This is a genomic window from Sorangium sp. So ce1504, assembly GCF_051521635.1.
Taxonomy (GTDB): domain Bacteria; phylum Myxococcota_A; class Polyangia; order Polyangiales; family Polyangiaceae; genus Sorangium; species Sorangium cellulosum_B.
This window is the reverse complement of record NZ_CP150365.1, coordinates 9,064,590-9,179,564: the sequence shown is the minus strand read 5'-3', so window position 1 is coordinate 9,179,564 and position 114,975 is coordinate 9,064,590. Positions and strand designations below refer to the sequence as shown.

Sequence of the window (114,975 nt, the reverse complement as noted above, 5' to 3'; positions counted from 1 at the left end):
TGGTCACCTACGAATGGAGTGACTGGAGAAACGGCACTTTCTGGTGGATCCAGTCCGTCTATGTGACCCCCGCGCAGCGGCGCAGCGGGGTCTTCCGGGCGCTGTATCGGCGAGTCCACGAGATGGCGGCGGACGCGGGGGACGTATGCGGTATCCGCCTGTACGTGGAGACCGCGAACGCGCGAGCGCAGTCGACGTATGTCGCGCTCGGAATGCGGCGTTCGCACTACGAGCTCTACGAGCTCGATTTGGCCTTCGGCTCGTCCTGAGGGGTCCGGCTCTCCTGGTTCGAACCAGGGGGGACGACCGCGGCCATCGACGGCCAGGAGCCCTTGACGAGGGCTCGCATCGCGGCCGTCTTCAGCGCCACCTCCCCAGGATCGAGGAAGACGCCGAGGGCCTGGCGGATGTGAGGGAGCGTGCGGATGAGATCGGCTGGCGTCATCGCTTCGGGCGGTGACACATCGCTCCGCTCGCAGGCCTCCTGGATGATCTTTCTGGCGAACGCGGGTGCGAGGCCACAGCACTCGACGACCTGCTCAAAAAGCGAGCGCATGAGCTGGTTCCCCCCGGGGTAACGTCCGACGCGCGGCGCGTCTTTCACTTGGGCGAGCACATACCGCCCTACGACAAGAATAGCCTACCTCCCCTATCGCGCTCGTGAGGCGACCACTGACGTTCTGCTGTCTTCCGTGAGCATGTAGGCGACGCCGTGCGTTCAATGTGCGATAGCGCGACCCGACGTCGCGTTATCGGCGCCGAGGTCGCGGGTGCTCGCGGTCGTCGGGGTGTTGGACGTGTCTCCATGGTCGGAGTGTTGGACGAGGCGGCGAAAAGGATCATGGCTCGCCCGGGGGGGCGCGCTGGATCCATGCGCACGTACCGTCTTGGGCTATCTCCGCGGTGACGTCGTGCGTCACAGCCCTGCGTGCGTCACAGGCCGGATGGCTTGAAGGGCGTCCGGGAGGTCGTCCGCGGAGCGCTCCGCTTCGGCTCTGGCGCCTTTGGCGCGGTCTTCGGCGCCGCGCTCCGAACGGTCGATGAGCGGGTGGCCGGCTTCGCCGTCGGGGCCGTGGATCCGCTGGTCGTGCGCGTGTCGGGCCGGCTCGTCCTCGGCTTGACGGCCGCGGGCGGGGTCGCTCTGGAGCTCGGGGCGGGGCTCTGGGCGGCTCCGCCGGGAATCACGCCCTGAGCGGAGCCGCCGGGGACCGCGGACCCGGCCAGCTCGCCGGGATGCCCGGGCGCGGCCGCCTGGACCGGCCCGCTGGCCGCCGCGGCAGCGGGGAAGAAGGACGAGATCCGGGAGGCAGAGGCGCTCTCCGCCGTGAAGGGAGCGGCTGGCTCTTGCTGGCCGGCGGCGAGAAAGGCGCCCGCCCCGACCGCGAGCGCGACCGCGCAGGCGCTGGCGAGCACGCGGCGGCGCACGATGTGGTGCCGGCCGCGGGAGACGGCCTCGGAGACGACGGCGCCCAGCCCCGGCGCGCTGCCCTCGGCGCCCGAGTTGTCCTGCGCCGCCTCGACGCTCCGCTGGGTCAGGGGAGCGCGCTGGCTCAGGGGCAGACGATCGCTCAACGGAGAGCGCGGGCTCAGCGGCAGAGGATCGCTCAACGGAGCGCGCTGGCTCAGCGGCGATCGCCCCGACCGGGGCGCCGACGCGGGGCCGCCCCGCGCGCTGACCGGCGCGGTGAGGCTCTCCGGCGGCCCGCGCAAACCGACCTCCTTGATGAGCGCCTCCACCGCCCGGGGCGACGACACAGCGAGGCCCGGCGTCTGCGTGGCTGCGTCTTCCAGCGCCTCGGCGAACGCCGCGGCGGTCGGGAAGCGATCGTCGGGGTCGGTGCGCAGCGCGCGCAGGCAGATCTGGTCGAGCGCGGCCGGCACCGACGGGACCACCCCGCGCGGACCCGTGGGCGCGCCCTGGAGGATCTGCGCGAGCAGCGCGCCGTCGTTGTCGGCCTTGAACAGGCGCTCCTCCGTGAGCATCTCCCAGAGCACCACGCCGGCGGAGTACACGTCGCTGCGACGGTCGACGTTCGCGGCCCGGATCTGCTCGGGCGCCATGTAGGCGAGCTTCCCCTTGAGCGCGTTGCCCCGCGTCGACATGAGCCTCGTCTCGGCGCGGGCCACGCCGAAGTCGGTGATGCGCGCGATGCCGTCGACGCCGACGAGCACGTTCTGCGGCGAGACGTCGCGGTGCACGAGGTTGAGCGGCTCGCCCTCGCCCCCCGTGAGCTCGTGCGCGGCGTGGAGACCCGCGAGCACGTCGAGGAAGATGCGGAGCGCGATCCCGAGCGGGACGGGCCGCTTCGCCCGCGCGCACGTGCGGAGCAAGCTGTGCAGCGACGGCCCCTCGATGTACTCCATGACGAGGAACAGCGGGTCCTCGACGAGATCGAAGGTCGCGACGACATTGGGGTGGCGGACCCGCGCCGCGAGGCGCGCCTCGTCGAGGAACATCGCCACGAACTCGGGCTCCGCCGCGATGTGCGGGTGCATCATCTTCAGGGCGACGAGGCGCTCGAACCCGCCGGCGCCCAGGGCCCGCCCGAGATACACCGTCGCCATGCCGCCTGACGCGATGGCGCGCAAGCTCTCATAGCGGCCCGCGTGCAAGGTCACGTGACCAGACTACACCATGCGTGGTGCGTTCTCCACGACTCCCGCGCCGCTCACGCGAGCCTCCTCCCACACGGCCGCGAGGAGAACCGGATTCTGTGTCGATGTGAGGTGCCCTGCGACCGATCGCCGAGCCCAGCGGCTCACGTGACCTGTCTCTCGGCGATCCGGGGCAGCGCTGCGCTGCGCTGCGCTGCCCTAGCCGCGCGCGGGGTGGGGGCGCGATCAGCTCACGATCGGCAGCCGCCTGGCCGTCCGCCGTGAGCGCGCGCCGCCCTGCTCGCGCTCGCGCAACGCAAGGTCGTGCTCGATGATCGTCAGGGGGTTGTCGTAGGTCGGTAAAGGAAGATCCTGATTCTTCGCATAGACAGGGTGCCTACCGTGCTTCTTGTACCACTCGGCCACCGTGGCGTTGGCCTTCATCTTCTCGAGGATATTTCGCCATCCAGCCCCGGTGTTGTACGCACAGAAGCTGATCTCGCCGAGCTGCGTTCCGTACGGAATGATGCACATCTCGGTGCGGCGGAAGTCGTAATTGAACAGGTCCTGGAACCACATGCCCGCGACGAAAAGGACACGCCACTCGTACTCGCGGGCGTCGCCCTCGCCGGCGTGCGCGGCGCCCGTCTGGCTCAAGAACTGCTTCACGAGCGTCGCGAGGTGGAAGCCGGGCGGCGCCTTGTCCGGCTGGTAATGGCGCAGCAGCGCTGCGACGACCTGCGCCTTCGTGAGGGCGCGGCTGTGCCCCGCGTCGAAGATCGCGCGCAGGTCGGAGAGCAGCCCTTCGACATCGATGAAGTCGAGCAGCGGGACCATCTGCTTCGTCTTCTTGTGGACGAACAGCGCGGTCCCGATCCCGCAGTTCGGGTGGCAGCCGCAGTTGATTTGCCCCCAGTCCTTGTCGGGGCCGTCGAGGAGGTCGGTCACGTTGCCGAAGGGGCTGAGCGCCGACAGGGGGAACCAGTCGCGCAGCGGGTCGGTCACGCCGGTCTGCCGGGCGATGTCGTGCGCGAGGTGGCTCAGCGTATAGCGCTGCTTCTCGCGCAGCTCGTCGGAGATGTCCTCGTCGCGGCCGGTGAAGCTGACCGGCTGGAAGCTGACGACGGTGATCTTGTCGGCGTTCTGGACCGCAAAGTCGATGATGGGCCCCACCTGATCGTTGTTGACCCCGTTGACGATCGTCACGACCAGGATGACGTCGATCCCGGCGGCCGAGAGCTCCTCGATCGCCCGCAGCTTCACGTCGTAGAGGTTCCCGATCTTCCGGTGGCCGTTCGCGGCGTTCGTGACCCCGTCGAACTGCAGGTACGCCATCCGGAGGCCCGCTTCCTTGGCCTTCTTGGCGAAGCCCGGCTCGTCCGCGAAGCGGATCCCGTTCGTCGCGCACTGCACCGCGAAGTAGCCCTTCTCGCGCGCGTACCGGATCGCGTCGAGGAAGTGCGGGCTCAGCGTCGGCTCGCCGCCGGAGAACTGGATCGACATCTGGCGGCGCGGGCGCACCGCCGCCGCGTCGTCCAGGATCCGCGTGATCTCCTCCCAGGAGAGCTCATGCACGTAGCCGACCTGATTGGCATCCATGAAGCACGGGTCGCACATCATGTTGCAGCGGTTCGTCAGGTCGACCGTGAGCACCGCGCCGCGACCGTAACGGATGGTGCTGGATCCGTGGTTGTGGATCCTGTCCTTCGTCATCTCGACGTCGCGGCCGCCGAAGAGGCGCTCGATCCGCGCCAGGAACGCCGGGTCGATCGAGATCGTGTCCGAGAAGAAGCCATGCTTCGGGCACGTCTTCTCCATCACCACGCGCCCTTCGCGCGCGACGATGCTGGCGCGGATCTCCCCGGGCTTGTCCGTGATGAGCTTGGTCCAGTCCGCCCTGCCACTCAGGATCTCGTCGCGCGCCTCCTTGACGCAGCGCGGGCACAGGCTGTCCGTCTCGCGAGGCCAGCCGAGCGGGGGCTTCGTGCGCTCGCCGCCCCTCGGGATCGGCTTGTCGCTCCACTTCGGGTGAAACGGCCTGGGCTCGCCGCCGAGGCGGCTCAGTCGCTGCAAGACCGGCCACGCCTTGTCGGCGGAGACCGTGATGGCCTTTTCCAGTGTCCGTACCAGGTCGATCAAGCGTCACCTCTCTCACAGCCGCATTTCGCGGCTGCACGGTAGGTCGACCTAGCGCGTGCTTCCATCAAATTCCAGGCTGTCACGCGGCGCTGACACGGCTCGGCCTGGGGCGTGACAGCGGGCCGTCGATCGCGGGATAGTGCGGCGCAGCGAATGCGATTCCTCCCTGGAACCCCCCGCGCCCTGGGCCTCGCCGCGGCGCTCGCGGCCACCGCGATGGCGGGCCCGGCAGCGCCTCAGCCGGTCGCGCGGACCGCCCGGGCGCCGCAGGCCGCGGAGGAAGGCGGCAAGGCGTCCGCGGGGGCCGAGGCCGGCGCGACGCCGCTGCGCGGCAGCCTCGGCGTGGCCGTCGGCGAGCGGCTGCTCTCGTCGAGCGACCCGGCGGCGCGGCTCCGCGGCATCGAGCGCCTCGGGGTGATCGGCACCGAGGAGGCGGTGAGCGCGCTGCTCGCCGCGCTCGAGCAGCACGGCGCCCCGGGGGCGCGCGATCCCAGGACACGCCTCGCGGCGGTGCGGGCGCTGGCGCCGCACGCGCAGCGCGACAGCGTGCGCCAGCTCCTCGCGCGCGAGCTCTCGGAGAGCGCGCCCGCGCGCGGCGCCGCCTCGCCGCTCGGCGAGGTGCTGCGCGGCACCGCCGCCCTCGCGCTCGCGCGCACGGGCGAGCGGCGCGCGCTCGGCGTGCTCGTCAACGCGATCGTGCAGGGCGGGGCCGCGGGCGAGGCCGCCGCGCGCGCGATCAAGGCGCACCCGCCCGCGTCGCTCCAGCTCCTGCTCGGCAGCCGCAAGCGGCTCGAGCCGGCGCTCGCGAGCTTCCTCGGCGATCTCGGCGATCTCCGGGCGATCGCGGCGCTCCGGCCGATGCTCGAGGGCGGCGACAGGGCGGCGCAGGTGGCCGCGGCGCGCGCCCTCGCGCGCCTCGGCGACGAGGCGGCGCTGGCGAAGGCCCGCGCGTGGCTCCGCAAGCCAGAGCCGGGGCTCTTCGAGCCGACGGCGGAGATCCTCGTGTACCTCGGCGCGCCGGAGGCGGCCGACGCCGTGGCCGCGCTGCTCGGATCCGAGCTCGGGCGGATGGAGGGGCTCAGGCTGGCCGAGCTCGGGCCGGCGGAGCGGCTCGCGCCGGCGCTCGCGCGCGCTCTCCCGCTGCTCCCTGACGACGCGCGGCCCCGCGCGGTCGCGGCGATCGGCCGCGCGGGCGGCGCGGAGGCGGCGCGGCAGCTGCGCCGGGTCCTGAACGAGCGCCCCGAGCTGGCGACGGCGGCCGCGTTCGCGCTGGCGACGATGCCGGGGGCCGAGGCGCGGGCCGCGGTCGCGGAGCTCTTCGACGGCCCGCGCGCCGCGAAGGACGCGGACCTCCGCAGGCTCGGCCTGCGCGCCGGGGTGGTCCGCGGGCTCGTGCTGCGCGACGCGCCCGAGGCGCTCGAGAAGCGGCTGCTCGCCGCGCTCGCCGCGCCGAGCGGGTCGAGCGATCGCGCCGTCGGGGTATTCGGCGCCGTGGCGCTCGGCCTCCGCGACGCGGTCGACGTCGTCGGCGCCTGCTCCCCGTCCTCCTGCGATCGCGCGGCGGTCCACGCGGCGGCGCGCGGCGCGCTCGCTCGGGGCGAGCGCGCCCTCGCCGCCCTCGCGCCGCTCTTCGCGGCGCTCGCCGCGTCGGGCGCCGGGTCGCCGCCCGGCGCCGCGAGCGCCGCGAAGAGCGGCGACCCGGCGCCCGACGCGGCGGCGATCTCCGCCGGCGTCGCGCTGCTCGCGGAGCCCGGGGGCGGGGCGATCGCGACCTCGCGGCTCGCCGCCCTCGCGGAGGCGGGCGGACCGCTGTCGCCGCTCGCCGCCCGCGCGCTCGCGGCCCGCGACGACGAGGTGGTCCGCGGCAGGATCGAGCGGCTGCTCGAGGGGAGCGATCCCGTCGTGCGCGCGCACGTCGCGCTCGGCCTCGGGAGCGACCCCATGCCCGACAGCGTCTCCCTTCTCGCCCGCGCGTACCGCTTCGAGGACGACCCCGCGGTGCGCCGCGCGATCGTCCGCGGCCTGTCCCGGCGCACCGAGGTGCAGCGCAGGCGCGTCCTCGTCGCGGCGCGGGACCTCGATCCTGACGAAGGGGTGCGCGCGCTCGCGCGGGCCGCCCTCTCCGGCGCCGGCGCGCGGGCGCTCGATCGGCCGCGCTCCGCGCTGGCGACGGGCGTCGTGTGGGTGGCCATCGTCCCGAACGACCGGAGCGCGTCCGGGAGCGCTTCCTCGCGTCCGGCGCGGCTCGTCCGGCCGGATGGGCTGGCGGTCCCCGTCGTGGCCGATCCCGACGGCGTGCTCCTCGTGCCGGCGGTGCCGCCCGGCGCGAGCGCCGTCCTGCTTGCGCCGGCCGCACCCCCGGGGGACGCTGGCTCATGACGACGATGAGCAACGCGACGGACGAGGGCGCGGGCGTGGAATCACGCGCCGAATCACGCGTCGAATCGAGCGCGGAGCCCGGCGCCGCCGGGGCGTCGGCGAAGGCCGAGGCCGACCGCGCTCCGCGGAGCGGCGACGCGGGCGTCGGCGCGATGTCGTTCGAGGAGTCGACGCGCCGCCTCGCGAAGATCGTCGCGGAGCTCGAGGGCGGCGATCTGCCGCTCGAGCGCGCGCTCTCGCTCTTCGAGGAGGGCATCCGCCTCTCGCGGTCGGCGCAGGAGCGCCTCGATCGCGCGGAGAAGCGCGTCGAGGAGCTGCTCGGGATGGACGCCGACGGGCGCCCGGTGACGCGCGAGTTCGAGAGCTGAGCGGAAGAAGGGTGACATGAGGACCGCAGCGGCGCTGATCATCGGCAACGAGCTGCTCAGCGGGAAGATCGCTGACGAGAACCTGTTCGTGCTGGCGGGCACCCTGCGCGCGCTCGGCGTCAGGCTGGAGCGGGCGGTCATGGTGCTCGATGAGATCGAGGTGATCGCCGCCGAGGTGCGGGCGCTCGCGGCGTCGCACGACTGGGTCTTCACGAGCGGCGGCGTGGGCCCGACGCACGACGACCTGACGATCGCGGGCGTCGCGCGCGCGTTCGGCGTGCCGGTGGTCAGCGCGCCCAACATCGAGAGCCTCCTGCGCGATTACTACGGCGATCGGCTCACCGAGGGGCACCTGCTCATGGCCCGCATCCCGGAGGGCGCGCGGCTCGTGACCGGCGGCAGCGCCGCGTGGCCCGGCGTGGTGATGCGCAACGTGTGGATGCTGCCCGGCGTGCCGCAGATCTTCCGGGCGAAGCAGGCGCTCATCCAGGCGGAGCTCTCCGGCGGGGCGCCGTTCGTCTCGCTCGCGGTGTTCACGACCCTCGACGAGGGGCAGCTCAAGCCCATGCTCGACCGCGTGGTCGAGGCCCACCGCGACGTCGACATCGGCTCTTATCCGAGGTGGTCCGGCGTCGAGTACCGCACGAAGCTCACGTTCGACGGCCTCGTCGAGGCGAGGGTGCGCGCGGCGCGCGACGCGTTCGCCGAGAGCCTCCCCGCGGAGACGATCGTCCGCGTCGAGTGACGCGCGCGCGTCTCCGTTCCCGCTCCGGGCGATGGCGCGCAGCCCTGGCGGCCGCCACCCTCCGCCGCCGTTCCGCCGCCTCGCCGGCGCGCGCGCCCCCGCGGCGCCCCGGGCCGGCAGGCGGGCCCGCCGCGTGCTTGTCGCTCGCGCATGAGCCCGTGGAAGCGCGCCCCCCTGCTGTCCGATCACCTCCCCGAGACGTGCACCGACGACCCCTCTGCGCTGGCCGCCTTTGTCGGCCCGCGAGAGCGAGCGCTCGAGGAGGGGATCTGGTCGCTGGGCGACGCCGACCTGCTCGCGATCGTGCTCGGCACAGGGCTGGTCGGCACCCCCGTGACGCTCGTCTCCGCCGCGCTTCTCTCGCGCTTCGCCGGGCTGGAGGGGCTCGCGCGGCTCGGCCCGCACGCGCTCGCCGAGCACCCCGGCCTCGGGCTCGCGAAGGCGCTCCGGATCGCCGCGTCGCTCGAGCTCGGGCGGCGCGCCTTCGAGCGCGCGGTGCGCCCGCGGCCTCCGGTGCGCACCTCGGCCTCGATCGCGGCGTGGTGCGCGGCGCAGCTCGGCCCGCTCGATCACGAGCAGATGTGGGTGATCTCGCTCGACGGCCGCAACGGGATGAGGGGAGCGCGCAGGGTCGCGCAGGGCGGGCTCCACGGGTGCTCCGTCACGGCCAGGGACATCCTGCGCGCCGCGCTCTCGGACGCGGCCTCGGCGCTCGTGCTCGTGCACAACCACCCGAGCGGCGACTCGGCGCCGTCGCCCGAGGACGTGGCCATGACCAACGCGGTCGCCGCCGCCGGCGAGGTGATCGGCGTGCCGCTCGTCGACCACGTCATCCTCGCGCCGGACGGGCACTACTCCTCGCTGCTCGATCTCGGGATGATCGCGCCCGGCGACGCGCCGCGTGGCGCCACCCCGCCGAGCCGAGGCTAGGCGCGCTGGCCGACCAGGAGGCCGTGCCGCTCTCCGCCGGGCGCCCCGCCGGTGCCTGGCACGCTCGCGAACCGCAGCGTCGCGCCGCCCCAGTCGACCGACGGGCTCCCCTTCAGCAGCGAGGTATAGAGCGCGCTCGCCTGCGTCATCGGGCAGCCGATCGCCTCGCGCACGAGCGTGAGCGACGCGCCCGTCGCGTAGCTGACCGGCGCCTGCCGGCCGTCCTCGCCGATCACCGTGACCTTGAAGACGTCGTCCTCTGCGCGCGCGGCGCGGTCCGGATCGGTCAGCGCGAGGTGCAGCGCCTCGATCGCGCCGCTCCCGGGGCCATTGTTCGGGGAGTCGAGGGTCACGTGGAGCTCGAGGAGCGGCGCCGTGTAGCGGACGATCTGCCTCGCTGCGGCGCCCTCCGCCGTCGCGGGCGCCGCGCGCGCCTCGCGGCGCCTGAGCTGCGCCTCCATGACGAGCGCCGACCGCGCGAGCTCCCGCTCCGTCTTGCCGAGCAGCCGGCGCGCGCGCATCTCGGCGAGCGCGCGCTGCAGCACCTCGCGGTTCCTCGCCGCCTGCTCGTGGCTCCGCTCGCGCGCGAGCAGCGCCTCGAGCTCGCCCAGCGCTCGCTCGTGCTCCCCGATCGACGCGAGCGCGTCCGCGAGCGTGAGCCGGGCGTCGGCGAACGAGGGCGCGCGCCTCACCGCCTCGCGGTAGGCCGCGATGGCCGGCGCGATCTCCCGCCGCGCCTCGTGCGCGAGCCCGAGCGCGAAGGCCGCCCGCGCGTCCTCCGGCGCCGCCTCGCACGCGCGCGCGAGCCAGCGCGCCGCCTCGTCGTAGAGGCGCAGATCGTAGAGCACGACCCCGAGCTCGCGCAGCGCCCGCGGATCGGGCGGCTCGATCGCCGCGCCCCGCCGGAGCTCCGCGGCCGCCTCGTCGAGCCGGCCGAGGCGGACCAGGGCGCGGGCGTAGGCGAGGCGCGCCTCGATCAGCTCCTCCCCTCCCTCCTCCCCTCCGCCGGATTCCACCCCGCGCGCGAGCGCCCTCGCCGCGTCCGCCCAGCGCTCTTCCGCCGCGTACGCGGCCCCGAGCGCGAGCCACGCTCCCACGTCGTCCGGCGCGCCCGCGACGTGCCCCTCGAGCCCGGCGATCCCGCCCGCCATGTCTCCGCGGCCCAGCAGATCGAGCGCGCGCGCTCGCTGCGCTCCGGACGACGTCATGGCGGCAGCGTACGCCGACGCGGCGGCGCGGGTCGAGCGCCCGAGCGGGCGGGGCCTCACCCGCGGCGGGGCCTCACCCGCGCCTTCGGCGTCAGTAGCCCTGCGGGAGATCGCCCGCCAGGCACGAGACGGTGTTCGGCGCCCCGCGCGACGACCACTTGGCGCCGGTCGGCACCCCGCCGTCGAAGCGCACGCCCTCGTGTGGATCCCACGACGGCGTCTCGCCCGGGCGCAGGGAGTGCGTTCCGCTCTGGTAGAACGCGATGATGTACGTATGCCCCGCGACGCGGCAGCCGAGCCGCCTCGCGAGCGCCTGCGCGAAGGACCGGCCGGTGTGGCCGAAGGCGCTGCAGCAGCGGAGCCACACGAGGGCGTCCGGCCCCGCGAGCTCGGCCCTCAGGGCGTCGAGCGCCTCGTCGAGCGGCGAGCCGGGCCGGAGCGCGGCCTCGTCGAGCCGCGTCGCGCCCATGCGCATGTACCCCCAGCCGCCGTGCCCCCAGGCCTGCAGCGACGCGATCTTCCGGCCGCGCTCCCGCGCGGCGCGCGCCGCCCAGCCGAGCGCCTCGGCCCAGCTCGCGGCGGACTGCCACGCGTCGGCCGCGCCCGTCATGCGGTGCAGCAGCGCGCCGGCGCGCCAGATCGGCGTGAGCCCGATCGTCGCGCCCACGGCCTCACCCAGGACCTCGAGGTCCCCGGTCTCGGCGGAACCGCCGGAGTCCGCCGCAGCTGGGTGCGCGCGCGCCGCCGCGCCATCGCGCCGCCTCGCGCCGTTTGCCCGCCGCGCGCTACCCCACCCGACGTCGGTGTTATCGAAGAGGACGAGCCGCATACAACCCCCCATTCTACGCGCTTCGAATGTACCGCCGCTCGCAACCGCGGCCACGCGGTCGATTCCCCACCCGCCCCCCGAGCGCCTCCCGACGCCGCTCCTCCTCGCGCCGCGCCGCGCCGCACGCGCCGTACGCCAGCGGGCACGCCCCGGGCGCGGCGAGGGCGCGATGGACGGGAGGAGGTCGTCCGTCGACGTCCTCCACCGTCTAGTTCGCGGTGGGCGCAATCGGTAGTGATTTCCTCCCGCGCCCTCGGTTAGCCTGCCCGAACCGATGGGCCTGTCCGAAAACATCAGGTTTTATGCGGCCACCGACGTCGGCCGCATGCGGGACCACAACGAGGACAACTACCTCGTCGACAAGAAGCTCGCGCTCTTCGTGGTCGCCGACGGGATGGGCGGACACGCCGCAGGCGAGGTCGCGAGCGCGCTCGCCGTCCGCATCATCCACGAGGAGCTGAAGAAGGAGCGGGACCTCATCGAGAACCAGGCGCGCAGCAACGTGCGGCGCGCCGCGATGAAGGAGGTCCTCAGCCTGCTCGAGCACGCCGTCCAGCGCGCGTGCGCCCGGATCCACGAGGAAGCGAAGGCCGACACGACGAAGCGCGGCATGGGCACGACGCTCTCCGCGCTCCTCATCGCCGGCTCGCACGGCTACATCGCGCACGTCGGCGACAGCCGCATCTACCTCCTCCGCGAGGGGCGCATCCAGCAGGTCACCGAGGACCACACCGTCTACAACGAGCTCATCAAGCGCGGCAAGCTCACGCGCGATCAGATCGAGAAGGTCGCGCAGAAGAACGCGATCACGCGCGCCGTCGGCGTGTACGAGCGCGTCGAGGTCGACACGCTCACGATCGAGGTGCTCCCGGGCGATCAGTTCCTCCTCGCGTCGGACGGGCTCCACGGGTACATCGCGCACACCGCGGAGCTCGAGCCGTTCTTCGAGGAGGAGAACGGCGAGATCGCCGCGAACGGCCTCATCGATCTCGCGAACAGGAAGGGCGGCAAGGACAACATCACCGCGATCCTCGTCCGGCTCGGCCAGGGCGACCACCGCGACAGCGTCCGCGCCCGGCTGCTCGCGCTGAAGCGCGACGTGCTCGCGAAGATGCCGCTCTTCGCGCGCCTGCAGGAGCGCGAGATGCTCCGGGTCATGCAGGTCGCCGAGGTGCTCTCGTTCGAGCCCGGCCAGATCGTGGTGCGCGAGGGCGATCGCGGCGACGAGCTCTTCATCGTGCTCTCGGGCCTCGTCCGGATCATCCGCGGCGAATCGGTGCTGAGCGAGGTCGGCCCGGGCGAGCACTTCGGCGAGATGGCCCTCATCCGCAGCATGCCGCGCTCGGCCACCGTCTCGGCCGTGGAGCAGAGCGAGCTCATCGCCGTCCGGCGCGCCGATTTCTTCGAGATCCTCCGCAAGGAGCACGAGCTCGCCGTGAAGCTGCTCTGGCAGTTCCTGGGGGTGCTCGCCGACCGGCTCGATCAGACGTCGCGCGACCTGAGCACCGCCCGCGAGGAGCTCGCCGCGGAGGACATCACGAGCGAGATTTTCCCCGACAGCGAGGAGGGGAAGAGCCCGTTCGCCCCCGAGGAGCGCTCCTCGGCGCGCTGAACGGCGCCCCCGCGGCCGTGGCCGAGCGGAACGGAGCGGATTGCCGCGGCGGGAGCGGCGGGGCGGGACCGCGCGAGCCGGGCGAGCGATTCGCGGATTGACACCCTCCTACCCCGGCCGGTAGCGTCCGTCCGACGGATAACCATGAGCATGCACGGCAGAAGGTACTGCGAAGGCCATCTCGCTCGCGTCGCCATCAACGTGGCTGGGGGCTCGGCGTTCGCGTCGCTCGCGGCCCTAGCGGCGGCTCTCCTCGCGGCGTCCCCCGCGGCCGCCGACGAGCCGCGGAGCGCCACCGAGCCGCGGCTCATGATGGAGACCGGCGAGATCACGAGCGTCGTCGACGCCTTCGATGACGGCGACACCTTTGATCTGAACTTCAGCTTCGGCTTCGAGTACGCGACGAAGAGCGCGAAGATCCGGCGCGAGACGAGCATCGCCGGGCCGGGGCTGTCGTCGGGCGGCTACACGTCGAACCTGCTCAACGTGGCGACCTACAACGAGGCGACCTCGAAGCTCAACTTGCGCCTCGACGTCGGCCTCTACCGGGACCTGGCGCTCTACCTCAGGATGCCGCTCATCCTGAACCACGCGCGCGAGCTCACCGATCTCAACGGCAGCGCCGGGGCGGAGGCGCAGGCCGTCGCGCTCGCGGGGGCCCCCGGGGAGCAGCTGTTCCAGATGCCCTTCACGTCGCCGAACCGGAGCGGTATCGAGTACCTCGCCGTCGGCCTCGACGTGAACATCATGAACCAGGCGCGCGACCGGACGAAGCCGACCTGGCTGTTCGGGGTCGAGGGGCGCTTCCCCGTGAGCGAGCCGATGCACGCCTGCACCGAGTCGCCGAAGAGCGGCCAGGTGAAGTGCGCCGATCCGACGGACGTCAACCGGAACAACAGCAGCGACAGCGAGCTCGAGGGGCAGAGGGTCGCCCAGCGCGACCCCGGCGTGTCGCGCGGCACCATCGGCCTCGAGGTCCACACGTACCTGTCGAAGCGGATCAAGTACGTCGAGCCGTACGGCGGGTTCAAGGCGCTGTTCGAGTTCCAGCAGGAGTCGAGCGACTACGGCCTCACCGACCTGAAGACGTCGCTGGTGAACCACCCGCCGCTCGTCGGCAGCGTGATGCTCGGCGTGCTGATCGTCCCCTGGGAGAACCGCGAGAAGTACACCGGGCTCACGCTCGATCTGCGCTTCACCGGCGAGTACCACTCCGAGGGGCGCGACTACTCGGAGCTGTTCGACGCGCTGGGCTCGAGCGACGCGAGCTCGCTGCGCCAGCCGCAGTGGGCGGCGTTCCGCGACAACGACGCGTACGACCCGGACCTGTGCAGGACGGGCGATGCGAGGGCCTGCTCGCCGTCGATCGTCGACGAGGGCTCGCAGCGGACGTACTTCACGGGGCTCAGCGACGTCCAGCCGTACGGCTCGTACCGCGCCTCGGCGAGCGTGACGTGGCGGGCGGCCGAGCTCGTGAAGTTCCAGATCGGCGCGGGCTTCCGCCACGACGGGGGGCATGGCATCGGCGGCGACCAGCCGTGCAACTCCCAGTTCAAGGACAGCCTCGGGGCGGCAGGGCCTTGCCGCCGCCAGGACGCGGACGGGCGCCTCACCGTCACCGGCAGCCCGAACCCCAACTACCGCCCGACCATCAACGCGGTCGGCCGCCGCTTCTACGTCAACGACAGCAACACGTTCGACCTCTTCGCGAGCGGCACGTTCATGTTCTGATCGACGCCCCGAGCGGCGTGGCCATCGCGGCGAGCGTCGCCGTTGGCCGAAGCAGCAACCCCATGATCGACCCCTGGCACCTCCGCGGTGGCGCGGGCGCCCTGGCGCTCGCCGCGGCGCTCGCCGCGGCGCTGCCAGCGTCGGCTCAGCCCGAAGGCGCGGCGTTGCCCGCGCGCTCCGGGGGAGACGAGCGACCGGCGCAGCCGCCGCGACCCGATCGGCCGTCGCGATCGGCCGTGGTGCTCGCGACCGCGGTCGCGCCCGGGGCCGAGGAGCGCGCCGCGCCGCTCGCCAGCGCGCTCGACGCGCTCCTGTCGGACACGGCGCAGGACCTCGGCCTCTCGGTGGATCTGGCGGGCCGCGTCGCCTCGCGATCGCGCCCCGACGAGGCCGAGCTCATCGAGCGCGCGCGCTCCGGCGACGAGCTCTTCATCGCGCCGAGCCTCGAGCTGCGCGGCGACGAGGTGGAGCTCAGGCTCGCCGTTGCGTCCGGCGGATCGAGGTCGCTGAGGGTGCGGGTCGAGCGCGTCGCGCGGGACGACCTCGCGGTGCGCGCCGCGGTGATGCTCCGCGATCTCCTGGCCGAGCTCGACGCCGGCGCCGCCGCGGCCCCTGCGTCGGCCCGCGATGCGCCGTGCCCCGAGCGGTGCCGCGGGCGCCTCGCCACGCCGGCGCGCAGCATGGGGAAGGCGACGCTCGCGGCCAACGCGACGCTCTACGGAGGCCTCGTGGGCTTCTCGATCCAGCGATCGAGCGGCTCGGACGATCCGCGCCTGCTCTATCCGCTCCTGGCGGTCGGCGCCGGCATCGGGCTCGGCGGCGCGATCATCATCGCGGAGGAGTGGGACGTCGGCGTGGCCGACGCGTGGTACCTCGGGTCCGGCACGTGGTGGCCGACGATCGCGGGGCACCTGATCTACCAGGGCCGCTTCGCGCAGCACGCGGCGGATCCGGCCCAGGAGCGCTGGGCGTCCGGGCTGATCGGCGGGACCGCCGGGATCACGCTGGCGGCGCTCGGGCTCTCGCTGGGCCGGATGTCCGAGGGCGGCGCGCTGATGGCGCAGTCGGGCGGCGGGCTGGGGCTCATGCTGGGCGGGCTCGTCGAGTGGGCGGGGCGGGGCGACGTGCAGCGCACGCCGATCGCTGGCATGGGCTACGGCGCGGCGCTCGGCTGGCTGGCGGCGGCCGCGGCGGCCACGCAGCTCGACGTCACGCCGTCGGAGATCCTGGCGATCGACGTGGGCGCGATGCTCGGCGGGCTGGGCGCCGCCGCGCTCGCCAGCCCGCTCGTGTTCGAGTCCCCGACCGAGGCGCAGCAGCGGGCCTGGGTCGGCGCCACGGCCGCGGGCTTTCTGCTCGGGGCGGGCGTAGCGTGGCGCGTGACCCGCCCTGCCGGCGCCGGAGCCCGCAGCGCGGGCCCCTCGTGGAACCGGTTCGGCCTGCCCATGTTGGGAGTGATAGGAGAGAGCGTGGTCGGGAGCCGGCGAGCGCCCGCGCTCGGCCTCGGGTGGCAGGGGGCGATTCCGTAGGAGCTATGAAGATCACGATCACCGAGCTGGATGCAGGGACGCGCCTCGACAAGCTGCTGGTGCAGCTTCTCCCCGGGCTGGGGCGTGCGGGCGCGAAGCGGCTGTTCTCCGAGGGGCGCGTGCGCGTCCTCGGCGTGGGGAAGAGCGGCGCCGGCCGGCGCGCGTCGAAGGGCGACGTGGCGGCGGCCGGCGAGGTGCTGGAGGTCGACGTGGAGCCCACGGAGGCCTCCGGCGCGGCGACCCCGGATCCTTCCGCGCCGCTCGACGTGGTGCTCGAGCGCGACGACCTGGTGGTGGTGAACAAACCCGCCGGGGTGCCGACGGCGCCGCTCCATCCGGGCGAGCGCGGGACGGTCGCCAACGCGCTCGTGGCGCGGTACCCCGAGATGGCGGGCATCGGCTTCTCTCCGCGGGAGCCCGGGCTCTGCCACCGGCTGGACACGGACACGAGCGGCCTCGTGCTCGCGGCGCGCACGGCCGCGGCGTTCGCGGCGCTCGGCGCAGGGCTGAAGGAGGGGCGGCTCGACAAGCGCTACCTGCTGATCTGCCAGATCGGCGATCTTCCCGAGATGGGCTCGATCGAGGTGCCGCTCGCGCCGCACCCGAAGGACAAGAAGCGGGTCTACCCGTGCATCCACCCGCGCGACGTGGCGCGATACGCCCCGAGGCCGGCCGCGACGATGTACAAGCGCGTGCGGCAGGTGGGGCTCTGGGAGCTCGTCGAGGCGCGGGCGCCGCGGGCGCTGCGGCACCAGATTCGGGCGCACTTCGCGTCGGTGGGGCACCCGCTGGCCGGCGACGTGCTCTACGGCGGGCCCGCGGTGGAGGGGCTGAGCCGCCACGCGCTGCACGCGCACTACATCGGGTGGGGCGGCAGCGACGCGGTGCCTGCGTTCGTGGTGACGTCGTCGCTGCCCGCGGACATGGCGGCGCTGGTCGGCGAGGCCTGAGCCGCGCGCCGCGTCGCGCCGCGTCGCCTCAGGGCGCGCGCGCCTCGACGACATGGCCGTCGACGTCGCGCGCCCGCGCCGTGATCTGGAGGTCGTCGGCCGACGCCGTCCCGCCGAGGTCGCTGAAGCGGAACGCGATCACGTACGCCGCGGACTGCGCGTTGAACTTCGCCGGCTCGATCCGGATGCCTCCGAGGCTCTGTTCGTCGATGGTCGCGGCGTCTCCCTCCCCTGTATATTTGCGGTTCCACTCCTCGTAGTTGAACACGCGCTCCTCGATGACCTCCCCGGTCGACCGGCTGGACGTCGCGACCGCGAGCTCGACGAGGCCCGGGGAGATGCCTGGCAGGGTGGCCTCGACCTCGACCGACACGCTCGACGTGGAGTCCTCGTCGGTGCGGCGCACGGAGAGCGCCGGGGGCAGCCCGTCCGGCGTGGGGAGGAAGCGGAGCGGGTGCACGCAGTACACCTTCTCGTGCCCTCCCTCGCGGATCTCGAAGTGCAGGTGGGGGAACAGGCTGCTGGCGGCGAGCCCGGTATAGCCGATGTGCTGACCGCGCCCGACCCGATCGCCGGTCTCGACGAGCGGCATCGCCAGGTGGATATAGGTGCTGTAGAGGCACGCGCCCGGCTGATCGCAGTGCTCGATCTGCACCACGACGTCCTCGAAATCCTGGTAGCGGCCTGCGCGTATCACCTTTCCGTCGGCGACCGCGTACACCGGGGTGCCCATGACGGTGGGGATATCGATGCCGCGGTGGAAGTCGTAGACGCCATCGCGCGAGGTCTGCAGGCGGGGACCGAAGCTCGACGACATCGGCTGGATCTCGTCCGTCCCCCCGATCGGCCACACGAGGTCTGGGCCTTCAGGCTCCGAGCCGCAGCCGGCAGCGAGCGCGGAGAGGGCCAGCACGGGCGCGAGAGACGATGGCTTCATGGTGGCGAGTCCGTGGCGCGTGGGCGCAGCGCAGATGGCGAGTCCACGGCGCAGCGCCCACACGCAGGCTATCGAAGCAGCGCGCGGAAGTCGAGGTCAGGGGTGCTGTGATGGATCCACGCGGCACCGCCGTCGACGCCGCTCGATTCTTCGCCCGCGGAGCAGCCTTTCGGCGCTGCACGCGTGTACGATGGTGCGATGTCGCCGCGCGCGCGCCGAGCGAGGTGTCCTCTCCAGGCCGTGCCGATCCTCGCGGCCTGCGCGGCCGCTCCGGCCGTGCTGGCGCCGCGCAGCGCTTCCGCGCAGCAGCTGGCGGACGCGGCGCCCGGGCGCGCCCCGCCGCGGTCGGCCTGGCCGAGCGACCCGTCCGGCGCCGGCGGCGCGGGCGGCGAGCCTGTGCGCCGCGGCCCGGAGACGCCCTATTTCCCCGTCAACCTGTCGCTCATTTTCCCGCTGAGCACCAACGCCACGGCGCCCGATCTCGCCACCCACCTCGATCTCGCGCTCCTGCTCGGGCGCGTCGGGTTCGTGGACGGCGCCCAGGTCGGCCTGTTCTCGTGGACGTCGGGGGATCTGCGCGGGCTCCAGCTCGGGATCGCGAGCGTCGTCTCGGGGCGCGCCGAGGGGCTGCAGCTCGCGGGGGGCTTCGCCTTCGCGGACGCCCCGCTCGCGGGGGTGCAGCTCGCGGGGCTCTTCGGCTGGGCGAGCACGACGGTCACCGGCGCGCAGATCGCCGGCGTCGCCAACCAGACGTACGCGGACGTCGACGGCCTGCAGGCGGCCGGCGCCGTCAACGTCGCTCGCGGGCAGGTGACGGGCGTGCAGGCGGCCGGCGTCAACATCGGCCGGGTCGATGGGCTCCAGATCGGCGCCATCAACGTCTCGCAGGAGCAGCGCGGGCTCCAGATCGGCATCATCAACGTGGCCCGCAAGATCGACGGCCTCCAGATCGGCGTCATCAACGTGACCGACAACCTCAAGGGGGAGTCGCTCGGCCTCCTCCCGCTGCCGCGCGAGGGGGGGATCCGGCTCGCGCTCTGGGGGAGCACCGGCCTGCACGGCAACGTCGGCCTCAAGTTCTCGAGCCGGTATGCCTATACGATCCTGAGCTTCGGGCTCCACAGCGAGCCGCGCGCGCCGGAGGCGCCGGACGTCGACGATGGGCGCGCGGCGGAGCGCGAGCCCCTGTACGCCGTGGGCCTCGCGATGGGCTCGCGCCTGCCGATCGAGGTCGAGGACCTCTCGCTGAGCGCCGACGTCGGCGCCTACCACCGCGGCCCGTTCCAGGGGGATCTCCCCGGGCGAAACGAGGTGCTCAAGGCGCGCGTCTCGGCCTCGTACGCGCTGGCGGAGCGCCTCTCGCCGTTCGTCTGCGCCGGCGGCTACGTGACATTGCGGGGCGAGGGCGCGCTCGAGGTCGGCGGCGGGCCCGAGCTCTGCCTCGGCGTCGAGCTCGGCCTGCTCGACGCCGCTCGGCGTGTTCGCGCGCCCGCCGCGCCCGCTGCCCTCGCCGGCCGCGGCGGCGCGCTCAGGGCGTCGCCGGGGCCAGCGCGTACGACCGGTGCGTCATCGTCACGCCGAGGCTCGTGAGCGCCGGATCCGTGGCGGTGCAGCGCACGAAGCTCCAGTCGTTCGGCGTGGCGAACGCGAACCCGAGGGAGCTGTCGGCGACGGTGCCCTCCCACTCGATGAGCGACACGTCGTCGAGGAACGAGGTGGCCTCGCCGCTCGCCGGCACACCCGCCCTGAAATAGAACCGGACGGAGCCCGCGTTCGACGGCGGGGTCAGGTCGACGGTGAACGGCTGCCAGCCGTAGGTGCCAGCCGCGCGCGTGAAGACGACGCTGTTCGACACGCTGGTCCCGCCGCTCGTGTACCAGTAGACCTGCACACGCATCTGGCCGGCGTTGTTTCCCTTCATGTAGCCGGTCAGGGTCAATTTGCGGCCAGGCTCGAACTTGACGCGGTTGTTCATGTAGGTTGAGGCCTCGGTCGTGTTGCTCGACTTGCGAAGGAACACCATCGCGCCGGTCCCGCCGTGGACGACGCTGTTCTCGATGTAGCGGAATTCGCTCATCGACCACATCGAGCCTTCGTGGGAGGTGTCGTCGACATCGCCGTCCTCGAAGTCGCCGTAGAGCATGATCTCCCGGCCGTAATCGCAGCTCGCGGCGGCCGTCGTCCGGACGGCGGCGAGCGAGTCCGCCGGGTTCGAGCGCAGGTGCGCGAGGGGGCCTGTGTGGCGGCTCGTGAGCGGTACGCTCCGCGTCTCGACCGCATCGCTCGTCGTGTACTGCGAGGCGCTGCTCGCCGCGGCGGCCCGCGGACCGCTCGCGAACACGACCGCCCCTGTGATGCCGTCCGCCGCCTCGCCGGGCGCGGGCGCCGCCGGCAGCGTCGTGGAGAGGTGACCGATGTGGCGGATCGCCCGGCCGAGCCAGGCGCCGCCCACGAGCTTCGGGACGTAGTCCTCGTTCTGGAACGGGATGAGCTGCACGCGGTGCACCGCGCGGTTGCCGCTCGCGTCCTCGTCGATGTCGATGGCGGCCAGGTACGATTGGTACGTCTCGAAGACGTCCTGATCGAAGACCATGTTGCCGAGCGACATGAAGATATAGCGGGGGCCGGCGCCGGCGTTGTACAGCCCGATGCCGTGGATCGTGTGCGGGTGGTGCGCCACGACCATGCCGGCGCCCTTCTGGACGAGCTGGGTGAACCGCCGCCGCATGCCGGACGACGGATAGTCGCTGTACTCGATGCCTCCGTGCAGCACCGGGATGGCGAAGCGCCCGACCGCGTCCTCCGCCATGAAGTCGCTGATCTCGGTGAGGCCGAGCTCGAGCGCGCCGGCCTTGGGAGGAGGCCCGTCGGAGGCGGTGAGCGTGTACTCCGGGAGCGTCGTCCCGTCGTTGACGAGCTGGTTGAACCCCTGGAAGGCGATGTCGACGCCGCCGAGCGTCCGGTAGAGCACGGTGCCCTTCGCCATCGTCTCGTCGAGCCCTGCGCCGAACCAGTCGAGGCCGGCGTTCGGGACGGCGGTGAGCGTGTCGGCGACGCCTGCTCCCAGGTAATCGAACATGTGGTTGTTGCCGAGGCTCACGGCGTCGACGCCGGAGAGCGCGAGCGCCCTGACCGTCTCGGGGTAGGAGAAGAACGTGAACGACTTGTAAGGGTGGGGCGTCTGCGGGTTGGCAGTGACGGGGCACTCCAGGTTGACCTGGGTGTAGTCGGCCGACGCGAGGACGTCGCGCAGGAAGGAGAGGATCGCGCTCGCGTCCGCTTGCCGTGTCGCGGGGCGGATCAGATCGCCCACCTCTCCCTCGATGCCGTCCTCGTCGCTGTCGATGAAGCGCCGACCGAACATCGTGTCGCCTCCCACGAGGATCCGGGCGCGGCCCGCGCGCTGCTCGGTCAGCACGACGCGGCCGACCCCGGCAGCCGCCTCGGCGAGCGGCAGGTGCAGATCGGCAGGGACGATCTCGCCGTAGTACCCGTCGACCTCGACGCGCAGCAGGACCGAGCGCCGCGCGAGCGCCGCCAGCGTGAACGCGCCCGCGCCGTCGGTGAACGCGATCTCGCCGTGGTTGACCGCGCCGCTCCCCCAGCCGATGGCCGTCACCTCCGCCCCCGCGATCGGCGACCCCGCCTCGTCGAGGACGACGCCGGTCACGTCGATGGGGGCCGCCGCGTAGGTCGCGTCGTACGCGGCCTCCGTGGCGTCGAACTGGAACGCCGCCGACGCATCGCCCGCGGCGAGCCAGGCGCAGGCCGCAGCGCACACGGACAGCGGCGTGGAGGTGATGACGCGGACAAGGGGTCTTTCTGCCATGTTCGCTCCCGATCGGTTGGTGCCTGTTCGAGGACGGATGACCTCAACAGGCGTGATGGGCGCCAGAGCTCCTTCAGGGCCGGCTCAACACGTGCAAAACGTGCAAACGCGCAAGCGTGCAAATGTGCCGTGTGGCCAAACTCCGAGGTGACCAAGGCCGACGACGGGGTCGCGAGCGTCGACGGCCGCTCAGCCCTCGCTGAAAAGGCCGCGAGAGCGCCGACCCATGCACGATTCGATCCGTTTCAGCGATGGCGCTGGAGACAAAGACGATTATCTCGAGACTATCATGCTTCGATCATCGCTCGCTATACGCTCGAGCGGAGCAGCCGGCGATTTGTCGTCTTGTCGGTTGTCGGCCTGGCAGGTGTTCCTGCACGTGAAGGCGTGTGCATGGATGGTGCGCTGTGGCGATGCGCGCCTGTGTCGCATAGGGGCGTACTGCCCTGGGCTCGCTACCCGACCAACGCCGAGCCCTTGGCGAGCTGCGCGCGGCCGATCACGGCCAGGAGATCGGTTTGGGTCACGATGCCGCGCAGGCGCATCTTGGCGTCGACGATCAGCGCTTCGTGCACGCGCCCGCGGGAGAGGAGCCGAAAGAGCTCGTTGATCGGCGTGTCCTCGCCGGCGGTCTCGAAGTAGATGGACGGCAGGTCGCGCACGGTGGCCTCGGGCATCGCAGACGCGATCGAGACGTCGATCGCGCCGTGCACGACACCTCGCTCGTCGACCACCGGCAAGACGCGCAGGGAGCGCTCGCGGAGGCGGCGGAGCGCGAGCGCGCCCTGCGCGTCGGGGTGAATCGTGACCAGATCGCGCGACATGATCTCGCCGCAGGTGACGCCTCCGCGCAGGCGCCGGTGCGCCTCCTCTTCGACGTGCCGGACGAGGGCGATCAGGTCGTCGCGCTCGACGTCGAGCGGCGTACCGAGGCGCTCGAGGGCGGCGTCGATGTCGCTCGGCGAGAAGCCGACGCGGAGCTCGGGCGGGGCATCGGCGGTGCCGTGGGGCGAGACAGGCAAGGTCACGACGTGCGGGTAGCTGCGGCGCACCAGGTTGTTGAACACGAGCCCCGCTGCCACGAGCAGCAGGGAGTTGATGGCGACCGGCATGAGCGCGAAGTGATAGCCCAGGCTCGTCACGGCCGGGCCGCCGATGACCGCTGTGAGCGCCACCGCGCCCGCGGGCGGGTGCAAGCACCGGAGCAGGCTCGTGACGGCGATGGTGACCGCGACCGCGACGGCGCCGGCGCACAGCGGATCGGGGATGACGCGAGCCGCCGTGACGCCGATGACGGCCGCCAGCACGTTGCCGCCGAGCACGGACCAGGGCTGGGCGAGCGGGCTCGCGGGGACCCCGAACACGAGCACGGTCGAAGCGCCGATCGGCGCTATCAGGAGCGGCGCATGCGCGGTGGGGCCAAGGCAAGCGCGCATCACGAACCCGGTGGCCAGCAGCCCGAGCAAGCCCCCGGCAGCAGCGTAGATCCGCTCGCTGACGAGCAGCGGCGTGCGCATGGGCTGGAACCGCGTAAGAAAGCTCGAGCTCGCAACTCCAAAGCTCATCGCGCGGCCATATATCGAGATGTCCGCGCGCTGTCTACGAATGGTTACGACTGCTTACGAACGCTGACGAGGGGCTCGCGGATCGCGAAAGCGTGTCGGGACGGGGGCTGACCCGGCGCTACGCCGCAGCGGAGACCGCCTTCTTGCGGGGGCGCGGCGCGCGGGTCGCCCCGGCGCCGGACGGCTTCGTCAGCGTGGCGCCCGCGGGCGGGGTGGACGCGGCGCGGACCAGCGCGGCGGCGATGGCCGCCGTCATCCTCGCTGTCGGCAGGCGCGGCGTGAACGCGAGCACGCGCTCGCCGGGGCGGCGGCCGCGCGAGGAACGGCCGCTCTTCGCGAGCCCCTCGACGGCGCGCTCGCACGGAGAGCCGGGGGCGACGCGCAGCAGGACCTCGGGCAGCCCGATGGCGCCGCCGGCGCCGGGCGCGTAGACGACGCCGACCTCGATCCCGACGAAGCCGGGGAGCGCCGTGCGCGGCGAGAGGCCGAGCCGGAGCTCGTCGGCGTCGGGGCTGCCGTCCGGGATGCGGAGGCGGCCGACGACGCGGAGCTCCTGCGCCCCAGCCGCGGCGCCGGCGGGCGCCTTCCGCAGGCGCCGCACGCGCCGCGCGACGTCGCGCAGGAACGCGACCGGCCGCGCCGCCGGATCGGCGGGGAGCTCGGCGAGCCGGCCGGTGCAGAAGATCGCGAGCAGCGCCGTCGCGTCGAGCGCCAGCAGGTGGGCGTGGTACGGCGAGGCGGCCGCCACGGCGTGGACGCCCGCGCCGAGCCCGGCGAGCAGCGCGACGAGCAGCGCCTTGCCGGCGCGCGTCGACACGTCGAGGTAGACGCCGCGCGCCCGCGGCGGCTCGCGGAACGCCTCGGCCTCCGCGATGGGGAGCCACTTGCCAGGGCGCCGCAAGGTCGCGGCGGCGCGCTCCGGGCGGGGCGTGCGGTGCGCCGCGAGCGCGGTCGCCGCGGCCACGAGCGCGGCGCCCGGCGTGCCGTCCCTGAGCAGGAGCTCCAGGGCGACGCCGGCGACGAGCGCGAGCCCCGCGAGCGCGGCGCGCGGCGCGAGCGGGATCGGGACGAGGGGCCGCGGCAGGGCGCCCGCGGCGCGCGCGAGGCGCTCGTGCTCGCGCGCCTTGAGCGCGACGAGGGCGCTGTAGAGCGCGAAGAGGACCACGCCCGCGGCCACGTAGAGGGTGCGGCCGCGATCGGGGCTGCCGGCCGCGGCGTCCGAGATGCGGCCGAGCGTGTCGGCCCCGGGCTTCGCCGCGGCGGGCTCGGGCTGGAAGGCGCGCGCGTCGGCGCGGATCGCCCACCGGATCGGCTCGGCCTTGGGGGCGTACGGGCGGAGCAGCTCCAGCTCGTCCTTGTCGAGCGCGCGGCGGAGCGTGGAGAGCGTCGTCGGCGCCGGGAGCGCGTCGGGGGACGGCGCCTCGCCCGCCTCGCCGTCCCGCGCCTCGTCGACGCGCGGCTCGTCGGGCGCGGCCGGGAGCGCGACGGTGAGCCGCGCCGAGTCGTAGCCGTCGTCCCAGACGGGGCCGCTCCAGGAGACGCGGGAGCTCGGGCCGTCCTGCCGGATGAGCCCGCGCTTCATGAGGTCCGTGCGGTAGCGGAAGAAGAGCACGAACACCCCGCGGCTCAGCCCCTTGCCGTCGAAGCGGGCCCGCATCGCCGCCGGCCGGCGCGTGCCGTCCTCGCGCGGCCGGGGGTCGGGCGGCAGGAGCTCGATCGCGACCGGCGTCGCGGACGCGAGCGAGCCCGCCTCCGCGGCCTTGAAGGGCACGGCGTAGCTGCCCTGATCGAGCTGGGCGTCCGGGTCGACGCCCTGGATGTCGAGCCCGCGGAGCGGCCCGCCCGAGATCTTCAGCGTGACCTTGTGCTCGACCGTGGCGGCGCCGGCCCGGTCGATCGACAGGCGCACGTCGTCTCCGGCGATGTGCACCTCGACCCACGCGCGCGCAGGGAGGGCGAACGCGATCGACAGGAGCGCCGCCAGGAACGGGAGCAGCAGCGCCGGCCCGGGGCGGCGGGCGATGCGAGAGGGCATGGTGCAGGAGTCCCACGTCGCCGCGCGCGGGGCCAACTTCCAGGGACGCCGCCGGCCGTCCCGCGCGGGCGCCGCGCGCGAGGGCTCCGCCGCCGGTCGCCTTTCCCGTGGCAGGCGCCGCGCTCACCCGCCGGGCCGGCGTCGCGCGCGGATTGGCGACTACAAGGCGAGGGCGTCGATCAGAAGACGACGCCGAGCGAGAGCGACCCCATGAGCTTGATCTTCCCCGCCTTCTCGTAGAAGGAATACTGGTAGGGGCCCGCGGTGATCGTCACGGGATCGGCGAGCGCCACGCCGATCCCGAAGCCTCCCGACATGGCGAATCCGCCGTCTCGGCTGAGCACGTTCGTGCTCCCCACCATGCCGCCGAGGACGACGCTGCTCACATCGCCGCGGCCCTCGAGCCGCCCGGGAGGGGTGATGACCGCCTCGAACGACTCGTAGCCGAGGCGTCCTTTCACCCAGAAGCCCCGCAGCGCCTTGCCTTCGACGTAGACACCGACGTCGGCCGCGAGCGCGTAGCCGGTCGTGTCGAGCGACGCGTCCTCGAGCGAGCCCCAGATCCACGACGGCGCGATCCCGATGGTGAGCGGCCCGATGATCGCGACCTCGCCCTCGAACGTCATCTTCCCGAACAGCAGATCCAGGGCGTTGTAGCGGACCGACCAGCGGCAGCAGGTGGACTCGGGGGGCTTCGGGGGCGGCGGGGGCCCGGCCGGCAAGGCGTAGCCCTGACCATAGCCGGGCGGCTGCTGAGGATAGCCTTGCTGAGGATAACCTTGCTGGGGGTATCCCTGCTGAGGATAACCTTGCTGCTGAGGGTAGCCTTGCTGAGGATACCCCTGCTGCTGAGGATATCCCTGCTGCTGAGGATATCCCTGCTGCTGAGGATACCCCTGCTGCTGAGGATATCCCTGCTGCTGAGGATATCCCTGCTGCTGAGGATATCCCTGCTGCTGAGGATATCCCTGCTGCTGAGGATACCCCTGCTGCTGAGGATATCCCTGCTGCTGAGGATATCCCTGCTGCTGAGGATATCCCTGCTGCTGAGGATATCCCTGCTGCTGAGGATACCCCTGCTGCTGAGGATACCCCTGTTGCTGAGGATACCCCTGTTGCTGAGGATACCCCTGCTGCTGGGGATACCCGGACGGCGCCTGGGCAGCTCCGCCGGGCTGCGCCTGGCCCTGCGGGAGCGGCTGAGCGTTCTGTTGCGCTGTCGCCGCTGGCGCGAGGAGGAGCGCGCCGAGGCCGAGAAGGAGGCCGCAAGCTGCCGGGCGGAGAGCTGCCCCGGAGGAGGGCGCGCGCGCGGGGCCCAGACCCGTGGTGAAAGCGCAATCCATGGCGGTGGACTGTACCGAATCCCGAGCACGCCGGCTACACGCGCGCCGCGAACCGTCGCCGCGCTCGCGCGCGCGATCTCCAGCCTGTAATCTCCGTCCCGATGCCGCCACTCCCCGAAGTCGTCGCCGTCACAGAACTCGCGCCCGGAAGCGCCGCCTCGAGCGGCGCCGCGGCCGTGCCGGCGGTCGATCCGCGCGCCGCGCGCGGCGCCGAGACAGCCTCGGCCGAGCTCGATCGTGCGCTGTCCGAGCTGGGCGACGCCGCGCTCGGGTTCGCTCGCATGCCGGCCCTCGAGAAGGCCTCCCTGCTCCGCTCGTCGCTCCCGGGCCTGCTCGCCGCCGCGCGCGCCGAGGTCGAGGCGTCGTGCGCCGACCGGGGGCTCGATCCCGGCTCGGCGGCGAGCGGCGAGGCGTGGCTCGCGGGGCCTTGCGTCACGCTCTCGCAGGTGCGCCGCCTGGCCGAGGCGCTCGAGGACATCGCCGCGCGCGGGCGCCCCCGGCTCGGCCGCGGGGCGGTGCGCGCCCGCGCGGACGGCCGGATCGAGGTGGAGGTGTTCCCGACGCGCCTGAAGGACACCGCCCTGCACGGGCCCCTCCGCGTGCGCGTGCTGATGCAGCCCGGGGCGACGCGCGAGAGCGTCCGGGAAGAGCAGGCGCGCTTCTACCAGCAGCGCGACCCCGAAGGGGGCGTCGCGCTGGTGCTCGGCGCGGGCGACGTCGCCGGCGTCCCCCTCCGGGAAGCGCTGCACAAGCTCTTCGTCGAGGGGCGCGTCGTGGCGCTCGCGATGAGCCCGCGGAGCGCGCCCCTCGGCGCGCTGGTCGAGCGCGCCCTCGCGCCGCTCGTCGCGCGTGGGCTCCTCCGCTTCGTCTACGGCGGCGCCGAGTCGGGCGCCTACCTCGCGGCTCACCCCGCCGTCTCGGAGGTCCACGTCACCGGCCCGGCGGGCGCGCACGACGCGCTCGTCTGGGGGCCACCGGGCCTGCCGCAGGCGCGCCGGCGGGCGTCGGGAGAGCGGCTGCTGGACAAGCCCATCTCCTCCACGCTCGGCGGCGCCAGCCCGGTCCTCGTGATGCCGTGGCTCTACGGCGGCGACGAGCTCTGGTTCCAGGCGAGGTGCCTCGCGAGCCAGGTCGTGAGCGGCGCGTCGCACGGCAGCCACGCCGCGAGCGTCCTCGTGCTGCCCAGGGGCTTTACGCAGCGGCCGCTGCTCTTCCGGATGCTGCGCCGCGCGCTCGCCGCCGTGCCGCCGCGGCGCGCCGCCCACCCGGAGGCCGAGGCGCGGTACGCCGCGCTCACGGCCGGGCGCGCGCCGATCGAGCCCGAGCGCCTCGAGGCCTCCGCCGACGTGCCGCTGCCGTGCGGGGTCGCGCGCATCGGCGCGCCAGGGCCGGGCGAGCTCCCATGGACGCTGATCGCCGGGCTCGCCGCGTCGGACGCCGCCGAGCCGCTGTTCTCGACCGAGCCGCTCGGCGGCGTGCTCTCCGTCGTCGAGGTCGGCTCGAGCGATCCGGTGGAGTTCCTGGAGGCGGCGACCCGCTTCTGCAACGACCGGCTCCGGGGCAGCCTTGGCGCGACGATCGTGGCGCACCCGATGAGCGAGGAGGACCCCGCCGTCGGGGCCGCGCTCGACCGCGCGCTGCTCGATCTTCGGTACGGCGTGATCGCGGTGAACCAGGCGCCCGCCGCCGCGCACGCGGCCGTCGTCCCGCCCTGGGGTGGCCACCCGGGCTCGACGCTCGCCGACATCCAGAGCGGGCTCGGCTTCGTGCACAACACAGCGATGCTCGCGCAGGTCGAGAAGACCCTCCTGCGCGCGCCGCTCACCGCCTTCCCGCGGCCGCCCGGCTTCTACGATCACCGGCGCTCCCACGTCGTCGGGGAGCGGCTCGCGGCCTGCGCGGCGGATCCAGGGTGGGGGAGCGTCGCGCGCGTCGTGGCGGCCGCGCTGCGGGGCTGACCCGGCGTCGCGCCCCCACCTCGATCTCGTCGCGATTCCGTCTCGTTCCGCCGCGGTGGCGCGGCGATCAGGAGGGGAGCGACGAGCGGAACTCCTTCACCTTCTCCACGATCTCGCGCAGCGCGTGCCGCGAGGCCTCGGAGACGTCGTCGGCCAGCTTCTCGGCGTCGAGGAGCTTGGGCTCCAGCTTGTCCCAGGCGTCCTTCGCGTCCATGCCGGCAAGGTGGAGCCTGACGCGGATCTCGTCGCGCAGGGTCTGGAGCGACTCCAGGCTCTTGTTCAGATCGCTCTTCAGTTCCGATGTGATGTTGCCCATTCTTGTCCTCCCGATTCTACGAGTGTTGATCGCTCCTTCCCTGCTCGTGATGCATTGGCCGCGCCAGTTGGCGCGCTTCGACGCGGCGCGCGACGTTCACGCGTCCTGACCGGATCCGAGCCCAGCCATACCGGGCGCAGCCGCCGCGCGCCCTCCTCTCGAGGTGTGGCAAAAGCGCCCAGGGACGTGCGTTTTGCCGCACCTGGGACGCGAGCGCGTGTGCGGGCTCTCAGGCAAGTTGCGCCTGCGCGCAAACGATGCCGTCATGATCGGCATAGACGAGCTCGCCAGGAACCCACGTGACGCCGGCGAACGTCACGGCGATGTCGCGGTCCCCCGCGCCCTTCTTTGCGCTCTTCCTCGGGTGCGTCGCGAGGGCCTTCACGCCGATCGGGATCTGGCCGATCGCCTCCGCATCGCGGATGCACCCGTGAACGATCACACCGGCCCAGCCGTTCTGGTGGGCCATGGCGGCGATGTTGTCCCCGAGGAGCGCGCAGCGGAGGGAGCCGCCTCCGTCCACGACAAGCACCCGCCCCTGGCCGGGCTCTTCGAGCGCCTTGCGGACGAGCACGTTGTCCTCATGGACTTTCACCGTGGTGATGCGCCCGTGAAACAGCCGAGCTCCGCCGTAATCCCGGAAGATCGGATCGGCGACGAGGACGTCCGGGTGCTCGTCGCATAGATCCGTGGTTCTGATCTCTGAGCTCATGAAGACTCCCCGTCCGCCTTCCTAGGTCGTCGACCGCCGGATTCAACCGCTCATCCGCCGCCGGTCACGAGGGCTCGTGGCGCTCGCCGTCCTTGGCGGAGGGGAGGGAGGCGCCGCCCTTGCGCTTGCCCGCGCTGGCGAAGGCCGCCGAGTCGACGCCATGCCGGGCGAGCCACCGGCGCAGCTGGTTCCGGTGCATCCCGAGCGAGCGCGCCGCCCGCGTGACGTTCCCCTGCTCGCGCCGCAGCGCCGTCTCGATGGCGAGCCGCCGCATCTCCGGCGGCGCCGGCGTGCGCCTCGCGACCTCCGTGATGTCGAGGCCCGCGGACGGCGCGAGATCCGCCACCTCCACGGCGGTGCGCCCGGCCGCGAGCGCCGCGAGGCCCGCCTGCCTCACCTCGCAGAGCAGCTCCCGCACGTTGCCCGGCCACGCGCGCAGCGCGCAGCACTCCAGGAAGCTGGCCCCCGGCGCGAGCCGCGCGCCGGTGCGCCTGAGCTCCGCCGCCACCAGCCAGGGGATCTCCTCGAGCCGCTCCGTCAGCGACGGGATCCGCACCTCGGGCCGGCCGATCCGGTAATAGAGGTCGTCCCGGAACCGGCGCGTTGCGACCTCGGCCTGGAGATCCTTCAACGTGGCCGCGCACAGGCGGAACTCCACCTTGCGCGGGCGCGTGTCGCCGAGCGCGACCACCTCCCGGGTCTCGAGGACGCGGAGCAGCTTCGGCTGAACCGACAGATCGAGCTCCGCGATCTCGTCGAGGAACAACGTGCCGCCGTGGGCAGCCTGGACATAGCCCTCGGCGTCGGCGGTCGCGTCCGAGTAGGCGCCCCGCCGCGCCCCGAAGAACAGCCGCTCCGCGAGGCCCTCCGGGATCGCGGCGCAGTTCACGGCGACGAAGGGGCCGCCCCGCCCCGTCGCCGCATGGTAGGCGCGCGCCCCGAGCTCCTTGCCCGAGCCGCTCGGCCCGGTGAGCAGCAAGGTATCCCCGCGCATCCCCGCGCGGTGGATCGCCTCGCGGACCTGCCTGAGCGTGGGGCCGACCAGCCCGTCCTCGTGCTCCAGGACCCCGCCGCGCTGGAACGGCTCGATGTCCGTGGTGAAGCGCAGCAGCGTGCTCCCGAGCCGGATCACGCGCGGGGGCGACGAGAAGACCAGATCCTCGATCTGCGCTCCATCGACGAAGGTGCCGTTCCTGCTGCCGAGATCGGTGATCCGGAGACCCGCGCCCGACAGCGCGATGCGGGCGTGCCGGCGCGACACCTGCTCGTCCTCGACCACCACCGTGTCGTCCGCCGCTGCGCGGCCCAGCACGACCGCGCCGCCCTCGAGCGGGATCGGCGCACAGGCAGGCTGGCCGCGGGCGAAGATGACCACCAGGCCAGGCGTCGCCCCCTCCGGCGACGCCGACGGCGCGGTGTCGGACGCCCTGATCGTCGACTGATCGTCGGCACCCACACCTTACGCATACATGATCCCACGCCGGCCCTGAAGGCTCTCGGATGTTGGCCGTTGTGGTTGAAAAAAATCTATCGAGAAGCGATGCCCGCGCCTCTCTCATCGTGGGTGTGCGGCTGCTCGTTGTGGGCGTGCCTCTGGCCGAGGCGCTCAGTACCGCGGCACCGAGGGGTCGACATCTTGCGACCACGCATCGATTCCGCCCTGGAGGTTGTAAAGGTTCCTGTAGCCCTTCGCGAGGTAGTGCTCGGCGGCCGCCTGGCTGCGGCCGCCGTGGTGGCAGTGGAAGACGATCCGCGCGTCCTTTGCGAGCGTCTCCAGGTACCGCTGCCCTGCCTGATCGAGGTGACGGGCCCCCTCGATCGTGGCGATCTTGCGCTCCTGCTCGGTCCGGACGTCGAACAGCTCGAGCGCCTCGCCGCTGCTCAGAAGGGCCTTGAGCGCGGTCGACGAGATCTGCTTGACCTTCGGCGGCTCGTTCGGGCTCTCCAGCTTGAAGCCGCCGCCGGAGGGGCCCTCGACGAAGTCGATCGACAGCCCCTCGGCGCGCCGCGCGCTCGCGCGGTCGAGCAGGAACACCGCCCCGCCCGCCTGGGCCTCGACGTCACCTGCCTGCCGCGGGCCGAAGTAAAGGCCGTAGTTGTAGGACGGGTCGATCTCGATGTGGACGAAGTCGGCCTCGGACTCTTTCGCGGCCGCGAACGCCGCGAGCGCCGACGCGGTCACGCGGAGCGTGGGCGGCGCTTGCGCCTCGCCCTGCGCGAGCCCGAGCGCCTTCACGAGCTCCCCGGTCGCGTGCAGCTCCTTCACGATGTCGCAGCCGCCGATGAACTCGCCGCGGACGTAGAGCTGCGGGATCGTGGGCCAGCTCGAGAACTCCTTGATGCCGTCGCGCAGCGCGGGATCCGAGAGCACGTCCACCGTCTGGTACTCGGGGAGGTGCTCGTCGAGGATGTTCACCACCGTGGCGGAGAACCCGCACTGCGGCATGGTGCGCGTGCCCTTCATGAACACGACGACATCGCTCTCGCGGATGATGGTGGCGATCCTGGCCCGCATGGGCTCGCTGAGGCTCATGTGCTTGCTCTCCCTGCGCGGCGGTGGCGGTGCGGTCGGCTCCCGCGCGCGTCCGCGGGCCTCTCGCTAGCATGAGCAAAGCACGGCAGCGAGGCCCTCCAGCCGGCCTCGCCCGCGTCGACCGAGGGCGGAGCGCGCCGCCCGACCGAGGGCGGAGCGCGCCGCCTCCCTGCGCGCTCAGCGGCCGAGCAGGAGCCCCAGGACCGCCGCGATCGCGGCGAGGGTCGCGATGAGGGCCGGCGCGCCGAGCTCGGCGCCGAGCCTACGGAAGCGCCCGCCGCTCGCCGTCGGAGAGCGCGCGAGCGCGTCCGACGGGGGCGGCGGGACGCGGTGCACGCCCGGCGACGCCGCGCCGTCTTCGCGGAGCTCGACGAGGAGCTGATCGAGCGGGGCGTGCTCGCCGAACGGGCGCACGAGGCGGAGCGTCACGCCGCCGCTGAGATCGGGGGGGAGCCGGAGCCGCAGCGTCCTCGCGGCGACCTCCGCCGGGGCGCGGTGGGCGCCGCTCCGGGCGCAGCTGTCGCAGCCGCCGCCGTCGCAGCGGGCGCAGGTGACGCGGGCGGGCACGGCGATCTCGATGTCGGCGCCGTCGCGCGCCCACGCCGCCGGGACGGCGATCGCGAGGCGGCCTCGAGAGCCATCCGAGGCGTCGAGGCCATCGCGATCGATCAGCTGCGCGAGCTCGGCTCTGCCCATGGACCTTGTGTGCCGCACCCGGGCCCCGGCGCCAAGCGCCGGCGCCGGGCGAGACCCGCCGCCGCGCTCCCGGCCGCCCCCTCCGCCGGGGAGCGTGCGTCCTCGCGGCCGCGCGGCCCGCCGGCGCTCACGAATTCGCGTCGCGCGGCTCGCCGCGGCGCGCGCCGCCGCGCCGCGTATCACGCCGCCCGACCGGCGCGCAGGACGCCCACCGCCGAGAGCAGGCACGCGATGGCGAGCAGCAACCCGCCGAGCGACCCGGGCCGCGTGCTCTCCTTCAGCCCCACGATGAGCACACGCGCGAGCTCGCCGTCAGGCACCTTCGCCGGGTCGGACAGGGCGCTGAACACCGCGCCGAGGTCGATCCACGTCGCGTGGATCGTCGCGACCAGCGTCGTCAGCCCCATGGCCGCGACGAACCCGAGCTTCCCGGGCTCCGGCCGCCGGGCGAACTGCAGCCCCGCGCCGACCGTGACCATCCCGAAGACCAGGATAGGCCACATCCCCCAGCCGCCCTCGACGAAGAAATCGAACATCGGTGCCTCCCTCTCGTCTGCTCTTCTCTGCCTGCCGCGTGCCGTCGCCGCCGCCGTGTGCGCCGGCCTTCACGAGCCCCAACGCGGCGCCGCGGATCCCGTGACCGGAAAACTTCCTTGTCACGCCCGCAGCCCTCGCGCGTTATGCCGGCGTGGAGAGGGAGGGCGCAGCAGCTCCGTCCGACGCCGAGCTCGCGGCTCGCCTGAGGCGCCGCGATCCGCGCGCCTTCGACGAGCTCTACGCGCGTTACCACCCCCGGATCTTCAGCTTCCTCGTGCGCCTCTCCGGCCGGCGCGACGTCGCCGAGGACCTGTTCCAGGACACCTGGCTCGCCGTCGCGCGCCACGCCGGCCGGCTCGCCGAGGACACCGATCTCGCCGCGTGGCTGTTCACGATCGCCAGGAACCGCTACCGGAGCCACCGCCGCTCCGCCTTGCTCGACCTCGCCCGCGCCGCGCTGTTCTCCCGCGAGCCCGCGCCGGCCGCGCCCGAGCCCGAGGGCACGGCGGACGCCCGAGCCGACGTGGCGGCGCTGGAGGCGGCGCTCCGCGATCTCGCGGCGGTGCACCGCGAGGTGTTGCTCCTCGGGGCCGTCGAGGGGCTCGACACGGCGCAGGTCGCCCAGGTGCTCGGCATCCGCGAGGACGCCGCGCGCAAGCGCCTGTCGCGCGCCCGCGCCGAGCTTGCGGCCCGCCTCGAAAGGCGAAATGCTGAGCGGCCCCGGCGGGGATCGACGACCTCGATCTCCGCCGCGGACGCCGCGGATGCGATGGATGGACAGACGCGAGGAGGTTCTCGATGAAGCCGTTCTCAGGAGAGGATCCTCTGGCGAGGGGCCTCGCCGATCTGCCGCCGGTCGCCCCGCTCGAACCGGCCCGGGCCGACGCGGTCCGGCGCCTCGCCCGCGACGCGCTGGTGGAGCTGGTGGAGACGGAGCGCCTCGCGCCGAGCACACGGCTCTCGCTCGCCTGGTCGGCGGTGATCCTGCCGGGGCTCCTGCTGAGCTCGGGCTGCGTGTACGTGTGGGATTCGGTGCAGAAGATCGGGCAGATCTACGGAGGGTAGCGGCCGGGCGGCGCCTTCGCCGTGCTGCCCGTGACGAGCGGTGCGCGGCGAAGGGGCGGCGCGCGGATCAGTCGCCGAGGTCGACGACCTCGAGCCCGTGGTACCAGAGCGCGCAGAGCGCGGTGTCGCCGGAGATCGTCACCTGCGAGACGTACGACGAGAGCTCGCCCTTCATTTCGAGCGTCAGCTCGTCGAGGTCGGCCGCGTCGAGCACCGAGAGCCCGGGCGGGTTGTAGCCGGCGAGGAGGAGGCGCGTCCCGTCCACCGCGCGCGGCCAGCCGGCGTCGGGGCTCGAGAGCTCCTTCATCGCGACATCGATGCTGCCTTCCACGAGCCCGCTGGCCACGAGGATCCCGGACGAGTACGCGCCCCCGCCCACCGCGTCGCCCACGGCGTAGTACCCGGAGGTGTACATGAACACGCGGTCATCGCCCACGAACACCTGGTCCAGGCGGGTGTCGTCGTCGAGCGTGTGCTCGTCCCGGAGGCGCGCGCTCGCGCTGCCGACGTCGAGCAGCTTGAGGGTGTGGTGCGTCCCGCGGCAGACGCCGGGGCCATCGTAGTTCTCCTGGTTCGCCGGCACGAATTCAGCGTAGTAGCTGAACGCGCTGTAGCACTCCTGGTAGCTCGCGACCTCGAGCTCGACCGCCTCGTAATCGATCGTGAGCGCGCGGTCCGACGCGGCATCGAAGGTCAGCAGCGAGCCGGGCACGTTGACCGGCGTCCGCACGACCGCCGATGAGGGATCGGCCACGTCGATGCGGTCGATGTAGAAGCGCGCCCTGGAAGCGTCGTTCGACAGCGGCACCCAGTGCGACGTCAGCACGGTGGTGCCGTCGAGCTGCAGGCCTGTGTAACCGGCGCCGTCCGGCAGGGGCAGCGAGCGGTGCGTCGGGCTCGACGGGTTCGAGAGGTCGATGATCTCGAGCGACGGATCGCGGGGCTGCGGCGGCGGGGCGCCGCTGCCGTCCTCGTAGTCGTAGTACTGGTCCTCGACGTTGCGGAGCACGAGCGTGCTCCCTGCCTGGACCACGGCGGCGCCCGCGGGGACGATCCTGCCGTAGTACCCGTTATAGTAGAGCGCGTTGCTGGTGAACGGCAGATCGCGCTGGCTCGCGATCCGGGGGGCTTCGGGGTTCGTGAGATCGATGACGGCGAGGCTCGTCTTCGTCGAGTCCGCGTACGAGGGCCAGAGCAGGTAGGCGTATTGCCCGTGCGCGAAGAGCTGCGCGTTGACGAGGCCGGACCCGTAGCAGTCGCTCTTCGATCCGGAGGCCAGCGTCGCGAGGTCGAGCTTCCCGATCGGCTCGGCGCGCCCCGGCTCCGCGGCGTACACGACCTCGAGCGCCGCGGCCTGTGTCCACCAGTCCGCGCCCATGCGGATCACGAGATCGCCGGTGGCGACCGTGTTGCTGACGACCGTCGCCAGGGCCAGGTCGGCGGCCTCGACCGGGGCGTCACGATCCTCGATGTTGAACGTCCCGACCTCCTGGTCGGAGACGGCGAAGAGCCGCGTGTCGTGGACGAAGGCGCGGCGCGCCTGGCCGCGCGCCGGCGCCGAGCCGCGCTTCGTGAGCGTGTCGGCCGTGAAGTCGACAAGCTGGACGCCGCTCTCGTACGAGCCGCAGCCCTCGGCCTCGTCGATGTCCCAGCCGCTGTACGGCACGAGGATGGTGCCGAGATCGTCGAGGATGGTGAAGGCCTTGTGGATCCGGTCCTGGCCCTCGGCGAAGCTCGCCCAGTCGCCGCCGAAATGGACGCGCTCCAGCATCGTGGGCTTCGCGAGGTCGGAGACGTCGAAGAGCGAGACGTGGAGCGAGCCGCCCGTGGCGGCGTTGTCGAAGCCGAGGGCGAGCAGCCGGTCGCCGCGCGGCTCCATGTGGTAGACCCAGCCGGGCATCTCGAGCTCGCCGAGCTGGGCGGGGTGCTCCGGATCGCTGAGATCGATGGTGAAGAGCGGGTCGGTCTGCTCCGCCGTGATCGCGTAGGCGCGGTCGCCGTCGAAGCGCACGGAGCGCAGCGTCTCGGGCCTGGGCAGGGTGAGCTCGGTGAAGCCGAGGGGCGTGAGCTCTTGCGAGGACGCGACGGCGAAGGTCTGGACGCCGGGCAGCGCGTCGGTCCGCCAGAGGCCGGGCTGGCTGACGACGCGGAGGACGCCCTCGTGCTCGTCCATCTGCCAGCGGCTCTGGATCTGGCCGACGGCCTCGACGCTCGCGCCCTCGACGAGCGCGCCGCCGGGATCGGAGATGTCGACGACCTGGATGGTGGAGTGCCCCTCGTCGGTGCCGTCCCACTCGATGCCCGCGATGTACATGCGGTCCTGGGTGACGCTCACGCTGCGCTGCCACCCGTAGTCGTTGGGGTCGTCGTCGTAGCTCAGCTGATCGACCACGGCGATCTCGGCGGGGGCGCCGACGGCCAGGGAGGTGATCGTGGTGTTCCGCGACTCCTTGCACCCCCAGCAGCCGCCGTCCTCGAACGTGACGGTATAGAGCACGTCGCCGACGATGCGCGAGTCGGAGATGGCGCCCGGCAGGTCGAACGAGCCGATCTGCTGGATGTCCGCCGGGTCGGAGACGTCGAGCGCCTCGATGTGGCTCGATTGCTCGTAGGAGTACTCGCCGGTGGCCGCGTCGTAGATGTATTGGGTCCACGACGAGAACATCGCGTAGACGACCCCGTCGCGCAGGTACATCTCGAAGGGGATCCCGCTCGCCCGGTAGCGCCCGAGGAGGCTCAGCCGGTCGCGCCGGGAGATGTCGATGATGCTGAGCCCCGAGTACTGCGAGAGCGCGTAGAGCTTGCCGTCCTTGACCTGGATGATGTCGGCCTCGGTGATCGCGCGCTCGGCGTCGCCGTCGGCCGGGGGCGCGGTCGGGGCGCCGTCGCCTCCGGTGCCCGCTGAGCCCTCGCCGCCATCCCCGGCCGTATCTCTTCCACCGCCGGCCCTCGGATTGTCAGAGATGAAATCGGTCGAGCCGGTTTCGGAGGAAGGCCCCGTCGAGCCTTTCCCGCAGCCGGTGAGTCCGGCCGAGGCCGCCGCCGTCGCGAGGACGAGCCAGCCGGCGTAAGTTCGAGACAGGAAGGTCATAGTTCACCTCGTTGAGGACGAGACACAGGGCGTCATGTCTGCGCCGGTGCGCGTGCGCTGTTCAGGTCCCGTGCCCGGCGCACATAGCAAATAACGAGCCACGCGGAGCCTCGCGAAAAATCCAAGGAATTTGCGGGTATTACCGCGGCCTGTGCCAGAGTGTGCGGCCGGCGGGCTGCCGGCGGTCATGGGCCTGCCCGCAAGGCGTGCGCCGTGACGATGTTCGATGCCCTGATCCCGGGGTGAGCTCTCATGACCTGGAGGCGGCTCACGCGGTTTGTGGGCAGCTGCTCGTCATCGCCAGAGCATCGCGTCTGCGCGCGTGGATGCGTGGGGGGGCGCCGGCGCCGTGCTTGGCACGAGGTGTGAATCCTGGCGCCAGCGGCTGCCGAATGGCAGGTTCGTCTATCTCTTGATAGGAGGCTTGACGATGGATCTTTTCAGCAAACGTCACCGACTTGTCGTTGCGATGCTCATGCTCTTCGTACCTTTGCTCACCGGCGCCAAGGGCAAAGGCTGTCAGGGCCCGATCGAGGGCGGGGAGGCTGGCCCTGGGGGAGGTGGGGTGGGGGGTGGCGAGCCGGCCTCGTGCCAGGTGACCGGCTGCAGCGGCCAGGTCTGCGCGGACGAGGACGTGGTCACGGACTGCGAGTACCGTGAGGAATATGCGTGTTACAAGGAGCACGGCGTGTGCGAGCGGGGCGCGTCGGGCGAGTGCGGCTGGCGGGAGACGCCGGAGCTCGAAGCGTGCCTTGGCGGCGGCGAGCCTGCGCCGTGCGTGGTGACCGGCTGCAGCGGTCAGGTCTGTGCCGACGCCGATGAGGAGGTGGTCACGACCTGCGAGTGGCTCGATGAATACGCGTGTTACAAGGAGCACGGCGTGTGCGAGCGGGGCGCGTCGGGCGAGTGCGGCTGGCGGGCGACGCCGGAGCTCGAGGCGTGCATTGGCGGCGACAAGCCTGCGCCGTGCGTGGTGACCGGCTGCAGCGGTCAGGTCTGCGCGGATGAGGACGTGGCCACGACCTGCGAGTACCGGGAGGAGTACGCGTGTTACAAGGAGCACGGCGTGTGTGAACGGGGCGCGTCGGGCGAGTGCGGCTGGCGGGCGACGCCGGAGCTCGAGGCGTGCATCGGCGGCGGCGAGGCTGCGCCGTGCGTGGTGACCGGCTGCAGCGGGCAGATCTGCGCCGACGAGGGTGTGGATATCGTCACCACGTGCGAGTGGCTCGAGGAGTACGCGTGTTACAAGGAGCACAGCGTGTGCGAGCGGGGCGCGTCGGGCGAGTGCGGCTGGCGGGCGACGCCGGAGCTCGAGGCATGCATCGGGGCGGCTTCCGGCGAGTAGAGCGGGTGAAGTTCAGGGGCCGACTTCGCCGCTGACCGCTGCGGCGGCGATCTCTGCCATGATCACCCGCCGAGCGAAGGAATCTCGACCTGTGACCGCCTGAGCCCGGAGGTGGTCTGCGGGGGTGTGGACGGCGCCTGCTCTTTCTGGAAGTGAGGCCGCCGGTGGACCTCGAAGCGCGCAGAAGGGCTTTTGCTACTCGCTCACAAGCCGCAGCCCCACCGGCAGCCCCTCTCCAAAGAACGCCGCGCGCTCGGACTCCTCGACGGCCACCACCTCGCGCACCGCCTTGAGCCACGCCTCGGGGGCGCCCACCTTGACGAGCCGCCGCTCCACCTCGCCGCGGACCCGGTCCGAGACGTCGCGCGCCCGGTCCCCGGTCCTGCGCGCGAGCTGCACCGCGGCCGGCGCCGCGGACGGCAGATCCTGCCACTTCTCGCGCAGCAGGTGGTCTATCCACCGCTCGGCCGCCGCCGGCGACACCACATGGTGGACGCTCGCATACGCCGGAACGCGCGCGCCGAGGCGGCCGATCGCCGCCCAGAGCCGCGCGTCGCGGTCGGTCCATGTGCGCTCCAGGATCCACGCGCCGAGCTCGCTCCGCCGGCCGGCGGGCACGCGCTCGAGCGACGCGCAGAGCTCGAGCAGATCGTCGAGCGCCTCCGGCTTCACCCCCTTCGGCTTCTTCAGCCGCTGCTCGGCCGGGGCCAGGAACGGATCCGCCAGATCCCGGATCGCGACCTGCAGCGGCTCGTCGAGGCCGCCCGCGATGCGGCGCCAGGCGATCCAGAACTGCTGCCAGGAGCGCGCCTCCTGCGGGAACGCCAGCCGCTCGGCGAAGAGCGGCGCGAGCGCGGCGACGCGCGCCGGGTCGCCCGCGTCGCCGAACCCGGGGCGGAGGCAGTAGCCGGCGAGCGACCAGAAGACGCGCTCGTGATCGGCCGAGCGCCGCCGCGAGCGCGCGCTCGGGACGAGGGTGTCGAGCAGCGCCCGCGCGGACTCCGTCGTCCAGGTGGCGCGCTCCCCGAGGACGCGCTCGAGCTCGCGCACCAGGTTCTTCGCCTCCCGCGGCGCCACGTCGGGCCGCCCCTTGCCGAACACCCGCTCGATCGCCTCCCGGGCCTCGTCGAGGCGCTTGCCGCCCGGCGCCGCCGCGGCGTGGGGCCTCGCCTGCGCCCGCTCCGCCGGGGCGCCGCCCTCGGCCTCGGCGGCGCGCGCGCCGCGGCCGTCCTCGCGCAGCTGGAACGCCAGCCGGAAGCGGCGCGGCGCCGCGGCGTCCACCTCGACGCAGGCGAGATCCAGGGTGCCGATCGCGGTGAGCTCTCCCTCGATCTGCACCCGCACCTCCGCCTGCTTGCCGGTCGCGGCGCGCGCCGCGTCCCCCGCGTCGAACGCCACCGCGATCGGCGGCAGCGCCTCGAACCGGTCGTCCTCGAGGGGGACGAGGTCTCCCGCGCGATCGACGCGCGCGTCGTCCGACGCGAACAGGTCGAACCGCACCGGGCGCCCCACGACGAGCGCGAAGGTCCGCCCGGCCGCCGCGTGGACGCTGCCCTCCTTCGCGCCGCGCGGCACGACGCAGACCGCTGGCCGCGGCCCCCCGCCGGCGGGCGGCTCGAGGCCGACGTAGTAGCCGCGCGCCGCGCCCCCCTCGATGTGCACGCCGCGGCCCGCGAGGGCGAGGCCATACGCGACCGCGCCCCGCGCCACCGCGAGGTCGGGATCGGCGTGCGGGAGCAGATCGAGCGGCGGGCCGCCCCAGCGTTCGACGACCTGCGCGAGGCGCTCCGCGACGCGGCGGGCGCGGAAGACGCCGCCGTTCAGGAGCAGCGCGGTCGGACCTCGCGCCTCCGGGGCGTGGCGCGCGAAGAACCAGGCCACGTGCCGGGTGATCGCGACGTCCCGCTCGTAGGGCAGGCCGAACGCGACGAGCCCGCTCCGCCCGCGCTGCGGCCGGGCGTCCCGGGACGCGTCCGGGAAGAAGCCGTCCAGCACGACGCCCTCGACCTCGTCGCGGCCGAGGCGCGTCGTCAGCGCGCCGCCCACGAGCCGCGCGCCGTGCGAGAGCACCGTGACCGGCGCGTCGTCCGGCGGCGAAGGCGCGGCGCCGCCGGCGCCGCCGGACGAGGCCCCGCCGGCGAGCAGGCGCTCCTTGGCGGCGCGGCAGGCCAGCACGAGCTGGCCGAAGCGCGCCGGGTCGAGCTTCTCCCCTGCGCCCACGAGGCGCGGCTCGCAGAGGTGGGCGAGCGCGAGGTCCATGTTGTCGCCGCCGAGCAAGAGGTGGTGGCCGACCGCGACGCGGGAGACCTCGGGGTGGCCCTTGGCCGCGCCAGCGCCCCGGGCGACCCGGATGAGCGACAGATCGGTCGTGCCGCCTCCGACGTCGCAGACGAGGACCATCGCCTCGCCGCCCGAGCGGTCGAGCAGGGCGTCGAGGCCCTCGGCGCCGGCGAGCCGCATGAAGTCGTAGAACGCGGCCTGCGGCTCCTCGAGGAGGCGCGCCGAGAGTCCGGCGCGGCGGGCGGCCTCGACGGTGAGCTCGCGCGCGACCTCGTCGAACGAGGCCGGGACGGTGAGCACGACCTCCTGCGCCGCGAGCGGGCGCTCCGGGAAGGCGTCGTCCCAGGTGCGCCGCACGTGGGCGAGGATCCGGGCGCTCGCGTCGAGCGGCGAGACGCGCGGCAGGGAGGCCGCCTCCTCGGCCGCGCCCCATGGCAGGATGGGCGCCGTGCGGTCGACGGCGGGGTGGCAGAGCCAGCTCTTCGCCGAGGCGATGAGCCGCCCGGGGATCTCGCCGCCGCGCCGGCGCGCGTGCTCGCCGATCGCGAAGGGCGCGTCGCCGAACGGATCGGCGGGCGCCTCGCCGGGGAGGGGCGCGTAGAGCAGGGACGGCAGCAGCGGGCGCGCCTCGACCTCGGTGGCGGTCACGAGCTGCGGGATCGAGAAGACGCGGATCGCACCGGGACCGGCGTCGCGCTCCGCCCACGCCACGACGGTGTGCGTGGTGCCGAGGTCGATTCCGACGATCAGGCTCGGGCTCTTCGCGGGGGCGGACATGCGTGCGCGCAGCAACGATACTGGATCGCCGCGGCGCATTCCGCAGGTCCGGCGCGCCGCCGCGCCGGCCCGCGCGCGCCCGCGCGTTTCTTCCGGTTCTTCCGGGCGATTCCCCGTGCTAGAGCCGCGAAATGCGAGCGAACCGAGCGATCTGGCTTGTGGTCCTGGGCGCCCTTGCGGCGGGGTGCGGGTCGGCGACGACCGAGATGTCGGTGGCGGCCAGCGCGGCGCCGCCGCCGCCTCCTCCTCCCGTGGCCGTCCAGCCGGCGGCGCCTGCCGAGGCGGTCATCGAGGGGGATCGCATCAAGATCGCCCGGCCGATCTTCTACGACCTCGACAAGGACGAGATCCGGCCGGAGTCGTTCTCGGTCCTCGACGCGGTGGCGAACATCCTGCGGACGCACCCGGAGATCACCGCGCTCACGGTCGAGGGCCACACGGACAACCAGGGCAGCGTGGAGCACAACATCAAGCTGTCCGAGCGCCGCGCGAACGCCGTCGTCCGCTACCTCGTCCAGCGCGGCGTCGCGACGCCGATGACGGCGCCGGGGTACGGCGCCGGCGCGCCGATCTGCTTCACGAACGACGAGGGCTGCCGCGCCATGAACCGGCGCGTGGAGTTCCGCATCAAGTCGAAGTGACCGGCTGGCGGTCGATCGAGGCCGCCCGCTCGTCGCTCCAGCTCCGACACGCTCCCCCCCGCGCCTGCTCCCCCGGCCATCCGGGTATCGGAACAACAGGCCAGGTTAACACAGACCCTCATTCGAAATCGACTGATTTCGTCGACGTCAGCGCGTGTCGCGTACTTCGCGCATTGTGCGGGGCAGCGGTCGCGAGGTTTGTTGCCGGATTGCCGGGTTGCCGGGTTACTGCGCACTGCCCCACTGGTTGTTGGTCACGTGGGTCACGTGGGTCACGTCGGTCGCATCGCCGTGCGCCCCGCGAGGCGCACGGCGCGCGAGCGCGAAGATGCCTGTCCGTCTGTGCGCCTGTGGGACAAGCGACTCCCAAAGATGATTGTGTTGCAAATTTGTATTGAACGGCGCCGCTCGATCGTACTTAATACAGCACGGGAATCCGCGCGCTGAGTGCGACGCGCCAGTTCGAGCAACTCACTGCATTGCAAGGTGGATCATGGCGAGCGTTCGTCGTCGTATGCTGGAGATCGCTTGTCTCGTCCTTCCGGGGCTCGCGTGGCTTTCGCCGCGCACCGCCGATGCGCATCACGCCGACCATCTCAGGTGGGCGGAGAGCCTCGTGGACAACATCAGCCCTGAGAACAACGAATACAACTCGAGCCCCAGCTTCATCAGCTGGGCCGGTGTGGCCGGCGCGCGGCGCTACGCGAACCGGACGCAGTGCGCCACCTTCCTGACGGAGCTGCTCAAGCGGGGCTACGGCTTCACCGAAGCGTCGCTCCACGACTGGCTGGGCAGCCGGAGCCCGAGCGCGGCCGCCTACTACGACGCCATCGTCGAGGAGAACGGATTCGAGAGGATCCACGACCCCAAGGACGCGCGCGCCGCCGACATCATCGCCATCCGCTACCCCGCAGGCGAGTCGTCGACCGGGCACGTCGCGATCCTCCGCCGGGCGCCGAGGGCGAAGCTCCCCGTCACACCGCTCGTCGCGGGCACGCTCCAGTTCGAGGTGAGCGTGGTCGACTCGACGAGCACGCACCACGGCTCGTCCGACTCCAGGTACGCCTCGAGCGGCCGGGGGGCCTCCGGCGCCGGCTACGGGACGATGCGGCTCTACAGGAACACCTCGGACACCATCGTCGGGCACACCTGGAGCACGGCCGCCGTCACGGCCTATTACCCCACGACAGTGCGCCAGGTGGTGATTGGCAGGCTGGTGTTCGAGGACGACGATCGGTCGGACGACGACGACGCCGACGACCGGTGGTAGCGAGGGGCCGACGGCCACCTCCGCGTGCCCAAGGCTCGTCCCTGACGGTTGCCCCTCGCTCGGCTGCACGCTGAAGACGGCGTCCGCCCCCCGGGCCGCGGCCTCGATGAGGGGAGCGGCGCACCCGCCGCCGCTCGCCCGAGCCGCGTGACTGCATGGATCCAGGCCTCGGTTTACGTGCGACCTGTCGGTTGGTAGAGTCCTCTCCAGGAGGGCCGTATGCGCGAGCCGAGCGAGACGGGAAGTGCCGACGGTGGCCGTCGTGACGTGCTGGGAGCGGTCGCCCCGACCGCAGCGGCCGCGGCGGTCGGGGCAGCCGGCCGCCCGTCGCCTGCGGCGCCTGCGGCCGGTGAAGCGGCGGCGCGCACGCTCGGGCGGACCGGCGCGCAGGTGGAGCCGGTGTCGCTCGGCGGCGAGGGGATCCTCCGGACGACCGGCCGTCACCGCGAGGCGGTGCCCGTGATCCTGGAGGCCCTGCGCCTCGGGGTCAGGTACTGCGACACCGCGCCTGCATACCAGCAGAGCCAGGACTACTACGGTGAGGCCTTCCGCGCCGCCGGCCCGAAGGCGCGCGAGCAGGTCTTCCTCGCCTCCAAGACCCACGCGCGCGATCGCGACGGCGCGCTGCGGCTGCTCGACGACAGCCTGCGTCGGCTCGGGACAGACCACCTCGATTCATGGCAGCTTCACGATCTGCGGGAGCTCGAGGAGCTCGACGCCATCTTCGGCAAGCGGGGCGCCATCGAGGCCGTGGAGCAGGCCAGGGCGGACGGCCGCGTGCGCCACGTCGGGATCACCGGCCACCACGACCCGCGGATCCTCCTGGAGGCGATGCGGCGTTATCCTGTGGATACCGTGCTCTGCGCGGTCAACCCCGCAGATCCGGCGCGGCTCCCGTTCCTTACGACCGTGGTCGAGGAGGCGCGGCGGCGCGGCGTCGGCGTCATCGGCATGAAGATCATGGCCGCGGGCCGCCTGCTCCAGGATCGCGCCGCGAGCGCGACCGAGCTCATCCGCTACGCGGCGAGCCACGCCGACACGGTGATCGTCGGCTGCTCGTCGATCGCCGAGGTGCGCGAGAACCTGGGCGCGCGGTCCCTCTCCTTCCCGATGCCGCCCGCCGAGCGCGCCGCGCTGGAGGCGCGCGTGGCGCCGCGCGCCGGCCGTTACGACACGTTCAAGGCCGGTTGAAGCGGCGGATACGCGGCTCCGCGAGCGAGGCGCGGCCCGCAGAGCTTCGATATGTAAAATTTTTCCTTCACTGCAATCGTGGGTTGTCTGCCGCACACGAGCCATGCGCCAACACGCGCCAACACGCGCCAACACGCGACAGAGCGCGACGGAGCGCGGCGTTCTTCCTGGCAAAACGCCGGCGAGCGCGCCCCCAGGCCCCGTTGACAAGCGGAGGTGCCGGGGTCTAGAGTGGCGGCCCTCTGAGCTCGCTCGGAGGCCCCAGGCCTGACAATCATCGGCTTATCCGACCCGGGGCAGCGCAGCCTCCGGGTTTTTTTCTGTCGCTATCCACGGAGACCGCGCGTCCATGAGCAATCAGTACGGCCACTTCGACGACGAGAGCCGCGAGTACGTCATCACCCGGCCCGACACGCCGCTGCCCTGGCTCAACTACCTGGGCTCGGACGAGATGTTCGGCCTCTGCACCAACACGGCGGGCGGCTACACGTTCTGGAAGGACGCCAAGCTGCGCCGGCTCACGCGCTACCGGTACAACAACGTGCCCATGGACCTCGGCGGGCGCTACCTGTACGTGAACGACGGCGGGGTCGTGTGGAACCCCATGTGGAAGCCCCTCAAGACGGCCCTCGATCGCTACGAGTGCCGCCACGGCCTGGGCTACACGAAGATCACGGGCGAGAAGAACGGCGTCGAGGTGGAGGTGCTCTACTTCATCGTTCCCGGCGAGAACGTGGAGATCTGGCGCACCCGGGTCACCAACAAGAGCGGCTCGAAGAAGGACATCCAGCTCTTCTCCTATCAGGAGTTCTGCTTCTTCGAGGCGCTCAACGACATGACGAACTACCAGCGCACCTACTCCATCGGCGAGGTGGAGATCGAGGGGAGCGCCATCTACCACAAGACCGAGTTCCGCGAGCGCCGCTCCCATTACACGCTCTTCGCCTGCACGCGCGCCATCGACGGGTTCGACACGAGCCGTGACGCCTTCTGCGGCAGCGTCCACCACGGCCTCCACGAGGCCCAGGTGCCGGCCAAGGGGAAGGCCACGAACTCCAAGGCGTTCGGCTGGAACCCGATCGGCAGCCACCAGGTGAGCCTCTCGCTCGAGCCCGGCGCGAGCGAGACGATGAGCTTCGTGCTCTCGTACGTGGACCACGGGGACCTGCCCAAGTTCAAGGCGCCCTTCGTCCTGAACAAGCAGAAGGGCAAGGAGATCCTCGCCAAGTACTCGGCGCCGGGCGTCGTGGACGGCGCGTTCGCCCAGCTGAAGGCGGACTGGGCCGGGATCCTCTCGAATTTCCAGGCCGACTGCCCGGACGAGCACGCGAGTCGCATGCTCAACACCTGGAATCAGTACCAGTGCATGGCGACCTTCAACCTCTCTCGGTCGGCCAGCATGTACGAGACCGGCATCGGCCGGGGCATGGGCTTCCGCGACTCGAACCAGGATCTCCTGGGCTTCGTGCACCTCGTCCCCGAGCGCGCCCGCCAGCGCATCCTCGACATCGCCGCCACCCAGCTCAGCGATGGCACCTGCTACCACCAGTACCAGCCGCTGACGAAGAAGGGGAACGCCGACATCGGCGGCGACTTCTACGACGATCACCTGTGGCTGATCCTCTCCACGTGCGCGTACATCAAGGAGACCGGCGACAAGGGCATCCTCAAGGAGGCGGTGGGCTACGCCGACAAGCCGGGCTCCAAGGAGGACCTCCTTCACCACCTGGAGACGTCCATCGCCTACACGATGAAGAAGCGGGGCCCGCACGGCCTGCCGCTGATCGGCCACGCGGACTGGAACGACTGCCTCAACCTGAACTGTTTCAGCACCGAGCCCAACGAGAGCTTCCAGACCGCGGGCGACGTGAAGGACTCGAAGGCCGAGTCCGTGATGATCGCCGGCCTCTTCCTCTATGCCAGCCGCGAGATGGCCGCCCTGTACGACTGGATGGGCCAGAAGTCCGACGCCGCGCGCATGCGCGAGCAGTACGCCGAGATGCTGGCCGTGGTCGAGAAGGAGGCCTGGGACGGCGAGTGGTACCGCCGCGCCTACGACGCCGAGAGCCGGCCGGTCGGGAGCAAGGAGAACGAGGAGGGGAAGATCTTCATCGAGAGCCAGGGCTGGTGCGTCCTGGGCGGCGCCGGCGCGGACAACGGCCGCGCCAAGCAGGCGATGGAGAGCGTGCACAAGCACCTCTACACGAAGAACGGCATCGTTCTGCAGCAGCCCGCGTACTCGACCTATCACCTCGAGCTCGGCGAGGTCACCTCGTATCCGCCGGGCGTGAAGGAGAACGCGGGCATCTTCTGCCACAACAACACCTGGATCCACCTCGGCTGGTGTCTCCTGGGCGAAGGGGAGCGCGCGCTGGAGTACTATCTCTCCATCTGCCCCTCGGCCAAGGAGAGCCAGATCGAGACCTATCGCGCCGAGCCCTACGTCTATGCGCAGATGATCGCCGGCAAGGACGCCCCGGTCTTCGGTGAGGCCAAGAATGCCTGGCTCACCGGCACCGCGGCCTGGACGTTCGTGTCCGTCAGCCAGGGGATCCTCGGCGTGCAGCCCCAGTACGACGGCCTGAAGCTGGATCCCTGCGTGCCCAAGGCGTGGAAGAGCTTCTCGATCTCCCGCCGCTTCCGCGGCGCCACCTACGAGATCAGCGTCAAGAACTCGGGGGTGTGCAAGGGCGTGAAGAAGCTGACCGTGGACGGCAAGACCGTCGCGGGGAACGTGATTCCCCTGTCGCCGGCCGGCTCGACGGTGCGCGTCGAGATCGAGATGGGCTGAAGGCCCTCTGTCGGAGCGCGCCGCGCGGTGGCGGCGGCGCGCTCCGCGTGCGCTCGTCCTGTCCGCGTGACTCCACGTAACGCGCGCGCCGAGCCGGCGGCGGCGAGCGCGCGTGCGGCTCACTCGGCCTGAGCTGGGCCGACCCACCTCCCGTTCAGCATCACCCGCTTCACGCGGCGCATCGCCCGGATGTCCGCGAGCGGGTCGCCTTCGATCAGGACGAGGTCGGCGAGCTTGCCCGCCTCGACGCTGCCGAGCCGGTCGTCGGCGCGGAAGTACCTGGCGTTCTCCAGCGTGCCAGCGACGAGGACCTCCATGGGCGAGAGGCCGCTCTCGACGAGCAGCTCCATCTCGTGCTGGTAGGCCCACCCTCGCTCGGCGCCCGGCGCCTTGCCGTGGGAGCCGACGACCACCCGCACCCCGGCGCGGCGCGCCGCGAGGGTGAGCTTCATCATGTTCTCGAAGCCGCGCACCTGGGTCTCCGTCGCGCCCGCGTCGCCGGCGCGGCGCTCGAAGATGGCGAGCGTCGGGGTGAGGAAGGTGCCCCGCGCCGCGAGCAGCCCGAGCAGCGCTCGGGTCCGCGGCGCGCCGAGGGAGATGCCGCGAAAGACCTCGAAGCGCCCCGGAAAGCGCGCGTCGTTGTCGGCGATCACCGACTGGCGGTAGCGCTCCGCCTCGCGCGGCGGCACGAGGGCCGTGCCGAGCGACGTGATGTGCTCGATGCCGTCGAGCCCGGCGCGGACCGCGGCCGCGGCGTCCACGGTCTCGAGGTGCGCGACGGCGATCACCCCGCGCGCGTGCGCGGCCTTGGCGACCTCCTCGACGAGCCCGAGGGGCAGGCGGAAATAGACCTTGATCGCCGACGCCCCGCGCTCGACCAGCTGATCGACGGCCCAGCGCGCCTCGGCCGCGTCGCGCACCAGCATCGCGCTCTCCGGATAGGCCGGATACGGCGCGTCGAGCAGCGGCCCCGCCAGGAAGAGCCGCGGCGTCGGGCCGAGCTTGCGCGCGGCGTCGTACGCCTCGATCCAGTTCCCCGGCTCACGCAGCGAGGTGACGCCGCGCTGCAGGACGACGCCGGGCAGCCCGTCATCGCCGTCGAGGTGGAAGTGCGCGTCGATGAGGCCGGGCAGCACCCAGAGCCCCGCGCCGGGGACGACCTCCGCGCCGGCCGGGACGTCGGTGGCGCCGCGCGCGCCCGCGGCGACGATGCGGTCGCCGCGGACCACGACGACGGCGTCGCGCACGGGCGGCCCTCCCCGGCCGTCGATGAGCGTGGCCCCGACGATCGCCGCGCAGCGCGCGGCGTCCGGCCGCGCGACGGCGTTGATCTCCCGTGAGGGCGGGAGCTTCGGCTGCCCTTCCGGCGAGGGCCATTGCACGGTCGTGCTCGCGCAGGCGCACAGGCCCACGAGCGTCGCCGCCAGACACACGCGCAACACGCGCAACACGCGCAAACGAATGCTCATCGTGCCCTCCCCCGTGACGCGCGACGAGCCCCGCGCGTCGCCGTCGCTTCGCGGCGCGCGTGGGGCCGTATCGCAGGCGCCTGTCGCGCGCGATCGCAGCGCGAGGCCGGGCTCTGCGATCGCGCGCGACGCAGGCGCCGCGCCTCTGATCATAGCAGATCCGTGCTCCAGGGCCGCTGTCACGAGCGCTTTCCAACTTCCACCTTCAGGTCGTCGGAGTCGCGCGCTCCCGGCGGCGTCCGCCGCCATCTCCAGATTCGCGCGAGGCATCGAGATCGCGCAGCGCTGCGGGCAGCGGCGATCCCGGCGAGGGCGCGGCGTTCCGTGGAGCACAAGGAGGCTCGGAACTCGCGACTTGCGGGATTCGGCGCCACGCTCGCGGCGAGCGTGGGCCGCGAGCCCCCCGCCACGCGATGCGCGCGGCTCGCGACGCGCGATTTCGGTGCTGTTTCGTCAGGACGTCGGAGTCAGGCGATCCCCGAGCCGCGGGCGCTGGTGGGCTCGTCCTCAACGCGCATGCCATGGTGTTTGGGGTCGCTCGACCGGGCGAGGCGCGGACAGCTGTTTTCGCGCGCCGCATGGAAGATAGTTGAGCGTCACAGCCTGGGTGGAGTAGTGTGCCGCCGCCGGCACGCGGGGGTTGTCGCGACCGGCGAGTCCCGTTGGGACTGACAGACGAAGCGACGATCGACGACGGGCGCTCGTTCGAGCGCGCCGGAGGACAACATGCGTAATATTAATCTTGTCAGCATGGGCTCGATGGCTCTCATCCTTGGCGCGACCGCCTTCTCCGCAGGGTGCGGGGACGACACCGAAACGACGACGGGCTCGGGCGGCGGGACCACCGCGAGCAGCTCGGCCGGCGAGGGCGGCGGCGGCGGCACGGGCGGCGAGGGCGGCAGCGGCGAGGGGGGCAGCGGCGAGGGCGGTGGCGGCGGCACGGGCGGCAGCGAGGAGTGTGTGACCTGCTCGGCGCCTCTCGTGGCCGACGCCGACCCGGCGGACCTCTGCGAGTCCTCGAAGCCGAAGTACGACGCGGTCACGCAGTGTATCTGCGAGACGTGTGGCGCGGCGGACGGCGACCCCTGCTATGTCGCGTGCACAACGGACGAGGTAGCGGACGCCGAGTGCAACGCGTGCGGCACCGCGGCGGCCACCACCGCTGAGGGCGCGTGCATCGCGGAGGGCACCGCCTGTCTCATGGACGGCCAGTGATCGCGACGCGCCGAGGTCTCGCGGATCCGTCCGAGCGACCTTCGGCGATTCGCGCTGCGGCCGCAGGGAGGGGCGGGACGCCTGCCTCGCCCGCGGCCGCTGTTTCGCGCTCTCCGCTGTCGCTGTGGGCTCGGTGCGACAGGCGCCTGTCGGTGCGCGGGCGATTTCGCGGAGAGACCTAGTCGACCTCGCTCACCGTCACATCGACGTTCATTGTCTCGGCGGCGGCGGTGTAGAGCGTCCCCGCTGTCGGCGTTGCGTCCATGTAGTTGCGGCCGTAGCCGACCCGCACGTGGTCGAGGCTGGCCAGCACGCCGTTCGTGGGGTCGAACCCCTTCCAGCCGATGTTCGGGATGTAGAGCTGCACCCACGCGTGGGTCGCGTCGGAGCCGGCGCGGCTCGCGCCGACGTTGCCGGTATAGAGGTATCCGCACACGTAGCGCGCCGGAATGCCGAGGAGCCGCGCCATGCAGATGAACAGGTTCGCGAAATCCTGGCAGACCCCGCGCCGGTTCACGAAGACGTCATACGGGGTGGTCGCCAGGTTCGTCGAGCCCGGCACGTACTGGTATTCGCGGAAGAGCGTCAGGTTGATCGCGAAGAGCGTTTCCATCAGGTCCGCGTCGTTCTTCTCGACGAACGACATGGCGTAATCGAAGAGCGCCTGGATCTGGGTGTCGGGGAGCTCCGCCGGGCGCACGTACGGCGCGATGATCGCCTGCTCCCAGGGCATCCAGACGAGGGGGAACGCGGGCCGGATCTTCTTCTTCGCGAAGGCGAACGGATCGGCGTCGCAGAGCTCCACGATCGAGTCGGCCGAGATCGTGAGCGCGGTATACGGGGCGGTGATCTCGAAGCGTGTGACCCGGTTCCCGAAGACGTCCTCGAACTCCACGGTGGTCACGCCGGGATCGATCGTGAGCGTGTGCGAGAGCACCCGTTGATCCCGGTCGTGCACCGGGCAGAGATGCAGCTTGTGCACGCTGCGCTCCACCGGGCGATCGTAGGTATATCTCGTCGAATGGACGACGCGGAGCCTGCGAATCGTCGGTGCCATGTCGTGTCCTCGATGAGCGCGCTCCGGCTTGGCCTCGCGCTCGGCCCCTCTGCCTGCTGCATGCTGCGGCGCGCTACGAGGGTAACGCGCGCCGGCGCGCTCTGCTTCGGGACCGACGGCGGGTCGTGCCGCTTCAGGCTGCTCCGGACGCGGGCACCCCCGCGCTCACGCCTCGGCGCGCACCGACAGCTCGATCCGCCAGCGCTCGTTCGGCTTCTGCGCCTCCCGGGGGATCGCCTCCAGGAGCAGCGTCCCCACCTCGGTGACCGACGCGCGCAGCTGCACCGGCACCATGTCGCCCTCCCGGCGGCCCTCCGCGGGCAAGGTGACCTCGATCGGCGAGAGCTCCTCGAGCTCTCCGGGCTTCCAGCTCTCGAGCTCGGTCCCGGCCTGGTCATCCCGGCGCACCGACGAGCTGAAGAAGCGGAAGCGCACCGGCTCGCCGACCACCACGCCGAACTCCTGCGGCGGCAGCGTCGCCTCGGTGCCTTCCTCCATGCCGAACGGCGCGAGGCAGAGCGCCGTGATGGGCGGCTCCAGGCCGGGCACCGCGGGAACGGCCCCCTCGATGCCCACGTAGTAGGCCCGCGCTGTCCCGCCGCGGATCCGGAGCCCGCGGCCGCGCCGCGCGAGGCCGTAGGCGGCGGCGCCGCGCGCGACCGCGAGATCCAGGTCGTCGCTCGGGAGCACCCGCGGCCGGGGCGCGCCGTCCTGCTCGAGCCAGGCGCCGAGCGTCGCGACCAGCCGCTCGCGCAGCGCCGCGCTCTTCATGACGCCCCCGTTGAAGAGCACCGCCGTCGGGTGCAGGAGGAGCGGCGCGCGGCCGGGCTCGGCGTTCGCTCCTCCCTGCGGGGCGAAGCCCGGAAGCTTCGACGTCGCGCCGGCCTGCCGCCCCAGGAACGCGGCCAGGTGGCGGGTGATCGCCGGGTCCTGCGCGTACGGGAGGCCGAGCTGCGTCAGGCCGGCGCGCGCGCGGGTCGCGGGGCGCGCGGACGATGGGACCTCGGGGAAGAACCCGTCCACGAGCGTCCGGGTGATCTCGTCCCGCGTGAGCTCGGTCCGGATCGCCGCCCCGAGCAGCTTCGAGCCGCGGCCAGCGATCGCGATCGGCGCCTCGCTGATCGACGGATCGCCGAGCAGCCGCTCCTTCGCGACGCGCGCGGCGTGGGTGAGCGACGTCACCTGCCAGCGATCGAGCTCCTTGCCCTCGGCGGCGAGCTTCGCCTTCACGACGTGCGCGAGCGCGAGGTCCATGTTGTCGCCGCCGAGCAGGATGTGGTCGCCGACCGCCACGCGGACGAGCTCGAGCGAGCCGTCGCGCGGGACCGCGGCGATCGCGGAGAAGTCGGTGGTCCCGCCGCCGACGTCGATCACGAGCAGCACGTCGCCCGGGTGGAGGTGCTTGCGCCACGCCTCGCCGGCCGCGTCGATCCAGGCGTACACGGCGGCCTGCGGCTCCTCGAGCAGGGTGAGGTCCTCGAACCCCGCGGCGCTCGCGGCCTCGACGGTGAGATCGCGCGCGGCGGCGTCGAACGACGCGGGCACCGTGATCACGATCTCCTGCTTCGCGAGGGCGAGCGCCGGATCGTCCTTCGCGAACAGGTGATCCCACGCCTCGGTGAGGTGCTCGAGGTACCGCCACGACGCCTCGACGGGCGAGATCTTCTCGATGTCCTCGGGCGCGCCGAGCGGGAGCGTCGATCCGCGCCGGTCGATGCCGGCGTGGCTGAGCCAGCTCTTCGCGCTGGAGATGAGGCGCGCCGGCGCGTCGACGCCGCGCGCGCGGGCGTGCTCGCCGACGGCGAAGCGCCGCTCGGCGTCCCAGGGCAGCGCCTGGGGGCCCTCGCTCTCGTGAGGGATGTACATGAAGGAGGGCAGGAGCGGGCGCGCCTCGAGCGTCCCCTGCGCCACGAGCTGCGGGGCCGCCATCACCTCGGGCGACGGCGTGAGCCGCGCGTCGGCTCCGTCCTCGGCCAGGCGCGCGTAGGCGAGCGCGCAGTGGGTGGTGCCGAGATCGATGCCGATGATGTAGCGCGCGCTCATAGCTCGACCTCCGCGGGGGCGATGATGCTGGCGTCGTGGCCGGCGACCGGCGTCGGCAGCGAGACGTCGTCGGCGCGCCAGCCCCGGTGGCGCAGCACCCCTCTGTAGGGCGCGGTCCCGGACACGTTGCCGATCAGCTTGATCTCGGAGGGGTTGTAGCCGGCCTCGAGCGTCACCTTCTCCCCCTCGTCCTCGCGCCGCACGGGCGCGAGCTTCGCGTGGCTGCGCAGCGCCTTGCGGCAGCCCTCGTGGACCATCCTCGCCGCCACGCCGACGTCCGCGTCGCCGAACGAGGCGATGTCCTGCTCGAGGAAGTCGACGAGCCGCCCCTCGCGCTGGAGCAGCGAGAGCAGCTGGAGCGCCGAGCTCACCGCGGGCGCGGCGTGCGGCGCGGGGGCGGCGACCGGCGCGGGGGCGGGCTCGCTCGCCGCAGCCGCGGCGGCCTCGGGGGCCGCGGGCGCGCCGCCTGCACGATCTCGCTCGAGCCGTCGCGGCTCAGCGCGCTCGGCCGGCGGCAGGGCGGCGACCGCCGCGCGCGCCTGCCAGGCCCGCGCGGCGAACTGGGAATCGAACAGCACGCGGAAGAAGCACGCGAAGGCGAACCAGAGCCGCGTGGACCAGGGGAGCGGAGGATCGTGGAGGTCGGCCACGGCGAGAGCCTAACGCCGAGCGTAGGGATCGGCACAGAGACCGGCGCGCGGGGCAGGGGGGCGCCTGCCCTGCGCCGCCGCCCGGGGCGACCCCGGGCCCCTCAGAAGGTCGCCCGGAGGACGGGGACGCGGACCTCGTGCCCCTGCGCCACGCCGAACTTGAACATCTCGTCCTGCGAGTAGAGCGGCTTGAACGAGAGCGCGGGCACGCCGAGCGCGACCCGGCGCGGCGTGATGTCGACGAGGCCGAGCCGGGGCTCTTCCCAGCGGGCCCGCCGGAGGATCTGCGCGGCGTCCGTCGTGAGCTGGACGTTGATCCCCGGCTGCGGGGGCTCCGCGGCCGGCTCGTTGCGGATCGGCTCGCTCTGGTCGGACTCGGGGGGCTTGTACGCGGTGGCGTTCAGGGTGACGACGAGGGTCGGGATGACCAGCGCCATGCCGCCGGCGAGCATGTAGAGCGGCACCTCCGCGGGCGGATCCGCCGCCTCGACGAAGTAGCCGGCGACGCCGCCGCCCACCGCGCCGAGCCCGCCGAACACGAGGTACGGCCAGGCGCGCTCGACCCCGATCGCCCCCATGGTCAGCATCACGACCTCGCCGCCGAGCAGCGCGCCGCCGACGATCCCCTTGCCGTCGACGCTCACCGTGTCGCCCTCGCTCGCCTCCTGAGCGCTCGCGCGCCCGGCGGCGCCGGCGAGCACCGCCGCTGCCACCGACGCTCCTGCCAGACAATGCGCTGCCTTTCGATTCAAGCGGTTCATCGGCATCGTGTTTTCCCCGTGTCGACTGTCGCGAAGCCTGCGAGGGCTCAAGCCATGGATCACCGCCGGCCTCATCCGAGGCTGGCGTCCGGGCCGGCCGGCTGGCGATCCCGTTTGGGCCGTCGAGCCGTTCTTGATTTGTGAACCGCTGGCGGAGTGAGCGGGTGCACACGCGCCTCGTCTCTCCTCCAGCGAAGCCGGTGCGCGAGCCTAGCACGGGTCTCAGCGCTCCGAACCGCTGCATTGCCGGTGCGGAGGATGGGTGGTATGGGTCGACGCAAACCGGGCCGTGGCCCGCCGACCTGCCGCCGAGCGCGCGGCAGCCTTCAAGGGATCAACGCTATGGGCCGCATCGGACCGCTCGAAATCGCTCTCCTCATCGGCCTCGCCTTGCTCCTCTTCGGCGCGGGGAGGATCGCTGACATCGGGAAGGGGATCGGCGAGGGTATCCGGAATTTCAAGAAGGGGATCCGCGACGACGAGGAAGAGGATCCCGCCAAGCAGCTGCCGGCGAAGCCCGAAGAGAAGCAAGAAGACACGCAGAAGCCCGTGTAGCGCCCGCGCTGGAACGCGGCGCTCGGGGGCGATCGGGGCGATCGCGCGCTGACGTCGGTCGACGCTCGCTGGGGTGCGTCTATACTCGATCGCCGTATGCCTCACCGACCCCTGGAGCGCATCGCCAAGGCGCTCGTCGTCTCCGCCGCGTTCCCGCTGGCAGCGTACTTCGTCCTTCAGTTCGGCCCTGGCGGGCTCTGGCGCGGGTTCGAGCCGGCGCTCGCGGTCACCGGGCAGGTGGCCAAGGCGCCGTACGACCTCACACGCCTCGAGGCCGTCAACGAGACGCTCAAGATGATCCGGGACAAGTACGTCGAGCCGGATCGCGTCAAGCCGAAGGAGATGCTGCTGTCGGCGCTCAACGCCGTCCAGCGCGACGTCGCGCAGGTGATCGTCCTCAACGAGGACCCGAACGAGGTCACCGTCCGCGTCGAGACCAGCGAGAAGAAGTTCCGGATCGACAACATCCAGGGCCCCTGGGACGTCTCCGCGCGCCTCCGCGAGGTCTTCACCTTCCTCCAGAAGAACCTCCGCGGCACGGAGGTCGATCTGCGGGACGTCGAGTACGCCGCGTGCAACGGCATGCTGCACACGCTCGACCCGCACTCGTCGTTCCTGAGCCCCGAGGCGTACAAGGAGATGAACCTCTCCACGTCGGGCGCGTTCGGCGGGCTCGGCGTCGTGATCTCGATCCGCGACCAGATGCTCACCGTCCTGAACCCGATGCCCGACACGCCCGCGGGCAGGGCGGGCCTCAAGCGGCTCGATCGGATCGTGAAGATCAACAACGAGTCGACGCTCAACATGCCGCTCGACGACGCTGTGCGGAGGCTCCGCGGCGATCCCGGCACCCCGGTCACCGTGTGGGTGACCCGCGAGGGCGAGGGAGGGTGGCAGGGGCCGAAGGCCTTCGAGCTGACCCGCGAGGTGATCAAGGTGAGGTCCGTCGAGTCGCGCGCCCTCGAGGGCGGCGTCGGCTACGTCCGGCTCAAGACGTTCCAGGCGACCTCGACCGCGGAGCTCGACGCGGCGCTCGACGGGCTGCGCAGCAAGGGGCAGCTGAAGGGGCTCGTGCTCGATCTGCGCGGCAACCCGGGCGGCCTGCTCGACCAGGCCGCGCGCATCGCCGACAAGTTCCTCGCCGACGGCGTCATCGTGTCCACGGTCGGCGCCTCCGAGGGGCGCGAGGAGAAGCGCGCCAAGGGGCCGGGCACCGAGCCGCTGTACCCGATCGTGGTGCTCGTGAGCGGCAACAGCGCGAGCGCGAGCGAGATCGTGGCCGGCGCGCTGAAGAACAACGATCGCGCCGTCATCGTGGGCTCGCAGACGTTCGGCAAGGGCAGCGTGCAGCTCGTCTTCCCCGACGTCACGGCCGAGAAGGCGGCCCTCAAGCTCACGATCGCGCAGTACCTGACGCCGGGCGACATCTCCATCCAGGGCGTCGGCGTCACGCCGGACATCGAGCTCGATCCGATGACGGTCGACGAGCTCGAGATGGATCTCACGGTCCAGAAGGATGGGCTCCGGGAGCGCGATCTCTCGGCGCACCTCTCGAACGCGCGCGCGGCGGCCGCGGGCAAGCCGTCCGAGGTCGTCCGCTACCAGCTCACCAGCGCCGACCGGGAGCAGATGCGGGAGCGCGGGGGCGACATCGACGAGGACTTCTCCGTCGACTTCCCCATCCGCTTCGCGCGGGAGCTCGCCGCGCGTATGCCGCCCTCCACGCCGAGGCTCCAGCAGCTCCGGGCGATGCACGACTACATCGATCAGGTCGGCAAGGAGGAGCTCGGCAAGGTCGCGGCCGAGCTGACGAAGCTCGGCGTCGACTGGTCCGACGCGCCCGAGGGGGCCACGCCGGCGGCGAAGTCCGAGCTCGACGTGAAGGTCGAGACCGATCGCCCCAATGCCGAGGTGACCGCGGGGCAGCCGATGGAGCTCCGGGTCACGGTCAAGAACAACGGAAAGCAGCCGGTCTACCGGCTCCGCGGGACGACGGAGAGCGACAACCCGTACTTCGACAGCAAGGAGCTCATCTTCGGCAAGATCGGCCCCGGCCAGACGAAGAGCGCGAAGGCGCCGCTCGGCTGGTGCGAGGTCGAGGGGCGGAAGGTCGGCTCGACGAAGCCGAGGAAGGCGAACGAGAAGCGCGTCTGCACGATCCCGATGGACGCCCTCTCGCGGAGCGACGGCCTCAAGGTGAAGTTCGAGGTCGCCGCCGCGCCGGAGCCGCCGGCGGTCGAGATCCGGCCCACGGTGCGCGCGCTCGACCGGCCGCTCTTCCAGTACGCCTATCAGATCGCGGACGACCGCGAGGGCAACGGCGACGGGCTCATCCAGAAGGGAGAGCGGGTCAGCATGTACCTGACCGTCAAGAACGTCGGCAAGGGGCCGTCGTACGAGACGCAGGCGAACATCGCGAACCTGTCGGGCGACGGGCTCATGCTGCACGCGGGGCGCTTCGACGTCTCGAACATCAAGCCGGGCGACGTGCGCAAGGTGGTCTTCAGCTTCGACGTGGAGCAGCACCTGTCGGAGCCCGAGGCGACCCTCACGCTCTCGGTCGGCGATCGCGATCTCCGTGAGTTCGCCAGCGAGAAGGTGAAGATCCCGATCTCGCCGCGCATCCAGCTCCAGGGCGGCGGCTCCACCATGAAGGCTGGGGCGGAGGGGGCGACCCTGCTCCCGTCGCCCGAGGCGAGCGCGCGCGGCTTCGGCCGGCTCCCGGCGGGCGCCGTGGTCAAGGTGCTCGGCGAGGCGCCAGGCGGGTTCCTCAAGATCGACCTCGGCGCGGGGCGCTTCGCGTTCGTCGCGGCGCGCGAGGTGGCTCCTGGCGGCGGGCCGGCCCCGGCGGCGGTCGCGTTCGAGGACCTCTACTCGCACGCGCCGCCGACGCTGGACATCGCCGCGGCGGCGCTGGCGACGACCGCCGGCACCATGAAGATCACGGGGACGGCGTCGGACAGCGAGCGGCTGCTCGACACCTTCATCTTCGTCGGGTCGCGGAAGCTCTACTACAAGTCGAACCGCGACGGCGCCGACCCGAAGAAGGCCGAGTTCGCGTTCGAGGCGGCGCTCCGGCCGGGGGTCAACGTGATCACCGTGGTCGCGCGCGAGACGCCCGACACCACGACGCGGCGCACGCTCGTGGTGCGCAAGGACGGGCCTGATGGCTCGATCCTGAAGACCCCGAAGTCCGACAACCCCGTGGACGATTGGATTGCGGACCGCGGCGGCGAGGAGTAGGTCGCTGGGGAATGGACGAAGGCGACCACAGCGACGGCGACATGGACGACCGCGGTGACGGGCGTAGAGGGCGGGGCTCCGCCGGGCTGCCCTGCCCGGCGAGGATCTGGTAGCCTCATCACGTGGGACTCCTCGCCTGGCTCGGCCTGAAGCAGGGGGGCTCGTTCCCGAACCTCGACGCCCTCCTGACGGAGCTCCGCACGGCGCTCCCGGACGACGAGGCGGTCGTCCTCCGCTACATCGCCACCGTCATCGTCCTGCTCGGCAAGGTCGCCTGCGTCGATGGCCGCTTCTCCGACAAGGAAGACGAGCTGCTCCGCGAGCTGCTCACGCACGTCGACGGGCTCGCGCCGAGCGGCGTCGAGGCCGTGTTCAACGCCCTCCAGGGCAAGCTGCCCGCGCTCCAGGAGGGCGAGGTCGACCGCTGTTATCGCGAGCTCAAGGCGCTCTGCAACGCGAGCGAGCGGGTGGAGGTCGTGCGCCTCTTGATCCGGCTCGCGGCGGCGGACGGCGCGCCCACGCCGGCCGAGCGGGCCGAGATCGAGCGCATCGCCGAGGAGCTCGGCGTCTCGCTCGCTGACATCGAGCCCGATCTCTCCGTCGAGGCCGGCCATCAGGCGGGCTCCTCGGTGCCACCGGACGACCGGAGCGATCCCGGCGGCGAGCCCCCGGCGTGAGCCGGGCGCGAGCGCGCTCATCTGATCCGTCGCGTAGGTCGCGCTGCTGTCGGGCGCGAGCGCGCTCGTCTGAGCCCTCGCGCGCGCCGCGCTGCTATCGGGCGCGAGCGCCGCTCGGCTGATCCGTCGCGCGCGTCGCGCTGCTGCCGGGCGCCAGTGGCGCTCGCCTGATCAGTCGCGCGCGTCGCGCTGCTCGGCGCTGCCCTCGGGGCTCGGAGCGCGGCTCGCGAGGCCGAGCGCCCGTCGCTGCTTCAGCGCCGTGAGCGCCACGAACAGGACGAACAGGACCGCCCCGAGCACCGCCACGAGCACGCCGAAGTTGAAGAGGTAGTGCGCGCCCTGCGCGCCCCCCACCCCCATCAAGAAGATGCCGAGCAGCGCGATGCCCGCGCCGATGACGGGATCAGGGCCGGCGTCGTTCTCCGACGTCGCACGCGAGAGCCCGCTCCCCTGGACCCCGGAAGCCTCGTTGCTCATCGGATGGCTCACATGGAGGAGCTTAGCAAACTGGTCCACCGCCCGAAACCCGCCAGCGCCGGACCCGGGCTATGCTGAGCGGGTGAGCACGCCCACCCACCCACGAAACGACCGTCCGTCTCCGCCCGCGCCGTCTGACTTCGCCGGGCGCCGCGTCATCTGCTTCGAGAGCCGCCGCGCCTCCGAGATGGCCTCGCTGATCCAGCGGTATGGCGGCGTGCCCGTCACGGCGCCCACGCTCCGCGAGGTGCCCATCGAGAGGAACGAGCGCGCCCTCGACTTCGCGCGGCGCCTCGCGGGCGCCGAGTTCGACCTCGTGATCCTGATGACCGGCGTCGGGACCCGTGCGCTCGTGGCTGAGGCGGCGCCTGCGCTCGAGTCGAACCAGGGCGGCGGCGGGGCGTCCGATGGCGACGGTGGCACGGACGCCCAGGGCGTATCTCTCCTGGCGGCGGCGCTCGCCTCCGTGCAGCTCGTCGTGCGCGGCCCCAAGCCGGCCGCGGCGCTGCGCGAGCTGGGTCTGACGCGCTTCATCACCGTCCGCGAGCCGAACACCTGGCGAGAGATCGTCGAGGCCGTCAGCGCGCTCGGCGATCTGCGCGGAAAGCGCGTCGCCGTCCAGGAGCACGGCGCGCCGAGCCACGAGCTCTACGCGAGCCTCTCGGCGGCCGGCGCCGATGTCACGCCGGTGCCGGTGTACCGCTGGGCGCTCCCGGACGACACCGCGCCGCTCCGGCAGGCGCTCCGCCTCATGGCGGACGGCGGCGCGGCGATCACGCTCTTCACGAGCCGCGCGCAGGTCGAGCACGCGCTCCTCGTGGCGGCCGAGGAGGGGCTCGTCGAGCGGCTGCGCGTCGCGCTCGCGCGGGGCGTGGTGGCGTCCATCGGGCCGGTCTGCACGGAGGCGCTGCGCGCCGAGGGGATCGAGCCGGATTTCGAGCCCGAGCACCCGAAGATGGGCCACCTGGTCAAAGCGGCGGCCGCGCGCTCGATCGAGATCCTCGTCGCGAAGGGAAATCGGGGCGACGCGCCCCTGCCGGCTCAGTCTTCGTAGTCGTCGTACGCCTCGTCCTCGTCGGCGGAGCGCGCCACGGTCGCCGGCCGGGGCGCGGGGCCGGGCTCTGCGCCGACGGCCGCGCGCTCATCCGTGTCCGCGTGGCCCCTGTCGATCAGCTCGGCGCGGTAGAGCACGCGCCCGTCCTCCGCCGTGATCTCACCGCCCACGTCGCCCCAGGCGAAGTCGTCGCTCTGGAGCGTGCGCATCGTCGCCTTCGTCTTGCCGATGCGCACGCGGAAGCTCGTCCGCTGGCACGGGAGGGAGGAGCCGCCGACCTCGACGTTCACCGCCTCGCTGCCGAGCACGTCCTCGTTCTCGTCGGCGGCGAGCGCGGTCTTGGCCATCATCGCGTCGTAGGCCGAGAGGGTCGCCGGCCGCTCCGCGCCGTCGTCGATCCACGCCGCGCCGAGGATCTCACCGCGCCTGCTGGGCTCGTCGCTCATGCGGACCCGCAGCGCCTCGGTCTGCTTGCCGTCCTCGAGGGTCACGTCGACCACGAGGACGTCCCCCTCGCGCGCGACGACCCGCTGCGTGAGGAGCAGCGGCGTCTTCCTGAAGCTGCCCGAGAACCGGTAGGCCACATAATCGCCGGGCTTGCGCGCGCCGGGCGCCTGCTCGGCGATCGGGCCGCGCTCGTCGAGCGAGCCCTTCGCGCGCTGCGGGACCTCGCGCCGCGCTTGCGCCGCCACCTTGGCGGAGGCGTCCTGCGGGCGACCGGAGCGAGCGTTCGTCTCGATCCCGGCGCCGCAGCCGGCAGCCAGGACCGAGGTGAGGGCGGCGAGGAGGAGCGGTCGGTTCATGCTCGTCCGGTACCGGAGAGCGCCCGCCGTGGCCCAATTTCTGGCGGTTCCAGGGCGCACCCGCGCGACCGCGCGCGAGCGGTGTTCAGGGCAGCTTGCCGCTCGGGAGCATATCGTCGAAGGCGGCGTCGAACTCGTCCGCGATCATCTCGGCGCCGACGGCGCGCGCGGCCGGCTTCGGGACGTCGATGCGGCGCAGCCGCTCCGCCACGCTGCCGCGCGGGTCGCTGTAGCTCGGGCTCATCCGGGCGACGCGCTGGAAGTAGTAGAGCGCCTGCTCGGGGACGCCGCGCATCTCGTAGGCGTTCGCGATCTCGTAGGTCAGCGCGAGCTCCTGCTCGACCGTCTTGTGCGAGGCGTGCAGCCCGCGGATGAGCGCGTCGATGCCTGCCTCGATGTCGCCCATCTGGAGGTGGGTGACGCCGATCATCGATTGGCAGACGCACTCTCGCCCGGGGTCGCGGGCGGCGAGCTCGAACTCGCCGATGGCGTCGGCGTAAAGGCCCATCTCCTTGTAGGCGACGCCGAGATCGTAGTGCGTCGACGCGTCGGACTCGGAGATTTGCGCCGCGACGCCCGCCTTGAACTGCTCGAAGACGCTCTCGACGCTGATCTGCCGAGGATCGTCCTGGACGCCCGTCACCGAGCCCGGCACGACCTCGAGCTCGTCGATCATCTTGAGCGACTCGGCGATGTCGAACGCGCGATCCTCGTCCGGCCGCTCGCTGCCGCGCGGGACGGCCCGCGTGCCGCTCTCGTTGTCGGTCGCCGCCCGCACCACCCGCGCGTCCGAGGTCAGCTCCGTGACCTCGCGCAGCCGTTCCATCAGGAGCGGGTGGTTCGGCAGCCGCGCCAGCTGCTCCTCGAGGATGTTCCGCGCCTCGTCGAACATCCCGTGCTGCGCGAAGAACTCGACCTCCTCGAGCGCGTCCTCGTCGAGCGCGTCCGCGCGCCGCAAGGAGCCCGGCGGCACGGAGCGGCCCGACACCGGCCGGACCGACGCCGGTCGGCCCGACACCGGGCTGTACAGGGCCGGCGGCGGCGCGGCGAGCACGGGAGGGGGAGGTATCGAGGACGCCGGGGGCGGAGCCTGGGACGCAGCGACGGCGAGGGGGTGCTCAGGCACGCGGCTCGGGTTGACCGACGCCGTCTCCTCCTCCTCCTCGTCGTCGATAGCCTCGAGCTCCTCGACGTCCTCGACCTCTTCGACGTCCTCGATCGGGAAGCTCGGCAGCGGCGGCTCGTTCGCGAACGGATCGTCGAGGTGCGTGACGAGCTCGGGCCGCCGGGGGAGCGCCTCGACGACGCCGTCTTCATCGAGGGTGTACGCGGGCAGCGGCGCGTCGGGGTCGTAGAGGTCCTGGCTCGGCACCTCGGACGCATACGCGTCGTTCTCGCCGGCCGTCGGCGAGGCTTCCGGACCGGCGGCGTCTTCCTCCGCGAGCTCTTCCTCCTGCGGCACGGCGTAGCCGAGCAGGTTGAGCATCTCCGTGGCTTGGGCGTTGTCGGGATCGAGGAGCAGCACCTCGTCGAGGAGCCTCGCCGCGTCGTCGACGGCGTCCTCGCTGGCCAGCTGCTGCGCGAACGCGAGCATCTGCTCGACGGCGGCGTCCTGGTCGCCCGCCTCGATCAGGACATCGCAGAGCTTCTCGCGCAGCTCTCGAGCGGCCGGAAGCCGGGCGACGCCGCCCTTGAGGAGGGCGACCGCCTTGTCGTACTGCCGGTCGCGCCGGAGGCTCTCGGCGTGCGCGACGAGCTGCCGCGGGCTCGCGATCGGCGACGTCGAGGGCTGCGACGCGCGGAGCGGGATCGGCACCGCGGACGCGGGCTCGTCGTCCTCGACGTCGAGCTCCTCCGCCTCCTCGTCCTCCTCCTCCTCGAGCTCGACGTCGATCGACGCGCGCGTGTTCCTCGACGAGGGCGCGATCTGGGAGGCGAGCTGGCGCACTCCCTCGTCGTTCGGGGCGCGCGTGATCAGGGCCGAGACGAGCGCGGTGAACTGATCGACCCGCCCGGCCTCCTTGGCGATGCGCGCCGACTCCTTCTGCACCTCGATCGCCTTGGCCGGCTGCCCGAGCAAGTCGAAGGCCCGGGCGAGGAGCGCGAGCGTCTCCAGGTCTCGCGGGTTCTCCTTGAACGCGATCTGGAGCTTGGTCAGGGCCGACATCGCGTCGCTCTGGTCGCCGCGGTCGAGGTAGATCTCGGCGGCCATGCGGGCGAATCGGGCGTCCGGGCGGTGCTGCAGGAGGCGCTCGACCACCTTCAGCGCGTCGTCGCGCCGCCCGAGCTTGAGCAGGAGCTCGGCCGCCGTCCCGAAGCGCTGGATCGCGGCGTCGTAGTCGCGGACCCGGATCAGCGCCTCCGCGAGGCGGAGATAGGCGAGGGGGTTGTTCGGGTCGAGGTCGACGACCCGCTTGAAGATGTCGATCGCGTCGCGGTCGCGCCCCGCGCGGAGCAGGCGCGTCGCGACCTCGTCGTAGGCGGCGAGCGCGTCGCTCGTGAGCCCGAGCTGCGTGTAGATCTCCGCGAGGCGCGGGACGATGTGGCCGAAGCGATCCTCGTACTGCGGGACGTGCTTGTGGATGATCTCGCGGATCTGCTTGTAAACGGCGATCGCCTTGAGCGCGAAGCCCTGGAGGGAGTAGAACTGGCCGACTCGCTCGTAGGTGGTGATCGCCTCGACGTACTCCTCCGTCTTCAGGTAGAGGTCGCCGATCTTGAGCAGCGTGCGGACGTCCTTCGGATCGTCTGCGACCAGCTTCTGGTACTCGGCGATGGCCTTGTCGAAGCGCTTCCGCTCGACCAGCTTCTGCGCGGTCTGGAGTACCTTGTCGCGATCGACCGCCACGGCGATGGAAATCTCCTGCTGAGGGCAGCAAGGCGCTGCTCGGGCGCCTCGTCGGCATCCCTCACCTCGCCTAAAAAACACCTAGCCAATCCCGCCACCACGTACAAGCGCGCGGCACCGGAAGTTCCGGAAGCTACCGCGAAGGTGCTTGTTTGCAGTGTGCGGCCCCCGGGGGCCTCTGTCCGGCAACGCGGCGACCGCCTGGCGCGGTGGCCGCGAGCCCCCGCCCCGGTCGGACGCTGGGCGGTCCGGTCGAGGCGCGTCGAAGAGCGCGCCCTACCCTGTAGGAACGCGCTGAACGGCCGGGGATTCGCGAAGATCGCGGGGAAGGTGGCGAGCGCCGCCATTCCCGCGAAGACAGCGTTAAGCCTAGCAGTCGAGCGGCCTTGTTGCACATTTCGTGCGATCTTCCGCGACCCGCGGCCGCCTCGCTGGAGGTCGCGCGACCCGGCGATCGCCGGGGGCGCGGGGTCGCGGCGTGCCCGTGCCGCGCGGGCGATGTATGCGCGCCGCGCCGGATGAGAGGGCAGGGGGGTAGGTCGCGAGCTCGGCCGCCGCCGGGGCCGAGCGCGGGCGTCGCCGGGAGGGCGCACCGGAGCGCCGCCGTTTCTCGACCGTCCAGGCGAATGGACCTAGAGTTGGGCACCATGTCGCGCAGCCAGGCCTACCGTGCCCCGTTCGCTCCTGGAGAGGAAAATGCCGTCGACGCCGCGCTTTGCGAGCGGCTCCTCTCGGTCGCCCTGTCCAAGGGAGGTGATTACGCTGACCTCTTCTTCGAGTACCGCGCCGGAGGCGGGTTCACCTTCGACGAAGGGATCCTCAAGGCGGCCTCGCGTGGGGTGTCGATGGGGGTCGGCGTCCGCGTCCAGCGAGGAGACGCGACCGGGTACGCGTACACGGAGGACCTCACCTGGGAGGCGATGCGGCGCGCGGCCGAGACGGCGGCGCAGATCGCGACGGGCTCGGGCGGCAAGGAGAAGATCGAGCTCAGGCGCCGCGAGCTGCCGACCCGCTACGAGCTGCCCAGCATCTCGCTCGACGCCCCCGGGCTCGCGAAGCGCGCGCTGCTCGAGCGCGCGAGCGCCGCGGCGCTCGCCTACAATCCCAGCATCGTCAAGGCGGAGGCGAGCTTCGTCGAGGAGGTGCGCGAGGTCCTCGTGGCCACGAGCGACGGGCGGATGGCGCACGACGTCCAGCCGCTCATCCGCTTCGGCGTGCGCGCGCTCGCCGAGCGCGGCGGAAAGCGCCAGGAAGGCTCGAGCGGCGGCGGCGGGCGCATGACGACGGCCTACTTCGAGGGCAAGTCGCCGGAGTGGCACGCCGAGGAGGCCGCGCGGCAGGCGGTGGCGATGCTCGACGCCCGCGACGCGCCCGCCGGCGAGATGAACGTCGTGCTCGCCCCGGGCGACAGCGGCATCCTGCTCCACGAGGCGGTGGGGCACGGGCTCGAGGCGGACTTCAACCGCAAGGGGACCAGCAACTACGCGGGACAGATCGGCAAGGACGTCGCGAGCTCGCTCTGCACGGTGGTGGACGACGCCACGCTCCTCCAGTCGCGCGGCACGATCAACGTGGACGACGAGGGCCACGAGCCCGAGCGCAGCACGCTCATCGAGAACGGCAAGCTCGTCGGGTACATGCACGACCGGCTCTCGGCCCGGCACTTCGGGCTCACGCCGACCGGCAACGGGCGGCGCGAGAGCTTCGCCGCCGCGCCGATGCCCAGGATGACGAACACCATCCTGCTCGCGGGCCCGCATGATCCCGAGGAGATCGTGAGGTCCGTGAAGCGAGGCGTCTTCGCGAAGAAGTTCGGCGGCGGCCAGGTCGACATCTCGAACGGCGATTTCGTGTTCTCTCTGACCGAGAGCTACCTCATCGAGGACGGCAAGCTGACCGCGCCCCTCAAGGGCGTGAACCTGATCGGCAACGGCCCCGAGGTGCTCCGGCGCGTCACCATGCTCGGCCACGACGTCGCCGTCTCCGACGGCATCTGGACGTGCGGCAAGGACGGACAGAGCGTCCCCGTAGGTGTTGGGTGCCCCACAATCAAGATCGATCTCATCACGGTCGGCGGAACGCGGATCGGCTGATTTTCAAGGCTGGAACGCCAGGCGGAAGGTAAGCCCCGCAGCGGTATTGGTGGGTTTAGCGCGGTGCGTCTTGCCGGCCCGTCGTGACACCCGTATACGGGGCGTTCATGGCGCGTCGCTCGTTCATAGCCATCGTTGGACACGGACCGGATCTGGAGCGCGACGAGGGTGCCGCATCGGTCTTGCGCTCGCTGGGCGCTGACGTGCGAACCCTGGATCTCTGGGATGATCCACCGCGGCTCTTCCACGACGACGAGAGCAAGGCGCGGGCGATCGTCGTCGAGGCGCTCGACAGGCCGGACCTGGCCGCCGCGGCGCTGCGCGCGCTGCGCCGCGAGCCGCGCCTCGAGGAGGTCGGCGCGCTGGTCGCCGTGAGCGTGGCGCAGATCGCGCGGATCGAGCCGTCCAGCGGCTTCGACGACTTCCTGCTCGTGCCGTACGTGCCCGCCGAGCTCTACGCGCGCGTGCGCCTCGTCGAGTGGCGCCGCAGCGAGTTCGCGACCGAGGAGCGGGTGAAGGTGGGCGCGATCGTCATCGATCGCGCGGCCCACGACGTCTCGGTCGGCGGCATGCACGTGCCGCTCACCGCGAAGGAGTTCGCGCTGCTCTCGTACGTGTGCGAGCGCCGCGGAAAAGTTGTGTCGCGGACAGAGCTTCTTCGCCGTGTCTGGGGCAGCCAGTACGAGGGCGGCGCGCGGACCGTCGACATCCACGTGAGGCGTCTCCGGGCGAAGCTCGGCGCGGCGCTGCCGCTCGTCACGCTGCGCGGGGCCGGGTACCGCCTCGAGTCGCCGATCCCCGGCGCCGGTGGTCCCGAGGGCGGCGATGCGAGCAGGGCGCTCCAGCGGAGCGGGGCCGGCGAGGAGGCCCAGGGCGACGAGCGCGGAGAGCTGCGCGACGAGGACGAGGACGAGGACAGCGACGACGAGGGCGACGAGGGCGACGAGGACGAGGACGGCGACGACGAGGAGGCCGCGCAAGCCAAGGGGCGATCGGCGTCCTCGGCCAACGACGCCACGCCGCCCGGGCGCGAGCGGCGCATCACCCGATGACGTCGCCGGTTCGCCGCGGCGGCGCGCGAACGACCGCCGCCGGTGCGGCGCGCGGCGGCGGTCGCTCGCGCCCCGCCGGGCCGCCGATCATCGCGATCAGCGTCGGGTGCCCCAGCGGGGTGGGCCCCGAGGTGGCCGTGGCCGGCGCGGCGTCCGTCGAGGGCGCGCGCTGCGTGCTCGTCGGCGATGAGGCGATCATCCGGCGGGCAGCGAAGCTCGTCCGGGTCGCGGCCCGCCGGCTCGTCGTCGTCGATGGGCGCGCCGCGATCGAGGAGCTCGCGCCCGGCTCGATCGGGCTCTGGGCGGGCAGCGCGCGGCTCTCGCGGCCGAGCGCGTTCGGTCGGCCCGAGGCCGAGGACGGCGCGGCGCAGCTCGCTTGGATCGACGCGGCGACGGATCTGGTCCGCGAAGGCGTCGCTGCGGCGCTGGTCACGGGGCCCGCGTCGAAGCACGCGATCGCCACGAGCGGCGCGCCGGGGTCCGCGGACTTCCTCGGGCACACCGAGCACCTGGGCCGGCGGCTCCGCGCGCGCGAGGTCACGATGGCCTTCGCCTCGGGCAAGCTCGTGACCGCCCTCGTGACGACCCACGTGCCGCTGCGCGAGGTGCCGGACGCGGTGAGCCCGCGCGAGGTGGCGCGCGCCGCGGTGTGGCTCGCGCGGCTGCTCGGCGATCTCGGCCGCGAGAGGCCGCGCGTGGCCGTCGCCGCGCTCAACCCGCACGCAGGCGAAGGCGGGCTCCTCGGCGACGAAGAGCAGGTGCGCATCACGCCGGGGATCCGCCTCGCGGCGCGGCGGCTTTCGCGCTCGGGCCCGGCGGCGGAGCTGACCGGGCCCGTCGGCGCGGAGACGGCGTTCCGCCTCGCGGCGCGCGGCGCGCTCGACGGGGTCGTCGCCATGTACCACGACCAGGCGACGATCCCGAGCAAGCTCCTGGGCTTCGGCGAGGCCGTGAACGTCACGCTCGGCCTGCCGATCGTGCGCACGAGCGTCGACCACGGCACCGCGTACGATCTCGCGGGAACGGGGCGCGCCGACCCGCGCGGCATGCGCGAGGCGATCGTGCTCGCGGCGCAGCTCGCGGCCGCGCGCGCGCGCTGACGCAGCGACACGCGGACGCCGCGGCACGCCGACGCGCGCAGGAGGCCGCGGCTCAGCGCGCCCGTGGGCGGCCGCCGAGGTGCGCGAGCAGCCGCTCGAGCGCCGGCATGCTCACGCCGCGCTCTCGGCCCATCTCGAGGACGGTGGCGCCCATCGCGAGGTGCTGCGCGTGGAGCTTGGGGCCGAAATGCACGTCGAGGAACCGCAAGAACTCCGGGGCCAGCAGGCGCACGAGCGCAACGCCCGGCTTCAGCGTGAGCGGCCCGATGAACCGGAGGAGGAGCTTCGTCCACGGGGCCACCTTGCCCAGCCGGTCCGCGAGCGCCACGGACTCCCTGGTGGCCTCGATCACGGTGCGGAGCACGCCGTCGTTCTCGAGGAGGGCGCTCGCCCCGCCGCCCGCGTCGATGGCGGCGATCAGCGGGAAGAACGCGGTCGTGGTGGCCACGTTCTGAGCGCCCACGTCGGGCTCGAGCCGCGCCGGGACACCGGCGCTCGTGAGGCGACGCGCGAGCTCCTCGAGCGGCGGTCGCTCCGCGGGGGCGCCTCCCTCTTCGTCGATGAGCGTGGGCGCGAGCTCGGTGATCCAGGCGCGGACCACGCCGCGCTCGTCGAGGTAGCCCGAGACGCCCGGCATCGCGGGGGTGATGCGGCGCTGGGCGGCCTCCTCGAGGTCGGCGCGCTCCCTGGGCAGGAGCGGCGTGAGCACCACGGCGGGCGCGGCCGGGCCGCCGCGGAGCAGATCCGCCACCGACCTGCCGCCCGCGGCGCCGCCGAGGTCAGCGCGCGGGACGAGCTGATCGAAGCGCACGGTGATCAGGACGATGTCCGCGTCGGCCGGGATCTCGGCCGCGAGGCGCGGGCGATCGAGCGTGTCGCGTCGATCGGCGCCGTTCACCTGCTCGACCACGAACGGCCGTACGTCGCCGGCGCGCTCGGGCCGGACCACGAACGTGACGTCGTCTCCCTGGGTGGCGAGGCGCACGCCGTAGATCCGCCCGAGCGCCCCCGCGCCCACGATGGTGACCCGCATGGCTCCCCCGTAGCCTGCGCGGCGCTCGGGGAAAAGGGGGTGGCCGTCGCCGCCGATCCCGGCAGATCCCTCAGAACGTCCGCTTCGAATCGATGAGGATGGTGACCGGGCCGTCGTTCTCGACGAACACGCGCATGTCGGCGCGGAAGCGGCCCGTGGCCACCGTGAGGCCGCGGGCCCGCAAGGCGGCGACGAAGCGATCGTACAGCGCCTCGGCGCGCACGGGCTCCATGGCGCCGTCGAAGCTCGGCCTCAGGCCGCGCCGGACGTCCCCGAAGAGCGTGAACTGGCTGATCGCGAGCACGCCGCCGCCGCGCACGTCCGCGAGCGCCCGCGACATCTTGCCGGCGTCGTCGCTGAACACGCGGAGGCCCGCGATCTTGCTCGCGACGTGGTCGGCGTCGGCGTCGTCATCGTCCTTCGCGGCGCCGACGAAGGCCACGAGGCCGCGCTCGATCGCGCCGACCACCTGGCCTCCGACCTCGACGCGCGCGCCGAGCGCGCGTTGAACGACCGCGCGCATCGCTAGCGCTGCGCGGCCGCGCTCCGACTCGGCGCGGCGGCGGGCTCCGCCCCGGTGCCCGCGCTCAGCCCGAGCTCGCGCATCAGCTTGGCCGTGAGCTTGAAGTAGGTGCTGCGATCGTAAGGCTGGTTGAGGATGTGGAAGTCCTTCCGCACGAGGCCCACGCAGCCGAAGCAGTAGGTGCAGCCGGTGCAGTCGACCGAGCGCACGAGGTACGACGACTGCGTGCACCGCTCGGACGCGACGCAGTGGCTGCACGCGATGAGATCGCGGCAGCCGCGGCAGTGCGTGCTGTCCGAGGAGCGCTGGGTGTCGACGCAGTAGTGGCACCGCTGCAGCGCCTTCGAGTTGCGGCAGAACGTGCAGTCGACGCAGCGCTCGCACGAGACGCACGCGACGCACCGCTCGTTGCCGGTGCCCGTCTCGAACGTCTGGATCAGCTTGCGGAGCTCGGCCTCGAATTCCGCGCGCGTCATTCCGCCTCGCCGCTCGCTTCGGAGACGCCCCCGCCCGCGCCGCCCCGGGCCGCGCCGTCCGCGGCCGGGGCCTCGGGCCTGCCGCTCACCTGGCGGCGCAGCCGCTCGGCGGCCTCGCGCGTCGCGGGCTCCTCCGCGAACTCCTCGATGCGGCGGAGCCGCGACTCGAGCACGGCGCGACGCTTCGGCAGCTCGCCGACGAGGATGCCCGCGAGCTCGTCGATCGCCTCCTGGATGCGCTGCTCGTCGCTGTGCTCGAGCAGCTGCAGGTACACGTCCTGCTCCGCGGGGAAGGCGTGGCCGGCGCGGAGGAACTCGTTCGCGGCCTTGGAGATGTTGGGCCGGCCCGACGCGCAGAGCAGCTTCGACAGGAGCCGCTGGCGCTCGACGGCCTTCGGGTCGCTCTGCGGAGGCGGCGCGAGGACGATGCGCCCCGGCGCCTTGGACGCGGCGTCGCGTCCGGACTTGACGCGCCCGCCCTTGCTGTCCTCTGCCTCCGGCTCCTTGCGCGGAGAGAACAGCGCCTCGAGCGCGGCGCGGTGTTGCTTGGCTGCCCGCCGGTCCTCACCGGTCTGCGTCGGACGCGGCAGCCCCGCGCTGTTCGGCTGACCACGGCCATAGGCCGTGTGGAGCTCGGGATTGTGCCAGACCTTGGTTGCGTCTCTACGAATTCGCCGCATGTCGTGCCCCTGGTGACCTCGGAGCGATCATGGACGCGCCACCGGGTTCGGCTTCCGCATCCCGCGTGTGGCGCCCCGCTTGCATCGATGTTGTGGTGAATGAGGCTGGTGCGTGTTGGGCCGGGCGCTTCCCCCGCGATCCGCGATGGCCCGGACGATGTTGCGCAAGGGACGCGACGCCTATCTCCGCGCTGATCACGCTGGCTGCGTTGATCGTGAAGGTAGGGCCACGCCGCAGTGCGTGGTGCGCCGGGCGATACCCGACCGCGGACCGCGTGACGAGGGGCTCTGCCCCCATGCACCCCGGAGCCGCGCTCACGACCCGACCGCAGTCGCGAGGCAGCTGGGTTCCTACCACAGCCTTTGGTCAGCGCCGCAGAAAATTGGGCTGCCCTCCGCACTTCATGCCATTCCTGTCCTCAGGGTTCGGTCCCTTCTGAGCTTGCCTTCCGAGTCTCCCTTCCGAGGTTGCCTTCCGAGCTTGCGAGCTTCCGCGAGGGGCGTCTCGGAGACGCTGTTTCGAGGTTGCCGGTCTCGTCCCAGGTCGATTCAAGAAGCGGACCGCTGACTGCCCTTCCCAATCCCACATCCTGCGGACGGGCGGCGACGCCGCGTCTGGGAGATCCGCTCCTTGGCGGATGGCACTCGCACCCGACCCGACTGGAGCTTTCCATGATGAGCCTTCGATCCGTGAGCAGTGAAGGCGCGGCGCCGCGGGACGCAGGGGGAGCTGTGCGCAGGGGGGAGCCGCGTGCGCGCCTGAGGCGTGCTCGCGCGGCCGCGCTCTCGGTGCTGGTGAGCATCGCGGTGCCGGCGATCCTGGCGGGGCCCGTCTTCGCGGAGCCGCTGCCCAGGGCGCACGCCGCTGCCGAGAGGTCCGGGGAATCGGGGGAAGAGGAGAGCGAACAGGCCCGTCGGGACCGCGCGCCGGCGAGCCCCGCAGGCGCGGAGCAAGCTCCGCGAACGAAGACGCGGGAGAGCCCGCCCGATCGCCGCGCGAAGAGCGCCTCGGCGGCGACCGGTGACGAGAAGACGAGCGGGGCGGGGGACCGGAGGGGGAGGGCCCGTACCCGCAGGGAGGCGCCGCACGCGGCTGCAGACGCGGAGGAAAACGCGGGCGGCTCGGCGAAGGCGGGCGGCGGGAAAAAGGTGGTCGCCAAGAAGAAGGCGGGCGGCGAGAGGAAGAAGGAGAAGCGGCGGGCGGCGCGCACGGCCGAGAGCAAGCGGCGCGGGGCGAAGAAGGGGGTGGAGCGGGAGGCGCCTCCGAAGCCGTGCCACGGACCGGTGCTGTCGATGGATCGCAGCGGGCTGGAGCCCGAGCGCCTCGAGCTGGTCGACTGCAAGGGGAAGCCGCGCGAGGAGGCCCGGCGCGCCCTCTCCTTGCTTGCGCGCCCGTGGGGCACGCCGCGGCCCATCCTGTCCGACGAGGGCGCGCCCTCGCGGAGGCCGGAAGCGTCGGGCCGCAAGGGGCGGCGCGCCGGCGATGCGCCGCGAGCCGCCGGGAGCAGGGCGAGCTGGGTGCAGGGAGGGGAGATCGCGCCCGGCGTACGGCTGCTCGATCCCGGGCTGCTCTCCCGCATCGACGCGCTGGCGCGGCGGTACCCGGGCCGGCTCGTGTCGCTCGTGAGCGGGTACCGGCCGCAGAGCCAGGGCAGCCTGCACCAGACGGGCCGGGCGCTCGATCTGCGCATCGCCGGGGTGCGGAACGACGAGCTCGCCGCCGCCTGCCGCGCGCTCGCCGACACGGGCTGCGGGTATTATCCGAACAGCTCGTTCGTGCACGTCGACGTGCGCGCGCCAGGGACGGGGAGCGTCTCGTGGATCGATGCGTCCGGACCCGGCGAGGCACCCCGCTATGTGACCGCGTGGCCGCCGCCACAGGACGAAGAGCGAGGGGCGACCGAGCGGATGCCCGGCGAGGACGCGGAGGAGGTGCTCCGGCGGGAGCGCCGCGACAGGTCTGCGAGCACGGCGCCGGAGAAGATGGCGGGCCCTGCGCCGGACAAGGCGAGCGCGGCGCCGGAGACGGCGAGCGCGGCGCCGGAGACGGCGAGCACGACGCAGGCGAAGGCGGGAGCGCCGGAGACGGCGAGCACGACGCAGGCGAAGGCGGGAGCGTCGGAGACGGCGAGCACGACGCAGGCGAAGGCGGGAGCGGTGACGGAGAAGACAGGAGCGGTGCCGGAGAGGGCGGCGAGAGGCACGCCGTAGTAGTGAGGCGGGATGGGTATCACGATTCCTCGCCGGCACGCCTCGGCGCTCGCCGGTACGTTCGGTCCGCTCGCGATCCATCGCCATGAAGTCATGGCCGCGGGCGCGTCTTATCCCGCCTTCACGCTGGAGCTCGCCGACTGGATCTCGGTGGCCGCGATCACGGATGAAGGTCAGTTCGTCCTGGTGCGGCAGTACCGGCACGGGGTCGACGCGGTGACCATCGAGACGGCTGGCGGCCTCGTCGATCCAGGGGAAGAGCCGGCGGCCGCTGCGCCGCGCGAGCTCCTGGAGGAGACGGGGTATGCTGTGGAGTCGCTCGAGACGCTCGGGTGGGTGCACCCGAATCCTGCGCTCCAGGCGAACCGCTGCTTCCTCTACCTGGGGCGCGGCGCGCGGCGGGTCGGCGAGCCCGAGGGTGACGAGCACGAGAGCACGGAAGCGGTCGTGATGAGCGCAGATGACGTGAGGGCGGCGATGCAGGACGGCCGGATCAGCCACTCGATCGCCGTGATCACCTTGCTGCGGGCGCTCGCCGTCGCGCGTGATTCGTGGGAACAACCTGTCTGCCGACTCACGCCATAAGCTGCGTTATCGACGTCCTGCGTGAGCGAGAGCACCGGCATCTTTGCGGGCCGGTTGACACGGTCGGACCCGTCGCGTCTTGATGCCCGTCCTTCGCGGGCCGCCCCTGGAGATCGGGAGCGGCGCGGCGGAGCGCAGCAATGGACCTCACGGGGAGGCCATGGAGACCCGATTGATGAGCCGTGTCCTTCGGCCGACCGCTTTCTTCTCTTCTTGTATTGGCGTTGCCCTGCTCGCGGGGTGCACGAGCTCCTCGCCCGCTCCGCGCGACATGGTGGCCACCACGGACGACGATGGCCATGGGAGCGTCGGAGTCGGGAGCGCTGCCCCCGGACCCGGGGGCCCAGACCCTGCGCCGGGCGCCAGCTGCGACGAGCTCTCGGCCGAGCTTCAGGCAGCGCTCGACGCGGCCGTGGATGCGCAGCGGCTCCCCGGCGCGGCCGCCGCCGTGCATCTCGGCGGGTGCAGCTGGCTCGGCGCCGCGGGGGTCGCGGACACCGAGGCCGACGTGGCCATCCGGCCCGGAGATCTCTTCCGCGCGGGGAGCATCACGAAGACCTTCGTCTCCACGCTGGCGCTGACGCTCCGCGCGGAAGGCCGGCTGTCGCTCGACGACGCCGTCTCGGCGTACGTCGGCGGTATCCCCCGCGGAGAGCAGATCTCCGTGCGACAGATCCTGAACCACACGAGCGGCGTCTTCGACTACACGGCGCTCGACGAGTTCTGGACCGCGGCCTTCGACGATCCGACGCGCACGTGGACACCCGCGGAGCTCATCGAGCTCGCGGCGTCGAAGCCGCCGTATTTCGAGCCAGGGCGCGGCTTCGCCTACTCCAACACGAACTACATCATCGCCGGCCTGATCGTCGAAGCGGCCTCGGGAGAGCCCATCGGCGAGCTGCTCCGCGCCCGCGTCCTCGAGCCGGCGGGGCTCGCGCACACCTACCTCGACGGCGCCGAGGAGGCCCTGCCCGGCCTCGTGCACGGTTACGGGCGGAGCCGAGGGGAGCTCGTCGAGATGACCTCCGCGATCGACGCGTCCGCGGCCGGCGCGGCGGGCGCGCTGGTCTCGACCACGGGCGACCTCACGCGCTTCTACCGCAAGGTGCTCGATGGCACGCTGCTCGGCCCCGCCGAGCTCGAAGAGATGACCGCGTGGGTCGACGCGCCCCTCGGCGAGGTCACCGGGTACGGCCTCGGGCTGTCGCGCCGGGAATCTCCGCTCGGCGTCCAGGTCGGTCACGACGGCGGTATCTGGGGCTTCACGTCGTCGTCTTATTACGCGGTCGACAAGGATGCTTCTATCACCGTGCTCGTCAATCTCGACGGCGGCGATGTCGGCAGGATCGTCGATGATCTGTCGAGTGTCCTGATCACGCCCTGAGCCGGGAAGGGGACCGTCGCGTCGATATCGACGCGCACGCGCGCAGGCCGGTGCCGGTCGCTGTCCACCGCGCGCACACGAGACGCCCCGCGGCGTGCGAGGCGCGCGCGCGGCGCCGATCCACGGTTATCAGGAACCCGCGCCGCCGTTCGCGACGCCAGCGGTCCGCCGCGAACGGGCCTCACGCTTGCATCGCCAGGGACGCAGCCCGCACGGGATGACGCCCGGCAAGACGCTCGCATCGTGAAAGGATTCCGTGATGAAGCTGGTCAAAGCGCTCGGGGCCCTGGCGCTGTCCGGAATGTCGCTCGGCACCGCGCAGATGGCTGCTGCGGGGAGCACGACGCCCATCCAAGATCTCGTGCTCGTCGAGGAGACAACGAGCTCGGACTTCCCCGGCGCCAGGATTCCCCCGGATGATGCCCCATATCATGGGCATTTCCGGCCGTTCAGGCCATTCTGGCCGCACAGGCCGTATGGGCACTTCCGGCCGGTCAGACCCTTCAGGCCGTATGGGCACTTCCGGCCGGTCAGACCCTTCAGGCCGTACGGAGACTTCCATCCCTACGGGCAGCCCCATGACCCCGGGCGATCCGAGGCAACGCCGGCAGAGGACCGCCCCGGGCCGATCATGCGCCTCGGAGAGCCTCGCTGACCTCGATCCAGGAGCGGCGCCGTGGGCGGGTGGGGTCCCCGTTCCTCGCGCCGCGCGGCGTGGAAACCGTAGGGCGGGGGCGTCGGTCACGGCGCGTCCTCGCCTGCGCGCCTGACGAGCCGTTCGGGGTGCCGGCGGAGGCCCCGCTCCCCCTCGCCGCAGCCCGGGCTGCCACGCGCGGGAGGCGGCTGAGCTCCGCGCGCGCGGCCGGACGCGCCGCGACGGGGGCGCGCGGCGCGCCCGGCCCGATGGCGTATGCTGCGCCCGATGCGCTCTCACGACGCGGGCCGCCCAGGCGCCCCGCCCGCCGCCCCCTCGCCCGCCGAGCTCTTCCCTCGCATCTTCGCGCTGCTCGCCGACATGGAGGGAGCGCAGAGGGCCAAGGTCATCGACCTCGCGCGGCGCCTCATCCCCACGCTCACGGCCGAGGACATCCGCAACCCGCACGACTTCCCCGGCCTCGACGACCCCGACTGGCACTTCGAGGACGGGCAGCTCGCCGGCATCGAAGCCGTCCGGTTTGCACTCCGTGGCCTCGCGAGCGATGTTCTGGGGGATGGCGAAGGGCGCGAAGCGCGAGAGAGACACGAGAACGACGGCCAGCCCGGAGCGAGCCGCGAAGGCGGCGGCGCGCAAGGTGAATGAGGCGTTCTATCAACCGTTCTCCACGCTCCGGCAGCTGAACAAGGCCAAGCCGGCGCCCGAGGCGAAGCCCAAGGCGACGGCGGCCTCGACCGAGGCGAAGCCCAAGGCGACGGGGGCCTCGACCGAGGCGAAGCCCAAGGCGAGATCGCCCGCGCCCCCGGGCGCAGGCGCGGCGCCGCGGGCAGGCGCCGAGCCGGCGCCGCGGCCCGTCGACCCCGAGACCTTCGCCATCTACATGGCCGGCGTCCGCGTGCTCGAGGATCGCGCGACCCGGATCCCGGTCACCGCCAGCCGCGTCGAGCGGGCCGCGCTCCCGACGATCGCGTTCGATCCGGACGAGGACGCGCGCTCGCGCATGCGCTCGCTCGTCATCGAGGGGATCAAGTTCGAGATCACGGACGACAGCGAGCGCATCGAGGGCCGGCGCCTCGACGTCGATCCGCGCGAGCTCAGGCGGCTCCGCCGCGCCCGCTACGCCGTCGACGGCACCCTCGATCTGCACGGCCTGAGGCTCGAGGCGGCGCGCGAGGCCGTCGAGGCGTTCGTGTGCAAGCGCCAGCGCGACGGCGACCGCGTCGTCGCCATCGTCCACGGCAAGGGCAACCACTCGCCCGGCGGCCACGCCGTGCTCCGCGGCGAGATCGCCGCCTGGCTGAGCAACGGCCGCGTCGCCCGCCACGTCGCCGCCTTCGCGACGGCCCCGGACGCGGAGGGCGGCGCAGGCGCGTTGCTCGTGCTGCTCACGCGATGAGGCCGGAGCCGCGCGCCGAGCCCGAAGGAGCGCCGCGGCACGGGCCGCAGCCGAAGGCGCGCGCGCCGCGCCGCGCCCTCGCGCCGGCCGCCGCGCTGCTCGCCCTGGTACCCGCGTGCGCGCCGGCCCCGGCCGCGCCGCCCGAGCCGCCGAGGCCCGCGACGCCCGCGCAGGCGGCGTCGACGCTCGGCGACGGCGAGCTCGGCGAATACAGCTCGGATCGCTTCGATCTCCGGCTCCCCCTGCCCGACGCGCGCGGCTTCCACGTCGAGGACGGCGAGGGCCCCTGGCTCGTCGCGACCCACGCCGCGTCGTCGACGTCGCTGCTCGTGCGCACCTGGCGCGAGGACGGCCGCGCGAGCCGCGCGGCGTGCGAGGCGCGCGCGCGGCTCTGGCGCGACCTGCCGCGCCCCGGCGAGGGCCTCACCGCCGCCGAGCGCCGGATCGACGTGCCGGAGGGGTTCGACACGGTCGTGGCGATCGGCGTCGCCGACACCCCGCCGGGAGCGCCGATCGACGGCTTCGCGGTCGCCTTCGGCGGCTCCGGCCGGCGCTGCTTCGCCTTCATCGCGGAGACGCGCGCCGCGGGGCCCTCGGCGGAGCAGCTCGTAGCGGAGCGGCTCGCCGCGGTGGTCGAGATCTCGCTCGGCGGCCTCCGCCTGCTGCGCGAGATCGCGCCCGCCGTGCCGCGCGAGCCGCCGCCGTGAGCCGCCGCGGTGAGCCGCCGGTTCAGCGGTAGACGCCGCTCCGCGCGCGGGACTCGAGCGCCGCGGCGAGCTCCTCCTCGCCGATCGACCAGGCCTCGGCCGACAGCGCGCGCGCCTCGACGGGCTGGAGCGCCTCCACCGCGTGCGGCGCGAGGCGCAGCCGCGACAGCGACAGGAGGCGCTCGAGCGCCTCGGACGCCACGCCGCCCTGGAGCTCCTGCCGCCACGCGCGATCGATCGCCTCGAGCCGCGCGGGGCTCTTCCACGCGTCGGCGATCACCACGCGGCCGAGCCGCGCGTCGATGGCGTCGATCCCCGTGGGCAGCGCGACGATCGCCTGCTGCGCCGCGCGCGCCGGGTCGCCGAGGCCCAGCGAGAGCAGCGCGCGGGCCGCTTCGAGCAGCCGCGCCTCGTCGGGCCGGAGCGCGGCCCGATCGACCGACGGGAGCCGCTCCAGCGCGGCCGCGTAGCGCTCCCGGCGCGCGGCGTCGATCACGGCGGCCAGCGCGCGCAGGACCCTCGCCGTCGGGGGCGAGAACCACGGATCCGCGCCGGCGCGCGGGCGCTGCGCCGGGTCCTCGAGGTCGAGCGCGGCGGCGCGCCACAGCGACGCGCGCGCGTCGAGGACGGCGCGCGTCGCCTTCACCGCGAGCGCGAAGAACAGGGCGGCCGGGAGCAGGCCCTTCACGCCCCAGATCTCGCTGAGGAAGCAGCTCGCCGCGACGAGCGACGAGAGCGCGAGGAAGAGCCGCAGCCGCCGCCGGCGCCTCGCGTCGTCGCCCGCGGCGCCGGCAGCCCCGTCCGTCGCGCCGACGAGCTCGGCGCACCACTCGAGCAGCCACGTGAAGGCGGATCCCACGTCTGCGGGATCAGGATGCCCTCCGCTAGGCCTCCGCGCGAGGCCTTTCGATCTCGGCGCAGAGCGCCCGGGTGAAGTCGCTCGTGCTCGCGGCGCCGCCGAGGTCGCGCGTGCGCACCTCGCCGGCCCGGTAGAGCGTCGTCAGCGCCCGCTCGATCCGATCGCCCGCGTCGTGCTCGCCGAGGTGCCGCAGCATCATCACGGCGCTCTGCACGAGCGCCGTCGGGTTCGCGTAGCCCTTGCCCGCGATGTCCGGCGCCGACCCGTGCACCGCCTCGAAGACCGCCGCGTCGTCGCCGATGTTCGCGCCGGGCACGATCCCGAGCCCGCCGACCAGGCCGGCCCCGAGGTCCGAGAGGATGTCGCCGTAGAGGTTCTCCGTCACGATCACGCCGAGCCGGTTCGGATCGCGGACCATCGTCATGGCCGCCGCGTCGACGATCATCTCGCCGAGCTGGATCTCGGGGTGCCCCACGGCCACCCGCCGCGCGCAGTCGAGCGCGAGGCCGTCGGAGATCTTCATGATGTTCGCCTTGTGGACGATCGTCACCTTGCTCCGGCCGTGCTTCTTCGCGTACCGGAACGCGAACTCCGCGATGCGCGTCGAGCCCCGCTCGGTCGTGAGCTTGATGCTCTGGGCCACGCCGGGCAGGATCATGAGCTCGAGCCCGGCGTAGAGCCCCTCGGTGTTCTCGCGCACGATGACCATGTCGACGTCGAACCGCGGCTCGACGCCGGGCAGGCTGCGGATCGGCCGCACGTTCGCGTAGAGGTCGAGCGTCTGCCGGAGCGTGACGTTGACCGAGCGGAACCCGCCCCCGATCGGCGTCGTCACCGGGCCTTTCAGGGCGATCCGGTTCTTCCGCACGGCGTCGAGCACGGGGAGGGGGAGCGGCGAGCCCGTCAGCTTCGCGACCTCGATGCCCGCGTGGTGGATCTCCCAGTCGACGGCGACGCCGGCGGCGGAGACCACATCCTGAGTCGCCGTCACCACCTCCGGGCCGATGCCGTCGCCCGGGATCAGCGTGATGCGATAGGCCATGGGCCGTCCCATTAGCAGGTGCGCAGGCGGGAACAATGGACAAGCGCACCTGTGTTGCGATGGCGCATACACGCGCCGCGTCAGCGCGCCGCGCCTGGCGGACGCGGTGACGGGGTGCGGCGACGGAGAGAGCCGCGCGAGGCGGCGGGTCGGGCGGCTCGATACGGCCTTTTACAATCGCGCGCGACCTCGGTAGGGTACGCCTCCGCACGGCCTGACAGGCCGCTGTCACCTGGAACCGGGCGAGGGCCGAGCGTTCGGCCCCAGCTCATGTTCACCAACTAGAGTGAAGGAGCGTGCTCATGCACCCTCGTGTCTTGAAAGGCCGCAGAACCGCTTTCGCGGCCTTCCTGCCTGCCGTGATCGCGTCGTCCTCGCTGGGGTGCGGCTACTCCGAGGAGGAGTGGAAGGCCCAGCTCGACAAGTACAACCGCCTTCAGAGCCAGCACCAGACCACGGAGGGCCGCCTCGCCCAGACGCAGCAGGAGCTCGAGGCGGCCCAGGCGAGGGTCGCGGAGCTGACGAAGCAGCTCGAGGCGGCCGGCGTCGACATCGGCAAGCTGAACGAGAACCTCCAGGCGACGAGCACGCAGGTGTCGCAGCTGAGCTCGACGCTGGAGGAGCGCGAGAAGGCGCTCGCGGAGTTCAAGGCCCGCGCCCGCCAGCTGGAGGCGATCAAGGCGCGGTTCGAGACGCTCAAGAAGAAGCTGGACGAGCTCACGAAGCTCGGCCTGGCGGTGAACATCCGGAACAACCGGATGGTCATCTCGCTGCCGGGCGACGTTCTCTTCGACTCCGGGCGCGAGTCGCTGAAGAAGGAGGGCAAGGAGATCCTCCTCAAGGTGGCGACGGTCGTCAAGAACGACAAGTCGCTGCTCCAGCGCGACTACCAGGTCGCCGGCCACACGGACAACAAGCCGCTCGCGGGCGGCCAGTTCCGCGACAACTGGGGCCTGTCGCTGATGCGCGCCCGCGAGGTGCTCGTGTTCCTCGTCAGCCCGGCCGACGTCAAGGGCGGCGGGGGCGCGCTCCCCGTCGCGAACTGGAGCGCGGCGGGCTTCGCGGACACCGATCCGGTCGCGACCAACGACACCGACGAGGGCCGGCAGAAGAACCGCCGCTGCGACCTCATCGTGGTCCCGAGCGTCGAAGAGATGCTCGATCTCCGGGCGATCACGCAGTAACCCCCGACCTCGCGGCGCGCGCCGCCGTCCGCGGCGCGCTCTTCGAGGGTCGCATCCGCGCCGTCAGGCCGGCTCAGGTCAGCCCTCGTGTCCACCGCCCGGCGATGGCCGGGCGGTCCTGCGAAACTCGCTCGGCGTCTGGCCGGTGACGGCGCGGAACGCGGCGGCGAACGCGCCGAGGCTCTGAAAGCCGACGTCCAGCGCGACCTGCGTGACGCTGGCGCTCGGGCTGGAGAGCAGGTCGATCGCCCGGAGCACGCGCGCGCGCGTGACGAAGCCGCGCCACGTGACGCCGGTCTCCTCGCGAAACCGCCGCCGCAGCGTGCGCTCGGTCGCCCCTGCGAACGCCGCGGCCCGCGGGAGATCGGCGCTGGAGACGTCGCGCAGCGCGCACTCGATCGCGCGCTGCACCGGCCGCGTCTTGCCGCGGGGCAGCCGGTACGTGGCGCCGCGATCGAGGAGCGGGCCGATGATGTCCGCCATCGCCGCGAAGAACGTGTTGGCCGCGGCGTCGTCCGGACGCCGCGCGACCGGCCAGCGGCGCGCGTAGATCACCATCTCGCGCAGGAGCGCGGGGATCTCGAAGATCCTCACCGCCGCGAGGGGGGAGGGGAACGCGGCGGGCTCGAAATAGATCGAGACGATGGACGCGTCGCCGCAGGTGGTGGCGTGCCGCTCGCCCGCGGGGATGAGCGCGGCGAGCTGCGGGGGGAGCAGGAAGGACGCGTCCTCGACCTCGAGGCGCGCCGTGCCGGCCAGAGGACAGAGCAGCTGGTGCCGCGCGTGGGTGTGCCAGCCGTACACGGCTCCCGGCAGCTCGTCTTCGTAGGAGAACGCGCGCGCGCCGGCATGGTCGAGCCCGAGCCGCGCGAGGTGCTCGGTGGTCTCCGTCGGGGTCAGGACGCGGGCTTGCAAGGCGTGGCCTCTCGGCGGTGATCTTTGTCCGATCGCCGGCAGCCGTAAAGCCGGAGCGCGTCCATCTTCGAGCGCCATGAAGCAAGCGACTCCCGCGGCGCACGATGCGTTGATACAGGAACAGTTCACCCGCCAGGCCAGGCCGTTCGCCGAGGTCCGGGCCCACTCGGCGGAATCCGCCATGGGGCTGCTGCTCGACGCGCTCGCCCCGGCGCCGAGCGACGCGGCCCTCGACGTGGCCTGCGGGCCGGGGATCGTCGCCTGCGCGCTGGCCCCGCGCGTGGCGAGCGTGCGGGGGCTCGACATCGTCCCGGCGATGCTGGACGAGGCGCGGAAGAGGCAGGCGAGCCTCGGCCTCTCCAACGTCACCTGGGAGCTCGGCGACGCGAGCCGGCTGCCCTATCCGGACGAGAGCTATCGCCTGGTCACGACGCGCTACAGCTTCCATCACCTGCTGGAGCCGCTCGTGACGCTGCGCGAGATGGCCCGCGTGTGCCAGAGGAGCGGGCGAGTCGCCGTGATCGACGTGGCGCCGGCCGAGGACAAGCGGGCAGCGTACGACGCCGCCGAGAAGATCCGCGATCCGTCGCACGCGAGCGCGCTCACCGAGCGCGAGCTCGGCGCCCTGTTCGAGGCGGCGGGGCTGGAGATCGAGACGACGACGCGGTACCGGCTCGAGGTGGAGCTCGAGGCCGCGCTCCGGGCCTCCTTCCCGGAGCCCGGCGGAGCGGACCGGCTCCGGGCCCTCTACCGCGCCGACGTCGGCGTCGACGCGCTCGGCGTGGGCGCAGAGCTCCGGGGGGACGAGGTCCACTTCGCCTATCCGATCGTCATCCTGGTGGGCCGGAAGCGCGGCTGAGCCGAGAGGCACCTTCTGCCCGGCGAATCGAGGCGCCAGGACTCCGCAGCTCAGGGGAGCGCCGCGGCCGGGCAGGAGGGATCGGTCGTCGCATCGACGTCGTCCACGTGCAAGGCCTCGTCGTCGAGCGGCGCATCGCAGGTGCCGCTGGCTCTTATCTTGAAAGAGATCGGCTGGGGCATGCCCGCCGTGCGCGGATCCAGGCAGATCGTCTGTTGCGTCCAGCGCTCGCTGGCAGCCAGGGCGCCTCCTGGCATCGAGGAGGCGGTCGCCGCGAGGAGGTGGCTCGTGCGATACCAGAACTTCAGCGCCGGACCGGCCGTCCCCTGAGGCTCGGGGACGGTGAACACGGTGGAGGCCGAGGGCTCGCGGCACGGCTTCCGCACGGACAGCGAGAGCGAGACGTCGCCGGCGTGCGCGGCCGCAGCGTCGACCGCGAGCCTGGCGCTGCCGCGCGCGGGGTCCTCCGCGTTGAGGACCCATGTCGGCGAGAGGCCCGCGTCGGCGCCGTCGTTCTCGAAGCCGGGGTCGAAGAGCGGCGCGTCCCCGGGGCAGCGGTCGTCAGAGACGATGGCGAGGTCATCCACCGTGAAATCCCGCTTGTTCTCCTCCATGCACGGCTGGCTGTGCCGGTTCCGGAAGGCGAACGCGAGGCGGTGCGCCATGCCGAGCGCCCACCGGGGCAAGCAGGCATGCGAGACCTGCGCCTCGCCCGTGCCCGTCAGGGCCGTCAGCCGGTGCGTGCTCAGCATCACGTCGACGATCGCCCCCGGGCTGCCACGGCTCCAGATGCGGAGCGCAGGGCTCGGCAGCGCGGCGGACGGCAAGGGCGCCGAGAGCGTGCCCTCGAGCGAGGGGACCTGGCAGAACAGCGTGGTGGCGAGATGTCCGCCCTTGCCGCCGCCCTGGCCCAGGCCGCGCTCGATCTCGGAGACGCCGCCCTCGGGGGTCGCCTTCCAGCCGGCGGCGCCTGCTTCGAAGTCGCCGTTCAGCACCTGGCCAGGCGGCGGGCACTCGTTCATTTCATCAGGCTGAAGGGCGACGTCATCGAACGTCAGCGTGAAGTCCTGTCCGGTGTCCTCATCGCACAGGGGAGAACGCCGGGCGGGCGCGAGGAGCAGCTCGATCGGCCTGCCGTAGGCGCGCTCTCCCAGGCACACGCGTTGCGGGGCAAAGGACGAAGAGGGCATGAGATCGAGATCGGTGATCCCTCCGTCGATCCGGACCCCGACCCCCGGCGGGCCGAGGCAATCCATCGCGAGCTCGCAGCCGACGCGCGCGGCGAACGTGAGGAGGAGCGGTCCGGCGCACGCGAGGTCCGGCATCGAGAGGCGCTGATAGAAGCCGGCCATCTGGCACACCGCGTCTCTCCCGATGATGCCGGCCCCGGGGTTGCCGTTGCCCTCGACCTCGGGGGAGACGAGCGCTGCCCCCGTGGTGCCCCACGTATCCGAGCGCTGGAATGAGGGGTCCTCCGGGCCTCCCCGCCAGTCGCAGTCGCCGTCGACCATCGGGTCATCATCGGCGCTGGTGCACTCCGAAATACATACGCTGTCTGCGCAGCGGAGCCCGTCGTCGCACTGGCCCAGAGGCCCACAGGGACAGCCTTCCTCACCAGGAGGGCAGTCGGCGCCCCCGCCCGCGCTCTCGGCGCTGCCCGCGCTCTCGGCGCTGCCGTCGCCTCCCGCCCCGCCTGCGCCCGCCGCGCCTGCGGTTGCGCCGGCAGAGCCCTGCTCCGTCCCGGAGCAAGCGCTCGCGAATGCGCCAAGCACGGCAGCGACATAGCAGGTCAGCGGGCGCGACCATCCCATCATCAATTCAAGCTAGCGGGGGAATCACGGGATCGCAAGGTAGACAGGATGTTTCCCTTTTCCTGGAGAGACATCGAGATAAGGAGAACTCTCAAGTCGTATCGGGCGAAGCCGGAGACGCGGACGTCCGCACGCTGAACTCGAGCTCATCCGCTCATCGTAGCGTAGCGCGGGCAAACATCGGTTGAGGAAGCGGAGCGAGCGCGAGCGTCCGAGAGGCGGGCGCGCGTCCGGCGGCTCGTCGTGCGAGCCCACGAGTGTCCACGAGAGCTCCGCGGCGCGAGCCGGGCGACGACGCACCGCGTGCTTGGCCCCGCGCCGAGCGCGTCAGCCGCCGGAGGCGGCGCCGAGCGCCGCGGAGGGCACGAGGCTCGAGACGGGGCTCCCCCCGGCATCCGCGCCAAGGAAGGCCCGCAGCTCAGCGAGCAGCGGACCTGACTCGCCGACGAAGGGGAGGTGATCGTCGCCCGGCAACTCGACGTGGCGCGCGCCGCGGATGCGGCCGGCGAGGTCGCGCCCGGCCGCCGCCGGGACGGCCCGATCGCCGGCCCGGTGCAGCACGAGCGTCGGGGCGCTCACCCGGCCCAGCGCGGACCGGACGTCGGCCGCCGCGTGTGCCCGGAGCATGCGCGCCGCCCCGCCAGGGCTCGCGCCGTGGCGCAGGTACGCGGCCCAGAAGCGCCGGAACGCGCCGTCATCCGCCGCGGACGGGGCCAGGCGATCGAGGAAGAGCGGCTCGCCCCAGCCGCTCCGCAGCGCGCGCTCGGCCTCCTCGGCGTCCTCGCCGGCGAGCCCGAAGAGGCACCCCGGCCAGGCAGACATCTGCGCCGCGCTCCCGAGCGCGATCAGGGCGCGCACCCGCGCCGGGTGCGCCGCCGCGAGCAGCGCGCACGGCGCGAACCCGGCGCCGACGCCGAGGAGCGCGGCGCGCGCCACGCCGGCCGCGTCCAGCACCGCCAGCAGATCCTCCGCCTGCTGCTCGGCGGGAGCGCCCGCGCCCTCGCGCTCGCTCATCCCGGTGCCGCGCTGGTCGAGCACGATGAGCCGCGCCCACGCGCCGAGCTCGGCGAAGAACCGGGAGATGAGCGCGCCCTCCCACGCGGCCTCCACGTGCGTCACCCACCCCTGGACCAGCACCAGATCGATCGGCCCGCCGCCCGCGGTCCTGTAGGCCAGGCTCGCGTCGGCGCTCGTGGCGAAGCGGGTCTCCGCGGCGTGCAGCCGCGCGGGCGCCCGCGCGGAGGAGACCACCCCCTCCCGCGCGGCCTCGAGCCCGCGCCGCATCGCCTCGGCGACCTGCGCGTACGCGCCCGCCCACGCCCGCGCGGTGGCGGGCGACCACGCGTCCCCTTCGAGCTCCTCGAGCGCCTCGAGCAGCGCGCGGCCCACGGCGTCGAAATGCTCGGGCAACGCGGCGTACGCCGCGTGGCGGCGACCGAGCGCCTCGAGCATCTCGACCAGCTTGTCCGGCGCGCGCAGGTTGTCGACGACGAGCTGCAGCGCCGCGGCGAGCTTGAGCCGCTGCTCGCGCATGTCCGGCGGGAACAGCGCCCGGAGCGCCGGCTCGCGGGCGAAGAGCCGCTCGTAGAAGCGCGTCACGAGCGCCTCGGCGCGCGGGGCGAGGCGCTCGAACGAGGCGCGCACGACGTCCGCGCCCGCGTCCTGCGCGCTCGCGGGGGGCGACGCGGGGCGGACGATCTGGAACGCCCGGCAGAGCGCCTCGGTCTCCTCGAGCGCGGCCTGCACCTCCTCGGCCGACGCGAAGCGCGCCTCCGGCTCGCGCAGGACGCAGCGATCGATGACGGCCGCGAGCATCTCCGGGACGTCGGGGCAGATCGAGCGCAGCGGCGGGAGCGCCCGCGCCGTCACCCAGCTGGCGATCGCGTGCACCTCGAGCCCCGCGTGAGGCAGCCGGCCCGTGCACAGCTCGTAGAGGACCAGCCCGAGCGCGTAGACGTCGGAGCGGGGCGTGCCGGCGGTGCCCGCCCAGAGCTCCGGCGCGAGGTAGAGCGGCGTGCCCATCATCATGCCGCCGTCGGTGAGGCTCGCGGTCCCGAGCGCGGAGGCCGCGTCGAGCGCCACCGGGATCGCGGTCGTCAGGGCGGACATGTCCGCGAGCGCCCACGGCGCGGGCGCGACGGCGGAGTTCGGCGCGGCGCGATGGCCCGCGTCGAGGGCGGGGGCGCCGGGCCGGTCGGCGAGCTTGGCGAGGCCGAAGTCGAGCAGCTTCACCTCGCCGCTCGCGTCGAGCATCACGTTCGCCGGCTTGATGTCGCGGTGGAGGACGCCCCGCCGGTGCGCCGCGGCGAGCCCGCGCGAGAGGCCGAGCGCGAGGCGCAGCGCGGCGGGCCACGGGATCGGCTTCGGGAGCAGCTCGAGCGGCTCGCCCTCGACGAACTCGTAGGCGATGTACGGCCGCCCGCGGACCTCGCCGATCCGGTAGACGGCGACGACGTTGGGGTGCTGGAGGCGCGCGATCGCGCGGGCCTCGACGCGCAGCCGCTCGATGGTCCTGGGATCCGGGCTGTCCGCCGCGACGAACTTGAGCGCGACGGGCCGGTCGAGGACCTCGTCGTGGGCGAGGTACACCTGCCCCATGCCCCCGCGCCCGAGCGGCCGCACCACGCGGTAGTCGTCGAAGGCCAAGGGCGGCGCCCACGAGAGCGGGGGCGACGGCGGCGGCTCGCTCGCGCCGAAGCGCTGGCGCGTCGCGTTGAGGAAGAGCGGCGCCCCGAGGTCGCTCTCGCTCGGGCGCGTCGAGAGCCGCGCGCGGCAGCCGTCGCAGCCGGCCACGTGCCCGCGGATGCTCGCCGCGTCGTCGTGCGGGAAGTTGCCCGCGAGCCAGGTGGCCAGGGCGTCGTCGGACGGGCACGGGATCATGCGCTGCTGTTCTCCGGAGCGGCATTCTCCGTGCGCGCTGTGGGCAGCGCAATGGCCGCGCGGTCGGTGCCGCGCTGCGCTGCTCCGCCGTCGTGAGAGGCAGCACCTGTGCGCCTGTCCTGGCCGTGCGGTGCTGGAGCGCGGCGCGAGCCCAGCGCGCGAGCGCGCTCGCGCGAGCCGCGAGCGATCGGCGCTGGACCGGCGCCGCCGCGGTGTCACGCTCGCGGAGAGCGATGAGCGACCCGAAGCCACCGCCGAGCCCAGCGCCCCGGTCGGAGACGGTGCGGCAGGCGCTCCTGGAGGAGCTCCGCAGGGGAGCGGCGACCGCGTGGGAGCTCTCCACCCGCCTCGGGATGCGGGAGCGCGACGTGGCGCCGCACCTCGAGCACCTCGCGCGCTCGCTGCGCGCGCGCGGCGAGCGGCTCTCGGTCGCGCCGGCGCGCTGCCTGCGCTGCGGCTACGCGTTCGACGAGCGGCGGTCGCTCGCGAAGCCGAGCCGCTGCCCGGCGTGCCGGGGGGAGCGCATCGAGGCGCCGCGGTTCCGGATCGACGCGGGCGAAGGGTGAGGCTCCCGGGCGGCGGCGCTCCTCACAGGGCCGGTCGATCGGGCGGCTCCGGGCGCCCGCGCCGCGCGGCGCGGGCCTCCACCTCGCCGAGCAGCCGCGGGCCCGCGCGCTCGCCCGCGCCCGCGAAGAAGGCGCGGGCCTGGGCGAGATCGCCGTGCGCCGCGTAGAGCTCGACGAGCTCTCGCTCCGCGGCCTCGTCGATCGTCGCCTCCAGCGAGCCGGCGCGCGCGGGGCCGAGCTGCACGATGGCGCGCAGCGCCCTCAAGGCCCCCTCGGTGGCGCTTCGGCCGCCGAGGCCCCGCAGGCTCCACGACTTCACGTAGAGCGCGCGCTTGCGAAGCGGCGCCCCCGCGGCGCCGCGGAGCGCGCCGTCGCAGGCGATCACCGCCTCGTCGAGGCGCCCCGCGGCGAACGCCAGGTCGGCCAGCGCGAGATAGGCCTCGGCCGCCTCGCCGGACGCCGGGTGCTCGAGGGCGAGCTGACGCAGCCGCGCCTCGGCGCCGCGCGCGTCCCCGCCGTCCTGGAGCGCCCGCGCGAGCGCGAGGAGCGCTCGCGGCCGCTGCTCCGCTGCGCGCAGCGCCGGCGCGTCGACGAGCGCGGCGTAGGCCGCCGCGACGCCCGCCCGCAGCCGCGCGGCCTCTGCTTCGAGCGCCGCCCGCCGCGCCGCGCCGCGCCCGCCGGCCGCGCCCGCCTCCGCGGCCTGGTCGAGCACGAAGAGCTGCACGCCGATCACGCGGTAGCGCCCCGCGAGCGACTCCGCCTCATGGAAGATCGGCTCTGCCGCCGAGCTCGCGCCGGGGTCCGCGCCGCCGCGCGCGGCGAGCGCCGGCGCTCCCTGCGCGGCGCACCCCGCCGAGGCGAGGGCGAGCGCCATGAACGCGGCGACCCGCCGCGCCGCGGCTCTGCGCCGCTCCGTGAGACAGCTGGCGGTCTTCGCTGCGCGCTCCACAACCTGTGACACTTCTTCTCCTCGTGACTCGCCGCCGGCAGAGAGGGCGAAACGCCGCGCGCTTCGTGCCGAACGGCGCGGGAAGATAACCGCGGGCGCCCCAGGGACCAGGGCAATCCACGGCGGACGCGCCGATTCTCTCCCTGAACCACGCGGAGAACAGCGCCTTTCGAGCGCCTTGCGCGGCGGCGCACACGCGGCGCGCGGGGCGGAGCGACGCGCCGCAGAGCACGCACCTCCAGCACGCTCCGCCTCGGCCCATGCATTGCGTCTCGGCCTTCATCGCTCCGCGCCCGGACCGGCGCTTCACACCGGGCGGGGGCGTGTCCGGATGGAGAGTCACGACATGGCGACAAAAGTGAACTGCCTCCCGTTCACGATCCCCACGATGCCGCGCCTCGGGCTCGCCGACCTGGAGGCGCGCTTCCGACGCCTCTCGCTCCTCATGTACGACACGAAGGTTCCGGTCGCGACGCTCGAGAAGGAGGTCTATCCCTACCTTGCCCGTGGCATCGAGTTCGTCAATCCGTGGCGGCGCGTGCGCGGGATCGAGACGTACCAGGTCGGCCTCTCTGGATCTCGCGTCGGCGGCCGTTTCGACCTCGACGTCTCTCAGCTGAGCGTCCGGCTCTCCGAGCCGCGTGACGCGGGCCGCGCCCTGGTCGACAGCACCTTGTACCTGCGGCTGTTCCCGCGCTGCGCGTACCCCGTGCGGGTGATCCTGACCTACGATTTCTGCATGATCGACGGCGGCGAGAGCTTCGAGATCACGCGCCACGAGGAGATGTGGCGCATCGGGGACATTCTTCGGAGCGCTCCGCTGCTGGGCCGCTCCTACGATGTCTTCCGTTCCTGCTCGGGTTACCTCTTCACCGGCGCGCTGCTCCTGTCCCGCGCGGTCGCTGTCCGTCCGCCTGGCGCCGAGGCCGCGCGGGGCGAGCCGGAGCCGTCACGCTGACGCCGTGCGCGCGGCCGCGCAGCCGTGGGGTCGCCACGAAGCCGAGCGCCGCTCCGTGGCGATCCGTGAGCGAGAGGGCGGGCAGCAGCGCGCGGAGGGGGACGCTTCTCAGGACATCCTGGGCCTGATGATGAGCGCCCGCCGCGACGACGGCGCGGGCATGAGTGAGGTCGAGGGCGATGATCCTGGAAGGGGAGCGCGAGCGAGCGAGGGCGGAAGGCCGTCCGGCTGCGGTCCAGGGCAGCCCGACGGAGCCGGCGCTCCGGCCCGCCGCGCCGCAGCCGGCAGGGCGGTGTCCCATGGGCTTCTCCTGAGCGTTGCTCACCGGGTCTCCTTGCGCGCGGCCGGCTGGCGGCGCGCTCTGGCCTTCATCCCGTCAGCTCGTGCTCGCGGGGGCGCCGATCTGGCCTCCGGCGGCGCTCCACGACGAGCGGCAGCCCATCCCGCGGCACGAGCGCCTGCCGGCCGCCTGCGCCCGCCTCGTACCCTGCGGGCAGGTCGAAGCGGAACTCCCGCACCAGCGCCGCCAGCATGAGCTTCATTTGCAGCACGGCGGTCCGCTCGCCGATGCACTTGCGCATCCCGAGCCCGAAGGGAAGGAACGCCGAAGGCGGGCGCTCCTCGTGCCATGGCGAGCCCGGCTCGAAACGCTCCGGGAGGAACGTCTCCGGGCGCTTCCAGTACCGCGGTAGCCGCTGCATGACATACGGGCTCACGAGGACCTCGTCTCCCGCGCTCACCGCGTGTGGCCCATGGCGGAACTCCCTCCGCGCCTCGCGCGCCAGCACCCATACGGGCGGGTGCAGCCGCAAGGTCTCCTGCACCACCGTCGACAGGATCGAGGCGCGCTCCACCTCCGCTCCCTGCGCGCCGATCCCCTGCGTGCCGATCGCGTCGAGCTCCTCCTCGAGGCGCCTCTGCACCTCCGGGCGCTGCGCGAGCTCGTAGAGCGCCCATGCCGACGCCGCGGCCGTCGGCACGTGCGTCACCAGCATCATCACGACCTCGTCGATCAGGGCTTGTTCATCCATCTGGCCGGCGTCCACCGCGCGCAGGAGCGGATCCAGCAGATCGGTTGTTCCACGGTTCCCGGCCGCCCTGCGGTGCTCTGCCGCCGCCAGGATGGACGCCGCGAGCGCATCCCTCGCCTGGCCATAGGCTATCTCGTCGTCGGCGGCGTGCCCGAGCCACGCTTCCACCCGGGGCAGCTCGGTCGCGATGCGCTCCACGACCTGCTCTCCCGACTCTCCGAGCAGCAGCATCGACGCGCTCCGCAGGGCGACGTCCTCGAGCACCGGCAGCACCGCGCGCGCCTCGCCTGTGCGCAGCCGCGCGAGCGCCTCGCGCACCGCGCGCGCGGCGCCCTCGGCGCGCGCGAGGAGCGCCTCCCGATGGAACGCCGGTGCGAGCGCCCTCCGGCGTTCCAGGTGCTCACCCCCCTCGAGGCGGGCGACGCTCCGCGGATAGGCGTCCTGCATCCGGTGCGGCGGCGTCTTGTCCGTGAAGCCCTCCCGATCCGAGAACACCCTCTGGATCGCGGCCGGATCCGAGACGGCAAAGCACTGCTTGAGCCCCAGCCGGAACCGGAAGAAATCGCCGTACGCCAGGGTGCAGTCGAGCAGGAAGGCGAGGGGATCCGCGCGGAACTCCGGCCAGGAGCCGTGCAGAGGGTGCGCTTTCGGACCGGGGGATCGGATCATGGCCAGTTCTCCGGAGAGCGTAGAGCCGCGGTTTGCATACGAGCGAGCGTCGGGAGCGGCGCCGGCGTTCCGCGATCAGGGGCGCGCGGGCGTCGTTCAGGAAGACAGCTGGGCGCCGGGGCTCGAAGGAGCGCGGAGGCTCAGGTACACCGCCGCGTGGCTCAGGTCCGAAGGAGCGCGGAGGCTGAGATAGACCACCGGATACCCGAAGTCATAGGCCGACGCGCCGGGCTGCGCGCGCACGTGCTCCTCGTACGCCCTCGCGAGCTCCTGCGCGGTGCACGGGCAGCCCGCCTCGGCGGCGATCGTGAGGATGCGCGTCATATCCCCGTCGGCCTCGGCCATCTTCTCCGCGAGGCGCTCGTCCGCCTCGACCTGCGCCAGAAACGCGCGCGCGCCGCTCCTCGTCGCGCGTCCTGCCATCGTCCCCTGGTTCGTGGTCGAAACACCGATCGTGGTGAGTTGTCCAGTCATGTGCGCAGACCTCCTTCGGGCCCCTTGAGGCCGCGGAACCGCGGCGGCGGCGTGCCGCGCGCGGTCCGTCGTCTCCCTCCCCCAAAGCAGGTCCCGCGCCAGCGCCGCGGGCAGGCGAAATGGCCGGCGATGGCGGCCCTCGAGAGGCCCGTTGTGCGCGCCCTCGCGCGAGTTGCGCGAGCGCTCGCGCAACTCGCGCAGCGGCGCCTCTCTCACCGCCCCGGGGGCTCGCCGACCTGCTGGGGCGCCGGTGTCGCCCGACGGGCGAGAGGACCCCGGGCGCCGTCCCCTCGCCGCACGCACCGGCCCGGTGAGGGGGCTCTCGCCGGCCCTGCGATCCCACTTGATAATATTAGTTAGTCTTACTAACTACTGGGGTGACCGACACGTTGACCGTCTTCACCACGCTGCTGCTCGCGCGGATCGCTCGCGTGGATCGCACCGCCTTGCAGCTGATTCAGGAGCGCCTCGCCGAGCGGGGGGGCACGCTCGCGGAGTTCCGCCTGATCGGCGCGCTGCTCGGAGAGCGCGTGGGGCTCACCCAGCGCGAGCTCGCCGAGCGGCTGCAGATCACAGCCGCGTCGCTCTCGGCCCTCGTCGGCCGCCTCGAAAAGAAGGGGCTCGTCGAGAGGAACCCCGACGAGAGCGATGCGCGCGCCTTCCGCGTGCGCTGCACGCCTCAGATCGCGGAGCACGACTGGGTACAGGACGTGGTGGTCGAGGTGGAGCGCCGCGCGACGCGGGGCATTCCGGCCGCAGAACTTGAGACCACGAGGCATGTCCTCGCCGCCATGATCGGCAATCTCGAGATCGACGACACGCCCGTTCCATCAATAAGGAGGAGAGAGGAATGAAGCGCGCACGCGCCCTCGTGGTGTCCTTCTCGACGGCAGCAGCAAGCGGCGGCGGGGTCTGCCGCCGTCGTCCCTGCCCCCGATGAGCACCGCCGTGGCCGAGCCTGAGGTGACGCTCGTCTGGAGCGATGCGGGGCTCGGACGTGCCGGTGATCATCCGCTCGACCCTGGGAGACGGCGAGGGGCGGGCGGATCCGGAGTTCCGGCGCAGCCAGCTGGAGATCGCGGTTGGCGCGCAGGTCGCGTCTCATGATCTGCCCCCTCTGCGCGCGATGTCCGCCTCACGATCGAGCAGCGCGCCGAGCTTCTTCGCCCAGAATCGCTCGTAACGAGCGGCCCAGTCGTAGACCGCGCGCAGCGGCGCGGCCTCCACGTGGTAAAGCCGCGAGCGCCCCTCCCGGCGGGGCGCGACGAGCCCGGCGTCCCGCAGCACCCTGAGGTGCTGCGAGATCGCCGACTGGGTCACGTCGAACATCGCGCACAGCTCGGTGACCGAGCGCTCCCCGCCGGCCAGCGCGTCGAGGATCGCGCGCCGCGTGGGGTCCGCGATCGCGCGGAACGTCGCGTCCGGGGAGCGCGCGTTCGTCACCTCACGTCACCTCGCGCCACGTCGCACGACCTCACGTTGCCGCGGGGAAGTGCTTCTTGGCGCCGGCGTCGAGCTCCTCCTGCGTGGCCGCCTTCTTCCGCGTCGCGAGCGACCAGCGGTGGCCGAACGGGTCGGTCACGATGCCGTATCGGTCGCCCCAGAACATGTCCGCGAGCGGCATCTCGACGCTGGCGCCCGCCTCGACCACGCGCTTCCAGGTCGCGTCGACGTCGGGTAGATCGAGGTGGAGCGTCACCGCGGTGCCGCCGAACGCCTTCGGCGTGCGGCTCACCCCGCCGCACTGCTCCGGGAAATCGTCGCTGAGCATTACGAGGCTGCCGTTCACCAGGAGGGCCGCGTGGATGAGCTTCTTGCCGTCCGGCGTCGGCTGTTCGGCCACCACCGTCGCGCCGAACGCGCGCTGGTAGAAGTCGATGGCCGCGCGGGCGTCGTCGACCGTCAGGTAGGGCGAAATCGGGGGAGGAGCGGGGGCTCGTGGCTCGTGGTCATGCGCCGCATCATATTAGTGAGCTCTAATATGTCAACCGACCGGCACGGCGGCGAGCTCGCCCGGTCACGGACGGATCACGACCGTCCCTGGTGACGGGATCGCGCGCGGCGCCGCGAGCGCGCTGCACGGAATCGCGGGCGCGGCGCGCGGGAGCGGGCGAGCGGCGCCGGGGAATTCGCGTGCGAGGAGGTCTGATCACCCTCTACGCTGAGCGCCTCCTCGAACCGCGAAGGTTGCCATGAGCGATGACATCGTCGAGCTGACCACGAAGCACACGTACGGCACCTGGCGCGCCCAGCGCGGCTGGAAGCCGATCCATGTCACCCGCGCGGAGGGCTGCGCGTTCTGGGACGCGTCCGGCAAGCGCTACCTGGACCTGTCCTCGCAGCTCATCTGCTCGAACCTCGGCCACCAGAACGAGGCCGTGATCGAGGCCATCTGCGCGCAGGCGAGGCAGCTCGCCTACATCAGCCCGGCGCACACGTGCGAGGTGCGGGCCAGGGTGGCGCAGAAGCTCCTGGAGGTGATGCCGAAGGGGCTCGACAAGTTCTTCTTCGCGACGTCGGGCACGGAGGCGAACGAGGCGGCGTTCAAGATGGCCCGGCTCTACACCGGCAAGCACAAGATCATCGCGCGCTACACGTCGTACCACGGGTCCACCGCGGGCTCGGTCGCGGCGACCGGCGACTTTCGCCGCTGGTTCATCGAGCCGGCCGGCAAGATCCCGGGCGTGGTGTTCGGCCCGGAGGTGAACTGCTACCGCTGCCCGCTCGGCCGGAGCCACCCCGAGTGCGGCGTCGCGTGCGCCGACTACCTGGCTTACATGATCGACCACGAGGAGAACGTCGCGGCGGTGATCGTCGAGCCGGTCGTGGGCACGAACGGCGTCCTCATCCCGCCGGCCGACTACCTGCCGAAGATCGCCGAGGTCGCGCGGAAGCGCGGCGTGCTCCTCATCGCGGACGAGGTGATGAGCGGCTGGGGCAGGACCGGAAAGTGGTTTGCGGTCGATCACTGGGGCGTGGTGCCGGACATCCTGACGACGGCGAAGGGCGTGACGAACGCGGCCGCGCCGCTCGGGGTCGTCGCGACCTCCCGCGCGATCGCGGACTACTTCGACGACAACATGTTCGCGCACGGCCACACCTACGAGGCCCACCCCCTCACGCTGGCCCCGGTGATCGCCGCGATCGACGAGTATCGCCGGCTGGACCTCCTCGACCGCGCGACGAAGATGGGAGACGTGGTGGGCGCGAAGCTCCGCGCCCTCAAGGAGAAGCACCCCTCGATCGGCGACGTGCGCGGGATCGGCCTGTTCTGGGCGGTGGAGCTCGTGAAGGACCGCGCGACCAAGGAGCCGTTCAACGTGCCGCAGGACAAGGCGGCTCGGCGGCCCCTGGTGGTCGACGCGGTGGTCGCCGAGGCGGCGAAGCGCGGGGTGTCCCTCATGGGGTGGGTGAGCCACCTGCTCGTGGCGCCGCCGCTCATCATCAGCGAGGCGGAGATCGACGAGGGGATCGCGGCGCTCGACGCGGCGCTCGACGTGGCGGATCAGCGGCTCTCGGGCTGAGGACCTCGGGCGCGAGGCGGCCCTTCACGGGCCGCCGGAAGAGCACGTCTGTGGCTGCCGCGAGGCGCGCCCGGCAGGGGGGCGCGGCGACGTGCTAGGATCGTGGGCATGACTGCACGCACGAACGGCCTGCCGACCCGTCCGCCCCGGAACACGGGGCCGATCGAGCTGCGCGATTTCGGCCCGACCGGCCGCCGTCTGGGCACGCCCGACGATTGTTACGACGGCAGCCCGTGGGAGCTGCACCGCGGGGAGCTGATCGAGCAGATGGGGAGCAAGGATATCCATGGCATCGTGATGGCGCTCCTCGCCGCCCTCTTCCGCACGCACGCGCGCGAGGGCTTCACGGTGATGACCGACGTGTACTGCGATCTCAGCGACCCGGCAGGGCCGTCGCTGCGGGCGCCGGACGTGGTGGTGGTGGGCGATCTCTCGTCGCCGCGGAACGACGCCTACCGCGGCACGCCGGTGCTGGCCGTGGAGATCCGGGGCACGCAGTCGAGGCGCTACCTCGAGGAGAAGGTGAAGCTCTACCTGGAGCACGAGTGGCCGTGGGTGTGGATCGCGCACGCGGAGCGGCGGGAGCTCGAGGTCGTGCGGCCTGGGACGGCGTCGATCACCTACCGTCCGGGCGCGGAGGTGCCCCTCCTGCCGGAGCTGGGCAAGCACGGCCTCGGCGCCGTGCCGGTCGCGGCGCTGTTCGAGGAGCGCGACGCGGCGCGGTTCACGGACGAGTGGGTCGAGGCGCGCACCCAGGCGCGCGCGATCCTCGCGGTGCTCTCGGCGCGGGGGCTCGCGGTGCCGGAGGCGGTGCAGGCGCGGGTGCTCGCGTGCGACGAGCCCGCAGCGCTGGAGCGATGGCTCGTCAGCGCGGCGACGGCGGCGAGCGGGGCGGTGTTCGCGGCGGCCGTGGATCGAGGGTGAGCCGGCGGCTGTCCGCCGCTCGGTAGGGGCGGCGGCCGAGGGCCGCGCCCTTCGGGGAGCGCTCCTCGGCGCGGAGCCAGTCCGTCACCGCGACGGCGGCGCCGACCCCGCCGTTGTCACCGCGACGGCGGCGCGGAGCCGCCCGCGCACGCGGCGGCGCGCGCGAGGAGCAGGTCGCGCTCGCGCGCGTTGCGCGTGAGCGACGCCGCGCGCTCGAACTCCGCGCGCGCCTCGTCGAGGCGGCCGAGCTTCGCGAGGAGGTCGCCGCGCACGCTCGGCAAGAGGTGGTAGCTCTCGAGGGAGCGCTCCGAGGTCAGCGCGTCGACGACGGCGAGGCCCGCCGCCGGGCCGAACGCCATCGAGAGCGCGACGGCGCGGTTCAGCTCGACGACGGGCGACGGCGCGACCTGGGCGAGCGCCGCGTAGAGCGCCGCGATGCGCGCCCAGTCCGTCTCCTCCGCGGCGCGCGCGCGCGCGTGGCAGGCGGCGATCGCGGCCTGGAGCGCGTAGGGACCGCGCGCGCCGCCGAGCGCCTCGGCGCGCTCGAGCGCCGCGAGGCCGCGGCGGATCAGCAGGTGATCCCAGCGCGCGCGGTTCTGAGCCAGGAGCAGGATGGGCTCTCCCGACGGTCCGACCCGCGCCCTGGAGCGCGACGCCTGGATCTCCATCAGCGCGACGAGGCCGTGGACCTCCGGCTCCTTCGGCGCGAGCTCGGCCAGGATGCGGCCGAGGCGGAGCGCGTCCTCGCAGAGGGCAGGCCGCATCCAGTCGCCGCCGGCCGTCGCCGAGTAGCCCTCGTTGAAGACCAGGTAGATGACCTGGAGCACCGACGAGAGGCGGGGCGCGAGCTCGGCCCCGCGGGGGACCTCGAAGGGGACGCGCGCCTCGGCGAGGGTCCGCTTGGCGCGGACGATCCGCTGGGCGACGGTCGGCTCCGGGACGAGGAACGCGCGCGCGATCTCCTCGGTCGTCAGGCCTCCGAGCAGGCGGAGCGTGAGCGCGACCTGCGCCTCGGTCGAGAGGACTGGATGGCAGGCCGTGAACACGAGGCGCAGGAGGTCGTCGCCGACGTCATCGTCGAGCGCGGCGTCCAGATCCGGCGCGGCCAGCGCGTGCTGGGCCTCGATCTCGTGGCCGAGCTCCTCGTGCTTGCGCTCGAGCCGCTTGCTCCGGCGGAGCTCGTCGATCGCGCGGCGCTTCGCGGTGGCCATGAGCCAAGCGCCCGGCTTGTCCGGGACGCCCGACTCCGGCCACCGCTCGAGCGCGGTGACGAGCGCGTCCTGCGCGAGCTCCTCGGCGAGGCCGACGTCGCGCACCATCCGCGCGAGGCCGGCGATGAGCCTGGCCGACTCGATGCGGAAGACCGCGTGGATGGCGCGATGCACCTCGGGGGCCGTCACGGCGACCGATCAGAGCATCTTCCCCCGCCGGCGCAAGCCCGGGCGCGCCGTGGCTACTGCTTCGCGGCCGACTGCGCCCGCAGGCGCTCCTCCTGCTCCCTGAGCTCGGGCGTGAGCGCCGGGCCGAAGTCGTCCGCCGTGAACACCTGGCGGATCTCGATCTCGGAGTCCTCGAGCATGGGGTTGGGGCAGCGCTTCACCCACGCGATGGCCTCTTCCTTCGACTTCACCTCCCAGATCCAGAAGCCCGCGACAAGCTCCTTGGTCTCGGCGAAGGGCCCGTCGATCACGGTCCGCTTGTCGCCCGAGAACCTGACGCGCGCGCCCTTCGCGCTCGGGTGGAGCCCGTCGCCCGCGACCATGACGCCGGCCTTCACCAGCTCCTCGTTGAACTTCATCATCTCGGTGATGAGCTGCTCGCTCGGCATGACGCCCGCCTCGCTGTCCTTGGTGGCCTTGATCAGGATCATGAATCGCATGGTCGTGTCTCCTTGCTTCCTTGGTGGAGCTGGGCTCCGGAGGGTCTCTTGCCCGGGGGCGAACCGTGGCTTCATCGTCACGACGAACGGCGGGGCGCGGGATCGACACGCCGGGCGATCTTTTTTTGAGATGTTGTCAAGTGTACGTAATTATTGACGATTGTGGCGACTGGCCCGCCCGCCGCGCCGGTCCGGGCCCTCAGAAGCGGCTGCGCAGCAGCGCGCCGCCGCCGCCCGGCAGGATCGCGGGCGCGAGGGCGACCGAGCTGCGCTGCTCCGGCGCTGTCAGGACGAGCACAAGGCCAGCGCCGATCCCGACGAGGCCGACGGCGCCGAGCACGGTGCTCGTGGTGGTGAGCGTCTGGCCCCGCGAGCTGAGGGACATGCCGTCGTCGCTGCACCGCGAGGGATCTGGGCATTCCTTTTCGAGGTCACCCTTCGTGCCGAGAGCGAGCCCGCCCGTGATGAGGCTCCCGCCCACGGCCGCGGCGCCGACGCCGCCGATGACGAAGCCGAGCGTGCGCTTGAAGCTCGAGGGAGCGGCGGGGGTGGGGGGCGGGCCCGAGGAGATCGCGGGGGCCTGCGGCGCGTCGGGTACGGGGACCGGAGGCGGCGCGGCGGCCGGCGGCGGCTCGAGGCGCACGACGTTGCGCGCCCCCTCCGCGAGGGTCACGGGCGCGTCGGTCTGCCGGCCGCCGGGCCATCGCGCGACGACGGCATGGTTCCCGGGGTCGAGCGGGAGCTCGCTGCCGATGCTGGCCTGCGGCAGCGGCGCTTGATCGAGGAGCAGCTCCGTCGGCGCCGGTGCGCCCTCCGGGAGCTCGATGACCAGCTTGGGCACGCGCGGCTCGAGCTCCCTGATGCGCTGCTGGGTGATGGCCAGACGGGGATCGCCGGGCGTCAGCTGGGTGAGCAGCTCCTTGAAGTGCTGCCATGCGCTCGCCACGCGCCCGAGGTCCGCTTCACACTGGGCCAGGTTGAGCAGCGTGCCGCACGACGGATAGGTCGCCTGGCTCCGGCGGAAGAGCGGAATCGCGTGCGCACAATCTCGCGCTTCCACCGCTGCGCGGCCCTGCTCGAAGAGGTCCTGTGCCTGGGCCTTCGGATCCTTGGGCTGCGCGGAAGCCGGGTGGCTCATCGCGCAGAGGGCGGCGCAGAGGGCGGCGCAGCGGATCGCGCGAGTACCTCTTGTTCGTCTCAGTCCCATTTGTTCCAAGGATCCTCGGTCTTGTTCTGCGTCCTGACCTGTGAAGACGACGGCGGTTTGGCCGTGCTCACGGCGTTCGCGCTCGCCTTCACCGGCGGTGTCGCCGCTGTCGAAGATGCCGCTGGCTTCGCTCGTGCGTCCGGGGAGGCGCTCGCGACCGGCGCTGCGCTGGCCTCGAGCGCAGCGCTCGCGGTCTCGATCGCGGCAACGGGGGTCGCCGTCACCGCGCCGGCCGCGCCGGGGGCGCTGGCCGCGCCGGGGGCGCCGGGGGACGCAGGCCCGAGCTCGGGCGCAGCGCTCGATGAGGCCGCGGGCGAGTCGCTGTCCGGGGGCCCGCTCGGCGTCAGCCGCCACGCAAGGAAGATCCCGGTCAGGACGAGCGCGCCGGCGGCGCCTGCCAGCAGCGCCACGCGGCTGCGCGGCGCCCGGGTCCGCGTCGTGTTGCCCCAGGAAGCGTGCGGCAGCGTCGCGTGCGCCGTGCCCGCCGCCTCGCTCCCGGGCGACGACGGCACGTCCGGGCGGTCCGGCATGGGCGCCGTCGCGGCCTCGGCCGCGCCGGGCGCTCCACGCCACGCGGGCGAGGACGCGCCGAGCGCGCCGGGCGCCGCGGTGGGCGCGCCCACCGGCGGGTACCCGGCGCGGGAAGCACGCTCCGGCAGGATCCGGTCGATGCTCTCGAACGAGAGCCGCCCGCGCTGCGTCCCGAAAGGCGCGAGCACGCGGCCGATCTCGGCGACGCTCTGGACGCGGGCGCCCGGATCCTTCGCAAGGCACCGGCCCACGAGCTCCCCGACGGCGGGCGGCAGGTCCGGCCGCAGGGCCAGGACGGAGGTGGGCGCGTCCATGATGATGGCCGCCGTGACCGCGGTGATGCTGTCGCCCTCGAACGGGTGCCGCCCGGTGAGCATGCGATACAGGATCACGCCGAGAGCCCAGATGTCCGTCCGCACATCCGCGTATTTCAGGCTGCGAATCTGCTCCGGCGACATGTAATGGATGGAGCCCATGATGAGGCCCGTCGCGGTCAGGCTCGCCTCTTTGACAGAGTCGCCTGTGGCGGTGAACTTCGACAGGCCGAAGTCGAGGACCTTGAGGAGGGGAGTCCCGTCGGGGCGGCGGGTGAGGAAGAGGTTCTTCGGCTTGAGATCGCGGTGGATGATGCCGCGCGCGTGGGCCTCCGCGATCGCCTCGCAGGCCTGGAGCACGTAGTCGGCGGCGTCGGCGAGCGGGAGGATGCCGCGGGTCTGGAGCACCTGGCCGAGATCGTCGCCGGTCAGGTACTCCAGCACCATGTAGGCGGCGCCGGTGCCCAGCGTGCCCATGTCGAGGACACGCGCGATGTGCTGTCCGTCGAGGGCCGCGGCGGCGCGGGCCTCGCGGAGGAATCGAGCGCCGGCGTCGGGGAGCGCGGCGGCCTCGGGGAGGAGGAGCTTGACGGCGACGCGGCGCTCCAGGACGACGTCCCAGCCCGCGAAGACCACGCCCATGCCCCCCGCGCCGAGGACGCGCTCGATGCGGTACTTGCCCGCGAGGACGTCGCCGGGAGCGGGGACGCCGGGCTGCTGCGCCATGGTGAGAGGAGAGCGTAGCGGGGAGGTGGCGCGGAGTACAAGGGGCGGGCGGCCTCGGTGGCCGCTCGCGAGCGCTCAACCCGGGAGGGCTCGCGCGATGACGTACTCGACGCGATCCGCTCGCGACGTCCGCCGGAGAGCGCCTACGGCTCGGCCTCGATCCGCGCGGCGTCCTTCTTCTGCTGGAGCCTGTGCTTGATCGCCCCGAAGACGACCGGCGCCACGGAGACGAAGATGATCAGGTAGACGACCCGCTCGATCTGCTTGGCGTCGAAGACCTTGCCAAGGAAGTAGCCGAGGAAGGTCATCGAGAAGACCCAGAGCACGCCGCCCACCACGTTGAACATCGCGAAGCGCCGGTACTGCATCTGCCCCACGCCCGCCACGACCGGCGCGAACGTCCGGGCGAACGGCATGAAGCGCGCGAGGATGATCGTCTTGCCGCCGTGCTTCTCGTAGAACTTCTGCGTCGCGATCAGGTGATCCTTGCGGAACAGGAGCGACTGCTCGCGCGTGAAGATCTTCGGGCCGGCGCGCCGCCCGATCGTGAAGCCCACCGCGTCGCCGATGATCGCCATCGCCATCAGCGTGACGTTCATCAGGAGCAGGTTCTGGAAGTTCGGTAATCCGAGCGGGTTGATGAGCCCCGCGTTGACCAGCACCCCGGCGGTGACGAGCAGCGAGTCCCCGGGCAGGAAGAACCCGATGAGCAGCCCCGTCTCGGCAAAGATGATGATCATCAGGACGGGGTAGCCGCCCCACTGGAGCAGCGACTCGAGCTCCCTCAGCCTGCTGAAAAATTCACGGAGGAGATCCACGGCCGCTCGATAGCTCACCTCGGCGGCCGCGTCGAACCCCGCGTGCGCCCCGGCCGCCAGCGCGCCGCCGGCGTCCAGCGCCGCCGTTCACACGGGCGCCGCCGGCGGTGAGTCGCCCTGCATCGCTGGCTGCCCCGCCGGGCGACTCCCGCGGGTGAGCCCCCAGCGCCTCCCGGAACCCCGAGGGCGAGCTCCCCCCCGGCGCGCCGCCCGCGCATCCGGTGGCCGCGCGCGCTACGGCGTATAGCGCGCCAGGTACTCCTTGAGGTGCAGCTTCCGGGCCGTGTTCTCGGACGACATGTAACGTATCGTGCCGAAGATCTCCCGCTCTGGACCCCAGGCCCGATCGTAGCGGCCGAGCACCCAGAAGATGCCCGAGGTCGAGTTCGGGTCGCGGCCGTCGAGCGCATACCGGTCGTTGAGCTCGATCATGATCTCGAGCGCCTCGCGCGGCGTCCGCGACCACTCCAGGATCTTCTTGCCCCAGAGCATCCGGAGGTAATTGTGCATTCGCCCCTCGCGGAGGAGCTCGACCTGCGACGCGTTCCAGATCCGGTCGTAGGTCGCCCCCGCCGCGAGCGCCTCGATCGGGTAGACGCGCGGGCGCCTGTCGCGCGCGTGCTTCTCGAGCGTCGCGAGCGCCCAGTCCGGCAGAGACTCGTACTCGGTCGGATCGCGCTTCCACGAGGGGCGCGGCCCGTCTCCCTCGCTCGCCCCGAGCGCGAAGGCGTTGAACCCGAGCTCCCGCCAGGTGACGAGCTGCTCGAGGAACGCCTCGGCGGAGGCGCTCATCCCCCAGAACCCCTCGCGGCTGCCGCTCGGCCGCTTCACGCCGTCACCGGGGCGGCCGAGCCGCTCGACGCGGAAGCCCTCGCGCCGGGCGACGGCCGCGAAGACCTCGTGCGCCGCGAGGTGGCCGAAGTGCAGGTACGGCGACAGGCCGCTCGTCGCGCCGGCGTCGGGGTGATCGCGCTCTTCCAGGTAGCGCGGCAGCCGGTCCGCGACGAAGCGCGCGAGCGCCTTGCCAGCCGCCTCCGGGCCGCCCCGGCAGGGCGCCGGCGGGACGGTGTGATCGATGGGGAGCGCGGAGAGCGCCGCAGGGTCGCCCCCGAGCAGCGCCGGCGAGGCCGCGGGCCACCTGCGCGCGATCGCGCGGGGGAGGGGCGCCGCAGGCCGGAGCTTCGCCCGCTTCAGCGGATCGGCCGCCGGCTGCGCGCCGAGGTGTTCGCCGATCACCCGCTGCCAGAAGATGCGGAACGAGCGCGCGGTCGTGAACACCCGATCGGCCGCGCGCATCGGCAAGAGGCCGTTCGAGTCCACCTGCTCGAGGCGGACCGGCGCCTGCCGCGCCGCCGAGGCGACCATGCGCGGGAGGAAAAAGCAGGGGTAGTCGTCCGTGACCACCACGCACGCCCGCGCCGCGAGCGCGCCGAGCAGGCCCTTGCCGGCCCCCTCGGCGGGCTCGACGTAGGGGTGATGCGCGACGCCGGCCGCCGCGAGGCGGCGCGCGTTGTCGGCCATGCCGTCGATCACGAAGCGATGGATCCTGTCGCTCGCCCAGCGGTAACCGCACCGGAGCGCCTCCAGCACGACGAGCGGTCGATCGAGCGCCATCGACCAGGCGATCGCGCGCTCCAGACCGAAATTGTACCGTGTCCGGCGACTCGCGATCATCCAGTAAAGGACGTAGTCGCCGCCCTCGCGGACAGGCATGGCGTTGCGGGTGCGGAGCCGGAGCTCGGGGACGCTGCTGGAGATCACGACACCTCCTCCACGACCGGCCCGCCAGCGCGCCGCCGCGGGGCCGGGGCGGCGGGGCCGCCAGGGCGCCAAGGACGCCAGAGAAGCGAGGTTCTCTCGCTCGGCCCCGGCGCCCTGCTCTCTCTTCAGGACGAGCGGTGCTCTAGCACAGCTCGGACACGGGCGTGCACATGCGTCTGGCGGATTCATGTGGGAAAGGCCGGCGCGCGGACCCGGCCTCTCGGGATATGCCCACGCTTGCGCCGTGGTGAAGGCGGCTTCAGGTACCGCCGCAGCGGTCGTTCATCGGCGCACCAGCACGGCGCACGAGCGCGACGCGCGAGGAGGGGCAACATGGCTCTTGATCTCCTGAGAGAGCGGGGGACACCGCTCGACCGCCAGTCGTTCAACTGGCGTGATCTCGTCCAGGTGCCGTTCAGCAAGCTCGACGACGACGCGTTCACCCGGGTGCGCGTCATCCTGATGAACGGCATCGAGCTCGAGAGCGTGCGGTTCCTGCACAGCTTCGCGCGCATGAACCGGGATCTGCGGCGCGTGCTCGCCCAGGTGCGCCGCGTCGATCACCACCAGGCCACGGTGGTGAACTGGCTCAACCCGCCGGATCAGTCGCCGCTGGAGACCACCATCGGATACGAGCAGGTCGCGATCGAGATCACCGCGCACGCGGCGCTCGCCGAGCCGGACCCGTACCTCGCGCAGGTCTATCGCTTCGGCATGCTCGAGGACTACGATCACCTGTATCGCTACGCGGCGCTCCTGGACCGCCTGGAAGGCAAGGACGCGAACAACATCCTGCAATCGTACACCGACGTGACGGCGGGGCGTCCGACCGCGGTGGAGCACCGCGCCCCCGAGGACGACGTGCGCGCGCCTTACGACCGGCGGATCGCGAGCGCGATCACGAAGCTCAACGCGCTCACCATCATGGCGGCCGAGCAGCAGACGCACAACTACTACGTCAACGTCGGGCCGTTCTTCACGGATCCTGTGGCGCGGCTGCTCTACGCCGAGATCGCCTCGATCGAGGAGCAGCACGTCACGCAATACGAGGCGATCATCGACCCCGAGGAGACCTGGCTCGAGAAGTGGGTCCTCCACGAGGCCAACGAGGTCTACAACTACTGGAGCTGCCTCCAGCAGGAGCAGAACGCCCGCGTGAAGCGGATCTGGGAGCGGTTCCTCGACTACGAGCTCGGGCAGCTCCACGTGGCCATCGACCACTTCAACCGGATCGAGCGGCGCGACGCGGCCGAGATCCTCCCCGCCTCGCTCCCGGACCCGGTCTCCCACAAGAGCCACCGCCAGTTCGTGCGCGACGTGCTGTCCACGGAGGTGCAGCTCCGCGCCGTGGGCGAGGACATCGTCGATCCGAGGGTCGTCCCGGAGAGCGCCGCGACGATCGCCTACCGGCAGCAGATGAACTCCGCCGGCTCCCCGTCCGAGATCGTGGCCGCGGGCTACCGGTACACGCCGGGCACCGAGCTCTCGCGGCGCGCCGAGAAGATCGACGGACAGAAGGAGGCGACGCCATGAAACAGATCAAGATGGGGACCAACACCACGGGCATCGCGACCTCTCCCATCGACAGCAAGGAGCTCATCGAGTTTGCGCAGGCGATCCCGCCGAGCTCCCCCGGGAGCGAGGCCGAGGCCGCGGCGGTCAGGAGCGAGTACGCGAGGGAGTCGGGCACGGTCGGGAGCGTGCCGCCGCCGGCGAGCCTCAAGGGGGTCGTCAAGGCAGCCGGAGAGCTCATCCAGGGCAGGCCCCCCGCGCTCCTCATCGACAAGCTCGGCGAGCGCCTCCAGTTCGAGCGCTCGGGCACGCGCCTCTACGAGGCGCTGATCGCCAAGCACGACGCGGAGGGGACCTTCGAGGGAGGCCCGACGCGCGCCGACCTCGAGGCGATCCGCGACGACGAGCTCCGGCACTTCGCGCTGCTGAAGCGCGCGATCGAGCGGCTCGGGGCCGATCCGACCGCGATGACGCCCGGCGCCGACGTCATCGGCCTTTCGTCGTCCGGCGTCCTCGCGGTCGCCGTCGAGCCGAGGATCAACCTCGGGCAGAGCCTGCAGGCGTTGCTCGTCGCCGAGCTCACGGACAACGACAGCTGGCGGATGCTCATCGACCTGGCGATCGCCTACGGCCAGGACGACATGGCCGCCGAGTTCCGCGTGGCCGAGCAGCACGAGGCGATCCATCTCGAGCGCGTGCGAGCGTGGCTGTCGAGCAAGCTCGCGCTCGACGCGCGCGGCGAGCCCACCAGCACGACACCGCAGCAAGCCGCCTGACGCGGAGCCGGCACACTCCCGCGGATCAGGCGATCCGGGCTGGGCGGATCGCGGGCGCTTCGGTGCGGCCCCGTAGACCGGCCTCCGGGATCTCGGTTATGACGCTCGGCGCGCGGGCCCGGCGCATGCGGGGTGCCGCCAGCGGCTCCGCGCCCCGGGTGAACCCATGGACTTACCCCAGAAGCTCCGATCGCTGTTCCTGCTGCCCTTGATCGCGCCGCTCGCCTGCGGCGGCGCTCCGGCGTCCGCGCCGCCGCCTCCCCGACAGGCCGCCGCGCCGGCCCCGGCAGCGCCGGCAGCCCCGGCGGTCGCGGCCCCGGCGGCCGCAGCCCCGGCCGCGCCGACGAAGGCCGGGCCGCGCGCCGACGCGACGCTCATGCCGCGGCGCATGCTCTTCGGCAACCCGGATCGCATGTCCCCCCAGATCAGCCCGGACGGCAAGCGGCTCGGATTCCTCGCCCCCTCCGAGGGCGTGCTCAACGTGTGGGTCGGCCCGGCCCAGGCGCCGGCGTCGGCCAAGCCGGTCACGAAGGAGCAGAGCCGCGGGGTGCGCACCTTCCTGTTCCCCTACGCGAGCGACTACGTCCTTTATCGCCAGGACAAGGCCGGCGACGAGAACTGGCACATCTACGCCGTCGAGCTCAAGACCGGGCAGATCAAGGACCTCACCCCCTTCGACGGCATCGCCGCGATGTTCGAGGGGATGAGCCCCAAGATCCCGAACGAGATCCTGATCGGCATGAACGATCGGGACAAGAAGGTCCACGACCTCTACCGCGTCGACGTGCGCACCGGCGAGCGCAAGCTCGTGCGGCAGAACGAAGGGTTCGTGGGGTTCGTCACCGACCATGACTTCAAGGCGCGGCTCGCGTCGCGGATGACGCGCGACGGAGGCCAGGAGTACATCGATCTCACCGGCAAGGAGCCGAAGCCCTTCGTCGCGTTCGGGCCCGAGGACGCCGTGACGAGCGAGGCGATCGGCTTCGACGCGGCCGGCAAGACGCTCTATTTCCGGGACAGCCGCGGCCGCGACACCGCCGCGCTCGTCACCCTCGATCTGCGGAAGGCGAAGCCCGCCGTGCTCGCCGAGGACGCGAAGGCCGATGTCAGCGACGTGATCGTCCACCCGAAGACGGGCAAGGTCCAGGCGGCGGCCTCCGAGCGCGAGCGCAAGCGCTGGCAGGTGCTCGACAAGAGCATCCAGCCGGATCTCGACGCCCTCCGCGCGGTCGCCGACGGCGAGCTCGACGTGCTGAGCCGGTCGCTCGACGACAAACGCTGGACCGTCGGATACACCGTATCGGACGGCCCGGTCCGATACTACCTCTACGACCGTGACGCGAAGAAGGCGACGTTCCTCTTCACGAACCGCGCCGCGCTCGAGTCGCAGCCGCTCGTGAAGCTGCGGCCCGTCGTCATCAAGGCGCGCGACGGCCTCGAGCTCGTGAGCTACCTGTCGCTGCCGCGCGCCGCCGACCCCGACGGCGACGGCAAGCCGGACAGGCCGCTCTCGATGGTGCTCCTCGTCCACGGCGGCCCCTGGGCGCGCAGCTCCTTCCGCCTCGATCCGATGCACCAGTGGCTCGCGAACCGCGGCTACGCCGTGCTGAGCGTCAACTTCCGGGGCTCGACGGGCTTCGGGAAGAGGTTCGTCAACGCGGGCGACCTCGAGTGGGCGGGCAAGATGCACAACGACCTGCTCGACGCCGTGGAATGGTCCGTGGCGCAGGGCATCGCCGACAGGGCTCGCGTGGCGATCATGGGCGGCAGCTACGGCGGCTACGCGACGCTCGTCGGGCTGACCTTCACGCCGGAGACCTTCGCCTGCGGCGTCGACATCGTCGGCCCGTCGAACCTCGTGACCCTGCTCCAGTCCATCCCGCCCTACTGGGCGCCGATGCTCGAGCTCTTCGCGAAGCGGGTCGGCGACCCCCGCACCGAGGACGGCCGCGATCTCCTGCGCACGCGCTCGCCGCTCTACCGCGCCGACCAGATCAAGCGGCCCCTCCTCATCGGCCAGGGCGCCAACGACCCGCGCGTGAAGCAGGCCGAGAGCGATCAGATCGTCAAGGCGATGACGAGCAAGGGCATCCCGGTCACGTACGTGCTGTACCCCGACGAGGGCCACGGCTTCGCCCGCCCGGAGAACTCCATGTCGTTCAACGCGATCGCGGAGACGTTCCTCGCGCAGTGCCTCGGCGGCTCCTACGAGCCGGTCGGCGGCGACTTCAAGCGGTCGAGCGTCACCGTCCCCGTGGGCGCCGAGGTCGTCCACGGGCTCTCCGCGGCGCTCCCCCGGCCCTGAGCGCTCCGCTCCACCATCCACCACGGCGGGCAGGCGCGCCGGCGCGCCGCGGGAAGCCGCGCGGGTCATGCGTTGATGCGCGTTGGTGCGCCGTGGTCCGGGCGCCCCCAGCCCGCGGGCGTCCGGCGCCGCTACGTCCGCTGCGTCGACGCGGTCCGCGTGTGTCGCCGCGCCTCTGGCTCGCTCACCGGGGGCGCGCTCGTGAGGTCGTCGAGCGTCTCCAGCAGCTGCTCCAGGTCGAACGGCTTGTTGATGATCCTCGTCGCGTCCGGGTGGTTCGGATCGATGCAGAAGCCGGGATCGCTGAGCGCGGTCACGAGCACGACCGGCGCCGCTCTCCCCTCGGCCGCGAGCGTCTCGATGAGGCGCGGCCCGTCCAGGAACGGCATCACGCAGTCGATGACGATGGCGTCGGGCGGCGCCTGGGAGCGCAGCCGCTCCAGGGCTTCGAGGGGGTCGGTGTACCCCTCGACCTCGTACCCTTCCGCCAGCAGCACCTCCGCCAGCGTCTCGACGATCGCGTCGTCGTCGTCGACGACGACGATGCGCCGCTGCCTTCCTCGCTCTGAGTCTCCTTGGTCGTCTCGCTCGTCGCTCACGCTCACCTCGGTGGAGAACCCCGGTGTCACTTCTGGGACCGGCCGCTCTCGCCGTCGACCCTCGTCGACCACCTCTGTGCGAATTGTTTACAGGCTCTCCCGGTGCTCGCTCCAAGCGCCCCGGCCTCCGCCGCCTCTCCGGCTCTTCCGCGGAGATCCCGGCGTGGGGCTCAGCTCCCCGGCGGAGCCTGCTCGTGCGTCGGCGAGAGGTCCGGAGAGCTCCCCATCCTCGTGTGCAGCTGGACGGGCCGCTGGCGCACCCGGAGGCGCATGTTGATGAGCTCGACGCCGAGCGAGAAGGCCATCGCGAAGTAGATATACCCCTTGCTGATGTGCTGGCCCATGCCGTCGGCCATGAGCACCACGCCGATGAGGAGCAGGAAGCTCAGCGCGAGGATCTTCATGCTCGGGTGGCGCTGGATGAACGCGCCGATGCTCCCGGCGAAGACGAGCATCACGCCCACCGCGATGAACATGGCCACCATCATGATCGAGATGTGCTGCGCCATGCCGACGGCGGTGATGACCGAGTCGAGCGAAAAGACGATGTCGAGCAGCACGATCTGCGCGATGACGGAGGGGAACGACGCCTTCGCCTTCGGCTGCTCTTCCTTGGGATCGTCGACCTCGAGTTTATCGAACATCTCGTGGGTCGCCTTGCCAATCAAGAACACACCGCCCGCGAGCAGGATCAAATCACGCCCGCTGAAGTCGTGTCCGAGCAGGCTGAACAGGGTAGCCTTGAGTCCCATCACCCATGAGATCGCGAGCAGGAGGAGCAGCCGCATCCCGAGGGCGAGCACGAGGCCGATGCGGCGGGCGAGCGGCTGCTGCTCCAGCGGCAGCTTCGCCGTCATGATGGAGAGGAAGACGATGTTGTCGATTCCAAGCACGATCTCCAGCGCGCTGAGGGTCGCCAGCGTGATCCAGCCGTCGGCGTGCAGAAAGGCGCTCATGTCAGGCATCGGGGTGGCGCTTTGTAGCATGGACAGCCGTGACCGCCCGCCACGTCCGGACCATCGCCCCGCTCTCCGGTGGATCCTGGGCGATCTTGCTCCCGTGTTCAGGGCGCGGGGCGACGGCGATTACGACGGATGCGTGAACGCAAAGTACGTCAACGGCGTTGACGGCGTCGACGGCGTCGACGGCGGCGAGCCTGCACGGCGACACACGGCGGCGCGCGCGGCACGGGCGGCGCTTGACGCGGGATGTTGACATCCGGTACAGAGGATCTGGAAGTACGCGCAAGTGGATCTGCCTCCTTCCCGGCTTCCAGGTGAGCTCCTGCGGGGTGTTGGCGAGCTCGCCGAACAGCGCCGTGCTTCCTCGCCATGTTGGCGAAGCAGCCTCGTTGCCTGTTCCTCACCTGGAACGCGTGGCCTCACGACAGAGGGGGGGACCGCGTGACCGTGGTTCCGAAGGTCGGCTTCGGGCAGGACGCGCGCTGGGCCGCCGGCGGCAGCGCTGACGGGGGGCCTCTGGATCGGGCGCTCCTCGGGGGAGATCCGGCGGTCAGGGGGCCGGAGGCGTGCTGGCTGGACGGCGGCGCTGCCTGGCTGCGCATCGAGGGGCGCGACCTGAGCTACCCGATCGTCCTGCTCGGCTCGATGAGCGCCTGGATCGAGCCCGACTATCGGACCTCGTTCCCTTTCGGCAGCGTCGTCCGGGTGCGCCTGTACGCCGGCGACGTCGAGATCGGTCCGCTCTCCGCCGTGCTGGTGCTCCAGTCGATGGGCCTGCGGGGGCCGCTCATCGGGCTGTCGTTCGAGGACGGAACCCCCTCCCGCGCGGTGGGGCAGATCCGCGACGTGCTGCGCGCCCTCGTCGACGCGGGCACGGCCAAGGCGGCCGCGGCGAGCCTGTTCAGGCCCTCGGCCACGGACGCGGGGCAAGTGCGCGAGATCATCGACGACCCCAGGAGGGTGCGCAACATCCTCGGCTTCCTGCTGCGGAGGAAGGGCGTCGTCTGCCGCGCCGCCGAGAGCGCGCCGCCCCTCTGCGTGATGCTCGGCGAGGTGGGGGCCGGGACGGTCACGTGGTTCGGCATCAAGGGCTGGAGCGAGGACGCCGCGGTCGAGATCGCCGGGCAGAACTCCGTCTTTCGCTTCAACGTCCGCGCGGACGAGGTGCGCCCGGGCGAGCTCGTCTCCGCGCTGCCGGCGCGCGTGGAGCGCCTCCGCAAGAGCCTGCTGCAGCGGGGCGTCGAGGCCGATCTCACCGCGCGCTTCCTGCACCCCCAGTGGCTTCACATCCCGCCGATCGAGGCCGATGTGGTCGACGTGTCCTTCTCGGGCCTGCGGATGGCGCTGACGAGGGGACACCCGCCGCTGCTCCCCAGGCACAAGCTCTCGCTGGAGCTCCCCGACGGCGACGACGGCGTCGTCCACCTGCGGGGCGAGGTGCGGTCGGTGTCGGTCGTGGAGGGCGCGGACACCCAGCTCTGCAGCGTGCACGTGACCGCCGCGCGGCGCGAGGACGAGCGGCGCTGGCTCAGGCTCGTGTCCCGCATCCTGCACGCGACGACCTACGGGGGGACCGCGTGGCAGGCGGAGCTCTGGGATCTCTTCGACTCGTCCGGCTATTTCAACCTCTCCGGGCGGCGGCCGGAGCACTTCGAGGCCATCAAGCCGAGCTTCCTGACCATGGCGCAGAAGGCCGCGGCGGTGCCGCACCTCCTGTACAACGTGGCGTGTCTGTCCGAGCACGGGATCGAGGGCAATTTCTCGATCATGAAGCCATACCACAGCACGTGGATGATTCATCAGCTCGCGAAGCGGCCAAAGTCCGCGTCGAACCTGAGCTCCCGGCAGGTGCTCCGCGACATGTTCACTCGCTGCTTCGAGCACGCGATGGCCGACCCGGAGTGCCGCTGGATCATCGCCTACGCGGAGGCGCACGTCGCGTGGAACGAGCGATCGCTGTTCGAGTTCGCCCGCGCGCGCCACGAGACGGGCCACGTCCTGTCGCTGCCTTTCCGCCTGATGGGGGTGGACGCGCGCGCCGCGCCGCGCGCGCCGCGCGAAGCCGGCGGGCCGATCGAGATCGGCGAGCCGACCCCCGGGGAGCAGGCGGCGCTGCTCGGCCTGCTGTGCGCGACGTCGCCGCGCATGTACGCGGAGGCGCTCGATCTCGTGCCCGGCAGGCTCGGGATGGGGCCCTGCGTCGAGCGCTGGCGCAGCGCGGGCCTGGAGCGGGAGCGCGTGCTCCTCGTGGCGCGCCAGCACGGCGAGCCGCTGGCGGTCGCGGTCCTCGAGCTCGGCGAGCTCGGCACGAACCTCTTCCGCCTCCTCGACTCGGTCCGCATCTTCCCGATGCGCCCCGGCGGAGACGCCGCGCTCGGCCCGCTGCTCGACGCGGCGTGCGGCTGGTTCCGCAGCCACGACAGGAAGTCGTTCATCTACTTCGGTGAGCGCGGCAAGCTGACGTTCGATGGTCCTGCCGGCCTGCACGACCTCGGCGAAGGACGGCTGTGGATCGTCGCCAGGGAGCTCGTCCCGGAGTTCGTGGAGCATGTCTACCGGCTCACCGAGCCGAAGCCGCGATAACGGCCTGGATCAGCGGCGGCGCGACGCTATGGTCTCTCGGTCTCAGTCTCGCTCTCGGTTCTCCAGGTGAGGCGGCATGTACCAGCTCAAGATCGACCTCATCAACGCGCTCATCGAGGTCACGTTGCAAGGCGTCGTGCGCACGGAGGAGGCGCAGGCGTACGCGGCGGAGTACAAGAAGGCCCTCGGCTCGCTCTATGGCCGGAGGATCCGCGTCCTCGTGGACTTCCGTGGCTTTTCCATCGCCTCCGAGGAGGCGACGGAGCTCCTCCGCGACATCGCGGCGACCTCGACCGCGATGGGGGTGATCAGGGCCGCCGAGCTCGTGCAAAGCGATCTCGCGGCGCTGCAGGCGAGCCGGATCGCCCGTGAGGCGGGGACCGCGCAGCTCGTGCGGGTCTTCAAGGACGAGGGGGCCGCGCGCAGCTGGCTCCTCGGCGATCGCCCGACGCCGTGAGGGCCGGCTCTGCGCGGGCCGCCGCGGCGCGCCGCGCGGGCCGCCCGCGCCGCCCGCTCAGCGCACGACGAGCACGTCGTCGACGGGGCGGCGGAGGGAGCGCGCCGACACGGGGCCCGCGAGCGACAGGCGGAAGAGCAGGACCTCCGCGGTCGCGTCGTTGACGTCGAACAGCCGGAGATAGCGCTCCCGGAGCCCGGTCGCGGCCTCCGCGGTCTCCGCGTCGAGCCCCTCGCCGCGGCCCCGGATCAGCCGCGCGAACAGGTAAGGCAACGTCGTCATCGGGTAGACCGCGATGCCCAGCTGCGTCGCGGTCAGCCACGCGCGCTCGACCGCCCTGCCGCCCTGGAAATAGTCGGTGAGCCGGGCGCGCGGCAGGGTGATCAGCCCGACGGCCGTCGCGCAGCGGATCGCCTTCTGCGCCATCCTCTCGAGCCCCCGGCCGCCGCCCCAGCGCCGCACGAGCTCCAGGGCGCGGTAATCCCGGCAGATCTTGAACCCCGCGAGATCGGTCGGCGAGAGCTCGAGCGTGCCGACGAACAGCCCATCCCGGCGCGCCTCGGCCTCCGCCTCGGTCCAGCGGACCTCCCTCATCATGTCGGCGTGGGTCTGCCTCGCGAGCATCCGGAGCCGATCGCCGGCGCCGATGAGGGCGCCGATCTCGTCGAGCTCGGCCGGCGCCTCGAGCAGCCCGAGGCGCGCCCCGGGGATGGACTCGACCGCGGCGCGGAGCGCGGCGCGGTGCTCCTCCGCGAGCGGCGCCCGCTGGCCAGGGCGCCGGTTCGTGTGCCGGAGCCCGATGGCGCCCGCGAGGCCATCCATGGCGTGCTCCTCGGCGCCGGGGGTCGGCGCGCCGAAGAACGCGAACGTGGCGGCCAGGTCCTCGTCGCCCTCGCGCGGGAACGGCGAGACGCGCACGCTGAGCCCCTCGCGGTGCGCGGCGAGGACGACGTTCTCGGCGGCCGCGCCGAGCGCGACCACGCCGCCCGCGCCCTGGAAGTCGGCGAGCGACTCGGAGCGCGCGCGGTCGTGGAACAGCCCGAGGCGACGGTCCTCGTGGACCCAGAGCCAGGGCTGGCAGTTGCCGCCCGAGGGCGCCGCGACGCCCGCCGCGACGAGCCGCCGCAGCCGCGCCGGGTCGAGCGCGACGGCGCCGGCCTCGGCGGCCGGGAGCGGGCCCGCCGCCGCGGCGAGGGCAGGGCCCGGCGCGCGCGGCGCGTCCGCGG

At 72.6% G+C, this 114,975-nt stretch carries 94 protein-coding genes (2 of these 94 running past the window's edge); 45 read left to right on the top strand and 49 right to left on the bottom strand.

Translation table 11 applies throughout. The features are described from left to right. Positions 1-269: the 3' portion of a GNAT family N-acetyltransferase gene (locus tag WMF39_RS34655; protein WP_437555546.1), read on the top strand. 202 nt of this gene lie to the left of the window's left edge; only the last 269 of its 471 coding nucleotides appear in the window; its start codon lies off the left edge, out of view; its stop codon occupies positions 267-269. Here WMF39_RS34655 and WMF39_RS34650 read toward each other — a convergent pair. The 3 genes from WMF39_RS34650 to WMF39_RS34640 form a co-directional block, all read right to left on the bottom strand. Next, positions 236-556, bottom strand: coding sequence for a hypothetical protein (locus tag WMF39_RS34650; RefSeq protein WP_437294315.1), 321 nt, complete (start codon positions 554-556; stop codon positions 236-238). The two genes, WMF39_RS34655 and WMF39_RS34650, sit on opposite strands and share 34 nt — an antisense overlap. A gap of 377 nt (positions 557-933) precedes the next feature. Beyond that, the gene (locus tag WMF39_RS34645) at positions 934-2,619 is read right to left on the bottom strand and encodes a protein kinase domain-containing protein (RefSeq protein ID WP_437740745.1); all 1,686 of its coding nucleotides are present in this window, start codon (positions 2,617-2,619) and stop codon (positions 934-936) included. A 222-nt stretch (positions 2,620-2,841) separates the two neighbouring features. After that, complete coding sequence (locus tag WMF39_RS34640; RefSeq protein ID WP_437740744.1) at positions 2,842-4,734, bottom strand: radical SAM protein; 1,893 nt, start codon at positions 4,732-4,734, stop codon at positions 2,842-2,844. 153 nt (positions 4,735-4,887) lie between these two features. On the opposite strand from WMF39_RS34640, the gene WMF39_RS34635 reads away from it, so the two are divergent. The 4 genes from WMF39_RS34635 to radC all read left to right on the top strand — a co-directional run bounded on the left by WMF39_RS34635 (position 4,888) and on the right by radC (position 9,156). Then, on the top strand, positions 4,888-7,113 hold the full coding sequence (locus WMF39_RS34635) for a HEAT repeat domain-containing protein (RefSeq protein ID WP_437740743.1): 2,226 nt from the start codon (positions 4,888-4,890) through the stop codon (positions 7,111-7,113). Continuing rightward, complete coding sequence (xseB, locus tag WMF39_RS34630) at positions 7,110-7,481, top strand: exodeoxyribonuclease VII small subunit (protein WP_437740742.1); 372 nt, start codon at positions 7,110-7,112, stop codon at positions 7,479-7,481. Before WMF39_RS34635 ends, xseB begins: the two co-directional genes overlap by 4 nt. 16 nt (positions 7,482-7,497) lie before the next feature. After that, positions 7,498-8,226, top strand: a complete 729-nt coding sequence (locus WMF39_RS34625; protein ID WP_437740741.1) for a competence/damage-inducible protein A — start codon at positions 7,498-7,500, stop codon at positions 8,224-8,226. A gap of 150 nt (positions 8,227-8,376) precedes the next feature. Then, complete coding sequence (gene radC / locus WMF39_RS34620) at positions 8,377-9,156, top strand: RadC family protein (RefSeq protein ID WP_437740740.1); 780 nt, start codon at positions 8,377-8,379, stop codon at positions 9,154-9,156. Here the strand turns inward: radC and WMF39_RS34615 are convergent. After that, a complete protein-coding gene (locus tag WMF39_RS34615; protein ID WP_437740739.1) occupies positions 9,153-10,364 on the bottom strand; it encodes a tetratricopeptide repeat protein in 1,212 nt (403 codons plus the stop codon). The genes radC and WMF39_RS34615 overlap by 4 nt on opposite strands. A gap of 91 nt (positions 10,365-10,455) precedes the next feature. After that, the gene (locus tag WMF39_RS34610; protein ID WP_437740738.1) at positions 10,456-11,193 is read right to left on the bottom strand and encodes a hypothetical protein; all 738 of its coding nucleotides are present in this window, start codon (positions 11,191-11,193) and stop codon (positions 10,456-10,458) included. Positions 11,194-11,467: 274 nt separating this feature from the next. On the opposite strand from WMF39_RS34610, the gene WMF39_RS34605 reads away from it, so the two are divergent. From WMF39_RS34605 to WMF39_RS34590, 4 genes are all read left to right on the top strand, one after another. After that, positions 11,468-12,805, top strand: a complete 1,338-nt coding sequence (locus tag WMF39_RS34605) for a Stp1/IreP family PP2C-type Ser/Thr phosphatase (RefSeq protein WP_012239102.1) — start codon at positions 11,468-11,470, stop codon at positions 12,803-12,805. Positions 12,806-12,955: 150 nt separating this feature from the next. Then, positions 12,956-14,536 (top strand): hypothetical protein, encoded by a 1,581-nt coding sequence (locus tag WMF39_RS34600; RefSeq protein WP_437740737.1) that lies wholly within the window; start codon positions 12,956-12,958, stop codon positions 14,534-14,536. A gap of 62 nt (positions 14,537-14,598) precedes the next feature. Beyond that, on the top strand, positions 14,599-16,065 hold the full coding sequence (locus tag WMF39_RS34595; protein WP_437740736.1) for a hypothetical protein: 1,467 nt from the start codon (positions 14,599-14,601) through the stop codon (positions 16,063-16,065). A gap of 5 nt (positions 16,066-16,070) precedes the next feature. Further along, positions 16,071-17,015: an RluA family pseudouridine synthase gene (locus WMF39_RS34590; protein ID WP_044966392.1), complete on the top strand. Its 945-nt coding sequence runs from the start codon at positions 16,071-16,073 to the stop codon at positions 17,013-17,015. A gap of 28 nt (positions 17,016-17,043) precedes the next feature. Here WMF39_RS34590 and WMF39_RS34585 read toward each other — a convergent pair whose 3' ends face one another. Next, positions 17,044-17,952, bottom strand: coding sequence for a M23 family metallopeptidase (locus tag WMF39_RS34585; RefSeq protein ID WP_437740735.1), 909 nt, complete (start codon positions 17,950-17,952; stop codon positions 17,044-17,046). Between the two features lie 240 nt (positions 17,953-18,192). Between WMF39_RS34585 and WMF39_RS34580 the strand changes: the two genes are divergently transcribed. Further along, positions 18,193-19,542 (top strand): LA_2272 family surface repeat-containing protein, encoded by a 1,350-nt coding sequence (locus WMF39_RS34580; protein WP_437740734.1) that lies wholly within the window; start codon positions 18,193-18,195, stop codon positions 19,540-19,542. Here the strand turns inward: WMF39_RS34580 and WMF39_RS34575 are convergent. The 4 genes from WMF39_RS34575 to WMF39_RS34560 form a co-directional block, all read right to left on the bottom strand. Continuing rightward, positions 19,481-21,781 (bottom strand): CapA family protein, encoded by a 2,301-nt coding sequence (locus tag WMF39_RS34575; RefSeq protein ID WP_437740733.1) that lies wholly within the window; start codon positions 21,779-21,781, stop codon positions 19,481-19,483. The two genes, WMF39_RS34580 and WMF39_RS34575, sit on opposite strands and share 62 nt — an antisense overlap. Positions 21,782-22,236: 455 nt before the next feature. Further along, the gene (locus tag WMF39_RS34570) at positions 22,237-23,346 is read right to left on the bottom strand and encodes an HPP family protein (protein WP_437740732.1); all 1,110 of its coding nucleotides are present in this window, start codon (positions 23,344-23,346) and stop codon (positions 22,237-22,239) included. Between the two features lie 118 nt (positions 23,347-23,464). Further along, a complete protein-coding gene (locus WMF39_RS34565) occupies positions 23,465-25,381 on the bottom strand; it encodes a hypothetical protein (protein WP_437740731.1) in 1,917 nt (638 codons plus the stop codon). Between the two features lie 179 nt (positions 25,382-25,560). Next, entirely contained in the window at positions 25,561-26,103 is a 543-nt protein-coding gene (locus tag WMF39_RS34560) for a hypothetical protein (protein ID WP_157907074.1), read from the bottom strand. A 42-nt stretch (positions 26,104-26,145) separates the two neighbouring features. Here WMF39_RS34560 and WMF39_RS34555 point away from each other — a divergent pair, with 42 nt between their 5' ends. Both WMF39_RS34555 and WMF39_RS34550 read left to right on the top strand, forming a co-directional pair. Beyond that, positions 26,146-26,814 (top strand): hypothetical protein, encoded by a 669-nt coding sequence (locus tag WMF39_RS34555; RefSeq protein WP_437740730.1) that lies wholly within the window; start codon positions 26,146-26,148, stop codon positions 26,812-26,814. A gap of 11 nt (positions 26,815-26,825) precedes the next feature. Next, a complete protein-coding gene (locus WMF39_RS34550; RefSeq protein WP_437740729.1) occupies positions 26,826-28,682 on the top strand; it encodes a hypothetical protein in 1,857 nt (618 codons plus the stop codon). Positions 28,683-28,749: 67 nt separating this feature from the next. Here WMF39_RS34550 and WMF39_RS34545 read toward each other — a convergent pair whose 3' ends face one another. The 6 genes from WMF39_RS34545 to WMF39_RS34520 all read right to left on the bottom strand — a co-directional run bounded on the left by WMF39_RS34545 (position 28,750) and on the right by WMF39_RS34520 (position 33,475). Further along, positions 28,750-28,998, bottom strand: a complete 249-nt coding sequence (locus WMF39_RS34545) for a hypothetical protein (protein WP_437543878.1) — start codon at positions 28,996-28,998, stop codon at positions 28,750-28,752. A 229-nt stretch (positions 28,999-29,227) separates the two neighbouring features. Next, positions 29,228-29,710: a ribonuclease E activity regulator RraA gene (gene rraA / locus WMF39_RS34540; RefSeq protein WP_437740728.1), complete on the bottom strand. Its 483-nt coding sequence runs from the start codon at positions 29,708-29,710 to the stop codon at positions 29,228-29,230. Between the two features lie 64 nt (positions 29,711-29,774). Beyond that, positions 29,775-31,166, bottom strand: a complete 1,392-nt coding sequence (locus WMF39_RS34535) for a sigma 54-interacting transcriptional regulator (protein WP_437740727.1) — start codon at positions 31,164-31,166, stop codon at positions 29,775-29,777. Between the two features lie 150 nt (positions 31,167-31,316). Continuing rightward, positions 31,317-32,243, bottom strand: coding sequence for a Grx4 family monothiol glutaredoxin (gene grxD / locus WMF39_RS34530; RefSeq protein ID WP_437740726.1), 927 nt, complete (start codon positions 32,241-32,243; stop codon positions 31,317-31,319). Positions 32,244-32,420: 177 nt separating this feature from the next. Next, positions 32,421-32,939, bottom strand: coding sequence for a hypothetical protein (locus WMF39_RS34525; RefSeq protein ID WP_437740725.1), 519 nt, complete (start codon positions 32,937-32,939; stop codon positions 32,421-32,423). A gap of 179 nt (positions 32,940-33,118) precedes the next feature. Beyond that, positions 33,119-33,475 (bottom strand): hypothetical protein, encoded by a 357-nt coding sequence (locus tag WMF39_RS34520; protein WP_437740724.1) that lies wholly within the window; start codon positions 33,473-33,475, stop codon positions 33,119-33,121. A gap of 152 nt (positions 33,476-33,627) precedes the next feature. On the opposite strand from WMF39_RS34520, the gene WMF39_RS34515 reads away from it, so the two are divergent. After that, entirely contained in the window at positions 33,628-34,278 is a 651-nt protein-coding gene (locus WMF39_RS34515) for an RNA polymerase sigma factor (protein ID WP_437740723.1), read from the top strand. Then, positions 34,275-34,541, top strand: a complete 267-nt coding sequence (locus WMF39_RS34510; protein WP_437740722.1) for a hypothetical protein — start codon at positions 34,275-34,277, stop codon at positions 34,539-34,541. Before WMF39_RS34515 ends, WMF39_RS34510 begins: the two co-directional genes overlap by 4 nt. A gap of 67 nt (positions 34,542-34,608) precedes the next feature. On the opposite strand, the gene WMF39_RS34505 is transcribed toward WMF39_RS34510, so the two are convergent. Further along, a complete protein-coding gene (locus WMF39_RS34505; RefSeq protein WP_437740721.1) occupies positions 34,609-37,632 on the bottom strand; it encodes a beta-propeller domain-containing protein in 3,024 nt (1,007 codons plus the stop codon). A gap of 475 nt (positions 37,633-38,107) precedes the next feature. Here WMF39_RS34505 and WMF39_RS34500 point away from each other — a divergent pair, with 475 nt between their 5' ends. Beyond that, positions 38,108-38,977 carry a hypothetical protein gene (locus WMF39_RS34500; RefSeq protein ID WP_437740720.1) on the top strand — a complete coding sequence of 290 codons (870 nt, stop codon included), beginning with the start codon at positions 38,108-38,110 and terminating at the stop codon, positions 38,975-38,977. Between the two features lie 195 nt (positions 38,978-39,172). Here WMF39_RS34500 and WMF39_RS34495 read toward each other — a convergent pair whose 3' ends face one another. Next, a complete protein-coding gene (locus WMF39_RS34495; protein ID WP_437740719.1) occupies positions 39,173-42,034 on the bottom strand; it encodes an Hsp70 family protein in 2,862 nt (953 codons plus the stop codon). 131 nt (positions 42,035-42,165) lie between these two features. On the opposite strand from WMF39_RS34495, the gene WMF39_RS34490 reads away from it, so the two are divergent. From WMF39_RS34490 to WMF39_RS34475, 4 genes are all read left to right on the top strand, one after another. Beyond that, positions 42,166-42,675 (top strand): OmpA family protein, encoded by a 510-nt coding sequence (locus WMF39_RS34490; protein WP_437740718.1) that lies wholly within the window; start codon positions 42,166-42,168, stop codon positions 42,673-42,675. A gap of 616 nt (positions 42,676-43,291) precedes the next feature. Continuing rightward, entirely contained in the window at positions 43,292-43,945 is a 654-nt protein-coding gene (locus WMF39_RS34485) for a hypothetical protein (protein WP_437740717.1), read from the top strand. 219 nt (positions 43,946-44,164) lie between these two features. Continuing rightward, positions 44,165-45,136 (top strand): aldo/keto reductase, encoded by a 972-nt coding sequence (locus tag WMF39_RS34480; protein ID WP_437740716.1) that lies wholly within the window; start codon positions 44,165-44,167, stop codon positions 45,134-45,136. A 349-nt stretch (positions 45,137-45,485) separates the two neighbouring features. Further along, a complete protein-coding gene (locus WMF39_RS34475) occupies positions 45,486-47,927 on the top strand; it encodes a GH36-type glycosyl hydrolase domain-containing protein (protein WP_437740715.1) in 2,442 nt (813 codons plus the stop codon). Between the two features lie 119 nt (positions 47,928-48,046). On the opposite strand, the gene WMF39_RS34470 is transcribed toward WMF39_RS34475, so the two are convergent. Beyond that, on the bottom strand, positions 48,047-49,396 hold the full coding sequence (locus WMF39_RS34470) for an amidohydrolase family protein (RefSeq protein WP_437740714.1): 1,350 nt from the start codon (positions 49,394-49,396) through the stop codon (positions 48,047-48,049). Positions 49,397-50,155: 759 nt separating this feature from the next. On the opposite strand from WMF39_RS34470, the gene WMF39_RS34465 reads away from it, so the two are divergent. After that, complete coding sequence (locus tag WMF39_RS34465) at positions 50,156-50,611, top strand: hypothetical protein (protein ID WP_437740713.1); 456 nt, start codon at positions 50,156-50,158, stop codon at positions 50,609-50,611. A gap of 178 nt (positions 50,612-50,789) precedes the next feature. Here WMF39_RS34465 and WMF39_RS34460 read toward each other — a convergent pair whose 3' ends face one another. The 4 genes from WMF39_RS34460 to WMF39_RS34445 all read right to left on the bottom strand — a co-directional run bounded on the left by WMF39_RS34460 (position 50,790) and on the right by WMF39_RS34445 (position 55,074). Next, entirely contained in the window at positions 50,790-51,668 is an 879-nt protein-coding gene (locus WMF39_RS34460; protein WP_437740712.1) for a transglutaminase family protein, read from the bottom strand. Between the two features lie 165 nt (positions 51,669-51,833). Then, entirely contained in the window at positions 51,834-53,711 is a 1,878-nt protein-coding gene (locus WMF39_RS34455; protein WP_437740711.1) for an Hsp70 family protein, read from the bottom strand. Then, positions 53,708-54,361 (bottom strand): DUF2760 domain-containing protein, encoded by a 654-nt coding sequence (locus WMF39_RS34450; RefSeq protein ID WP_437740710.1) that lies wholly within the window; start codon positions 54,359-54,361, stop codon positions 53,708-53,710. The genes WMF39_RS34455 and WMF39_RS34450 overlap by 4 nt, the downstream gene beginning before the upstream one ends. A 101-nt stretch (positions 54,362-54,462) precedes the next feature. Further along, entirely contained in the window at positions 54,463-55,074 is a 612-nt protein-coding gene (locus tag WMF39_RS34445) for a hypothetical protein (protein WP_437740709.1), read from the bottom strand. A gap of 390 nt (positions 55,075-55,464) precedes the next feature. Between WMF39_RS34445 and WMF39_RS34440 the strand changes: the two genes are divergently transcribed. The 3 genes from WMF39_RS34440 to WMF39_RS34430 all read left to right on the top strand — a co-directional run bounded on the left by WMF39_RS34440 (position 55,465) and on the right by WMF39_RS34430 (position 59,597). Then, complete coding sequence (locus WMF39_RS34440) at positions 55,465-55,677, top strand: twin-arginine translocase TatA/TatE family subunit (protein ID WP_044966375.1); 213 nt, start codon at positions 55,465-55,467, stop codon at positions 55,675-55,677. A 96-nt stretch (positions 55,678-55,773) separates the two neighbouring features. Continuing rightward, positions 55,774-58,920 (top strand): MXAN_5808 family serine peptidase, encoded by a 3,147-nt coding sequence (locus WMF39_RS34435; protein WP_437740708.1) that lies wholly within the window; start codon positions 55,774-55,776, stop codon positions 58,918-58,920. A gap of 122 nt (positions 58,921-59,042) precedes the next feature. Continuing rightward, a complete protein-coding gene (locus WMF39_RS34430) occupies positions 59,043-59,597 on the top strand; it encodes a TerB family tellurite resistance protein (protein ID WP_437740707.1) in 555 nt (184 codons plus the stop codon). A gap of 171 nt (positions 59,598-59,768) precedes the next feature. Here the strand turns inward: WMF39_RS34430 and WMF39_RS34425 are convergent, their stop codons facing one another. Then, entirely contained in the window at positions 59,769-60,074 is a 306-nt protein-coding gene (locus WMF39_RS34425; protein ID WP_437524051.1) for a hypothetical protein, read from the bottom strand. An 82-nt stretch (positions 60,075-60,156) separates the two neighbouring features. Here WMF39_RS34425 and WMF39_RS34420 point away from each other — a divergent pair, with 82 nt between their 5' ends. Then, positions 60,157-61,128, top strand: coding sequence for a uroporphyrinogen-III synthase (locus WMF39_RS34420; protein WP_437740706.1), 972 nt, complete (start codon positions 60,157-60,159; stop codon positions 61,126-61,128). Here WMF39_RS34420 and WMF39_RS34415 read toward each other — a convergent pair. Both WMF39_RS34415 and WMF39_RS34410 read right to left on the bottom strand, forming a co-directional pair. Next, a complete protein-coding gene (locus WMF39_RS34415) occupies positions 61,116-61,931 on the bottom strand; it encodes a hypothetical protein (RefSeq protein ID WP_437740705.1) in 816 nt (271 codons plus the stop codon). The two genes, WMF39_RS34420 and WMF39_RS34415, sit on opposite strands and share 13 nt — an antisense overlap. 85 nt (positions 61,932-62,016) lie before the next feature. Further along, positions 62,017-64,779 carry a tetratricopeptide repeat protein gene (locus tag WMF39_RS34410; RefSeq protein ID WP_437740704.1) on the bottom strand — a complete coding sequence of 921 codons (2,763 nt, stop codon included), beginning with the start codon at positions 64,777-64,779 and terminating at the stop codon, positions 62,017-62,019. 647 nt (positions 64,780-65,426) lie between these two features. Here WMF39_RS34410 and WMF39_RS34405 point away from each other — a divergent pair. The 3 genes from WMF39_RS34405 (at position 65,427) to pdxA (ending at position 69,024) form a co-directional block, all read left to right on the top strand. Then, positions 65,427-66,872, top strand: a complete 1,446-nt coding sequence (locus WMF39_RS34405) for a TldD/PmbA family protein (protein ID WP_437740703.1) — start codon at positions 65,427-65,429, stop codon at positions 66,870-66,872. A 203-nt stretch (positions 66,873-67,075) separates the two neighbouring features. After that, complete coding sequence (locus tag WMF39_RS34400) at positions 67,076-67,924, top strand: winged helix-turn-helix domain-containing protein (RefSeq protein ID WP_437740702.1); 849 nt, start codon at positions 67,076-67,078, stop codon at positions 67,922-67,924. Continuing rightward, a complete protein-coding gene (gene pdxA, locus WMF39_RS34395; RefSeq protein WP_437740701.1) occupies positions 67,921-69,024 on the top strand; it encodes a 4-hydroxythreonine-4-phosphate dehydrogenase PdxA in 1,104 nt (367 codons plus the stop codon). Before WMF39_RS34400 ends, pdxA begins: the two co-directional genes overlap by 4 nt. Before the next feature lie 52 nt (positions 69,025-69,076). On the opposite strand, the gene WMF39_RS34390 is transcribed toward pdxA, so the two are convergent. The 4 genes from WMF39_RS34390 to WMF39_RS34375 all read right to left on the bottom strand — a co-directional run bounded on the left by WMF39_RS34390 (position 69,077) and on the right by WMF39_RS34375 (position 71,736). After that, positions 69,077-70,057: a ketopantoate reductase family protein gene (locus tag WMF39_RS34390; protein ID WP_437740700.1), complete on the bottom strand. Its 981-nt coding sequence runs from the start codon at positions 70,055-70,057 to the stop codon at positions 69,077-69,079. A 70-nt stretch (positions 70,058-70,127) separates the two neighbouring features. Beyond that, complete coding sequence (gene dtd, locus WMF39_RS34385; RefSeq protein WP_012239060.1) at positions 70,128-70,580, bottom strand: D-aminoacyl-tRNA deacylase; 453 nt, start codon at positions 70,578-70,580, stop codon at positions 70,128-70,130. 2 nt (positions 70,581-70,582) lie between these two features. Continuing rightward, positions 70,583-71,056, bottom strand: a complete 474-nt coding sequence (locus WMF39_RS34380) for a hypothetical protein (RefSeq protein WP_437740699.1) — start codon at positions 71,054-71,056, stop codon at positions 70,583-70,585. Further along, complete coding sequence (locus WMF39_RS34375; RefSeq protein ID WP_437740698.1) at positions 71,053-71,736, bottom strand: hypothetical protein; 684 nt, start codon at positions 71,734-71,736, stop codon at positions 71,053-71,055. Before WMF39_RS34375 ends, WMF39_RS34380 begins: the two co-directional genes overlap by 4 nt. Positions 71,737-72,531: 795 nt before the next feature. On the opposite strand from WMF39_RS34375, the gene WMF39_RS34370 reads away from it, so the two are divergent. From WMF39_RS34370 to WMF39_RS34345, 6 genes are all read left to right on the top strand, one after another. Continuing rightward, the gene (locus tag WMF39_RS34370) at positions 72,532-73,947 is read left to right on the top strand and encodes a DUF882 domain-containing protein (RefSeq protein WP_437740697.1); all 1,416 of its coding nucleotides are present in this window, start codon (positions 72,532-72,534) and stop codon (positions 73,945-73,947) included. A gap of 12 nt (positions 73,948-73,959) precedes the next feature. Further along, positions 73,960-74,532: an NUDIX hydrolase gene (locus WMF39_RS34365; protein ID WP_437740696.1), complete on the top strand. Its 573-nt coding sequence runs from the start codon at positions 73,960-73,962 to the stop codon at positions 74,530-74,532. Between the two features lie 175 nt (positions 74,533-74,707). Beyond that, positions 74,708-75,916: a serine hydrolase domain-containing protein gene (locus WMF39_RS34360; RefSeq protein ID WP_437740695.1), complete on the top strand. Its 1,209-nt coding sequence runs from the start codon at positions 74,708-74,710 to the stop codon at positions 75,914-75,916. A gap of 922 nt (positions 75,917-76,838) precedes the next feature. Further along, complete coding sequence (locus WMF39_RS34355) at positions 76,839-77,216, top strand: hypothetical protein (protein ID WP_437740694.1); 378 nt, start codon at positions 76,839-76,841, stop codon at positions 77,214-77,216. Then, positions 77,209-77,967, top strand: a complete 759-nt coding sequence (locus WMF39_RS34350; protein WP_437740693.1) for a Smr/MutS family protein — start codon at positions 77,209-77,211, stop codon at positions 77,965-77,967. The genes WMF39_RS34355 and WMF39_RS34350 overlap by 8 nt, the downstream gene beginning before the upstream one ends. Continuing rightward, positions 77,964-78,674, top strand: coding sequence for a hypothetical protein (locus tag WMF39_RS34345; RefSeq protein ID WP_437740692.1), 711 nt, complete (start codon positions 77,964-77,966; stop codon positions 78,672-78,674). The genes WMF39_RS34350 and WMF39_RS34345 overlap by 4 nt, the downstream gene beginning before the upstream one ends. 22 nt (positions 78,675-78,696) lie before the next feature. On the opposite strand, the gene WMF39_RS34340 is transcribed toward WMF39_RS34345, so the two are convergent. Then, complete coding sequence (locus tag WMF39_RS34340) at positions 78,697-79,533, bottom strand: hypothetical protein (protein ID WP_437740691.1); 837 nt, start codon at positions 79,531-79,533, stop codon at positions 78,697-78,699. A 25-nt stretch (positions 79,534-79,558) separates the two neighbouring features. After that, complete coding sequence (locus tag WMF39_RS34335; RefSeq protein WP_437740690.1) at positions 79,559-80,575, bottom strand: isocitrate/isopropylmalate dehydrogenase family protein; 1,017 nt, start codon at positions 80,573-80,575, stop codon at positions 79,559-79,561. Positions 80,576-80,877: 302 nt separating this feature from the next. On the opposite strand from WMF39_RS34335, the gene WMF39_RS34330 reads away from it, so the two are divergent. Beyond that, on the top strand, positions 80,878-81,759 hold the full coding sequence (locus WMF39_RS34330) for an OmpA family protein (RefSeq protein WP_437740689.1): 882 nt from the start codon (positions 80,878-80,880) through the stop codon (positions 81,757-81,759). Between the two features lie 78 nt (positions 81,760-81,837). Here WMF39_RS34330 and WMF39_RS34325 read toward each other — a convergent pair whose 3' ends face one another. Then, positions 81,838-82,674, bottom strand: a complete 837-nt coding sequence (locus WMF39_RS34325) for an AraC family transcriptional regulator (protein WP_437740688.1) — start codon at positions 82,672-82,674, stop codon at positions 81,838-81,840. 76 nt (positions 82,675-82,750) lie between these two features. Here WMF39_RS34325 and WMF39_RS34320 point away from each other — a divergent pair, with 76 nt between their 5' ends. Continuing rightward, on the top strand, positions 82,751-83,533 hold the full coding sequence (locus tag WMF39_RS34320) for a class I SAM-dependent methyltransferase (RefSeq protein WP_437740687.1): 783 nt from the start codon (positions 82,751-82,753) through the stop codon (positions 83,531-83,533). A 50-nt stretch (positions 83,534-83,583) separates the two neighbouring features. Here the strand turns inward: WMF39_RS34320 and WMF39_RS34315 are convergent, their stop codons facing one another. Together WMF39_RS34315 and WMF39_RS34310 are read right to left on the bottom strand one after the other, a co-directional pair. After that, positions 83,584-85,305: a hypothetical protein gene (locus tag WMF39_RS34315; RefSeq protein WP_437740686.1), complete on the bottom strand. Its 1,722-nt coding sequence runs from the start codon at positions 85,303-85,305 to the stop codon at positions 83,584-83,586. 366 nt (positions 85,306-85,671) lie between these two features. After that, complete coding sequence (locus WMF39_RS34310; protein WP_437740685.1) at positions 85,672-88,224, bottom strand: alpha/beta fold hydrolase; 2,553 nt, start codon at positions 88,222-88,224, stop codon at positions 85,672-85,674. A 233-nt stretch (positions 88,225-88,457) separates the two neighbouring features. Between WMF39_RS34310 and WMF39_RS34305 the strand changes: the two genes are divergently transcribed. Further along, entirely contained in the window at positions 88,458-88,790 is a 333-nt protein-coding gene (locus tag WMF39_RS34305) for a transcriptional regulator (protein WP_437324296.1), read from the top strand. A 22-nt stretch (positions 88,791-88,812) separates the two neighbouring features. Here WMF39_RS34305 and WMF39_RS34300 read toward each other — a convergent pair whose 3' ends face one another. Continuing rightward, on the bottom strand, positions 88,813-89,751 hold the full coding sequence (locus WMF39_RS34300) for a hypothetical protein (protein WP_437740684.1): 939 nt from the start codon (positions 89,749-89,751) through the stop codon (positions 88,813-88,815). Between the two features lie 334 nt (positions 89,752-90,085). On the opposite strand from WMF39_RS34300, the gene WMF39_RS34295 reads away from it, so the two are divergent. Continuing rightward, positions 90,086-90,697, top strand: coding sequence for a hypothetical protein (locus tag WMF39_RS34295; protein WP_437740683.1), 612 nt, complete (start codon positions 90,086-90,088; stop codon positions 90,695-90,697). Between the two features lie 368 nt (positions 90,698-91,065). Here the strand turns inward: WMF39_RS34295 and WMF39_RS34290 are convergent, their stop codons facing one another. Both WMF39_RS34290 and WMF39_RS34285 read right to left on the bottom strand, forming a co-directional pair. Then, a complete protein-coding gene (locus WMF39_RS34290) occupies positions 91,066-92,397 on the bottom strand; it encodes a cytochrome P450 (RefSeq protein WP_437740682.1) in 1,332 nt (443 codons plus the stop codon). Between the two features lie 96 nt (positions 92,398-92,493). Further along, entirely contained in the window at positions 92,494-92,871 is a 378-nt protein-coding gene (locus tag WMF39_RS34285) for a Nif11 family protein (RefSeq protein ID WP_437740681.1), read from the bottom strand. A 377-nt stretch (positions 92,872-93,248) separates the two neighbouring features. Between WMF39_RS34285 and WMF39_RS34280 the strand changes: the two genes are divergently transcribed. After that, entirely contained in the window at positions 93,249-93,725 is a 477-nt protein-coding gene (locus WMF39_RS34280; RefSeq protein ID WP_437740680.1) for a MarR family winged helix-turn-helix transcriptional regulator, read from the top strand. A 247-nt stretch (positions 93,726-93,972) separates the two neighbouring features. Here the strand turns inward: WMF39_RS34280 and WMF39_RS34275 are convergent, their stop codons facing one another. Together WMF39_RS34275 and WMF39_RS34270 are read right to left on the bottom strand one after the other, a co-directional pair. Continuing rightward, complete coding sequence (locus WMF39_RS34275) at positions 93,973-94,314, bottom strand: ArsR/SmtB family transcription factor (RefSeq protein ID WP_437740679.1); 342 nt, start codon at positions 94,312-94,314, stop codon at positions 93,973-93,975. 31 nt (positions 94,315-94,345) lie between these two features. After that, positions 94,346-94,789 (bottom strand): VOC family protein, encoded by a 444-nt coding sequence (locus WMF39_RS34270; protein ID WP_437748066.1) that lies wholly within the window; start codon positions 94,787-94,789, stop codon positions 94,346-94,348. A 274-nt stretch (positions 94,790-95,063) separates the two neighbouring features. Between WMF39_RS34270 and WMF39_RS34265 the strand changes: the two genes are divergently transcribed. After that, positions 95,064-96,395, top strand: coding sequence for an aminotransferase family protein (locus WMF39_RS34265; RefSeq protein ID WP_012239035.1), 1,332 nt, complete (start codon positions 95,064-95,066; stop codon positions 96,393-96,395). Between the two features lie 108 nt (positions 96,396-96,503). Beyond that, positions 96,504-97,319, top strand: coding sequence for a Uma2 family endonuclease (locus WMF39_RS34260; protein WP_437740678.1), 816 nt, complete (start codon positions 96,504-96,506; stop codon positions 97,317-97,319). 116 nt (positions 97,320-97,435) lie between these two features. Here WMF39_RS34260 and WMF39_RS34255 read toward each other — a convergent pair whose 3' ends face one another. The 6 genes from WMF39_RS34255 to WMF39_RS34230 form a co-directional block, all read right to left on the bottom strand. Beyond that, positions 97,436-98,719 carry an RNA polymerase sigma factor gene (locus WMF39_RS34255; RefSeq protein WP_437740677.1) on the bottom strand — a complete coding sequence of 428 codons (1,284 nt, stop codon included), beginning with the start codon at positions 98,717-98,719 and terminating at the stop codon, positions 97,436-97,438. A gap of 53 nt (positions 98,720-98,772) precedes the next feature. After that, the gene (locus tag WMF39_RS34250) at positions 98,773-99,198 is read right to left on the bottom strand and encodes a YciI family protein (protein ID WP_437740676.1); all 426 of its coding nucleotides are present in this window, start codon (positions 99,196-99,198) and stop codon (positions 98,773-98,775) included. A 199-nt stretch (positions 99,199-99,397) separates the two neighbouring features. Then, positions 99,398-100,336 carry a tetratricopeptide repeat protein gene (locus WMF39_RS34245; protein WP_437740675.1) on the bottom strand — a complete coding sequence of 313 codons (939 nt, stop codon included), beginning with the start codon at positions 100,334-100,336 and terminating at the stop codon, positions 99,398-99,400. Between the two features lie 59 nt (positions 100,337-100,395). Then, on the bottom strand, positions 100,396-101,976 hold the full coding sequence (locus tag WMF39_RS34240; RefSeq protein ID WP_437740674.1) for a serine/threonine-protein kinase: 1,581 nt from the start codon (positions 101,974-101,976) through the stop codon (positions 100,396-100,398). Between the two features lie 143 nt (positions 101,977-102,119). Then, entirely contained in the window at positions 102,120-102,812 is a 693-nt protein-coding gene (locus tag WMF39_RS34235) for a VTT domain-containing protein (RefSeq protein ID WP_437740673.1), read from the bottom strand. Positions 102,813-103,028: 216 nt separating this feature from the next. After that, positions 103,029-104,555 carry a deoxyribodipyrimidine photolyase gene (locus WMF39_RS34230; RefSeq protein ID WP_437740672.1) on the bottom strand — a complete coding sequence of 509 codons (1,527 nt, stop codon included), beginning with the start codon at positions 104,553-104,555 and terminating at the stop codon, positions 103,029-103,031. 333 nt (positions 104,556-104,888) lie between these two features. Between WMF39_RS34230 and WMF39_RS34225 the strand changes: the two genes are divergently transcribed. The 3 genes from WMF39_RS34225 (at position 104,889) to WMF39_RS34215 (ending at position 109,148) form a co-directional block, all read left to right on the top strand. After that, positions 104,889-106,088: a hypothetical protein gene (locus tag WMF39_RS34225; protein WP_437740671.1), complete on the top strand. Its 1,200-nt coding sequence runs from the start codon at positions 104,889-104,891 to the stop codon at positions 106,086-106,088. Further along, a complete protein-coding gene (locus WMF39_RS34220; RefSeq protein ID WP_437740670.1) occupies positions 106,085-106,843 on the top strand; it encodes a ferritin-like domain-containing protein in 759 nt (252 codons plus the stop codon). The genes WMF39_RS34225 and WMF39_RS34220 overlap by 4 nt, the downstream gene beginning before the upstream one ends. A gap of 166 nt (positions 106,844-107,009) precedes the next feature. Beyond that, complete coding sequence (locus WMF39_RS34215) at positions 107,010-109,148, top strand: S9 family peptidase (RefSeq protein ID WP_437740669.1); 2,139 nt, start codon at positions 107,010-107,012, stop codon at positions 109,146-109,148. Between the two features lie 131 nt (positions 109,149-109,279). On the opposite strand, the gene WMF39_RS34210 is transcribed toward WMF39_RS34215, so the two are convergent. Beyond that, the gene (locus WMF39_RS34210; protein WP_437740668.1) at positions 109,280-109,747 is read right to left on the bottom strand and encodes a response regulator; all 468 of its coding nucleotides are present in this window, start codon (positions 109,745-109,747) and stop codon (positions 109,280-109,282) included. A gap of 170 nt (positions 109,748-109,917) precedes the next feature. Then, complete coding sequence (locus WMF39_RS34205) at positions 109,918-110,703, bottom strand: TerC family protein (protein ID WP_437740667.1); 786 nt, start codon at positions 110,701-110,703, stop codon at positions 109,918-109,920. A 447-nt stretch (positions 110,704-111,150) separates the two neighbouring features. Here WMF39_RS34205 and WMF39_RS34200 point away from each other — a divergent pair, with 447 nt between their 5' ends. Together WMF39_RS34200 and WMF39_RS34195 are read left to right on the top strand one after the other, a co-directional pair. Further along, positions 111,151-113,292 carry a hypothetical protein gene (locus tag WMF39_RS34200; protein ID WP_437740666.1) on the top strand — a complete coding sequence of 714 codons (2,142 nt, stop codon included), beginning with the start codon at positions 111,151-111,153 and terminating at the stop codon, positions 113,290-113,292. A gap of 76 nt (positions 113,293-113,368) precedes the next feature. Further along, a complete protein-coding gene (locus WMF39_RS34195) occupies positions 113,369-113,749 on the top strand; it encodes an STAS/SEC14 domain-containing protein (protein WP_272095325.1) in 381 nt (126 codons plus the stop codon). 57 nt (positions 113,750-113,806) lie between these two features. Here WMF39_RS34195 and WMF39_RS34190 read toward each other — a convergent pair whose 3' ends face one another. Beyond that, positions 113,807-114,975: the 3' portion of an Rv1355c family protein gene (locus tag WMF39_RS34190; protein WP_437740665.1), read on the bottom strand. Its footprint extends 1,138 nt past the window's final position; only the last 1,169 of its 2,307 coding nucleotides appear in the window; the start codon falls outside the window, past its right edge; it ends in the stop codon at positions 113,807-113,809.

Bases quoted from the DNA above. Each gene is read 5' to 3' on its own strand.
- WMF39_RS34195 (WP_272095325.1), top strand. From the start codon at position 113,369: ATGTACCAGCTCAAGATCGACCTCATCAACGCGCTCATCGAGGTCACG.
- WMF39_RS34505 (WP_437740721.1), bottom strand. From the start codon at position 37,632: ATGACCTTCCTGTCTCGAACTTACGCCGGCTGGCTCGTCCTCGCGACG.
- WMF39_RS34615 (WP_437740739.1), bottom strand. From the start codon at position 10,364: ATGACGTCGTCCGGAGCGCAGCGAGCGCGCGCGCTCGATCTGCTGGGC.
- WMF39_RS34425 (WP_437524051.1), bottom strand. From the start codon at position 60,074: ATGAGCAACGAGGCTTCCGGGGTCCAGGGGAGCGGGCTCTCGCGTGCG.
- WMF39_RS34650 (WP_437294315.1), bottom strand. From the start codon at position 556: ATGCGCTCGCTTTTTGAGCAGGTCGTCGAGTGCTGTGGCCTCGCACCC.
- WMF39_RS34465 (WP_437740713.1), top strand. From the start codon at position 50,156: ATGGCTCTCATCCTTGGCGCGACCGCCTTCTCCGCAGGGTGCGGGGAC.
- WMF39_RS34545 (WP_437543878.1), bottom strand. From the start codon at position 28,998: ATGGGCAACATCACATCGGAACTGAAGAGCGATCTGAACAAGAGCCTG.
- WMF39_RS34600 (WP_437740737.1), top strand. From the start codon at position 12,956: ATGCACGGCAGAAGGTACTGCGAAGGCCATCTCGCTCGCGTCGCCATC.
- WMF39_RS34460 (WP_437740712.1), bottom strand. From the start codon at position 51,668: ATGGCACCGACGATTCGCAGGCTCCGCGTCGTCCATTCGACGAGATAT.
- WMF39_RS34480 (WP_437740716.1), top strand. From the start codon at position 44,165: ATGCGCGAGCCGAGCGAGACGGGAAGTGCCGACGGTGGCCGTCGTGAC.
- WMF39_RS34365 (WP_437740696.1), top strand. From the start codon at position 73,960: ATGGGTATCACGATTCCTCGCCGGCACGCCTCGGCGCTCGCCGGTACG.
- WMF39_RS34440 (WP_044966375.1), top strand. From the start codon at position 55,465: ATGGGCCGCATCGGACCGCTCGAAATCGCTCTCCTCATCGGCCTCGCC.
- rraA (WP_437740728.1), bottom strand. From the start codon at position 29,710: ATGAGCTCAGAGATCAGAACCACGGATCTATGCGACGAGCACCCGGAC.
- WMF39_RS34635 (WP_437740743.1), top strand. From the start codon at position 4,888: ATGCGATTCCTCCCTGGAACCCCCCGCGCCCTGGGCCTCGCCGCGGCG.
- WMF39_RS34250 (WP_437740676.1), bottom strand. From the start codon at position 99,198: ATGCGATTCATGATCCTGATCAAGGCCACCAAGGACAGCGAGGCGGGC.
- xseB (WP_437740742.1), top strand. From the start codon at position 7,110: ATGACGACGATGAGCAACGCGACGGACGAGGGCGCGGGCGTGGAATCA.
- WMF39_RS34265 (WP_012239035.1), top strand. From the start codon at position 95,064: ATGAGCGATGACATCGTCGAGCTGACCACGAAGCACACGTACGGCACC.
- WMF39_RS34355 (WP_437740694.1), top strand. From the start codon at position 76,839: ATGCGCTCTCACGACGCGGGCCGCCCAGGCGCCCCGCCCGCCGCCCCC.
- dtd (WP_012239060.1), bottom strand. From the start codon at position 70,580: ATGCGCGCGGTCGTTCAACGCGCGCTCGGCGCGCGCGTCGAGGTCGGA.
- WMF39_RS34570 (WP_437740732.1), bottom strand. From the start codon at position 23,346: ATGAGCTTTGGAGTTGCGAGCTCGAGCTTTCTTACGCGGTTCCAGCCC.
- WMF39_RS34470 (WP_437740714.1), bottom strand. From the start codon at position 49,396: ATGAGCATTCGTTTGCGCGTGTTGCGCGTGTTGCGCGTGTGTCTGGCG.
- WMF39_RS34240 (WP_437740674.1), bottom strand. From the start codon at position 101,976: ATGGCGCAGCAGCCCGGCGTCCCCGCTCCCGGCGACGTCCTCGCGGGC.
- WMF39_RS34595 (WP_437740736.1), top strand. From the start codon at position 14,599: ATGATCGACCCCTGGCACCTCCGCGGTGGCGCGGGCGCCCTGGCGCTC.
- WMF39_RS34435 (WP_437740708.1), top strand. From the start codon at position 55,774: ATGCCTCACCGACCCCTGGAGCGCATCGCCAAGGCGCTCGTCGTCTCC.
- WMF39_RS34520 (WP_437740724.1), bottom strand. From the start codon at position 33,475: ATGTTCGATTTCTTCGTCGAGGGCGGCTGGGGGATGTGGCCTATCCTG.
- WMF39_RS34295 (WP_437740683.1), top strand. From the start codon at position 90,086: ATGGCGACAAAAGTGAACTGCCTCCCGTTCACGATCCCCACGATGCCG.
- WMF39_RS34625 (WP_437740741.1), top strand. From the start codon at position 7,498: ATGAGGACCGCAGCGGCGCTGATCATCGGCAACGAGCTGCTCAGCGGG.
- WMF39_RS34245 (WP_437740675.1), bottom strand. From the start codon at position 100,336: ATGAGCCACCCGGCTTCCGCGCAGCCCAAGGATCCGAAGGCCCAGGCA.
- WMF39_RS34455 (WP_437740711.1), bottom strand. From the start codon at position 53,711: ATGAGCGCGCGCTACATCATCGGCATCGATCTCGGCACCACCCACTGC.
- WMF39_RS34285 (WP_437740681.1), bottom strand. From the start codon at position 92,871: ATGACTGGACAACTCACCACGATCGGTGTTTCGACCACGAACCAGGGG.
- WMF39_RS34525 (WP_437740725.1), bottom strand. From the start codon at position 32,939: ATGGGCAGAGCCGAGCTCGCGCAGCTGATCGATCGCGATGGCCTCGAC.
- WMF39_RS34375 (WP_437740698.1), bottom strand. From the start codon at position 71,736: ATGCGGCGAATTCGTAGAGACGCAACCAAGGTCTGGCACAATCCCGAG.
- WMF39_RS34550 (WP_437740729.1), top strand. From the start codon at position 26,826: ATGCCGCCACTCCCCGAAGTCGTCGCCGTCACAGAACTCGCGCCCGGA.
- WMF39_RS34305 (WP_437324296.1), top strand. From the start codon at position 88,458: ATGAGCGACCCGAAGCCACCGCCGAGCCCAGCGCCCCGGTCGGAGACG.
- WMF39_RS34565 (WP_437740731.1), bottom strand. From the start codon at position 25,381: ATGCCCTCTCGCATCGCCCGCCGCCCCGGGCCGGCGCTGCTGCTCCCG.
- WMF39_RS34380 (WP_437740699.1), bottom strand. From the start codon at position 71,056: ATGACGCGCGCGGAATTCGAGGCCGAGCTCCGCAAGCTGATCCAGACG.
- WMF39_RS34610 (WP_437740738.1), bottom strand. From the start codon at position 11,193: ATGCGGCTCGTCCTCTTCGATAACACCGACGTCGGGTGGGGTAGCGCG.
- WMF39_RS34500 (WP_437740720.1), top strand. From the start codon at position 38,108: ATGCTCTTCGTACCTTTGCTCACCGGCGCCAAGGGCAAAGGCTGTCAG.
- WMF39_RS34205 (WP_437740667.1), bottom strand. From the start codon at position 110,703: ATGAGCGCCTTTCTGCACGCCGACGGCTGGATCACGCTGGCGACCCTC.
- WMF39_RS34405 (WP_437740703.1), top strand. From the start codon at position 65,427: ATGTCGCGCAGCCAGGCCTACCGTGCCCCGTTCGCTCCTGGAGAGGAA.
- pdxA (WP_437740701.1), top strand. From the start codon at position 67,921: ATGACGTCGCCGGTTCGCCGCGGCGGCGCGCGAACGACCGCCGCCGGT.
- WMF39_RS34390 (WP_437740700.1), bottom strand. From the start codon at position 70,057: ATGCGGGTCACCATCGTGGGCGCGGGGGCGCTCGGGCGGATCTACGGC.
- WMF39_RS34475 (WP_437740715.1), top strand. From the start codon at position 45,486: ATGAGCAATCAGTACGGCCACTTCGACGACGAGAGCCGCGAGTACGTC.
- WMF39_RS34490 (WP_437740718.1), top strand. From the start codon at position 42,166: ATGCGAGCGAACCGAGCGATCTGGCTTGTGGTCCTGGGCGCCCTTGCG.
- radC (WP_437740740.1), top strand. From the start codon at position 8,377: ATGAGCCCGTGGAAGCGCGCCCCCCTGCTGTCCGATCACCTCCCCGAG.
- WMF39_RS34320 (WP_437740687.1), top strand. From the start codon at position 82,751: ATGAAGCAAGCGACTCCCGCGGCGCACGATGCGTTGATACAGGAACAG.
- WMF39_RS34225 (WP_437740671.1), top strand. From the start codon at position 104,889: ATGGCTCTTGATCTCCTGAGAGAGCGGGGGACACCGCTCGACCGCCAG.
- WMF39_RS34585 (WP_437740735.1), bottom strand. From the start codon at position 17,952: ATGAAGCCATCGTCTCTCGCGCCCGTGCTGGCCCTCTCCGCGCTCGCT.
- WMF39_RS34590 (WP_044966392.1), top strand. From the start codon at position 16,071: ATGAAGATCACGATCACCGAGCTGGATGCAGGGACGCGCCTCGACAAG.
- WMF39_RS34495 (WP_437740719.1), bottom strand. From the start codon at position 42,034: ATGTCCGCCCCCGCGAAGAGCCCGAGCCTGATCGTCGGAATCGACCTC.
- WMF39_RS34290 (WP_437740682.1), bottom strand. From the start codon at position 92,397: ATGATCCGATCCCCCGGTCCGAAAGCGCACCCTCTGCACGGCTCCTGG.
- WMF39_RS34310 (WP_437740685.1), bottom strand. From the start codon at position 88,224: ATGATCCCGTGCCCGTCCGACGACGCCCTGGCCACCTGGCTCGCGGGC.
- WMF39_RS34605 (WP_012239102.1), top strand. From the start codon at position 11,468: ATGGGCCTGTCCGAAAACATCAGGTTTTATGCGGCCACCGACGTCGGC.
- WMF39_RS34360 (WP_437740695.1), top strand. From the start codon at position 74,708: ATGAGCCGTGTCCTTCGGCCGACCGCTTTCTTCTCTTCTTGTATTGGC.
- WMF39_RS34510 (WP_437740722.1), top strand. From the start codon at position 34,275: ATGAAGCCGTTCTCAGGAGAGGATCCTCTGGCGAGGGGCCTCGCCGAT.
- WMF39_RS34220 (WP_437740670.1), top strand. From the start codon at position 106,085: ATGAAACAGATCAAGATGGGGACCAACACCACGGGCATCGCGACCTCT.
- WMF39_RS34345 (WP_437740692.1), top strand. From the start codon at position 77,964: ATGAGGCCGGAGCCGCGCGCCGAGCCCGAAGGAGCGCCGCGGCACGGG.
- WMF39_RS34415 (WP_437740705.1), bottom strand. From the start codon at position 61,931: ATGAACCGACCGCTCCTCCTCGCCGCCCTCACCTCGGTCCTGGCTGCC.
- WMF39_RS34215 (WP_437740669.1), top strand. From the start codon at position 107,010: ATGGACTTACCCCAGAAGCTCCGATCGCTGTTCCTGCTGCCCTTGATC.
- WMF39_RS34335 (WP_437740690.1), bottom strand. From the start codon at position 80,575: ATGGCCTATCGCATCACGCTGATCCCGGGCGACGGCATCGGCCCGGAG.
- WMF39_RS34260 (WP_437740678.1), top strand. From the start codon at position 96,504: ATGACTGCACGCACGAACGGCCTGCCGACCCGTCCGCCCCGGAACACG.
- WMF39_RS34330 (WP_437740689.1), top strand. From the start codon at position 80,878: ATGCACCCTCGTGTCTTGAAAGGCCGCAGAACCGCTTTCGCGGCCTTC.
- WMF39_RS34575 (WP_437740733.1), bottom strand. From the start codon at position 21,781: ATGGCAGAAAGACCCCTTGTCCGCGTCATCACCTCCACGCCGCTGTCC.
- grxD (WP_437740726.1), bottom strand. From the start codon at position 32,243: ATGAGCCTCAGCGAGCCCATGCGGGCCAGGATCGCCACCATCATCCGC.